The sequence below is a fragment of the Halarchaeum nitratireducens genome, assembly GCF_014647155.1.
Classification (GTDB): Archaea; Halobacteriota; Halobacteria; order Halobacteriales; family Halobacteriaceae; genus Halarchaeum; species Halarchaeum nitratireducens.
On the sequence record NZ_BMOQ01000009.1, the window covers coordinates 1 to 108,817 of the forward strand.

The 108,817-nt window shown below is 58.4% G+C and carries 84 protein-coding genes and 4 pseudogenes; 62 read left to right on the top strand and 26 right to left on the bottom strand.

The window, feature by feature from the left end; translation table 11 throughout:
- From IEX91_RS14465 to IEX91_RS14475, 3 genes and pseudogenes are all read left to right on the top strand, one after another.
- Positions 1-375, top strand: a pseudogene (locus tag IEX91_RS14465) (heavy metal translocating P-type ATPase); the annotation flags it as partial.
- Between the two features lie 404 nt (positions 376-779).
- Entirely contained in the window at positions 780-2,366 is a 1,587-nt protein-coding gene (locus IEX91_RS14470) for a transposase (protein ID WP_095638025.1), read from the top strand.
- A 365-nt stretch (positions 2,367-2,731) separates the two neighbouring features.
- Positions 2,732-3,913: a tyrosine-type recombinase/integrase gene (locus IEX91_RS14475; RefSeq protein WP_188879880.1), complete on the top strand. Its 1,182-nt coding sequence runs from the start codon at positions 2,732-2,734 to the stop codon at positions 3,911-3,913.
- On the opposite strand, the gene IEX91_RS14480 is transcribed toward IEX91_RS14475, so the two are convergent.
- On the bottom strand, positions 3,892-4,143 hold the full coding sequence (locus IEX91_RS14480) for a hypothetical protein (protein ID WP_188879882.1): 252 nt from the start codon (positions 4,141-4,143) through the stop codon (positions 3,892-3,894). The genes IEX91_RS14475 and IEX91_RS14480 overlap by 22 nt on opposite strands.
- A gap of 126 nt (positions 4,144-4,269) precedes the next feature.
- Here IEX91_RS14480 and IEX91_RS14485 point away from each other — a divergent pair, with 126 nt between their 5' ends.
- Positions 4,270-4,461, top strand: coding sequence for a hypothetical protein (locus IEX91_RS14485; protein ID WP_188879884.1), 192 nt, complete (start codon positions 4,270-4,272; stop codon positions 4,459-4,461).
- A gap of 285 nt (positions 4,462-4,746) precedes the next feature.
- Here IEX91_RS14485 and IEX91_RS14490 read toward each other — a convergent pair whose 3' ends face one another.
- On the bottom strand, positions 4,747-5,115 hold the full coding sequence (locus IEX91_RS14490; RefSeq protein ID WP_229732388.1) for a winged helix-turn-helix domain-containing protein: 369 nt from the start codon (positions 5,113-5,115) through the stop codon (positions 4,747-4,749).
- A 120-nt stretch (positions 5,116-5,235) separates the two neighbouring features.
- Here IEX91_RS14490 and IEX91_RS14495 point away from each other — a divergent pair, with 120 nt between their 5' ends.
- The 4 genes and pseudogenes from IEX91_RS14495 (at position 5,236) to IEX91_RS14510 (ending at position 7,561) form a co-directional block, all read left to right on the top strand.
- The gene (locus IEX91_RS14495; RefSeq protein WP_188873149.1) at positions 5,236-5,520 is read left to right on the top strand and encodes a hypothetical protein; all 285 of its coding nucleotides are present in this window, start codon (positions 5,236-5,238) and stop codon (positions 5,518-5,520) included.
- 426 nt (positions 5,521-5,946) lie between these two features.
- Positions 5,947-6,258: pseudogene (locus IEX91_RS16790) on the top strand (zinc ribbon domain-containing protein); the annotation flags it as partial.
- A 63-nt stretch (positions 6,259-6,321) separates the two neighbouring features.
- Positions 6,322-6,744 (top strand): annotated as a pseudogene (locus IEX91_RS14505) (SDR family oxidoreductase); the annotation flags it as partial.
- A 67-nt stretch (positions 6,745-6,811) separates the two neighbouring features.
- A complete protein-coding gene (locus IEX91_RS14510) occupies positions 6,812-7,561 on the top strand; it encodes a polyprenyl synthetase (protein WP_188879885.1) in 750 nt (249 codons plus the stop codon).
- A 298-nt stretch (positions 7,562-7,859) separates the two neighbouring features.
- Here IEX91_RS14510 and IEX91_RS14515 read toward each other — a convergent pair whose 3' ends face one another.
- Positions 7,860-8,060 carry a ribbon-helix-helix protein, CopG family gene (locus IEX91_RS14515; RefSeq protein ID WP_188879887.1) on the bottom strand — a complete coding sequence of 67 codons (201 nt, stop codon included), beginning with the start codon at positions 8,058-8,060 and terminating at the stop codon, positions 7,860-7,862.
- Positions 8,061-8,455: 395 nt separating this feature from the next.
- Between IEX91_RS14515 and lrp the strand changes: the two genes are divergently transcribed.
- The 11 genes from lrp to IEX91_RS14570 all read left to right on the top strand — a co-directional run bounded on the left by lrp (position 8,456) and on the right by IEX91_RS14570 (position 24,787).
- Positions 8,456-8,911 carry an HTH-type transcriptional regulator Lrp gene (gene lrp / locus IEX91_RS14520; protein ID WP_188879889.1) on the top strand — a complete coding sequence of 152 codons (456 nt, stop codon included), beginning with the start codon at positions 8,456-8,458 and terminating at the stop codon, positions 8,909-8,911.
- A gap of 1,171 nt (positions 8,912-10,082) precedes the next feature.
- Entirely contained in the window at positions 10,083-10,430 is a 348-nt protein-coding gene (locus IEX91_RS16400) for a hypothetical protein (RefSeq protein WP_326838246.1), read from the top strand.
- A gap of 73 nt (positions 10,431-10,503) precedes the next feature.
- Positions 10,504-12,159: a hypothetical protein gene (locus IEX91_RS14530; protein ID WP_229772910.1), complete on the top strand. Its 1,656-nt coding sequence runs from the start codon at positions 10,504-10,506 to the stop codon at positions 12,157-12,159.
- Entirely contained in the window at positions 12,152-13,003 is an 852-nt protein-coding gene (locus tag IEX91_RS14535) for a hypothetical protein (RefSeq protein WP_188879895.1), read from the top strand. Before IEX91_RS14530 ends, IEX91_RS14535 begins: the two co-directional genes overlap by 8 nt.
- Positions 13,003-14,064, top strand: coding sequence for a hypothetical protein (locus tag IEX91_RS14540; protein WP_188879896.1), 1,062 nt, complete (start codon positions 13,003-13,005; stop codon positions 14,062-14,064). The genes IEX91_RS14535 and IEX91_RS14540 overlap by 1 nt, the downstream gene beginning before the upstream one ends.
- A gap of 3 nt (positions 14,065-14,067) precedes the next feature.
- Positions 14,068-15,186 carry a hypothetical protein gene (locus tag IEX91_RS14545; protein ID WP_188879897.1) on the top strand — a complete coding sequence of 373 codons (1,119 nt, stop codon included), beginning with the start codon at positions 14,068-14,070 and terminating at the stop codon, positions 15,184-15,186.
- Positions 15,179-17,368: a VirB4 family type IV secretion system protein gene (locus tag IEX91_RS14550; protein WP_188879899.1), complete on the top strand. Its 2,190-nt coding sequence runs from the start codon at positions 15,179-15,181 to the stop codon at positions 17,366-17,368. The genes IEX91_RS14545 and IEX91_RS14550 overlap by 8 nt, the downstream gene beginning before the upstream one ends.
- Positions 17,361-21,083, top strand: a complete 3,723-nt coding sequence (locus IEX91_RS14555) for an ATP-binding protein (RefSeq protein ID WP_188879901.1) — start codon at positions 17,361-17,363, stop codon at positions 21,081-21,083. The genes IEX91_RS14550 and IEX91_RS14555 overlap by 8 nt, the downstream gene beginning before the upstream one ends.
- Positions 21,080-21,961: a bifunctional DNA primase/polymerase gene (locus IEX91_RS14560; protein WP_188879903.1), complete on the top strand. Its 882-nt coding sequence runs from the start codon at positions 21,080-21,082 to the stop codon at positions 21,959-21,961. Before IEX91_RS14555 ends, IEX91_RS14560 begins: the two co-directional genes overlap by 4 nt.
- Entirely contained in the window at positions 21,961-23,478 is a 1,518-nt protein-coding gene (locus IEX91_RS14565) for a primase-associated protein (RefSeq protein WP_188879905.1), read from the top strand. Before IEX91_RS14560 ends, IEX91_RS14565 begins: the two co-directional genes overlap by 1 nt.
- 808 nt (positions 23,479-24,286) lie before the next feature.
- On the top strand, positions 24,287-24,787 hold the full coding sequence (locus IEX91_RS14570; protein ID WP_188879907.1) for a hypothetical protein: 501 nt from the start codon (positions 24,287-24,289) through the stop codon (positions 24,785-24,787).
- Positions 24,788-24,808: 21 nt separating this feature from the next.
- On the opposite strand, the gene IEX91_RS14575 is transcribed toward IEX91_RS14570, so the two are convergent.
- Positions 24,809-25,063: a hypothetical protein gene (locus IEX91_RS14575; protein ID WP_188879909.1), complete on the bottom strand. Its 255-nt coding sequence runs from the start codon at positions 25,061-25,063 to the stop codon at positions 24,809-24,811.
- Between the two features lie 108 nt (positions 25,064-25,171).
- Between IEX91_RS14575 and IEX91_RS14580 the strand changes: the two genes are divergently transcribed.
- From IEX91_RS14580 to IEX91_RS14595, 4 genes are all read left to right on the top strand, one after another.
- Positions 25,172-25,594, top strand: a complete 423-nt coding sequence (locus IEX91_RS14580) for a hypothetical protein (protein WP_188879910.1) — start codon at positions 25,172-25,174, stop codon at positions 25,592-25,594.
- Between the two features lie 213 nt (positions 25,595-25,807).
- A complete protein-coding gene (locus tag IEX91_RS14585; protein WP_229772912.1) occupies positions 25,808-25,993 on the top strand; it encodes a hypothetical protein in 186 nt (61 codons plus the stop codon).
- 124 nt (positions 25,994-26,117) lie between these two features.
- On the top strand, positions 26,118-27,089 hold the full coding sequence (locus IEX91_RS14590) for a hypothetical protein (RefSeq protein WP_188879913.1): 972 nt from the start codon (positions 26,118-26,120) through the stop codon (positions 27,087-27,089).
- Positions 27,086-27,961, top strand: a complete 876-nt coding sequence (locus IEX91_RS14595; RefSeq protein WP_188879914.1) for an IS1096 element passenger TnpR family protein — start codon at positions 27,086-27,088, stop codon at positions 27,959-27,961. The genes IEX91_RS14590 and IEX91_RS14595 overlap by 4 nt, the downstream gene beginning before the upstream one ends.
- 219 nt (positions 27,962-28,180) lie before the next feature.
- Here the strand turns inward: IEX91_RS14595 and IEX91_RS14600 are convergent, their stop codons facing one another.
- From IEX91_RS14600 to IEX91_RS14615, 4 genes are all read right to left on the bottom strand, one after another.
- The gene (locus IEX91_RS14600) at positions 28,181-29,134 is read right to left on the bottom strand and encodes a transcription initiation factor IIB (RefSeq protein WP_188879915.1); all 954 of its coding nucleotides are present in this window, start codon (positions 29,132-29,134) and stop codon (positions 28,181-28,183) included.
- Between the two features lie 379 nt (positions 29,135-29,513).
- A complete protein-coding gene (locus tag IEX91_RS14605; RefSeq protein WP_229772913.1) occupies positions 29,514-29,813 on the bottom strand; it encodes a hypothetical protein in 300 nt (99 codons plus the stop codon).
- 203 nt (positions 29,814-30,016) lie between these two features.
- Entirely contained in the window at positions 30,017-30,373 is a 357-nt protein-coding gene (locus IEX91_RS14610) for a PqqD family protein (protein ID WP_188873240.1), read from the bottom strand.
- Entirely contained in the window at positions 30,370-32,331 is a 1,962-nt protein-coding gene (locus tag IEX91_RS14615; protein WP_188873239.1) for an OPT family oligopeptide transporter, read from the bottom strand. Before IEX91_RS14615 ends, IEX91_RS14610 begins: the two co-directional genes overlap by 4 nt.
- Positions 32,332-32,604: 273 nt before the next feature.
- Between IEX91_RS14615 and IEX91_RS14620 the strand changes: the two genes are divergently transcribed.
- Both IEX91_RS14620 and IEX91_RS14625 read left to right on the top strand, forming a co-directional pair.
- On the top strand, positions 32,605-32,868 hold the full coding sequence (locus IEX91_RS14620) for a hypothetical protein (protein WP_188873238.1): 264 nt from the start codon (positions 32,605-32,607) through the stop codon (positions 32,866-32,868).
- A complete protein-coding gene (locus IEX91_RS14625) occupies positions 32,869-33,381 on the top strand; it encodes a hypothetical protein (RefSeq protein WP_188879916.1) in 513 nt (170 codons plus the stop codon).
- A 43-nt stretch (positions 33,382-33,424) separates the two neighbouring features.
- On the opposite strand, the gene IEX91_RS14630 is transcribed toward IEX91_RS14625, so the two are convergent.
- The 3 genes from IEX91_RS14630 to IEX91_RS14640 all read right to left on the bottom strand — a co-directional run bounded on the left by IEX91_RS14630 (position 33,425) and on the right by IEX91_RS14640 (position 34,822).
- Complete coding sequence (locus IEX91_RS14630) at positions 33,425-33,952, bottom strand: DUF7342 family protein (RefSeq protein ID WP_188879917.1); 528 nt, start codon at positions 33,950-33,952, stop codon at positions 33,425-33,427.
- 296 nt (positions 33,953-34,248) lie between these two features.
- Entirely contained in the window at positions 34,249-34,536 is a 288-nt protein-coding gene (locus IEX91_RS14635; protein ID WP_021780587.1) for a type II toxin-antitoxin system RelE family toxin, read from the bottom strand.
- Complete coding sequence (locus IEX91_RS14640) at positions 34,526-34,822, bottom strand: ribbon-helix-helix domain-containing protein (RefSeq protein ID WP_188879918.1); 297 nt, start codon at positions 34,820-34,822, stop codon at positions 34,526-34,528. The genes IEX91_RS14635 and IEX91_RS14640 overlap by 11 nt, the downstream gene beginning before the upstream one ends.
- A gap of 604 nt (positions 34,823-35,426) precedes the next feature.
- Here IEX91_RS14640 and IEX91_RS14645 point away from each other — a divergent pair.
- Both IEX91_RS14645 and IEX91_RS14650 read left to right on the top strand, forming a co-directional pair.
- Positions 35,427-36,317, top strand: a complete 891-nt coding sequence (locus IEX91_RS14645) for an OB-fold nucleic acid binding domain-containing protein (RefSeq protein WP_188879919.1) — start codon at positions 35,427-35,429, stop codon at positions 36,315-36,317.
- A 173-nt stretch (positions 36,318-36,490) separates the two neighbouring features.
- On the top strand, positions 36,491-36,754 hold the full coding sequence (locus IEX91_RS14650; RefSeq protein WP_188879920.1) for an Rrf2 family transcriptional regulator: 264 nt from the start codon (positions 36,491-36,493) through the stop codon (positions 36,752-36,754).
- A 177-nt stretch (positions 36,755-36,931) separates the two neighbouring features.
- Here IEX91_RS14650 and IEX91_RS14655 read toward each other — a convergent pair whose 3' ends face one another.
- The 3 genes from IEX91_RS14655 to IEX91_RS14665 all read right to left on the bottom strand — a co-directional run bounded on the left by IEX91_RS14655 (position 36,932) and on the right by IEX91_RS14665 (position 40,077).
- Positions 36,932-37,423 (bottom strand): hypothetical protein, encoded by a 492-nt coding sequence (locus IEX91_RS14655; protein ID WP_188879921.1) that lies wholly within the window; start codon positions 37,421-37,423, stop codon positions 36,932-36,934.
- Between the two features lie 748 nt (positions 37,424-38,171).
- Entirely contained in the window at positions 38,172-38,603 is a 432-nt protein-coding gene (locus IEX91_RS14660) for a hypothetical protein (protein WP_188879922.1), read from the bottom strand.
- Positions 38,581-40,077 (bottom strand): GNAT family N-acetyltransferase, encoded by a 1,497-nt coding sequence (locus IEX91_RS14665; RefSeq protein WP_188879924.1) that lies wholly within the window; start codon positions 40,075-40,077, stop codon positions 38,581-38,583. Before IEX91_RS14665 ends, IEX91_RS14660 begins: the two co-directional genes overlap by 23 nt.
- Positions 40,078-40,481: 404 nt before the next feature.
- On the opposite strand from IEX91_RS14665, the gene IEX91_RS14670 reads away from it, so the two are divergent.
- Genes IEX91_RS14670 through IEX91_RS14690 form a run of 5 tightly spaced genes read left to right on the top strand, consistent with a single transcriptional unit; the run spans position 40,482 to position 49,765 of the window.
- Positions 40,482-40,703 carry a hypothetical protein gene (locus IEX91_RS14670; protein ID WP_188879925.1) on the top strand — a complete coding sequence of 74 codons (222 nt, stop codon included), beginning with the start codon at positions 40,482-40,484 and terminating at the stop codon, positions 40,701-40,703.
- Positions 40,696-44,025, top strand: coding sequence for an ATP-binding protein (locus IEX91_RS14675; protein WP_229772914.1), 3,330 nt, complete (start codon positions 40,696-40,698; stop codon positions 44,023-44,025). The genes IEX91_RS14670 and IEX91_RS14675 overlap by 8 nt, the downstream gene beginning before the upstream one ends.
- On the top strand, positions 44,022-44,642 hold the full coding sequence (locus IEX91_RS14680; RefSeq protein WP_188879926.1) for a DUF7680 family protein: 621 nt from the start codon (positions 44,022-44,024) through the stop codon (positions 44,640-44,642). Before IEX91_RS14675 ends, IEX91_RS14680 begins: the two co-directional genes overlap by 4 nt.
- A complete protein-coding gene (locus IEX91_RS14685; protein WP_188879927.1) occupies positions 44,639-47,506 on the top strand; it encodes a DUF1156 domain-containing protein in 2,868 nt (955 codons plus the stop codon). Before IEX91_RS14680 ends, IEX91_RS14685 begins: the two co-directional genes overlap by 4 nt.
- A gap of 27 nt (positions 47,507-47,533) precedes the next feature.
- A complete protein-coding gene (locus IEX91_RS14690; protein WP_188879929.1) occupies positions 47,534-49,765 on the top strand; it encodes an AAA domain-containing protein in 2,232 nt (743 codons plus the stop codon).
- 1,290 nt (positions 49,766-51,055) lie between these two features.
- On the opposite strand, the gene IEX91_RS14695 is transcribed toward IEX91_RS14690, so the two are convergent.
- A complete protein-coding gene (locus IEX91_RS14695; RefSeq protein ID WP_188879930.1) occupies positions 51,056-53,449 on the bottom strand; it encodes a hypothetical protein in 2,394 nt (797 codons plus the stop codon).
- A 135-nt stretch (positions 53,450-53,584) separates the two neighbouring features.
- On the opposite strand from IEX91_RS14695, the gene IEX91_RS14700 reads away from it, so the two are divergent.
- Positions 53,585-57,520, top strand: a complete 3,936-nt coding sequence (locus IEX91_RS14700; RefSeq protein WP_188879932.1) for a helicase-related protein — start codon at positions 53,585-53,587, stop codon at positions 57,518-57,520.
- Between the two features lie 188 nt (positions 57,521-57,708).
- Positions 57,709-64,233, top strand: a complete 6,525-nt coding sequence (locus IEX91_RS14705) for a sacsin N-terminal ATP-binding-like domain-containing protein (RefSeq protein ID WP_188879934.1) — start codon at positions 57,709-57,711, stop codon at positions 64,231-64,233.
- A gap of 15 nt (positions 64,234-64,248) precedes the next feature.
- Here IEX91_RS14705 and IEX91_RS14710 read toward each other — a convergent pair whose 3' ends face one another.
- The gene (locus IEX91_RS14710; protein ID WP_188879980.1) at positions 64,249-67,935 is read right to left on the bottom strand and encodes a UvrD-helicase domain-containing protein; all 3,687 of its coding nucleotides are present in this window, start codon (positions 67,933-67,935) and stop codon (positions 64,249-64,251) included.
- Entirely contained in the window at positions 67,928-70,831 is a 2,904-nt protein-coding gene (locus IEX91_RS14715) for a PD-(D/E)XK nuclease family protein (protein ID WP_188879936.1), read from the bottom strand. The genes IEX91_RS14710 and IEX91_RS14715 overlap by 8 nt, the downstream gene beginning before the upstream one ends.
- Positions 70,832-71,261: 430 nt before the next feature.
- Here IEX91_RS14715 and IEX91_RS14720 point away from each other — a divergent pair, with 430 nt between their 5' ends.
- The 11 genes from IEX91_RS14720 (at position 71,262) to IEX91_RS14770 (ending at position 79,920) form a co-directional block, all read left to right on the top strand.
- Positions 71,262-71,903 (top strand): DUF6735 family protein, encoded by a 642-nt coding sequence (locus tag IEX91_RS14720; protein WP_188879938.1) that lies wholly within the window; start codon positions 71,262-71,264, stop codon positions 71,901-71,903.
- Between the two features lie 438 nt (positions 71,904-72,341).
- The gene (locus IEX91_RS14725) at positions 72,342-73,583 is read left to right on the top strand and encodes an orc1/cdc6 family replication initiation protein (RefSeq protein ID WP_188879940.1); all 1,242 of its coding nucleotides are present in this window, start codon (positions 72,342-72,344) and stop codon (positions 73,581-73,583) included.
- A 944-nt stretch (positions 73,584-74,527) separates the two neighbouring features.
- On the top strand, positions 74,528-75,448 hold the full coding sequence (locus tag IEX91_RS14730; protein ID WP_188879941.1) for a transcription initiation factor IIB: 921 nt from the start codon (positions 74,528-74,530) through the stop codon (positions 75,446-75,448).
- Positions 75,449-75,515: 67 nt separating this feature from the next.
- Positions 75,516-76,379 (top strand): biosurfactant protein 1, encoded by an 864-nt coding sequence (locus IEX91_RS14735; protein ID WP_188879942.1) that lies wholly within the window; start codon positions 75,516-75,518, stop codon positions 76,377-76,379.
- Between the two features lie 420 nt (positions 76,380-76,799).
- Entirely contained in the window at positions 76,800-77,021 is a 222-nt protein-coding gene (locus IEX91_RS14740) for a hypothetical protein (protein WP_229772915.1), read from the top strand.
- A 191-nt stretch (positions 77,022-77,212) separates the two neighbouring features.
- Positions 77,213-77,704, top strand: coding sequence for a hypothetical protein (locus IEX91_RS14745; protein ID WP_188879944.1), 492 nt, complete (start codon positions 77,213-77,215; stop codon positions 77,702-77,704).
- A 392-nt stretch (positions 77,705-78,096) separates the two neighbouring features.
- Entirely contained in the window at positions 78,097-78,480 is a 384-nt protein-coding gene (locus IEX91_RS14750; RefSeq protein WP_188879945.1) for a DUF6166 domain-containing protein, read from the top strand.
- Between the two features lie 17 nt (positions 78,481-78,497).
- The gene (locus IEX91_RS14755; RefSeq protein WP_188879946.1) at positions 78,498-78,761 is read left to right on the top strand and encodes a DUF7389 domain-containing protein; all 264 of its coding nucleotides are present in this window, start codon (positions 78,498-78,500) and stop codon (positions 78,759-78,761) included.
- A 76-nt stretch (positions 78,762-78,837) separates the two neighbouring features.
- Entirely contained in the window at positions 78,838-79,197 is a 360-nt protein-coding gene (locus IEX91_RS14760; protein ID WP_188879947.1) for a hypothetical protein, read from the top strand.
- Positions 79,198-79,338: 141 nt separating this feature from the next.
- Positions 79,339-79,545 carry a hypothetical protein gene (locus IEX91_RS14765; protein WP_188879949.1) on the top strand — a complete coding sequence of 69 codons (207 nt, stop codon included), beginning with the start codon at positions 79,339-79,341 and terminating at the stop codon, positions 79,543-79,545.
- Between the two features lie 72 nt (positions 79,546-79,617).
- Entirely contained in the window at positions 79,618-79,920 is a 303-nt protein-coding gene (locus IEX91_RS14770; RefSeq protein ID WP_188879950.1) for a hypothetical protein, read from the top strand.
- Positions 79,921-79,991: 71 nt separating this feature from the next.
- Here the strand turns inward: IEX91_RS14770 and IEX91_RS14775 are convergent, their stop codons facing one another.
- Both IEX91_RS14775 and IEX91_RS14780 read right to left on the bottom strand, forming a co-directional pair.
- Positions 79,992-80,507, bottom strand: coding sequence for a hypothetical protein (locus IEX91_RS14775; RefSeq protein WP_229772916.1), 516 nt, complete (start codon positions 80,505-80,507; stop codon positions 79,992-79,994).
- Between the two features lie 32 nt (positions 80,508-80,539).
- Positions 80,540-81,160, bottom strand: a complete 621-nt coding sequence (locus tag IEX91_RS14780) for a DUF7437 domain-containing protein (RefSeq protein ID WP_229772917.1) — start codon at positions 81,158-81,160, stop codon at positions 80,540-80,542.
- A gap of 114 nt (positions 81,161-81,274) precedes the next feature.
- Here IEX91_RS14780 and IEX91_RS14785 point away from each other — a divergent pair, with 114 nt between their 5' ends.
- Positions 81,275-82,210, top strand: a complete 936-nt coding sequence (locus tag IEX91_RS14785) for an ArdC-like ssDNA-binding domain-containing protein (RefSeq protein ID WP_188879952.1) — start codon at positions 81,275-81,277, stop codon at positions 82,208-82,210.
- Between the two features lie 144 nt (positions 82,211-82,354).
- Complete coding sequence (locus IEX91_RS14790) at positions 82,355-82,630, top strand: PadR family transcriptional regulator (protein ID WP_188879953.1); 276 nt, start codon at positions 82,355-82,357, stop codon at positions 82,628-82,630.
- Between the two features lie 35 nt (positions 82,631-82,665).
- Here IEX91_RS14790 and IEX91_RS14795 read toward each other — a convergent pair whose 3' ends face one another.
- Both IEX91_RS14795 and IEX91_RS14800 read right to left on the bottom strand, forming a co-directional pair.
- The gene (locus IEX91_RS14795; RefSeq protein WP_188879954.1) at positions 82,666-83,574 is read right to left on the bottom strand and encodes an ADP-ribosylglycohydrolase family protein; all 909 of its coding nucleotides are present in this window, start codon (positions 83,572-83,574) and stop codon (positions 82,666-82,668) included.
- 59 nt (positions 83,575-83,633) lie between these two features.
- Complete coding sequence (locus tag IEX91_RS14800; protein ID WP_188879955.1) at positions 83,634-83,990, bottom strand: hypothetical protein; 357 nt, start codon at positions 83,988-83,990, stop codon at positions 83,634-83,636.
- Between the two features lie 335 nt (positions 83,991-84,325).
- On the opposite strand from IEX91_RS14800, the gene IEX91_RS14805 reads away from it, so the two are divergent.
- Entirely contained in the window at positions 84,326-85,132 is an 807-nt protein-coding gene (locus IEX91_RS14805; protein ID WP_188879956.1) for a hypothetical protein, read from the top strand.
- Between the two features lie 112 nt (positions 85,133-85,244).
- Here IEX91_RS14805 and IEX91_RS14810 read toward each other — a convergent pair whose 3' ends face one another.
- The gene (locus tag IEX91_RS14810) at positions 85,245-85,412 is read right to left on the bottom strand and encodes a DUF1931 family protein (RefSeq protein WP_123078723.1); all 168 of its coding nucleotides are present in this window, start codon (positions 85,410-85,412) and stop codon (positions 85,245-85,247) included.
- A gap of 201 nt (positions 85,413-85,613) precedes the next feature.
- Here IEX91_RS14810 and IEX91_RS14815 point away from each other — a divergent pair, with 201 nt between their 5' ends.
- From IEX91_RS14815 to IEX91_RS14825, 3 genes and pseudogenes are all read left to right on the top strand, one after another.
- A complete protein-coding gene (locus IEX91_RS14815; RefSeq protein WP_188879957.1) occupies positions 85,614-85,934 on the top strand; it encodes a hypothetical protein in 321 nt (106 codons plus the stop codon).
- Between the two features lie 753 nt (positions 85,935-86,687).
- Positions 86,688-88,340 (top strand): Cdc6/Cdc18 family protein, encoded by a 1,653-nt coding sequence (locus tag IEX91_RS14820; protein ID WP_188879959.1) that lies wholly within the window; start codon positions 86,688-86,690, stop codon positions 88,338-88,340.
- Between the two features lie 322 nt (positions 88,341-88,662).
- Positions 88,663-89,172 (top strand): annotated as a pseudogene (locus tag IEX91_RS14825) (BREX system ATP-binding domain-containing protein); the annotation flags it as partial.
- Between the two features lie 58 nt (positions 89,173-89,230).
- Here IEX91_RS14825 and IEX91_RS14830 read toward each other — a convergent pair.
- Entirely contained in the window at positions 89,231-89,536 is a 306-nt protein-coding gene (locus tag IEX91_RS14830; protein WP_188879961.1) for a hypothetical protein, read from the bottom strand.
- A gap of 125 nt (positions 89,537-89,661) precedes the next feature.
- Between IEX91_RS14830 and IEX91_RS14835 the strand changes: the two genes are divergently transcribed.
- The 4 genes from IEX91_RS14835 to IEX91_RS14850 all read left to right on the top strand — a co-directional run bounded on the left by IEX91_RS14835 (position 89,662) and on the right by IEX91_RS14850 (position 92,996).
- Entirely contained in the window at positions 89,662-90,597 is a 936-nt protein-coding gene (locus tag IEX91_RS14835) for a ParA family protein (RefSeq protein ID WP_188879963.1), read from the top strand.
- Positions 90,590-90,988 (top strand): hypothetical protein, encoded by a 399-nt coding sequence (locus IEX91_RS14840; RefSeq protein WP_188879964.1) that lies wholly within the window; start codon positions 90,590-90,592, stop codon positions 90,986-90,988. Before IEX91_RS14835 ends, IEX91_RS14840 begins: the two co-directional genes overlap by 8 nt.
- 281 nt (positions 90,989-91,269) lie before the next feature.
- On the top strand, positions 91,270-92,655 hold the full coding sequence (locus IEX91_RS14845) for an ATP-binding protein (protein WP_188879965.1): 1,386 nt from the start codon (positions 91,270-91,272) through the stop codon (positions 92,653-92,655).
- A gap of 149 nt (positions 92,656-92,804) precedes the next feature.
- Positions 92,805-92,996, top strand: coding sequence for a hypothetical protein (locus tag IEX91_RS14850; protein ID WP_188879966.1), 192 nt, complete (start codon positions 92,805-92,807; stop codon positions 92,994-92,996).
- Between the two features lie 137 nt (positions 92,997-93,133).
- Here IEX91_RS14850 and IEX91_RS14855 read toward each other — a convergent pair whose 3' ends face one another.
- The 3 genes from IEX91_RS14855 to IEX91_RS14865 form a co-directional block, all read right to left on the bottom strand.
- Positions 93,134-93,811, bottom strand: a complete 678-nt coding sequence (locus IEX91_RS14855) for an IS6 family transposase (protein ID WP_188879967.1) — start codon at positions 93,809-93,811, stop codon at positions 93,134-93,136.
- Positions 93,812-93,897: 86 nt separating this feature from the next.
- On the bottom strand, positions 93,898-96,822 hold the full coding sequence (locus IEX91_RS14860; RefSeq protein WP_188879969.1) for a DEAD/DEAH box helicase: 2,925 nt from the start codon (positions 96,820-96,822) through the stop codon (positions 93,898-93,900).
- 3 nt (positions 96,823-96,825) lie between these two features.
- Positions 96,826-97,671, bottom strand: coding sequence for a hypothetical protein (locus IEX91_RS14865; RefSeq protein WP_188879971.1), 846 nt, complete (start codon positions 97,669-97,671; stop codon positions 96,826-96,828).
- A 207-nt stretch (positions 97,672-97,878) separates the two neighbouring features.
- On the opposite strand from IEX91_RS14865, the gene IEX91_RS14870 reads away from it, so the two are divergent.
- The 7 genes from IEX91_RS14870 (at position 97,879) to IEX91_RS14900 (ending at position 108,740) form a co-directional block, all read left to right on the top strand.
- Positions 97,879-99,654, top strand: coding sequence for a DEAD/DEAH box helicase (locus IEX91_RS14870; RefSeq protein ID WP_188879972.1), 1,776 nt, complete (start codon positions 97,879-97,881; stop codon positions 99,652-99,654).
- Positions 99,651-102,917, top strand: coding sequence for a hypothetical protein (locus IEX91_RS14875; RefSeq protein ID WP_188879973.1), 3,267 nt, complete (start codon positions 99,651-99,653; stop codon positions 102,915-102,917). Before IEX91_RS14870 ends, IEX91_RS14875 begins: the two co-directional genes overlap by 4 nt.
- Positions 102,917-103,852 (top strand): hypothetical protein, encoded by a 936-nt coding sequence (locus tag IEX91_RS14880; protein ID WP_188879974.1) that lies wholly within the window; start codon positions 102,917-102,919, stop codon positions 103,850-103,852. The genes IEX91_RS14875 and IEX91_RS14880 overlap by 1 nt, the downstream gene beginning before the upstream one ends.
- Positions 103,849-104,745: a hypothetical protein gene (locus IEX91_RS14885; RefSeq protein ID WP_188879975.1), complete on the top strand. Its 897-nt coding sequence runs from the start codon at positions 103,849-103,851 to the stop codon at positions 104,743-104,745. The genes IEX91_RS14880 and IEX91_RS14885 overlap by 4 nt, the downstream gene beginning before the upstream one ends.
- Positions 104,746-104,839: 94 nt before the next feature.
- Positions 104,840-107,035: an MBL fold metallo-hydrolase gene (locus tag IEX91_RS14890; protein WP_188879976.1), complete on the top strand. Its 2,196-nt coding sequence runs from the start codon at positions 104,840-104,842 to the stop codon at positions 107,033-107,035.
- Between the two features lie 383 nt (positions 107,036-107,418).
- On the top strand, positions 107,419-108,303 hold the full coding sequence (locus IEX91_RS14895) for a ParA family protein (RefSeq protein WP_188879977.1): 885 nt from the start codon (positions 107,419-107,421) through the stop codon (positions 108,301-108,303).
- The gene (locus IEX91_RS14900; protein WP_188879978.1) at positions 108,300-108,740 is read left to right on the top strand and encodes a hypothetical protein; all 441 of its coding nucleotides are present in this window, start codon (positions 108,300-108,302) and stop codon (positions 108,738-108,740) included. The genes IEX91_RS14895 and IEX91_RS14900 overlap by 4 nt, the downstream gene beginning before the upstream one ends.
- The last annotated feature ends 77 nt before the right edge of the window (positions 108,741-108,817 follow it).

Sequence of the window (108,817 nt, forward strand, 5' to 3'; positions counted from 1 at the left end):
CCGGCGCTGACGCGAGCCGACGTCGGGATCGCCATCGGGAGCGGCACCGACGTCGCCGTCCAGTCGGCGGATGTCATTCTCGTGCAGAACAACCCGATGGATGTAGTGCGACTCGTGAAACTCAGTAAGGCGAGCTACCGGAAGATGCAGGAGAACATCGTCTGGGCCGCCGGCTACAACGTGTTCGCGATTCCGCTCGCAGCAGGCGTGTTGGCACCGATCGGGATTCTGCTGTCTCCCGCTGTGGGTGCGCTTCTGATGTCGTTGAGTACAGTAATCGTCGCCATCAACGCGCAACTGCTCCGCCGGGTGGATCTATCCATCCCCGAGCTTCCAGGAGTGACACCATCCACTAGCACCCAAACTGCAGACTGAAACTCTGCCTGATCGCTTTAGGGGGGGTTTTTCGATTGCATACGGTTGGTATTCGGAATCAGAAAATCGGTGCAGTTTGGATAGATGGCACTCTGTAAACCGATTTAACGGGCTATAGATGCCAGTTTTCCCACTCACGCCGCGCCTCTTCTTGAGAAGCTGGTTGTCCTCACACGAGTTATCTCAGCATAGTTGATTCCAGAATCTCCCGACCAGTTTCTCACCCTCAACGTCGAGCAGGATGATTGAGTCATCATCAATGAAGGTGTTAGCTATGAGTGAACGAAGCGTAGCTGCGAGACTTACAGAGTACTTGTTTGTGCTGACCGATTCAACAGCAGCGGTTCCTGCGCAAAGAGGATGGGATCGCGCCGCTTGTGTGACTGGCTGATGGGATAGCTCACATGACTTCTCAGGAGCACCGATTGACCGACGCCTACCTTGTCGGGTTGACACTCACAGAGGCACTCAAAGCCGATCAGTCCCTCTGCACGGCTCTTCGAACTCTGGAGGGGCCGTTCGATTCGCTCAATGACGGCTACCCAGAGTGGCATCCAGCACCGCACTCGTTCGAGGGGATGGTACGCTTGTTACTCTACCGCGAACTCACTGGCGAAAGCTACCGTTCGCTCGCCCAGTATCCCGAACTCGCAGTTGTCTTCGACTTGGAGAAAATCCCCGACGAATCGGTGCTCTCGCGGACCTGGCGTAACCGGTTCGACGAGGCGACCCGGGAGTTCGTCACCACAGCCGCCCACTACGTCATCAAGGAAGTCCACGATCGCGACATCTCAGCGCCGGAGGTGCGGCCTAAGGCAGAGATCGTCGACGATGAGCAAGAAGCCGCAGATCCAGTAGAAGACAAATCCTTCTCACAGGAGGAGATCATCCAGACAACGCGCCTCGCGCGTGATCACGCCTTCGGTCACTTCGACTCTGGTCGGGCGTCGAACGCCTCGTACGAGGACACACAATTCTTTGAGCTACAGACGTTCATGGGGATGGTCCACTGTGGAACTGCGCAGGGAGCGACTCGCTTCCAATATCGCCATGGCGAAGAGTACAGCCCCCATGGTGATACCCATCTCCGCGCCGTCAAGCAGTTCGATCCCGAAGAACTCGTGAACGGATTCAACGAGACAACGGATCGCTTGCTCTCCGTGATCGCCTCGGAAGCATCCTTTCGAAGGCCGGTCACCGCTGCAATCGATATCACGACTATTCCCTATTACGGAGAGGTCGAAGGAATGCCGATGGTCAGCGGGACCAAGGACAGAGACGGTCGAGCATTCAAATTCGCAACCCTCTCGATCATCGGGCAGAACATCCCGCTCGTTCTGGCGGTTGAGCCGGTCCGTGAGAGTTCCGAGTGGGATGAGAACCCGTCGAATCAGATCCATCGTACTGTGCGACGGCTCGTTCGACGAGCGAAAGAACAAGTTCCGATCGAGACGGTGCTGTGTGATCGAGAGTTTGACTCGATACAAGTGTTCCAGACACTCTCAAACCTCGATGTGAACTACCTCATTCCGAAGCGAGTCTCAAGCTCCGAACGGGATGTGCTCGAACAAATGGAGGGAGACGACCAAGAGGTGGCTGTTGAGTCGGCTTCTATCCATGTAGAATCTGGATCGCATCCAATGCGGCTCCTGTACGTGCCGTCGACGAGTGGGGAGGGAACGGCCGTCTTCGCGACGAATCTACGAGTCGGTCCTGAGGAAGCCGAGACATTCTGTCAGCGCTACAGCCGCCGGTGGCAGATCGAGAGTGAGTACAAATCGATCAAAGGTGATTTTCTCGCGAAGACCTCCTCGAAAGACTACCGCATTCGTTTGTTCTACTTCGTTTTCGCGGTCCTCTTGTACAATATCTGGCGGCTCACCGACTTCCTGCTGAAAGCGAGTGTGGGAGGTGAGATGGACTACGCACCTGTGATTACTGCGGGTGAGTGTGTTGAGCTCGTTGCCTCGTCGTTGATTCCACACGACTAACCGGCTGATCCCCCTGAGTCCGCCGTTTGGGAGTGACAACCCTAATCAGGAGCGGCAGAATCTACGCAATTTCGCACGTCCGCCCAGTAGATGCGATCGGTAAGGATCCAAATCAGGACTGGTCGGTGAGAAGAACCACGAAGTGATGTTAATTCGATCTGAAACTGGGCTATCCTCCGAAACTGTGGGAGCGATTGGGCGAAGATTCTGTATATCGACATACGATTTACTAGACTTAATACTGCGCCCGCGGCGCCGCTACTCGCCGAAAACACGGGATTGGGGCGAAACGGTTTTGGTTTGTCTTAGAGTTGTAAGACCAACCAGATTTATTGTGTGGCCGACCGTGGGGGTAGGCACAGAACGTGGCTCCAACTCAGACCGGCGATGACGGGCGTGAACCCCAGGGAACGCGCCTCGAAGACGCCATCGACCGACGCCTGCGCGGCATCGATTCGGATCGCTACCGGGAGAACACCGCGACTGTCCTCCGCGAACTCGCCGCCTGGCTTCGTGCCCACCGCGACGTCGAGACGGTTGAGGCCGTCGACGACGATGACTGCCGACGCTGGGTACAGACGTACCTCCACGATCGCGTCGTCGACGAGGCCCACCCCCTCACTTTCGATACGGACCGTAACTTCTCGGCCGCGAGCGCACACACGTACTCCAACATCGCCCGGGCGTTCTTCTCCTGGTGTGTCGACGGCGAGCAACTCCTCGCGACGAACCCGATGCAGCCCGACCGCGTCAAAGACGAACTCCCGGAGGACACAGAGGAAGTCGAGCAGGGCCAGCAGTTCTGGTCGGCCGACGCTCGCGAGGCACTGCTTCGCTACGTCGACACGGAGGCACACGACGCCCTGGACGACGACGCACGGGACCACGAGCGGGCGTTCCGCGATCGGGCCATCGCTTACCTCCTCGCGGACACGGGCGCGCGTGGCGCCGAACTCTTCGCCGTCTCGGGTGACTCTGACCGCAACGGCATCCAGTGGCGTGACCTTGACGATGGGGCTATCCGTGTCTTGGGGAAGTCTCGCGACCGCGAGACCGTGCAGTTCCCGCCGACGACGCGGAAGAAAGTTGACCGCTACCGGCGCGTCCTCGAGCCCCCCTCCGAGGACTGGCCCGTGATCCCGACCGCCGACGCGACGAGCAAGTACCGCACCGTCCGACAGACACTCGCCGACCGAGAGTTCAACGCCGAGGAGATCGAGACGATTCTCGACAACGCCGCGGATATCGACGCGGTCCTCCGCGAGTACGATATCGCGCCGCCAGCGCTCACGACCGAGGGCGCTCGCCGCGTGATGCGCCAGCTCTGCGAGGACGCCGGCCTCGCCGTCGACGGCGAGTACCTGAAGCCGCACGGCGGCCGTCGAGGACTCGGCCACCGCGCATACACCGAACTCTCGGCCGAAGACGCTCAGAACATCCTCCGGCACCGAAGCATCGAGACCACTCACGCATCGTACACTGAAGCCAACACCTCCGACCTCTCCGAGGACGTCGACAACCTCCTCTACGGGGACGACTCAGCATAACGGAGACGGTCGAAGAGCGCCTGCTCGTAGTCGCACTCTGCAGCTGGGGGCTCCGCTCCGGCGAGGTCGGGGGCCTCCACACCTCGCAGTTCGCTCTCACCGCCGACCCGCCCTTCGTCGCGTTCGACGAGCGGAAGAACGGCCCGGGCGAGGTCTCTCTCCTCTATGGCGTCGACGTCGTGGAGGACCGCCTCACCGAGCTGGGTGAGCGCGAGGAGTGGAATGGCCACCTCTTCCCGTCGTCACAGTCCGCGAGTGGCCACATCGCAACCCAGACTGTCCGGAATCGGTTCGCCGACTTCGTCACCCGCGCCGGCCTACCTCCGGAAATCGGCGGCGAGCCCCCGATCCCCTAGATGGGGCGTCGGTTCTGGTACTCGGCATACTCCGAGGCCGTCGAGGACGTCGCCGAAAGCATCGAGGAGATCGCCGCCGAGCAGGGGTCGAGCGACTCAACGGTCGTCCTCGAAAACTATCTCTCCGACGAACGTGCCCGCCAGCTCCGCCGCGAGCATATGCGTGAGCGACTCAGCGAGGCCGTTGACTGATGCTGTCTCGCAAGGTGGCCGGCGTAATCGCGCTGGTGCTCACGCTCGCTGGCTGTGCGGACACGACATCGGTGACGTCGACGACATCAACCGTTCGGTACGGCTGATTCAGCCAGTGTTTCGGGTATTGATGCGAACGGCGATGGCGCATATACTTGATTCGAGGTCACCGTCGCTGCGGATACCTCCAACTTGAACGGTCACTGGTTCGGCATCTACATCAACGACACCTACGTCGGCCGGACAGGGGAATGCCGTAAGTCGGCTTGAAAAAGTGAGTGTAGCTTAGTTCTCGAGTTCGCCGTCGAGTTCGAGGAGCCGGTGGAGCGTCACGCCCTCGAGCTTGTACAGGAGGTCGGCGATCTCGCTGTCTTCGTTCAGCTGGTAGCGCTTGCTGTGCCCGTCGCCCGTGCTCCGGGCGAACTCGATCACGCCCAGCTCCTCAAGGTCGTCGAGGTGCTGGTAGACCGTGCTGCGCGCGGTGTCTGCAAGTCGGGCGACGTCGCTAACCGAGAGGTCGCGCCCGCGCTCTTGGACGAATGCTTCGATGATCTTCACGCGTGCTGGGCTGCTGAGCAGCGTGATAAGTGGGCTTCTGGCGTTTAGCTGCGACCCGCCGCCTTCGGTCTCGTGCACCGGTGTGGCCTCGGACATATCTCAGTGAACGAGATGCGAGGCTAAAAACGTTGTGCAGAAACAACGAACCCGTTCGACACAGTAAACACGTTTAAGTAATAACCGCTCGTGATTACATACGCCGGTGAATCTATCTAAATGGACGACTCTGAAATAAAATGCCGTGTCGTCGAGAAGCTTCTCCGAAACCGAGTCTTTGGCGACCACAAGTGGTCAATCGACCGTGCGGTAGACCACGCCCTTCCCAGTCACGCCGAGGGCCGCGGCCGCCAACTCATCAAGGACGAAATGATTCCGCAAAACGAAGCCTCCATCGAAGCCTATGGTGGCGGCGCACGCGAGAACATCCGCCTTGGCGACGCTGACACTGCCATCCAATTCCTCAAGGACAACGGTGGCAACATCCCCTTCGGCTTCGACTAGCGGTCACCGCGACCGTAGACCGAAGCTCAACACGAGCCTCTCTACCGTCTCCTTGGCACCGCTATACCGGCTGGCGATGTAGTTCTTCTTGCCGGCCTTTGAGAGCACGATAAGCCCCCCAACGTCATTGACCTGCGGCGGGAGATCCTGGCTGGAGACGATCGCGTCGCCCTCAAGCCCGCCTCGAAGGACTGACCCGTGATCCCGACCGCCGACGCGACGAGTAAGCACCGCGCCGTCCGGCAGACACTTGCTGACCGGGAGTTCAACGACGAGGAAATTGAGACAACCCGCGCATCGCACACCGAAGCCAACACCTCCGACTTCTCCGAGGACGTCGCCGAAAGCATCGAGGAGATCGCGGCCGAGCAGGGGTCGGGCGACTCGACGGTCGTCCTCGAAAACTATCTCTCCGACGAACGCGCCCGCCAGCTCGTTGACCTCGTGGAGTACAAAGCCGACGCTGAGGGAATTGTGGTGGAGTACGTTGATCCGAAGAACACGAGTCGACGGTGTCCCGAGTGTGGACACACGAGCGAAGGCAATCGTGTCAGTCAGGCGGAGTTCGAGTGCGAGAGGTGTGGTGCGACAGCGAACGCGGACTCTGTTGGAGCGAAGAACGTTGGGTGGCGGTACGTCCGTCGCGGCCTCCAGTCGTCGCGACGGACGGGCGACAGTCGACTCGCCCTGAAGTCAGGAACGGTGACGCCGAATCGGGGATTCGTCCCGTCCGACTAACGTCGGCAGGGGCCGAGTTCACTGACAAGTCCCGCGCCACCGTGCACGGGGCAGTTGGCGTGTATGCAGGCGGAGATTGCGCAGATGAAACAACAAGACGCCGGTGGCGTTATGGTCAACAACTCCTCAATCCTCGGGCAGGTCGGCTTCGCAACCTCCTCCGGATACGTCGCCGCGAAACATGGTGTCCTCGGACTGACGAAGACTGCTGCCCTTGAGAACGGCGAGACGGGTGTCCGCGTGAACGCCGTCTGTCCCGGTTTCATCGACACGCCACTCCTCCGCGAGGGTGGTATGGAAGAGGGCTCCGAACTCCGCGAACAAATCGCGAGCAAGCACGCGATGAACCGTCTCGGCATACCCGAGGAGGTCGCGAGCGCTGTCCTCTGGCACTGTGACGACGACGCGTCCTTCATTACTGGTGAGGCCCTCGGCGTCGATAGTGCTACCTCGCGCAATAGCCATCGCGTTCCCTCAGTTAGTTGAATGATGTCGAGCCACAGCGGAGCCTTTTTACTGACTAGTTAGTAAGCCAATTTGGAGACAGAAGCCGATGACCGACACCACTGGTGACATTGAACGCGAGCTTGAACGGGTGCTCCCAGAGGCGGGCACTGAACATCAGCCCGACATCGGGGAGCCGTTCGCGGCGGATTACTGGTACGGCGAGCTATCGCTCCACGTGCACGACACGCTTGCGGACACCCATCACGATGGCGCGGCGACCGCTGCTGCGGGCGTTGAGTGCCTCCGTGCATATATCCGACTGCGTAGCCAACTGCTCGTCCAGTTGCACGACGACGTGGCCCACTCGTTCACAGCCGACCCAACCCATACGCTCCTCGCAAGCGACCAACTCTACGCGGCTGCATACGCTGCGCTCGCCCGCAGCGGCGGTCCAGTTTCCCTATTTGACGCCGTAACGTGTACTTCCCAGTGCATCACGGGCGCGCTTAGCACGCACTACACAGATCCGGAAACGGCAAGCAGTCCGGGATCACTCGTGGATGGCACGATGGGGGCGCTCGGGGAGGCTGCGGCAACAATAGGGGCCATCCTCGCGGACGCAACTGATGCCCAGCACGAGTCCGTCCGTCTCCTCGGTCGCGGTCTCGGCGCACTCGAATTCATCCGGCGCACGGATGACTTGGAGCCCCAAGACCGTCATGTCGTCCTCCCAGATGCGGACGAATCCGGGCTAGATGTGTACGCCGACGACCGCCGCGCGGACGTACTGGGCGCGCTTGACGACCTTGACGATACCGTGGACGTGCGTGACCTTCGTGCGCTCGTCCCCAGGTAATCAAAGGGGATGAATCATTCAAATCGTCAGAGAGAAGCTGGCACAATTAGTTCTCGACCATCAAAGCTGTCGGGATAAAGTGTCCGTTGTAGCCACGGCACAGAATTACCGTTTTAAATATGGTTCCGCTTCATCGATCACCCTCACCTGGACCCGCCCCAGTATCACCGTCGATATATTTTTTGCTTTGGCTGAGCCTGTCATAGAACTCTTCACACACTATGGTCGGTCTTATTACCATTATAGAAAGTCATTAGCTTAGAACACCGTGCACTAAGTGCACGCAGCTTAAAATTAGTCAGAAACCACCCTTTCGTTTCCGAATAATGATTTCTCGTACCCGTTCAACGTGTTTTGTCTCGGATTGAACGAACGCTGTGAGGACGGCTTCGACGATCTCGGAGCGGCTGGCTCCGAGATCGTCACACTCAGCGACCAGTTCATCCACTTCTCGCACGATCTCCTCGTCAACAGCGACGCCAAACTTCTCTTTCGCCATATCAAACACAAGCTAAAAACAGCGTGCACCAAGTGTACGGTGGTTTCAACTTGTCTAATCTGATTCGTCGATCCATGTGAACCCTTCTATGACACGCTCTTTGGCTGTTAATAGTGCTGATGCCGTCGGTATCAGGCCTGGTTAGGGCCTCGGTGTAGCTAGGGCTATTCCAGCAGTCCGTCGTGGCTGCGTACTTCGTTACCGACGGCCGCCATCAAGGGTGCAACCTCAACTGGCTGGACACCACTGCGATGGGGTTGCACCTAGTCTTGGCGAGAGAACCCCACTGAGCAATACATTACTCTGTGTTTCTACGCCTAAGCGTCGTGAGTAAGCGCAGTCCAAAACGGGTTCGAATACGATATGTTAACGGGGTTGCGAACGTGGCTCAAGATATGGCCTATGAGAATATTGATGCTGAGCTGATAAATGGGCTTCTCGGAGATGGCCGCACAAGCCTCCGCAGTCTCGCCGAGGAACTCGACGTCTCCGTGACAACGATCTCGAACCACCTCCAGGATCTCGAGGAAGGAGGCGTCATCACTGGCTACACACCAACCGTCGACTATGATGAACTCGGCTATGACGTCACCGCTGTCCTCCAACTCAAAGCCGAGGGTGGTTCACTTCCCGACCTCGCTGAGCGACTCGGCGCACAGGACCAGATGATATCCGTCTACGAAGTGACGGGTGACTACGATATCATCGCCATCGGGAAGTTCCACGACACGGACCACATGAATACGCTCATCAAGGAACTCCTCGGCGACGCCGACATCGCCGAGTCCGCGACCAGCGTCGTGCTCAATGCCGCTGCTGAGAACGAACAATTCGATCTCAGTACCGACTAGAAATCATTTGAGATCTGTTGATTGTGCTCTGTTGAATAGCGGTGCTTCCGTCGCGACTCTCAATCTAAGTGGCCTTGTGAGACGGTCTCTGTAGTCCCACCAAAATCGGGATGGCCCTTTCTCCGCTCAGAGGCCGCTATTCAACACGGCAGTTGATTGAGGAACAGAGGTGACCATTTTCGGATTTCTACCTGCCACAAGTAAAAACTCCCAACAAATGGGAGAAAGAATATATACTATGCGTGAGTCAATGATAGTAGAGCCAGCACGGATAGATACGGTGAGACTCCGGGAGTCCCCGCATTGCAGCGTCTCCGGCCCGTGCCACACGTGTTACCCATAGTGGGTCGACTCTGCTTGTCGACCCACTCACCACTCCTCAAGAGACACCAGTTGGTTTATGAACTCCGTCTTTAACCCGATTGATCCGTAGATAGCGATTCTAGAATAGTGGCTCTGCTGAGACTCTATTGTTTCTATAATCCTATACTTAAAACAGCCGTTAGGTGTGTGCGTATTGAGCGGAAGATGCAGGTGGATGGTGGTTCCAATACCCACCTGCGAAATAGCGTGCTTCCTTCGTGGATTGCCGTAGAAGACTACTCCCCCCTATTGGATCGTCTCCCTGCGCAATCCAATTTGGATACGTCCCTGATCTGGGTAAAAGTGTTCCTTCGTCCACCAAGCGGTTTGTACCTGGTCTGTAGTTACGGTTTAGTCGCTCCTCTGTAGTTAGTGTCCAGGCCGGCACTTGACGACCAGCGGCACCATTCTTATTAGTTAATGTCAATTCCAACAGAGCCAGAATAGCGAGTGTATGCCGATAGGAGAATCAACAGATACCAACGAGTTCCACATCATCGCACACGGTCAGACATTCAAAAAATGAATTATATCATATACTATTTAATATCCGGTCAGACTTCTATTAATTGCATGGATATAGGAGTCATAAGATTCTTAATTCATCTCTCTCGACTTACAGGAGAATGCATCGAGAGGAGATCGGTAGACCCCACGATGCTATACAGACTACAGACCGGGAAGAGACACCCGTCGAGGCCACCACTAACTGGAAACGGTGGGGTGGAATGCGGTGACGGATTCGGAATTAGCTACCACCGACACTGGCCAAAACACCACCCCTCGCGGGCAAACCCACCGAAATCTACTGCGACGCATCGGAGGCGCGATTCTCCTATTCAGCGTTGTCGCTGTCGAGCCCGTCGCGGCCCAGCAGTCGGCGGTCTGCACCGCGGACAACCTCCCGAGCATGATTGAGGGATTCTTCCAGTTGACGACGGCGCTGGGCATCGTTGGGCTCGCCGTCGTCTGGCAGGCGAACTCCCTGATCGATATGTTCACGCTGAGCCCCGACCAGAAGAAGGGTCTAAAGCGCCACAAACGCTCGGCGCTCAAATCCGCCACCATCCTCGTCGTCCTCGGCCCGCTTTACACGGTCGCGGGGTCGATGATGAACCTGCCGCTCGCACAGTGTGTGAACCTCGTCCCCTGGTAGCTCAAATCTGTCCTCCACGTTGTTGTCCCCGTCACGCGCAGTCCCGATAGCGATTGCCGGCGTCCTCCTCCTCGTGACAGTCACCGGACTCGCCGCCGCGAACCACCCCCGCCCCGGCACGGAAGGGAACGGCCTCACAGAGAACGAGTCCGCGACCCTCTGGTCGCACGACGCCGACGACTACACGAACGAATCCACGTACTCTCAGCACTACGGCGAGCACCGCACCGCCCTCCAACAACTTGCGAACGGGACGGACATCACGTTCACGCGGCCGCCCAAGACGGCCGCGACGTGGACCAAGCACGACTTCCGCGATCTCCACGCTAGTGGTCCAGAGACGTCGCTTCACCCGGAGAACGCCGACCTTGAGGATGGTGCCCTCATCGCGGATGCTCACGCGACGATCTTCGCCGCCCAACCCACGACGCGAGCACACCTCGCATCCGGTGAGACACGCACGTATCTCGCACCGGACGGGACGCTTCGCGGCCTCGTCGACTACCGCGTTCGCTACCCGAGCACGAGTGCGGACTGGTCCCTTACCAAGCACCAAATCTCGCGCGTCTGGCTCACCCAGGACGGCGACACCATCGCCTCGAGTACCGGGACGCAGACGCCGACGCTGGACTACCAGCTCCAGAACGACCGCACGACGACGTTGACGCTGCACGCGACGATCGAGGTTCGTATCGAGCAGACCACGACAGTGAACGGGAACACCGTGAGCACAACGACGGAGACTGACTCCATCACGGTTACCGACTCGCTCAGTGGGTCGGTGTATAATCTCGCGGCGTACCCCTACTACGCGACGTATCCGAATGGGGACGCGGGCGTCGCGATCCTCCAGTCGCGCCCGTGGCAGGGGTACACGCTCACCGAGATCGGGAGCGCTCGTGTGCGTGGTGTGTGGCGGTTTTACACCGCCCGCCACACCGGCTGGGACACCCTCGTCACAAGTACACGTAACGGCGAAACACGCACCCAGTCCGACGCAATTCCGGTCTCCGTGCACGCGTATCCGTCGCGGATTGGGCCGGTCGCTGAACCCGTCCGAACCGGCCCAGAAATCGTCGAGACGTGGGGGATCAATCGGTCGTCACCCACCCCGACACTCGGCGAGGACGTCCATATTGACGTCGTCAACCACTCCTACACGACGACGTATGGCGTCGCTGTCCGTGCCGACGACGTGGACCGGCAGGCGCTGCACGTCGCGGGGATCGTTCGCGGCGTGAACGCGACCATCTTCCAGCCCCAGACCGGGTCGACACGCCACCTCCGCGAGAGTTCCCTCACTGCGACCGTCCTCTCGCAGAATGTCTCGGCGGCCACAGTCCGTCTCGAACTACGCGACAACCAGACGGGTGCGCCAATCGACCTCTCGCAGGAGCAGCGTGGCCGGCCACTCGCTCAGTCACCGACCGGCTACATCGCCATCGGCGACCAGCACGTCGAAACGAATCGTTCGGGGGTTGCCGTCGTCACGCTCACGCAGCCCGGCATCTACACCGCCCAGTACCAGCCAGAGTCGTGGCTTGGAGCCAACCCCGCCTACGTGCGTGACCAGGCGAGCGTCCGCTGGCACCCACTCGGCACGCTCGCAGGCTGGTTCGACCTCGCGTTCACCACCGGATGGAAACTCCTCCCGTTCGTCGTGATGTTCTACGCCGGCACCCGCCTCCTCCGCATGTTCGGCCTCGATCGCTTCCAAAACTATGACTGACACCTCACCATCCATCGACCGTCGTAGCGCCCTCCAAGCATTCGGCAGTCTCACCCTCGCCGCCCTCGCCGGCTGCACCAGCACCCAGACCTCCGAACCGTCGAGTTCCTCAACGACCACTCCTGTTGGACCATTTGCAAGCCTCAACGTCCAAGGGACGACTCTCGTCGTCGAACTTGAGGGTGGCATTGACATCGAGCACGTGAATCTCGTGAAGCCGAACGGCTCGCTCTTCGGGACACGCGATGTCGCGCAGGGCACGAGTCGCGTCTCCTTCGACCTCGGTACCACCTACACACCCGGCGACTACGAGCTCGTCGCTGTCAACGACGACCAGACCATCGGCACGACGACACGATCGCTCCGTCCCGACCTCCAGATTATCGAGATGGGAATCGGGAGGAATCACCCCAAGAGGATGTGGAGTGGACTGGAGCGAAGCCCTCAAACGCAGGTATTCGTCACGATAGAGAATCAAGGGAGTGGGCCGACTGCAGTCACGCAGCTCCTCTTCTTCGGAACGGTTCCATATCCAAGTGGAGAGAATGGCACTCAGTACGCCGAGACAGATATAAGCGGGATCTACGACCCTGAATCCGACTCTGAAGTCGAACAAGTCGTTGTTCCCCCCGGAGGGTCAAAGACGATCTACAGCTCTCGGATGCCGTTCGCGTTCATTCGTGGCGGCAACGTCGTGTGTCAGGAGCAGCCACAGTCTGGAACGTTCGAACTCGCCCTCGAAACATCGACTAGCAACTCCTCGGTTTCAAGGAGGTATGATATCCGGTATTCCGCATCTGAGGAGTTCAACAACTGTTCGATCGAGGTCGGAGAGGATAGCTGATGGTTGACCTGATTCAAGTTGTCCTCCAAGGGTTCAAGGACGCGGTCAATTGGTTCATCAGCCTGTTCATGCAGGGGCTGCGGAGTGGGTATCAGGAAATTTCCGTGGCGATGTTTGGTACCCCGATACCGCGGACTAACGGTGCGTTCGTCTTCGGCCAGCCGACGAACGCACCATGGGGGTCGATCCATCACGCTCTGATCGGTGGCGAGATCATGATCATCTCGCTGCTCCTGCTTGTGGTCTGCGTGCAAGGACGCCACCTCATTCGAATCTTCAATATCGGGAGTGCCTACGAGTCACGACGAACCCGGAAGACCGCCTGGGTTGGTGCTTTCCTGATTATCACGTGGTACTGGGTCGCCGTGCTCACGCTCTACCTCGTCAACGGATTTACGATCGCGCTCCTACCGAGCTTCAACTCACTCAGTACCGCAATGCTCGGGTTCCTACAGAACTCAGTGACGAATCCCGGCCTCTCGCTTGTGTTCGCGCTGCTTGGCGGGCTCTCAATGTGGGCGTTGGAAGCTCTCTACTACATCCGAGAAGTTCTCCTTTACGTCTACATCTACGGAATGCCGATCGCGTTCGCGCTCGCCTACGGGAACATCCCCGTACTCTCGGACGTCGCGATGGGGTTCAGCAAACGCTTCGTCCCGCTCGCAATCCTCCCACTCCCCGCTGCCGTCGTGTTCAAAGGCTACGACCTCCTCTACTCGCAGCACGCTCTCTCACCCGGCAGTCCGTTCCTGAAGTATCTCGTCGCGGTCTCCCTGCCGCTCGTCGCCTTGCTGGTGACGTGGAAGACGTTCCAATACGCGACCCCACTTACCGCAAAAGCGATCAGTACTGCGGGCCGTGGCGCCGCGCTCGTCGGTGGTGTTGCTGCCGGCGCCTACGTCGGTGGTGCGGGAGTCGCGACGACCGCCGCCCGCTGGGGCCCGAAAGCTGCTGCCGGTCAGGCGGTCGCCGAGCACGCCAGCCGGCGCGCCGGCAGCGAGGAGAGCGAGGAGTCTGCGCCATCGTATCGCCGCACAGAGAACGATCCGGAGAACTACTAACACATGTCGACAGATCCAGACGCCGCCGCGAGACGCATCATGAATCAGTTCGGCGAGGAAAGCCACATTCCCTACCTCAACATCGAGGAAGGCGACGTCGGCGTCCTCATCGCCTTCCCCATCATCGGCCTCTTCCTCGCCGCACTCACCGGGATTGACTCACTTGCCCTCCCGTTCGTCGCGGGTGGGTTCGGGCTCGGCGTCGCCATCATCTACGTCGCCCCAAGCCACCTCAACGCCTGGACGTGGGTGACCGACGTCTACCAATATCTCAAACGTCCCCGTGCCACCTTCAGCGCCCCCGACGAACCGGACCCCGAGACGAACGAAGAAGTGCGGAACGAGGGCGGGCTGGCGAACTATACGCCGTTCCAGCCGGACGAACGCACCCAAGACCTCACCAATCTCGAACGTGCGTGGCCCGGTGCTGGTGCCATTCAGCGCTCGGATGGCACGATGGAGGCGTTCGTCGAGGTCGACCCGGACAACATGGACTTCGCCATGTCCGACGACTGGGCGCAACTCCAAGAGGCGGGCGCGGAGTTTGCGAACAAGGAACTCGACTCGAAGCTCAAACTCCACGCCACCACCCGCGAGTTCCCCGTCGAGCAAGTCGTCGAGAACATCCAGGACCGCCTCGACGACGAGGACGTTCAGGCGAATCCCGTCTTCCGCGAACTCCTTGAGGAATATCTTGAAACGCGCCCGCGTGAGATGCGCGAGCGCGGCATCCAGCAACTCCACTACTACATCGGCGTCGAGGTCTCCCCGATGGAGGTCTACGACCGCTATCGCGACGAATCCACCCCCGCCGAGAAGTTGACCGAGATCCCCGTGATCGGCTTCCTCTTCAACCCGTTCGTCACCCGCCGAGAGAATCTCCAAGAGACTGAACGGCGCGCACGGATGTTCGAAACCTTGGATGACCGTGTTGCCGCGGTCCGCAGTGAATTCGTGCAGCAGGCGAGTGGCTGGTCGGCACGCCGCCTCACCACCGTCGAACTGTTCACACTCACGATGGACTTCTGGAACGGCCACGAACACGACGTCGACGACCCCGACTCACTCATCCGCCAGCAACCAACCATGGATCACCAGAAACGGGAGGACACCGATGCATAACGCCCCCCTCCCCGCCGAGACGGGGTTCAGCGACCAACTCACACAGTGGGCGTTCAACCCTACGACGCCCGGCGGCATCCTCCTCTACGTGCTCGTAGCTGTGGTCATCGTCGCGACCACCGTCGTCGCGTGGACGCGTTATCAGGCCCGCGACGACGAACCCACCGTCGAGTTTGCTGACGTCCTCGACGAGGAGACACTCGAAGAGGGGCAGGCCGAGGGCCGCCTCCTCGACGAGATTGCCGAATCACACAAGACGGCAATCGCCCCAGCCGCGACCGAGTGGGAGACGCGTGCCGCCCACGTCGGCGAGCAGTGGACGAGCACGCTCTACGTCGCCGAGTATCCCGACCATCCAAGTGACGGCTACCTCAGCGATCTCTTCGAGCTCACAGACGTCGAGTTCGATCTGACTGCGCACGTCACCCCGAAGAATCAGGAGCGAGCACGAACCGAACTCGAGGAAATCGCGGACGATCTCCAAGTCGATGCCGACCTCGAGCAGAGCGTCCGAGGTGCCTACCTCCAAGAGCGTGCTGACGAAGCCAAAGCTACCTACAAGGCCGTCGAGAGCGGCGCGAACGTCTTCGACCAAGGCGTCTTCATCACCGTTCGCGCTGACGAGAAGGACGACCTGCAGGACGCCGTCCGCACCGTCAAGAGCACGCTTCGGGACGATCCGGCGAACCTCACGCCGAAGACCGCGATCTGCCGGCAGGACGTCGCCCTCCAGTCCGCTGCCCCCATCGGCGACAACGAATTCGGCCGCGAATCCATCGCCCTCGGCGGTGCCATCGGCGCGTTACTCGCCTCACCACACAATGCGACGATTCTCGAGGAGGGTGGCGTCGAGTTCGGCATCCACAAGGACAACCAGAGCCCCGTCGTCATCGACCCCTTCGAACGCGACAACGGCTACGCCATGTTCACTGTTGGGGACACCGGCTCCGGGAAGTCATTCAGCTCGAAGCAGAACTTCATCCGCTCGATCGAACAGGACAGCGACCGCATCGGCATCGTCCTCGAACCACTCAACAACTGGGCGGGTGTTTCGGAGGCCCTCGACGCTCAGCGCATCACGGTCGGTGGGACGCTCGGCCTCAATCCCTTGGAGATTCGGCAGACGCCCGAGCACGCCCAACGTGCGATGGGGGAGGACGCCAGTCCGTTCAACGAGAAGCTTGATGACGCGATGAGCTTCCTCACCAACTTCTTCGCCCTCCGCGGCATCTCGCTCGGCGACAAGCGAACGACGCTCGAACTCGGCTTGCGCTCAGCATACGCTCGGCAGGGGATCACCGACGACATCGCGACCCACGACAATCCGAGTCCGACGATCCGCGATATGCTTGACGTCTTCGAGGAGATGGTCGCTGATCCCGAAGAGTTCATCGTCCGCTCTGAATCCGAGGCGGAGAAAATTCAGGCCGACGCGACGTGGCTTCTCGACCAACTCCGTCCCTTCGAGGAAGAGGGCCGGCACGCGAATCTCGGGAAGGCCTCCGCATTCGACATCCGGGACGAGAAGACGATCTATCTCGACCTCGCCCAACAGGAAGGCAGCGTCGACTCCAGCACCGCACTCACGATGCAGCTCCTCATCTCCCTCGTCTACGAGCGCGCAAAGGAGACGGAGAAGGAGGTCGTCTTCGTCATCGACGAGGCGCGCTACATCATGCAGGACGCCGCGAGTCTCGCCTTCCTCGAGACAGTTTTCCGCCATCACCGCCACCACGATCTCTCGATTCGTCTTGTGACCCAGACTGTCGACGAGTTCTTCGAACACGCCGAGAGTGAGGCGATCCTCGACCAGTGTGCGGTCAAGCAGTTCCACCGCTTAGATGGGATGGACGAAGAGTGGGCGGACGAGTTCGGGCTGAATCACGCCCAGATGCGCTACGTCCAGGACGCCGTCCCCGGCAACGAGGACGCCGGCTTCTCTGAAGCGCTCGTTGGCGTCGACGGCGAGTGGCGCGGTATCCAGGTCGAGGCGATGCCCAAGGAGAAGCAGGTCATCGACTTCGACCCCACCACCCAAACCCGCGACGAACTGCCCGGTGCAACCAACGACGAAACCGAGTCAGCAATGCATTCGTTCCAACAGCAACTCAACGAGCAGACCGCTGAATCGAACGACAAATCGGAGCAGGTCGCCGAGACGGACGGTGGTCGCGATGAGTGAGTACCTCCGTGTGACCCCAACCTCCGAAGAACTGGATCCGTCGGGGATTCCGCGACTCCTTGAGAGCCTCCACAAGCTCACTAGCGAAGATTCCGGCTTAGATTCGACGTTGAATCCGTTGTCGTCCTCGACACCGCCGCGCTTCGAGTTCCTCGCGCTCAGCGACGGCGAAGACGCGCCCGTCGAGTTCTACTACGGTGCCGACAACTCACTCGACACCGTTGAGGAGCGCCTGCAGTCGATCTATCCGACGACCTTCGACATCGAACGTGTCGACCTCGACGTCGAAGAACGGCTTGCTCAGCCAGCCGAGTACTCACGTGAGGAGTTCCTCAACGCCTACCAGCAGGGCAATCTTCAGTACGAGTTCGACGAGGACGAGCAGTACGCCATCACCGACGAGGGGGAGGCTGAGGCGCCCGACGTCGATGTGACTGCGGACAGCGTGGTGTCCGTCGGCGAGACTGCACTCGAACTCGCCGTCGCGGACAACGCACCGGTCGAGAAGCCGTCCGTGACTGAGGACGGAACGATTCTCGCACGGCCGGCGACCGAGACGGTCTCGCCGTATGGCGTGCGCTGGCAGGGCGATGCCACACGCAAGAAAGACTGGATGACGTCGCTCACCCCATTCACGGACGGCGAGGACGAAGAGTCCCTCTCGGCTGTCGACCAGCCGGGTGCGGCGCTCGCCTCGCTGATCGACCACGTGAATGACGCCGAGGAACCACTCGCCTTCCAGGTCGTCTTCGAGCGCCGGGAGAGCTGGCAATCCGACGCTGGACTCCGCAAAGAAGACCTGCGCGATGGGCGAGACACGTGGGCGCAGCGGATCATCGGTGGCTTACTCGAGTTCGGGGAGTCCGAACGCGACGAGCGCGAGTTGAGCGATATCGTCGAACGCCGCCTCAACGCCATCGAGGCGACCAACCCCCAGCGCTCGTTCACGGCGAACATCCGGGCAGTCGGTGTTCCAACCAGCGACGACGGCCAGGACTCACTCGACAAGCGACTGTCGTCGCTCGCCCCGGTGTTCGATCCACTCGACGGCCCGTTCTACGATGTTGAGTCCGAACGAGTGCGTTCGAGTGGGTTCCGCGAGGCGAAAAAAGAGAAGAACGCGCGCAAGGCCCTCCAGCGCCTCCTCGATCGCGACATCGTCACCGGCCGGTGGAAGACACGACCCGACTTCGTGCTGAGCGGGCGGGAACTCGCGCACTTCCTCCTCGTCCCCTCCGCCGAACAACTCTCAATCGAGGGCTCTCGCGGGACACGGGCAGAACAGCAGAGTCGGAATCCACTTCCGCGCCCGAATCCGGATCTTCGCGAGCAGTTCCGTGAGGGAATGGCGATCGGCTACGCACTCGACGAAACGGGGGATCCAGAGGACGAGCCAGTCCGCATTCCTCCGGATCTGCTCACGACTCACTACGGGCGTTTCGCGTCGACGGGCGCCGGCAAGTCGAAAGCCATCATCAACGACGCACTCTCCCTCCGCGAGACGACTGGTGGCCCCGTCGTCATCGTTGACCGAAAGGGCGACGGCATGTGCCAGAACTATCTCCGCAGCCACCACGCACAGTTCGACGACGCAGAGGACGTCTACCACTTCCGCGTCCCCGAGACCATCCCCGCGTTCTCCTTCTTCGACATCCGGCCCGCACTTGCGGCCGGTCGGAATCGAGAGGACGCCGTCCAGGATAAGGTCGATCACTTCCACGATATCCTGCGGATGATTCTCGGCCAGGAGAAACACGAGCGGGCGTTCGTCGCCAACGAGATTCTCAGCCAGCTCATCAAGGCGCTCTTCGACGCCGAGTACGGCAGCGACGTCTTCGGACTCAACGACCTCTTCACCGCAGTCCGCCGGATGCAGGACGAACAGACGATCCCGCCCGTCTCGATGGCGAACCAACCAGTCGAGGAATCCTTGACGCGCCATCTCTCAAAGGAGGAGTCACAGTTCCAAGCGTCGATGGACGCGGCCGGGAATCGCCTTGAACAACTCCGCGAAAGCCCCCACCTCCGACGTGTCTTCAACCATACGCCCGCGCAGAACGACGCCGGCGAGTACATCGAGAACCACTTCGACTTCCGAAACTTCCTCGACGAAGACGTCACCATCCTCCTCGACTTGGGCGACCTCCGCCCGGAAGCACAGCAGGCAGTCACGCTCCTTCTGTTGAGCAACCTCTGGGATGCCGTGCAGGTGCGGCGGCGCGACGGCCAAACCGACTACGAGAACCTAACCAACCTCATCATTGAAGAAGCCGCGCCGGTCGCGTCGACGCGACTCGTTTCCGAGCAACTCCTCCCCCAGGGCCGCTCGTTCGGCCTGAGCATGGGGCTCGTGATGCAGTTCCCCGGCCAAGTACGCAATCGCAGCGAGCGTGCCTACGACGAAGTCTTGAACAACATCAAGACGAAGCTCATCGGCAACATCTCGATGGAGCGAGACCTCGCGGAGTCGCTTGCACACGAGGGATTGAGTCCGACCGAACTCCGGAATCGCGTGAACACACTGCCGAGTGGAGAGTGGATCGCCCAGCTTCCGAGTCCAGCGTTCGGCGAAACCGGCCCGTCGCCGTTCTCGATGAAGCCACTCCCCATCGCCGAGGGCCACCCAGAAAGCGACACTCCGCTCACCGAAATGGAAGCGTCCCAGTTCGAGTCAGTAACACTCCCACGTATCGTCGAGCGAACGCAACGCCAGTACGGCCTCAGCGCAGAATCCGATACAGCCGCGGACGACGGCTGGGGGAGTGGCTCTGACAACTCCACATCGCCGGAGGCGGAAACCACCCATTCCGAGTCGACGATGCTCAGTGGCTCACCCAACGAAACCAGTAGTGACTCCACCGCTACCGAGAGCAGTCCGCTTCTCGGCGGTGGTGACTCAACAAACGACTCGGAAATGTCGGCCTCCGAGTCGGCCTCCGAGTCGGCCTCTTCGGAGTCAGAAGCCGATACATCGCCAGTTGACGCTGGTGGAGTGTCCGTCCCTGACGCAGAGTTGGACCGTCGTGGACTCAGCCGCGACGATGCACGCTTCCTGCAGGACGTCCTCGACGTGATGAACGGCGCTGCCGACGCTCAATCCCTCCTCGAGCCGATGAGTGAACTCCGCGACGAGTACGCCGATCTCGACATTCAGCGACTCCTTGATCAAGACTTGCTCGCGCAGGCGTCCGCTTGTGGACGGACCTACTACACCGTTCTCCCAGCGGGTCGTGAACTTCTCGGCGAGCGACTCGCAGTCGGTCCCGGACAGGGCGATATCGGTGAACGAACACCCCACAAGGTCGGTGTCGAACTCCTGCGTCGCTGGCTCCAAGACCACAAGTCCGTCACGCGTGTCGAAACCTACTACGAACACGACCCGGAGACGGTCTTCGACGTCGCCGGCTTCGACGACGATGGAACGCTCGTCTGGGTCGGTGAAGTAGAGATGGCGAGTCACAACAACGACGCGCCAATCGGAGACTACGACAAAATGAGCGTCGTCGACGCGGACGTCGTCTGGGCGTTCAACAGACGCTCGTTCGCCGTCGAAACCATCGACACGCTCGCCGACGCGGATCGACTCGCAGACAACGTGAGTGGGCGCGCCACTCGCTCGTTTGCAGGTATTCGCGATGCGGTGAGTGAACTGGATGCCGCCGGGCTAACCACCGTTCAGAGCTTCAACCATCTCGACGAGACCTATAACGAATGACGTGGCGCGCTGCGACTCGCGACGACCTGGACACGTACTACAGCGACGAATTCCCCGACTATGTCGACGACCTGCCGTCGTTCATCACGGCGACCGGGCCGAAACAGTACGCACTCGCGTTCGACCACCCTCATCCCGTCCGAAAAGACGAGGTGCCGGACAAGGACTTCATTCGACGGGATACGTGGCAGACTGATACCGCCGGTGAGCGGCAGCAGGCGGAGTTCGACGGATTTGACGACGTTCTCGACTTCATCCAGCATCCAGCACGGAACGACCCGCTCGACGGAAGCGAATTCGCACTCGCTGACCCCGGCCTCCTTGACCAGCCAGACCCGCGTCCGGATGCAGTCTACTACGCCCTCGATAACTGGGAGCGCCCCTGGGTACTACTCGTCGACATCGACGCGAAAACGATCGCTCGCGAACGCGCCGCAGACGCACTCCCACAGGACACCAGCCATCGCGACGACGAGGCACTTCTCGAAGCGACCGGCATACTGGACGCAGACCCCACTGGGTATCCGTACGCCTTCGAGGACATCGACCAAGCGATCGAGTACGGATTCGAGGTGCGCGATATCTTCGCGGACGACTTCGACGCCGAGGAAACGATGGTCGTCTACAGCGGCCAAGGCGTCCACGTCTACCTCCTCGATACCGATCTCGCCCATCGCTACGACGCACAGAGTCGCGAGGTTCTCAACGACCTCCTCCTCGAGTCGTACGACATCCCAATTGACCCAGTCGTCACTGCTGATCGGCGCCGCGTCGCCCGCCTCCCCTACTCACTCCACGCTGACGTCTCCCGTATCGTCCAGCCGATCGAGTCTCCGCAGTTCAACCCACGGACTGCCACGCCAGCCTTCCTCGACTGATGGCTACCACAACCCCCACGGACGACGAACGCACCGCCTACCAAGTCGCCGCGCTCCCCACCGAGTATGGGGAAATTCGGATTAACCAGCTGTTCACGCGTGGGTTCAACCGCTATATCGTCGACGGCGAGGACCAGCCCCAAGACCTCCTCGACGACCTCGAACGCTTCGGGACGGCCGCGTTCAAAGACAACGTCCGAAATGCGGCAGCACGGGAGCCGTTCGTCGACGAACCGGGTACACTCGCAGTCCTCGCGACGCTGAGTGCGATCTGCATCAAATCCCACCCGAAGTTCGAGGACGTCCCCCCGCGGAAGGTCCAGCCACTCTACGACGTCCGCGAACTCTACGTGAACAACCTCGGCTCACTCATGCGCGACTACAGTAACGGTGCGCTCCAGCAGGATATCGCGGAGGTCCTCTACGCGAAAGATCCGGGAGAGGATGGCCCGCATCCGGGACGTGTCTGCACCGGAATCAAAGAGATGCCCGAGTTCGGCGGCGGCCTCTACCTCGAAATCCCGATGGCCGCCGCCTCCCGGAAATGTCTCGTCCGCGACGACCAACGGCCCAGTGATGAGGGTGAGACGGCGGAGATTCGGACGCGTGTGAAGGACAACAACCTGTACGTGCCGGCTGGTGATTTCGACGAGAAATACAGCGAGTACGCACGAGACGCGTTCAAGACACTCCTCCGCGTGCAAGAAGATGGGCTCTCCGAGGATCAGCAGACGTGGTTGGTGGCGAACGAGTCGGCAATCACCGAGCGGATCGACCGCTTCCTCGAGGGTGGCAACCACGACCGCATTTGGCGGGACTGGGACCGAGGTGAACGTCTCGTTCGCGTCCTTCGAGAGGCAGTCACCCACGCCGCGGATGACATGGCGACGGTTGGGGCGTTCCACTCCGCGCAAGCGCTCTATGACGCGCTGGCTGCCTACGACCTGGAAGCAGCGTGGAAACAGAGCATCCAGAACCGGGTGTCGAGTCCGCGCAGTCTCGGCAATCTCCTCGTCTCGCAGCAAGACCACCGCAGACTCACCGTCAAGCACGACCGAGAAACGAACCAGTACCGGATCGATGCGTCGTCACGTGGCGCTCACCCGATCACCGTCGAGTCGATCGAGGACCTCTTCGAGCTGCCCTGCATGGCGAATATGGCTGAGCGGCTCCAAGAGAAGAAGCCCGTTCGGAAAGACCTCTATAACTTCGTGCGGATGGTGATGTGGCTCCCGCAGTACCAGGAGAGTAGTCTGGACGAAATCGTCGCCGACCTCAAGGACGTCTTCTCCCAGTGGCCGTGGTACGACGAACAGGAGACTGAGTACCAGATCCGCTACGAGTTCTCCAACACCATCGACGGCGACACCCCGCTTCCGATGAACTGCGATAACGACGACCTCCAACGCTACTGTATCGGACGGGATCAATGCGACTACTCCATCTGGGGTAGTGTCCCCTTCCCGGACGAAATGTACGACCAACTCGACGGGCTAGATTCCGCCAGCGAATTCTAGCACCAGCCGAATAACTCCACATTCAGATAGGTAGGAAGACATAGATATTATGGAAGAGTCCAATTCTCGTCGCGCAATTTTCCTCGGGTTTCACGCGCTCTAAACCCTAATTCTCTAATTCAGATCTGAGGGCTGGCTCAAAGCCAGGGGTTGAATGCTAGTCCGTGATCCGTGTAACAGGGCCGGTATTTGGCTTTACCCGCGATTTCGGGGTTCTAAACCCGCCGTCGCGCAGAATTCCTATTTCTACATGAAACCCCGATATCGTCGCGCGGATTGCTATCAGCTTAAATCTGCGCGACGGACCTCTACCAGATTTTAAGCCCGTTATTTTGCTCTCTGCACCTTCGAAATCGTCCAAAGGAAGGTAGAGGTACAGGGTGCAGATGCCACGGGCTATGACTGGCTGGAGGATGGAATTTAGTTCTGTTCAGTCTATATTCATATCTGTATCTTAGGATGTTTCTGTGAGAGGTGCACTGAGGAGAAGCGGCATAGCGATGCGCCGTGTTTAACCAACAAACTGGGGGGGATTCCGTTTGGACGTTGGTTAACAGTAAGTGGAGGTGCAGATAGTGTATTCAGTCTCAGTTTCGAAGCTGCCGGCGGTCGTTGTTATTCGCCTTGGCGAAATAGAGTGCATGCTCGCCACAGCATTGATGGTGCGATGAGCGTGTTGAGCAGCTCACTCAATCGGCTCCTAAGAACTTCCAGAAGGAGCGGCGCTCGCATGCAATACTGGTGGGTTGGATGAACTCCCGGTGAAAACCGTGGGTGCTCAAGGGCGTGGCGGGAGTGAGACGGCGTAATGGGGTTTGCCGATCCGGCATCGCAACCACGAATCACCGATCTGTCGGGCATTGATCCGATCGACTTCAAGATTCAAAATACACAGTTCCTGAAGAGCGATACGGAGTACGAGCAGACCGGCGCAGAACAGTTTGATGTACTCCGTCATCGAATCTGGGTGACGCGCAATGGCGATATTCAGCGTGTGCTCGATGAGTTCCCGCGAGATGCACCATTGTACGAGCAGTGTGCTGGCTGGATACATGCAATCGCCGGGAAGCACTTCTTTCCAGACGCGAACCATCGGACTGCACTCGTTCTGCTCCGCGAACTCCTTCGCCAGAACAACCTTACTCTAGGACGGTGGCCGGCGTCCATCTCGCGAGAAACCGTCCTACACTCCCATCAAGTCCGTCAACAGCTCCCCCCAGTCCGACTAGATACGCTCTATCGGCACGATCGACTCTTCCTCGTCTGGCTCCTCTACTTCAAAATCGTGCTGCAAAATGCCGCTCGGTGATGTCGTGTCGGACGGGCCGAGTTATTCCTCGTCGTCCTCGGGTGTCGCCGCGAACGCCTCGTACAAGTCTTCGTTCTCCGCCACATCCCGATTCATGCGGCGGTGGGCGTCTTCATGCATCGTATCCCTGTCTACGGCGCTCGTGAATTTAGTCTTTCGGGGATCGACGCCCGCACACTCATTAATGCGGCAGTCCACTTCGGAGCGGCGGCCTGTCGCGACGGCGACTGCAGATCCACGACTACTCATCAGAGAGTCGACGACGAGACACTTCAAGGGTCGTGGTACTCGGTTATGCGCCTTCCTCAGTCATGTGTCTCCGCCGGTCGTGTTTGTCGCCCCTAGTAGGGGTAGAGGGGCCATTGAGCGCCTCCTCAAGCAATTATGTCCGAACACGACCAGCGACACGGAACGCGGCGTCGCAATGCAGAACTCGACACGGAACAGCGCCCACGAACACCACTCCAACTCCACGTGCCCAACGACGTCAGCGAGTTCGCGATCCGGCGGTTCGTCGAGGGGATTATCTCCGAGTTGAAGCAGTCTCCCGTTGGCGTGGAGTACACGTCGACGACACTCCTCGGGACGAAGCGCACGCAGTACATCGCGCAGGGGTCGGGGACGATGTTCCAGAAGCGACTGTATGACCCACGGCTGGGGTGGCGCGAGGAGTCCGTCCGCCAGCTCACCGTGCAGGACGACCTCGTCGCCCGGCTCACGCTCGATCGCCCAGTCGAGGACGGCCAGTGGGCGCGACGCCGCGACTGCTGTCGGCTTCGCCCCGTCGGCGTCCTTCGGCGTCGCTAGATGAATTCGTAACCAACGCGCTCCGGTCTATCGATAATCCGTTGGTTAAGCCTGAGATCGCGCACGCAGAATGCGGTAGTTGGTGGGAAGGTTCACAAGCGCACCGGTCGTACACTCAGTCACGAACGCCACGTCCCAATGACGCGATTCCCTAACTCATCCGATCCACGACCCTCACTCCCAGACTGGGTACAGGAGGCCTACGAAATCCTCGTGGATGCAGCAGATAGCCCAGAGAGCGAGTTCTCCTACGACGAAGCATATGCACTCCTTAATGAGTCGGACACGTTCTCGGCAGAACATAGCGATAGCGAGTATGCCGTCAAGCGCCTGCTCAACCGTGGCTATCTCTACGAAGCCGATGGCACACTCCGCATCACCGAAACAACCCTCGACTAGGCAGACACAGGTCTATTTCGTTCTCGGCGACTAACTCGAACTCTGATCGGGAACCAACTTCCGGGGCACGAGTTCCACGCGACGTTCCCCGAGCGTTATAGACTCAGAACGCGTAGACGGTGGTATGCCCTTCAGCGCCACGTGGCACACACTTCTTGACGAACTCGACAAGTTAGAGGAGGGGGCTGAGCTCATCGCACCGCTGTCCCACGACCGATTCCGCATCACCGACGTCCAAGAGTATCGCGTCGTCGTCCAGTTCAGTACCACAGAGGAAACACGACCACTTCAGCACGACCAGTTCGAGACGCTGTACCAGCGGATTCAGGACATGGATGGGGAGTTCGATCTAAGCCTGCTCCCATCCGACACCGACCCATATCCCGCGGTACTGAGCCTGCATCCGCGCTTCGAGATCGACGAGGACGCGGGCGTGATAACCGAAGTGGACGCAGCAACGGGGACACAACTCGTCGACGGCGACCCGGAGACCACTGCGAGTGAGCGCACCGAACCAGAGGAGGTCGACGTCTACTCGGATACACTCCTGCTTGTTGACGCGCTCGAACGCCACGACGTCACCGACCTCAGCCAGTTGGAGACGCCCGCATTGGTGAACCTCTACACGCTCCTCTCCGACGTTCAGCGGGATGCAAACGACTTCCGCCGAGACGTCGCCGACGTCCTGCTCAACCGACTCCATCACGACCAGCCCGTTCACGGCCAGTATGGGTCGGTTCAGCGTACCGCTCGCCGCAATCGGTCGCTCAAAGACGACGCGGACGTTCTCGCGGTGTTGGAAGACGCGGGTGTTGAGCGCGAACGCGTCATGAGCGTCGATCGCGAGAAGGTCGACGAGGCCCTCGACGTCACGGGCCTGTCTGAGGCGGCGGTCTACGACGTCGACAAGAGCGAGTACGTACGCAAGGCCGAGGTCGACGAAGAGGTGAAAGCATCCCGTCTGCAGGGGCTCAAAGACCGCCTCGCGGCGAGCGATGAGGCCGAGACCGACGAGCTCCGAGAGGAGATTGAGGAACTGGAAGACCGGATCGACGAGCTAACGAGTTTCAACACGGGGAGGGAGATGCAGGGATGACGGCCTACCGATTCCGCGTCAAATTCGCCCCCGACCCGACGTCGCTGTGGCGTGACATCGTCGTCGGCGCTGACCGTACGCTCGACGAGTTCCAGACAACGATCAACGCCGCGATGGGCCTCAACCAAGACCACCTCTGGTTCTTCGGTATCGACGAGGATTACTGGGAGAGCGACGTGAAGTACCAGTGTCCAGCGGAGCACGAGGACCTCCCGAGCGGCCAGCCGATGCAGTTCGGCGAGACAACGTACAGCGCGGGCGCCACCACAGTCGGCGAGCTGGTCGCACAACTGGATCTCGACCAGTACGACCGCATCTGCTACCTCTTCGACTACGGCGACGAGTGGCGCTTCTACGCGATCCTCAAAGAGGTCGTCGACGATCCCGACCGCCGAGCGCCCGAGGTCGTCAAAGAGAAAGGCGACGAAATCGACCAGTATGCGTCCGCCGGCGAGGACGGATCACCGCTTCCAGATCGCCTCCAAGAACTCGGGCTTCCCGACACGGCGGTCCCGACCGCCGACCTGCGTGCACTCGAAGACCGCGACGACGTCGCGCACGTCATCGTCCTGTTGAGCATCGAGACCGGGTTCGGGACGGTCTCCGAGCGGTTCATGATTCAGTTCGACGACGTTGGCTACCTCTTGGAGAACTCGCCGCGCGGCTGGGAGGTCATCGAGGAAGTCGACGGCGGAGACAAGACCGAGGAAGCACTCCTATCAGCCCTCGTGAGTGCGGCGCGGGAGTGGCACGCCGAAATCGCCGAGATAGCGTCGGCTGCGTCCGGACAGGTTTTCGACGACCAGACGGTTGAGGCGATGAACGTCGAGTTGAACCAGGAGCTCGAGCGGACGGGGTATAGCCACCTGTGAGTACGTCCTCGATCAGATGACGCCATCGGTCCCTCAGTATTGGCACGTACTCATACGTGCGATCGTGGTTCCCGAAGCATTTCGACGCCATCGGTGTTCGATTAAACCCGAAACGACGGTTCAGATGGTTTCGAGCGACGCTCAAGTTTATTGAGCACAACCGAGTCAGGCTCTCAAAACGCGTAGAATGGTGAGAGTGTGAACCAAACACCGGTGTTGCTAGATACCGAGATCCATCGCTTCGATCTGCTCCTGGTAGCGGTTGCGGATGGTGACTTCGGTGACGTTGGCGACGTCGGCGACCTCTCGTTGGGTCTTTTTCTCGTTGCAGAGGAGGCTCGCAGCGTAGATGGCGGCCGCCGCGAACCCGGAGGGGGATTTCCCGGAGAGAAGGCCCTGTTCGGCGGAGGCGTCGACGAGTTCACGGGCCTTGGCGATGACTTCTTCGGAGAGGTCAAGCTCACTCGCGAAGCGGGGGAGGTACTCCTTGGGGTCGGTTGGCTCCATTGCGAGACTAAGTTCCTGGGCGACGTAGCGATAGGTGCGCCCGATCTCTTTTTGCTCGATACGGGCGACCTCCGTCACTTCTTCAAGCGAGCGTGGGATGCCCTCCTGCCGGCAGGCTGCATACAGACAGGCAGTCGCGACGCCCTCGATAGAGCGCCCGCGGATGAGGTCTTCATCGAGGGCGCGCCGATAGAGAACCGACGCGACCTCGCGGACACTCCGCGGAACGCCGAGTGCGGATGCCATGCGGTCGATCTCGGAGAGGGCGAACTGGAGGTTGCGCTCGCCGGCGTCTTTCGTTCGGATGCGCTCCTGCCACTTGCGCAGCCGCTGCATCCGATTGCGCTTCTTCGAGTCGAGCGTCCGCCCGTAGGCGTCTTTGTCCTTCCAATCGATCTGGGTGGTGAGGCCCTTATCGTGCATCGTTTGGGTGGTTGGCGCACCGACGCGGCTCTTCTGGTCGCGCTCGTTCGAGTTGAACGCCCGCCACTCCGGGCCGCGGTCAATCTGGTCGTCGTCGAGAACGAGCCCGCAGTCCTCGCAGAGCCGCTCGCCCTGATCCGTGACGATACTCGTCGACTCACACTCCGGGCAGTGCTGGGTCTCGTCGCTGGTCTGCTTCTGCTCGGCCTGCTCTTCGCTGCGTTCCCGAGTCGGCCGTTCCATTCACCTTGTGACACCCTCTAATCAAATATAGGTCTTTGCCTACTGCCAGTCCCAGACAGCATCGATTCAGTCCCGAGTGTCACTCCGGCTGGCGTGTCGTCGCCAACGCAGTGGTGAATTCCTCGATGAACTCCGCAAGAATCCCCCTCTGGACTCCGACTGTGATCGAGTGGTTCCCAGAGTCCGGCACGCTCGGCGCACGCCGTCGTCGGTCACGACACAGTACGGAGTGGCCGACTCGGGAGGCCATATGAGGGGGAATCGAAATGGGGTCGTTTGGAGTGTTCCCGGGAGAAAGGAGCCGTGAAGGGACGTATCTGTGGGGAGTTGTGAGGGGGACTACCGGAGGATGCTGTAGGGTGTGGTGATGGAGCAGGTGTCACTCCGGTTGGCGTGTCGTCGGGAGCGCAGTAGTGAAGTCCTCAACGAACTCTGCAAGAACCTCGTCCGGGCCCAGATCGTGAGTGTGAATGGGGGGTTCCCAGAGTTCGACGTCGAACGCGTGGGCCGCCGCCGCGTCGCCGTCGGTCGCGACCACCATCAGAATCGCACTCTGGTAGATGACGATCGTCCGTTCAGCGTCCACCCCCAGATTCTCGATGTACGCGGCCTCCAGTCCCGCGCGTAGATCCACGCTGTCGGCGAGTTCGCAGTGGACGACCGGGTCATCGTCTTCCATTCAATCAACCATATGGAATCGCGTGCCAAGTATACCTCGCACCATGACCGTCCTCGTCGCCCACTCTTAACCAACACTTCCGGACTATGGACGGCTGTGTTGGTTAACACTGGGTACCATCGAACGTGACTACCGTAGAGTTTGTCGGCACCGTCAACAGCGTCCGCGACCGGTCACCTTCATCTAGACACCATCGGTATGCGCTATCGGTCTGTACCACGGAATGAAAGGAGTCCGCGTTCATTGAGCTGTACGAGGAAGTATGATAATGTCTCGTCAACTGGCTCGACGCGCTGTGCGTCATATTCCTCGGCGATAACGGTAGCGATATCTGCGACGGTATAGTCGCCGTTACAGCAGTTCCAGACTGTTGATCCTACTGGATCAAGGGTGAGTTTGCGTTTTCGATCCGTTCTAAATAATTCAAACAAAACCTGATCGATACGATTTCGGGCTTGTATTTCCCATGTGATCGTAGCATGGCGTGTCCCATTCTCAGTCGTCATCGTCCAGTCGGCACACCTGCGAACCGGAACCGAGTTAGGATCATACGTGCTCATTGGCTCGTTCCTGATGGGGCACGCAGAATGCTGGCTGTGAAAAGAATAACGAGTATAATCACTGCGACGACGCCAAGGGCTTGCTGAAGAGCAGATGAGAACCCGATCGGGAAGGGGGCGCCGCCACTCTCACCGACACCCGTAATATATAGCCCGCCAATGACAATTCCCATAATAGCCTCGCCGGTGATGAGGCCAGCGGCGACGATCCGGCCCCGATACGTCGTTTCCTCAGCACGAGTTCCGTCTTTATCGTCAACACGTGTGACGTATCGATCAACCCCGCCACGAATCAACCCGCCAAGGAAGATCGGAGTCGCAAGTGTAATTGGGAGATAAATCCCGACTGCGAACGGGAGCACCGGAATTCGCATGAGAATCAATACGCACGCGAACACGGCGCCGATGAGTATCATGCCCCACTGCGCAGTCCCCGTAAGTACCCCTTCAGAGATCAGCGCCATCATACCAGCCTGGGGTGCAGGAATAGTACTGCTTCCGATACCGTACGCTTGATTGAAGAAATACAGGACCGCTCCAGAGAATACGGCTGAGATGGTGATTCCAACAAGCTGTGCGATCTGCTGTTTCCGTGGAGTAGCGCCGAGGAGATAGCCCGTTTTCAGGTCTTGGGAAGTGTCTCCCGCGACTGCCGCTGCGATTGCGACGACCGACGCAGTCACTAATACGACAACTGGATCGGTAACACCGGTGGATTTCATTGCGAGCGCGGCGATGAGGATCGTTGCGACTGCCATCCCAGAAACAGGGTTTGAGGAACTCCCGACGACACCGACGAGATATGCAGAAACCGCAACAAAAAGGAACGCAGCAATAACAGCGATAACACCGCCGATCAATCCAACTTGGACTTGAGGCAGAACGACGAGTGCGAGCATAACGAGCAGGGCACCACCCCCGACAAACTTCATGGACAGATCGCGCTGCGTTCGTTTTTGCGAAGAGGGACTGGTGTTCGCGGAACCACGAAGCTCTGCAGCGGCGGTCCCGAGTGCATCGGTAATCGTCTTCCGCATCGAGATGATAGCATGGAAGCCACCGACGATCATCGCCCCTGCACCGACGTAGCGAATATACTGATCCCACACGGCGTTTGCTTGCGCCATTAGTCCGGCGTCGGCGGCTTCGGGCGCAAACCCACCTGTGATGAGCATCGGGATCAACATTAGCCACGCGATGAGCCCACCACCGAACACGTATCCGGCGATTTTTGGCCCGATAATATAACCGACACCGATGAGGGCTGGTGTGAAATCCCCGCCGATCGCAAAGCCCCGTGTTTCGCCAACAGAGAACGCAGTCTGGATGGTCGTCCGAAATGCGGCCATCCCACTTGCGAGCCACATGTAGAGGGCGCTGAGGAGGAACCCAAAGGAGATGAGTTTCACGCCGCTTTCACCGCTGTCACCTGCCTCAAGAACGTCGGCGCACGCAGTCCCCTCAGGATAGGGGAGCGTTTTGTGTTTATCAACGATGAGATACCGCCGCATCGGGATCATGAATAACACGCCGAGCAGACCGCCAAGAATGGCAACGGTTGCGGTGTCAATCATATCGATAGGTTCACCAAGGAAAGTAACACCTGCGATGGTGAAGATGACACCTGCTGCGAGCGCTTCGCCAGCCGATGTCATCGTCTGGACGATGTTATTTTCAAGGAGAGATCCGCCAATGCCAACGCGACGGAGGACATAAAATAGACCCATACTCATCACTGCTGCGGGAATAGAGGCGCTGATGGTCATACCGGACCGCATACCAAGATACATATTGGCGGTCAGCATAATCACATTAAGAACGAGACCAATTGCAACTGCCTTAACCGTGAGCTCAGCGACGGTCCGACTTGTCGGAATAGTGGGACTAGGTCCATCGCGAGCAGATTCGCCGATTCGGCTGCTATCGTTTGAGTGATTGCTTGGTGTGTCTGATGACATATGACTGCTAGGTGGGTTGCAGACGGTTCTAGCCGTATGGCTGGTACCATGACTGGCTAGTAGCGGCCTGCTATGTTTGTTTCGAGATAATGTACTTCAGTATATGTAATATGAGTTTTGAACTCAAGTTATTGGCTCCGGAATTGGGAGACAATCTGTATTTAATGAGGGAAGACCTGATTTACATTGGATTATATCAAATAATGATGTCATGTTGGTACGTAGATCTGGTATTTGTGCTGAAGACAACAGCCCACGGGGTCAGTTCTATCGTTGACCTCTCACGTTCGAGCGGACGCACTCGCGGACGTCCTCAACGAGGACCGTACCGACATCCTCGTCACCGCACTCCGTGAGTATCTCCAAGACGCAACGCATGACGATGCACTCGTCCAAGAGATTGCCGCTGCCTACTACGACGACGGGATCACCTACGAGCAGCTCAAGTCACTCGTTAGTGCCGAGGATGCCGCGAACAGCCGCGTGCTGAAAGAACAGCTCGACCAGGACTACATCGACGACGTCGCCGATCTCTAAATGACCGCGCTCGTCGCGGATACCTCTGCCCTCGTCAGTCTCGGAACAGCCGTCGGCCACGATCCAAACCCACTCGATCTCTGTTTCGACATCTACGACGTCCACGTTCCACAGAGGGTCAGTGATGATCTCCGGAAGATTGCGTCCTATGACGACGTACACGCCGACGCAGCGACGGCAGTCCTCGATCGGGACGATGCAGTCTCTGTGACAGCAGTGACGCTCGACGCCGACTTCCCACTCGATGACGGTGAGAACGCCGCCGTCACGCTCGCGAACGACCTTGAGGCAGCGCTCTTCCTCTGTGACGAGTTCAACAGCCTCGGTCTCGTTCATGCCTCACTCGCGGACACCCGTCTCGTGACAACGCCGACGCTCCTCTCAGTCTTCGTCCGGAACGACCAGCTCTCGTCGACGGACGCACTCGCGATACTCGATTCGATCAGTGACGTTCGGAGCTGGGAGACGAACAGCTACGTCAAGCGCGCCCGCACACTCCTCAACGACACGTAGACAGTGTCGCCCGATGCCTGGTCTCGGCATCTGATAGACAGTTTCAGCGAGAAAGGCTTCTGCAGTCTGACTCCAGACGGTGTTTTGCCTCGGTGAGGTCACGAAGCCGTCGCGTGATCGCGCGCCACTCACTCAATCGGTCGTAGGCCTCACCAAGGTCGTCAGAGTCGACGTCCGCGAGTACGACAGCGTCGGGCGAGGCCGCTTCGAAGGACGCCGCGAGGTCGCACTCTCGCTCGCGATACTCCCCGATCGCGTCCGCGATCGCCTCCGGCGTCTCGAACTCCCGCATCAGTTCGGTAATCCGGCGGAACTCGACGTACGCCTCATTACGCACGAAACGTACCGGGTCGTCCGTAGCTTTCTCGAGGATGCCGCGTTCGACGAGCCACTCGAGATGTGGCCGTACCTCCGCCGTCGCGCAACCCGCCCGCTCCGCAATCTCCATGACCGACGTCGGCGCCGTCAGCGCCATCCCAACCTCGGAGGCGCGCTCCGCCACCGTTCGCGCTTCCAGCCTCGTCTCCCACTCCCCAGTGAGGTCGAGATCCGGCGGGGTTTCCTCCGACATTACTCATCACTACGTCGTCGACCCCCAGTAGTTTGTGGGTGCTCGGCTTGCTGAACGGCAGAGTTGGAAGCGGGTACCGCTCGCTTCTTCACCGAATTTACTGGAAACGGTGGTGTGTCGAACGCTCCAATTAGTGGTCTAAACACCCTTGATAGACCGTGATCCACCGGTCTCGGTGAAGTGGCGCTCGAGGCGGGCACTCGGATCGCGACGACGGGTGAGTCATCGCGTCAAGCCCGACTGGGTGGTTCGATTCGCGCTTGACGTCGGCCTCCCTCGTAGAGGAGAAGAGTCAGTCAGTCGTCAGCTGTGTAGGCTCCGCTCCGGTGTTCGATTCGGTGAACTTCAAGGACGAGCGCGTCCCGGTCAAGGACACACGCAAGTCGATACTGCCCGACGCGAAGCTTCTCGAACGGGCCACCAGTCAGTGGTTCAAGATAGTCGTCCGGATCCCGCCATGGGTCGTCGACAATCTCGTCAAGCTTTGAAACAATCCGATCCTGAACGTGGTGTTCCAGATTGTCGAACTGCGTGGCAGCGCGTGGTGTGAACTTCCACGTCCACTCGTCATCCTTACTCCCCATCCGTACCGTCGTCCATCATCGCCAGCACGTCCTCACGAGACACAAGCTCCTCGTCCCCAGTCCGAAGTTCGTGTTCGCTTGCGGCAATCTGCTTCCAGCCCTCACGCGAGAACTCCGGATGCTTGACCGCGTCTCGTGCTGCATAGCGCAGGAATTCACTTCGTGAACTGAAGCCTTGTTCTTCCCACGTCGTGTCGATATCATCAAGGAACGCTTGCGTGAGTCGGAGATTAATTTGGACAGTCTCCGGCCCGTCATTCCCCGTTGAGCTTTCGGCATCAGACATGATATACTAGTGCTTTACGTCCGTATATTAGATAAACATTCCCCACGAGAGTCTAGCCCGTCAGACGCTGATGTACTCGAGGCTGGGTGTGCTGTCCGGGTCGTGTTAGACTCACAACGTCACTGAAGCCGATTAGTGGCACACTCGGTTGACCGGTGTGGCGTCGACGGTTCGCCGCGCTCGGCGCGTGCCGCCGGTCGCCTGCTCACGGTTCACGGTGTTCACCGTTCGCGTCGCTCGCGACCGACCAGTCCGGGCATGCGGGCGCTCTCCGCACCGCCCACGCCCGTTCCGGGCTAAAATGGATCTGGTCTCGACGCCAGCGCTTCACCCGTTCGGGTCCGGGGGACCGCGGCTAGGCCGCCCGCGACGGACGGGGTTGCGTCGCGGCGAACGGGGAATGCGCTGGCCGCTCGCTCCCGGCGGGTCGCCGCGCGCGGCTGGATAGTGGCCGCTGTGTCGAGCGCTCTCGCTCGCCCCCATAGGGGGCGAGGCGAAGGCGCGAGCGAGAGCGCAGAGACGTCACTATCGGTCGTGTGAGGAATGCCGCGATGTTGGAGCATCGCGGCGGGTCGGCGCGTGAGCGCCTTCGAGTAATACTGCAATGTCGAGTCAGAACGCGAGTCAGAAGGTTGTTTCGGTGGATGAACAGTTTGGCGACGAAGAGCGCGAGACAGTCGATGAGGATGGCTTCACGGTAGTTGCGGAGACGCCGGCGTTCCAGGCCACGGTCCAAGAAGAGACGCAGGCGAAGGTCGACGCGAACCACCCAGACGGAATCACGGACGCGAGTCAAGAGCGGATTCCCGGTGTGACACTTGCACAGGAGGAACGCATCAAGGCGCGTGAGGCAGAACTTGAGCGGATCAGCGCCCAGGCGGAGCTGGGCGAGCAGGAGGGACGTGCCGAGCGGGCGCGCGACGTCGCGGCCGAACGGAGTGCCGCGTGGACCAGGGCGTTCGAGCGGCGGGCGGCCAGCGTCGACCAGTCGCTGAGTCCCGACCACGACCCACGCGAGATGCTCTCCCAGGAGGAACTCGGGGCGGTGAACGAGCAAGCCAGTCGGTTAGCGGACGAGCTCGATGGGTGGTCGCGCGCGGCGATCAGCCGGCAGCTCGCCCAGGCGGTGCGCGACGGCGCGGACATCCCCAGCGCCGTCCTCGACGTGAAAGATGAACTCGAAGCTGCACCCGGACAGATCATCCCCATCAATCGCGTTGGCGATGTCGATCGGCAGGAGGTGAGTGTTCGCGGCCGGGTGAAGACGCTCTGGACGCCCTCGAGTGCAAAGATCGCCCAAGTCGGCCTCCTCGAAGATGACTCTGGGACGATCAAGTTCACGGTCTGGGAGAAGAGCACACAGCCGGCGGTAGCCGAAGGCGAGACCGTGTGCATTCGGGGGGCTGCCCGAAGCTGGTACCAAGGCCGGGTGTCCGTCACGTGTACCGGCTGGACCACCATCAACTTCCCTGAGCGCGGCCGATACTGGGAGTAACACGACCATCGCGGCCTCTTTCTTTTTGTCTGCCGAACCAGACCCAGACCCCACCGCCCCACCCTCCGCTCCGTGCTCGCTCCCACAGAGTCGCTGCGCGCGCAGCCACGACCAGGGTATAATGCTCGTGTTCGTGAGGACCGACGCCATCTCAGTCGACTTCGTGGACTTCCATGTGTAGTGTCGAGTGGGTCGTCACGACGCTCCGTGAACACGAGCGTGCGACCACGTCCGAACTCGCGGAAGCGAAGAGCACTTCCAAGCGTCACGTCGCGAAGACGACCGCTCGACTCGTTGACGCCGAACGCGTCACCACTCGCGAGAGCGTCGGCGCGCACGGCGCCATGGTCTACGGGGCAGACAGCGAAACCGTCGACGTCGTGAACCACGGCGCCAGGGAGATTGCGAACGATGCAATATCGGGGTCCTATACGTAGACGTTCGCGATCCGCGAGCCGGATGCACCGGACACCCGGTCGCAGGACCGCCCCTGTCGCACTCGCCCACGGTCTACGGACACTCACGCGAGCAATCTGGACAGACTCTGGACGGGATAGCACTGTTCGGGGGCCCGCGCGGGCCGCCCCGAGTAGCGAGAGCCATCGTCGTGAGCGCTACTGCGCGTTCGCCAGCTTCCGCGTCGCCAGCGTGCTCAAGTGGTCCCAGTTCCGGCCAATGGTCCACTTCTGCTTCGTCGCGCCGTCACGCGGGTCCCAGTGATACAGGCGCGTGACCGTCTGGCCCCAGTTCTTCTCAAGACGCACGAGCGAGACGCGACGTGTAGGTTCCTTCCGGATGGGCAGATGCTCTTTCACCGTGTAGAAATCGTCGATGGGAAGGACACCGGTGGGTGTCTCACCGCCGTACTGCTCGAACATCTCGACTGCATCCCGTTCCGAGTCCCAGTACTCCGGGCGAACACGCCACGTGTGCTCAGGGCGATTCTTCGAGTTGTTCGGCGGGTAGCGCTCTAGCCGGAGTCGGACCTCTCCTGTGTCGTGGACACGATCACGAACAAGACCAGTCCACCAGCCGTTCGATTCGTCAACGGCCGTCGCGTTGATCACGGTTCGAGCGAGGTCGGCGCGCTTCGGCGGGCAGGTCATTGCATTTGCATCGATGAGTTATATCACAGTAAATACGTCTAAACCTGCAGTACAGGCCCTATACCCAAACTCCACGATTCTCTCAAATAGTATATGTATTTGTTCCGTTGTTTGCCGCCTGCCAATTCGCGCGCATTTCGCGCTCGTGCGCGCACGGTCGCGCGAAACACGCGCGCGAAGGAGGTGGGTCCCAAGGGGGGTACAGCAGATTCCGTCAGCAGTGCGATATCGCACCGATCTATGGTATATAAATGAGTGCGAGATACCCTGCCAGTTGACAGGGAACAACTGCTCTTCCTCGTCGAACTAGAGCGCTGACCGGCGTGGTCGCACAGGGGACGCGGAATATATACGCGAGCGTGGTGTGTTATATGAGACCACACTGTCCAAGCTGCGGTGGCTCGGTGAAGCGCGAGCACTACTACTGCCGGCAATGCGGCCATCCGCCAGCCAGTAGCGAGGACAGTTGTTCTTGGACAGATGCCCGTATTGGTGATTCTTTATAATAGTACCACCACGAGCCCACACTACTCGGATTCAAGGAGGACGACGGCAAACTCATTGAGGACTGTGACTATCACGACGTCGTCGCGACGCTCGAGATGGCGCAGAAGGGCGAGCTCTCGAAGCGGGAGGCCGCGAAGCGTCTGGGGTGCTTGCGGTCGACTATTGGATGGGCGCTGAAGCGATCGGAACGATACGGAATCTGATCTAGAGCGATGAGGGCCGGTAGCTGCGCTTCGTGTGGCTAGTCACTGCCAGACTCAGCTGCCTGACCAGTAAACAGGTCCTGGTGCTCATCGCGGATGTACTGGAAGGAGACCGGCGGGCGGAAATTCTTGACCTGCTCCTGCGGGTCGATAGGATTCGATAATCGGTGGACGTCTGAGACCTCGATCGCGTATCCGGTCTCTGCCCCCTCGAAGTAATCCATGAATCGAGACCGGTCCGTAATACCGGAATCGGGGCCATAGTCGCGCCAGAGTTCTGCCGGAGTGCCTTCGGCGATCCCGTTCAAAGTGAACGACCCTACGATCTTCTGCACCGGGGCAGATGCGTACATGAAGACCGTATCGACCGTGGAGGGATCACTGAAGCGGGTCTTCCGAAACTCGTACCGCTTCTCCTCGCCGAGTATTTTCTCAGCGAATTCGGGTTTAATGGACAGTAAAACGTCCATCTACGCCTCCATTTTCGCGGACGTACTGGTAGCTCGGTTCATCAATCTCTTGAATAGTCTGCGGAGGGCCCGATAAAACATCGCCATTGAGTAGCACCTGATAGTGAAGTGGGTTCGCGAGATCGAAGTGCCACTTGAAGAGTATCACCGTCGTGGGTGACTCGACCTGCTCATCGATCTCGTGGTTCGTGAAGACCGAGCGCTCGCCGACGAGTTCACGAACCTCGCTGGCATCGGTGACCCCGTACTTTACTTGCTCACAGACACCGATGGAAGTGAGCTCCTTGTGGTCGTGGGTACGGTAGAACAGAAGAACGTCGTTTGCCTCGATCTGACGCGTGTTCGCGTGAGAGAGATACGCCTTCTTGATGGCGTTCCCCTCGGACAAGAGATCGCCGCTGAACTCGGATAGACGTGGTTGGCGATTCTTGTATGTCGGAAATAGTCGTCCGTGGAACTGAGGTTGAATCGGGACGACAAACTTGCTCACCGATGGTCCGTCGTAGAAGCTGGGATAGAAGCGCCGATGGACCTCGAACGGATCCGGATCATCGCCAGGCCCAGGAGTAACCCGCTTAACGAAGACCGATTCACCAGTCGTCGTCTCCGACGCCTTCTGGAAGCCGTATTCCGCGATAAGGTCGACGAGATAGTCGTTCGGCTCCACGTGATGCGTGAGGTAGATCTCCTCCAATTCGTGCTCTACTGCCTCGCGTATCGCGATGCTCACGAGGAGCTCCCCGATCTTCGATCCCCGGCGATCAGACGCGACCTTGAGAGTACAGATCTTTAGCCGGTCACGCTTCCCGAGTTCCGGTTCCTCACCGATAACTTCGGCTTCGTTCGGCTTGAGGATGAGGACCGCACCGAGTGCGTCATCGTGACTCCAGTTCACGTACGCATCGCGCTCATCGGGGATGCTCTCGAACCAACTTCGGAAGTCGTAGTCGTCCTTCAGCGAATCGAAGATCGGGTCGTCGATATCGAGGTCCCCCACCTGCCGCTTCTTGATAGAGGGGGGCCCCTCGTATGCCGGTCGTTCTTCCTTGAACCGACGTCTCGCGTCCTCGATAGAGAGTACATCACTCTCGATCCCGAGAGACTCAGCCTTGCTGTGGATGCCTTTGTCCTCCGTCACGAGCAGGTCGACACGGCCGTCGAAGACGGTGTAGAGGAGGGCATTATCCACTTCGTCGTTGAATTGCTCTGCCTCCCGGATGTGCTTGCGGAACTCTGTCGACGACGCGTTCGGATATGACGGGAAACCAAGTTCAGCGTACGTCGCGATTTTGGACTCCGCCGTCTCCCGGCCCTCGTCGTTCTCGTAGTTCCGGATCTCTTGTTTCGAGAGGGGGTGAACGAGTATCGTGTGCCCCTCGGTCTTCAACAGGTTTTCCAGTTCCTGTAGCGGTTCCGGGACTCGCCAGTCCCCCTCTCGTTGAATGAATACGTTCGTGTCGATGAGCACATCCATTGGTGGACTCTCGAATAGTTGTCTCATTTATGGTACTGTCCTAATATAAATTATCGGTCGGTTCTCGCCGAGTAACCCATGGGTGCTCTAATCAGTGCTCATAGCGCGGGCTGGATGTGGTGAACAGCGAGGATTGAGAAAGACTGTATCGCGTTCTTTCAGCTGGAGGCGAAGAGGTGGACTCGCCTATCCCAGCGTCTGTTGAGAAACGAGCTTCGGACCGTTTCGTTCGTCGTCCCCCTCACTCGTGGGCCGCTAACTGGGTGGTCTCGGAATCGGCGTGGCTTCATTCCTGCTCAGAGGAACTATTCAACACGGCAGATTCGAACCAGATGCTGAACCCACATACCGCCTTAGTCTAAGTAAAGGTTATAACAGTCCGGCTGAGTGATGTGACTATCTAGATGACCCGAAAGACCATCGGGCAGAATACCGGACACTCCGGCCGCGTGAATTTGTCGGGACCTGAACTCGACAAATTCGACGCCGACGTCGGTGACGAGATCAAAGTCGAAATCGCCGAGTCCAAGGAAATTGCTCGCGCCCTCATCGACAACAGCGACCACGACGAGTTCGTCATCGTGTCCAAACCCACAACCGAAACGGAGTCTGATTCCCATGAGTAACAGCGAATACCCCAACCTCTTCGACGCTTGCACCCCCCGCGACGACGTCCTCGACGGAACACTCCAAGAGGACGAGTTCGCAGCAAGCCTTGCAACCGTTGCCCACGCTCGCGAGGAAGCTCCCCCAGTCTATCGCGATACCGAGCTCTTCTTCGATATGACGTACCCCACGGATGGGCTCAAGACGCTCCTCAGCAATCTCACAGGCCGCTTCCTTGCCAGCGGGGGCTACGACAGCAACGAATACACAAGCAGTATCCTCTGTCTCGACACCCGCTTCGGTGGTGGAAAAACGCACGATCTCATCGCGTCCTACCACCTCGCAACTAACCCCACGGCAGCCAACGACCTCGGTCGACACCTCCTCCCGGGCGACGAAGAGTTCGCGACGGCGTATCAGGACGCGGCCACAGACGGACTCGACGTCGACACCGCCGTCTTCGTCGGTGGGCACGTCGACGCACAGAATGCCCGTAGTGATCGGACGGATCCCGACGCGCCGAACACGCGGACGATGTGGGGCGAAATCGCTTATCAACTCTATGGCATCGAGGGCTACGAACTCCTCAAGGGGTACGACCAGGAACGAAACGCACCTGGACAAAACACACTCAAGGATCTCTTCGACCTCGGCGACGGCCCCGCACTAGTCCTCGTCGACGAAATCGCGGCGTATCTCGAGAGCGCATCCGCCGTTGAGGTCGGCGGCGCGACGCTCGCAAGCCAAACGCTGAGCTTCATCCTCTCACTCCTCGAAACAGCGTCCGAATCTGACGACGTCACTATCGTCTACTCAATCGCCGACACAGCCTTCGAGGACGAAGCCGAGGACGTTCGTGGGCTCATCGACGAACTCAACCAAATCGGCCGCCGCCAGCACAAGACAGTCACACCGACCGACGAGAGCGAGGTCGGCCAAGTCCTCCAGCATCGGCTCTTCGAAGAAATCGACCCCGACGACGCAGCGACGACCGCCCAATCCTACTTCCAGCTCTACACAAACAGCGACCGACAATTCCCACAGGAGGCAACGGACGCGAGCTACGTCGATCGACTCGAACGCGAATACCCCTTCCACCCGACTGTCATCGACACGCTCACGGACAAAATCGACTCTATCCCGAAGTTCCAACGTACGCGTGGCGCACTGAAGCTCCTCGCTCGCGCCGTCTACTACCGCTGGAACAACCAGCCTGAACACTACGAGCGCCATTGGCTCCGCCTCTACGACCTCACGCCCGCTGACGACGCACCCAGTGGGAGCATCAACTCGACCCTCCACGAGTCACTCTTCGAGTTCGTCGACCTCAGCTCGGCTGTCTCCGCCGACATCTACAACGATGACGGGACCGCCCACGCCCAGCTCGAAGATCGGAAATGGACAGAGAAGGGAATCCCGCCGCTGGGCTCGCATATGACGACGGCCGTGCTCTGGCATAGCCTCGCCTACGGCGAGCAAGCGACGGGGCTCACACGGGCCGAAATGAACGAAACGCTCGGTCACCCCGATATTCGGTTCGATAACTACGACTCCGCGTTGGACGCGCTCGGTGGAGCGGACATGAGCGTCGCGTGCTACTACCTCTACGACGAGGAGCGCGTCCGCTTCAAATCCGACCCGAACCTCATTCGGATCATCGACCAGCGCGTCGACAACACGCCCGACGCGCAAGCGCGCTCACGCTTCGAAGCCCGACTCGAGAGTGAGACGGGAACCGGCGCGTTCGAGCCTGTACTCTATCCGGAATCTCCAGCTGACCTCCCGGACAAGGCCTCGACGCCGCAGATCGCCGTGATGCACATGGATACAGCGCCTGTCACCGAAGAACTCCTTAACGACGAGAGTAACGAGGAGTCCATTCCGGAGAAGGTCCAGTCGCTGTACCAGAAGTCTGCGTCAAAGCAGGGTGGTGATGTCCAGAGTCGGGTCTACAAGAATTACGTCCTGTTCCTCGCACCGGACGACGAGCGTGTACGGAGTGCCGTCGACGAAGCTCGGCACCTCGAAGCCATCGAGGCGCTCCTCGATGACTCTCAGCGGACGGCAGACCTCTCAGAGGACCAGATCGAGGAACTTCGCGAGCGTCAGGAGAAGAAGTATGGCCTGCTCGGGGAACTTGTCCGTGGAGTCTATCGCCATCTCTACTACGTCGACCGCGACGGACTCACGCACATTACAATCAACGCGACCGAGGCGAACGGCGGCACCTCGCTCGTTAATGCAGTCGAAGAAACCCTCGACGACCGCCTGATTCGGGCTGACGCCGATGCAAAGGGCGTCGCGTTCTTCAAGCAGAAACTCTGGCAGCGGACGCAGGACTCGATGACGACGCAACAGCTCGTCGAACAGTTCGCCAAGAAGCCAGGACTCCCATACCTCCTGAGTACGAAGCCGCTGCGCAAGACCGTCGCGAAGATGGTTGACGAGGGCGGCTACACCTACTGGGACGCCGAGACCGAGACCGCTTACTGGGACGGTGACGCCGATGACCACCCCGAGAACTGGCGGAAGCGCACCCCGTTTGCTGACTCGCCCGATGTTCGCACCTCGATCAAAGACACCGACGTGAAGATCGGGAACGACTACGTCATCTACACGGGTATCGAAGCCCTCCTCGACGTACATCACGACTCGATTCGGCCACCGGAAGCGTCCGAGGTCGAGTGCGCCGAGGACGGCTGTACCACGATGGTTGAGCCCTCCGGCGACGGCCCAGCGTACTGTGAGGAACACCAGAAGCCCCCAGAGAAGGCTCGCTGTCAGAGCTGCGGCGAGGAGTACGACGAGAGTGAACTGAATGCCCAAGGAATCTGTCCCGACTGCGCGAAGCCCTCGGGCTGGGACACAGCGACAAGCCAGATGGCGGCGTCGCGGGCGTTCAACGAGGTACGAACCCATGCACTCTCCAAAGCAACGTCGGATGGCGCACCAGGCGTCTCACAGGTCACCGTCGAAGTGATGGGCGAGGATCGACTCTCAAAGGGCTCGTTCATCGCTCAGCGGGATGCCTTCACTGACCGGTCGGACGCGGTCTCAGTCCGAATGAGCTACGACGTGAAGACGTCGACGGGAACGAGCTACAGCGCGAGCTACCAGGGGAGTCTCGACGACTTCTCGCGCGTGACGAACCAGCCCGACCCGTTCGGCGAGTCGTTCAACGTCACGCTGAAGTTCCGGGTAGACCTCGATGAACCCGAACCGATAACCGGCGCCGAAGACGACGTGCTCGCAGAACTACAGGCGGGCCTCGGTCAGACCAATATCGACGTGAAAGTTCAAGCCAGAGGACCGGCCGAAGTACCCTCTGAGGCAACACAATGAAGACGGGACTCGACTCCACGCAAGCCAGCACGGCGACCGAGGACGCGCCAGTGTCCTCCTTCGGGAGTAGCGTCTACGGCGGACGGCCGACGTTCGCGATGACGCGTCGCGAAGAGGCGCACGGCGGCGAGGTCACGCTGTACGAACTACTCCCCGAAGAACAGGCAGCCGCGCGTCGCGACCGACTCGAACGTCGCGGGCGTTCGCTCACCGTCGAGTCCTTCGAGGAGGTCTTCGAAGATTCATCGGCCGTGGAGGCGACGCGCTGGGAGTGGAAGGGATGGACGGCCGTGAAGATCGCCCGTCTCGACGGCGGACGCTTCCGCTCCCTCTCCCCACTCATCAAGGATACTGTCGACGGCGCGGAACTCGATCCCACAGCTGTGACCTCTAGTGGGGCGGGCGACCTCTTCCTCCCGGAGACCGTCGGTGTACGTCTGGCACTCGCGTTCCGCGGCATCAAACCGCTCCAGCGTGTCGACAGGATGCGTGCCCTCTGTCGCGGCATCGCCCGTATGGGTGACGAGGAGTGTTACTACTGGCACGCGAAGTGTCGCGCCCCGTCCAGTCCGAACGGCGAAAAAGCCCTGCGAACCCTGCTGACTGACCACCTATGAGTGAACACAACGACGACCTGAAACCGCTCGCTATCGAGGGAAAGCTCCCGCTGAAGCCAGTGGGGATTGAGAACTTAAAAGAGGCAAATCCACAGCATATGCCTCCGCACAGATATTTACACCCGTGGTTTGCACGGAGGCCTACCCCGGCATCTAGGTTGGCAATCCTCGCGTCAGTCCTTCCGGCGGACACCGGCTCTGATGAGCTTTTAGAACTCATGCAGGTCGGTCCAGAATCTGGCATCGAAGGCAATATCTCGAAGTACGTCGAGGAAAAGAAATCCTCAGAGGACGACCGTAGTGGTACGCTGCAAGAACACTATGGCTACCCACGGCCGTTCACACGATCTCCTACCCCAGACGAGGTGGAGGACCTTCACAGAACTCTACGGGAACGGTGGAATGGAAAGGTCCCAACTGTTTTTGACCCGACAGCTGGTGGGGGCGTCATCCCATTTGAAGCGCTACGTTACGGGCTTCCTACAACGGCTAATGAGCTGAACCCGGTCCCGACGTTGATCCTGAAGGTGATGCTGGAGTACGCACCAAAGGCAGGCTCCCTGAAACAGGAAGTCGATAAGTGGGCATCGGAGATAGATCAGACAGCTGAGAGTCAGTTGGAAGAGTTCTTCCCGTCGGTCCGCCCAAACCAGACCCCGTCGCATTATCCGTGTACTTACACAGTAGATTGCCCCGAATGCGGCTGTGATATTCCACTGGTGAAGAAGTGGTGGCTTCGAAAAAGCTCCGCATCTAAGGGGATCGCAGCCAAACCAACGGTCACGGACACTGGGACGATTTCCTACGAGTGTGTAACGCTTCCAGACGACATTACGAAAGAGGAATTTAATCCTCAAGATGGTCCCCACTCAACCGGAGGCGCCGAATGTCTCAATTGCGGTGTCGTAATGGAATCGGACAAGATCCGCAGTCGTTTCCACGATGAAGAGTTTGATTACGAAATCTATGGTGTGAAATACACCAAGGAAGGTGGAGGGTCTGGTTTCCGTGCTCCGACTCAGGAGGATCAAGAAGCGATGGAAAGTGCTTCTGAGCGGGTTACATCTGATTTCGAGCTCCATAGCCTACTCACTACTGAACGGTACATCGGCGATGAAGATCGTGCAGGACCTTACGGTGTCAGGGAGTGGCGAGATGCCTTCAGCCCCCGGCAACTGGTCTCTCATGCAGAATACCTAAACGCGTTCGAAGAGGTTCAGCCGAAAATACAGAAGGAATACGACGAAGAAACTGCTGAGGCGATTTTAACACTCCTCGCACTAGTCTCCAGCAAGGCAGTCGACCGAAATATCCGGTTTGCCCCTTATGATACAGGGAAAGGCTATCCTGCGAATGCGGTTGGAGGGAAGCACTTCACGCTTCAGTGGTCTTTTGTAGATAATAACCTCTCCTCAGGAGACCAGTGTTATAGTGACATGATTGATAGGGTGGTCTCCTCGTACGAGGATCTTGTCTCCTATGTTGAACACATTGATGACCCAGAAATCACGGTTCTCAATGAAGACGCAACCAGCCTATCAATTGACGACGAATCTATACAGGCAATCGTAATTGATCCGCCATACTATGACAGCATTATCTACTCCGAGATGTCTGACGTGTTCTATGTTTGGCTGAAGGAGTACCTTGGAGAGGTCTATCCCGGACTGTTTGACTCCGATCTGTCCAATAAGGACGACGAAGCAGTCGCAAATATTACTGAGTTTGAGGATATTGCTGGCGGGAGTACGTCTAAGCGCGAATTGGCAAACCAAGACTATGAAGAGAAGATGAGCAATATCTTCTCTGAACTCAACCGCACTTTGGAATCTGGAGGAGTGATGACTGTGATGTTTACCCACAAAGAAACTGACGCGTGGGATACGCTCACAATGTCTCTCATAAATTCAGGATTTACTATTACATCTACACATCCGATTACGAGTGAGATGCCCCAACGGACGGACACCCGTAGTGGTGGATCTGCTGAGACGACCCTCCTACTCACAGGCCGCAAACCCCACGAAGAACGTGACCCCGAAAGCGCAATACCAACCCTCTGGAGTGATGTTGAGGCCGACACGCGAGCGGCCGCAAAGGAGGCCGCTCGTGACCTCCTCGAGTCCGGGGTGTCCCTGACCAAGACCGATGTAATCATTTCGGCGTTCGGTCCGACGCTCCGGGTCTATGCTGACGCCTACCCCGTCGTCGACGACCAAGACGAGGAGGTCCCTCCGAGAAAGGCCCTCGAAACGGCACGGGAGGCAGTAACCCAGATTCTCGTCGACGAGTACCTGGAGGGGATGGACGTCGACAACCTCGATGATGTTACCGAGTGGTACATCCTCTGCTGGCTTGTTCACGAGGCTGAGACGTTCTCCTACGACGACGGCCGCCAGCTTGGACTGGGCATCGGCGTCGACATCGACGAGATCAAGCGCTCGACGAAGACTTGGCGCAAGAGTCGCGGCGACATTAGCCTCCGCGGGCACGACGGCCGCGTGCAGAACATTAACGAGAAGCCCGAAGACCGGTCCAGTCGCCTGCCGGTTGACCCCGACGACCTCTCGTTCCCGCGTTCGCTGGACGCCGTCCACGCCGCGATGCACGTCTACGACAAGCGCGGCGAGACCGAGACCATCGAGTGGCTTCGGGAACGCAACTTCGACTCGGACAGTCAGTTCAAGGCAACGCTGAAGGCGCTGCTACAGGTGCTTCCGCACAACCACGAGGACTGGGAACTCGCTCGTGACCTCGCCGTCGGTCGAACGAGCGACGTGCTCGACCTCGACTTCAGCCCGAGCGTCTTCGCCGAGAGCGGCGACGACACGATGCAGACCGAGCTGTCCGAACACAAGAACTAATCACACCCACAGATCCCCCCAGACTCCATGCTTTCCGAGATATTTGACGATTGGACGCTCAGCGACGCGAAGCTCCTTCGTACGGACGTACGCGGGACCGAATACGAGCCGGTCGACGTCGAGGCCGCGGCGTCGAGAGCGAAAGAGAAACTCGGTATTCGCATCCCGGAGAAGAACGGGTACGTCGTACCGCTGTTCGCGACGCACGAACCGACGCCAACAGACGAATACGTCATCTACCGACCCGAGAAGGGGCACATAGGCTGGCACGACTCAGGATTCGGCATCGGCGGAGCCGAGCGGTTCGCCAACTGCGAGCAGCTGAGTGAGAACGAGATCGGACACCGGCTTCGGTTCTGGCTCGACGAACACCGCTCCGAAGTCGAGTTGGACATTGACGAGTCGGCGCTCCCCAACGAACGAATCCATCCGACGGAGCGACTCGGCGAGGATGCGCGACAGGAGTTCTTCGATGATTTGACCGGTTTCGTCGACTCCGAGCGAGAGGCCGAACGCCGAGGGAACTGGGAGCAGTACGAGGATATCGGTCTCGAGGACGCTATCCGTCGAGATCGGGTTTCGGGTCCGTTCATAAGCCTCGGGTCGACCTCCAAGGAGGGTGAGACCCTGTACCGGTACCAGTTTGCAGACGACGAGGACTCGGAAGACGACGATGTCGTTAACCTTCGCGATGACGAGGGGATATTTCCCGGGAACCGATGCATCCTCGACGTCGAATCCGACGATCGACACTTCCCGATCGAAGTCGAGGTCCGGTCCGTCACCGACCCCCGGATCACGATCCGGCCCGTGTGGGAGAGGATTCACGACCGGAGTGCAGTCGAGAAGACCCTCACCAGCGACGAGGCGGAGGTGTGGGTGCACGAGCTACTGAACCCAGTCCCGTACGACAGACGCGTCGACGCGATCGATCGAGTCGAGCAGAACGATTGGAAGCGTGACCTGTTGACTGGCGACCGCCCCATCGAGTACTCTGTCAACAAGTATGCACCACCAAATCCCGGCCTCGAACTGAACGAGTACCAGCGACTCGCCCTCGTCTGGGCCGATAGTGCGGAGGATGTCGTGTGTATCCACGGCCCCCCAGGGACGGGGAAGACTCGGACCCTCACTGCCTACGTCAGACACGCCGTGTCACGTGGCGAGTCTGTCCTTGTGACTGCACACTCGAATCAAGCCGTCGACAACCTCCTCGTCGGCGACAGCTCACTCGGAACGCCCGAGGATGGGACACTACACGCGATGGCACAGGACGACGACATCGACCTGTCTATCGCACGCGTCGGGAACAACTCTCGAAACAGGGTCGTTCAGAACTACTACACCGATCGGTCAACGAGCGAGGCCGACGTCGTCGCCGCGACAACGAGCGGCACCGCAATCTTCGACCAGGACGAGTTCAACGTCGCGGTCGTCGACGAGGCGACACAGGCGAGCCGACCAGCGACGGCGATCGTGTTGAACAGCGCTGAAAAGCTCGTCTTAGCTGGCGACCACAAGCAGCTACCACCGTACTGCGCCGACGAGACGAAGAAAGAAGAGGACATGCACATCTCGCTGTTCGAGTATCTCCTCGAACGGTACGACAGGGCGCTCTCGGTGCTGTTGCAGAAACAGTACCGGATGAACGGGGAGATTGCCGCATTCCCCAACGAGGCGTTCTACGACGGGAAGCTCGAGACCGCCGACCGGAATCGCGACTGGTCGATATCCGACCTCAAACCGTTCATAGGTGTCGATATCGACGGGAAAGAGAAGACGCCTAGCTACGGGAATTCGTACTACAATCCGGACGAGGCGGAAGCGGTCGCGAAACAGGTCCAACTCTTAGCGCAGAGTGGGGTCGCCTCGGAGAACATTGGCGTCATTTCTGCATACAGCGGTCAAGTATCCAAGATCATCGATCAAGTGAACCACCTCGACATCGAGGACACACGGGCGGTCAGTGTCGACACTGTCGACTCGTTCCAAGGTGGTGAGAAAGAAGCGATTATCGTCTCGTTCGTCCGTAGTAACGATGACGGATACAGCGGCTTCCTAGAATTCCCCGACGAAGGCCCGCGTCGCTTGAACGTCGCACTAACTAGAGCACGGAAACGCCTCGTGTTGGTTGGGGACTGGGAGACGTTAGGCACGTGTGCGCCGCATCGTTCGAGTGAGGAGAGCTGTGCTGAACTCTACGAGCAGTTAGCGACTCACATTCGGTCGCGTGAGAGAATGCTCTCGATGAGAGAGTGAGAGCTACTCTCGAACACTGACTCGCCGACCGACGAGATACCCTTGTCCGGCTTGGAGACGGACACGGATCGTTTCGCCGAGTGTTCCACCCTCAATGTGTACTTGGTGGTTCTTGTAGTGCCCCATCGTATCTCGGGTACCACCGTCAGACTCGACAGTCACTTCCACGACCTCCCCTTCGAGTTCAGACTGTGGGACCCCATTACTCGAAGATCGAGATGAGTGTGACGACGTGTTCGACTGTCCGTCGCTGACTTCTACAGTCGATCGCTGATACGATTCCTCGGATCGGACTTCGCCATTGACGATTACGTTACTGTTCTTCCGCGCGCGGTCGTGGAACGTACCTTTGCTATCACCGACGTCGCCCGGCATCGACTCTCCAGTATCGTACGCCGGATCGTTGCGGTGCCCGTACCCGTAGCGATCCTTGTTATCTCTACTCACACAAGGAGTGTGTTTCCTTTGTAATATAGGTCTGCGGGATATATTCTCGTGTGAGTGGTGTTGTATTCAATCGCCGACAACAGAATTCGAAACGTATTCCTACGATGAAACTGACGTCATCAGCCCAATAGAACGCAGCTTCTTTACCTGGTCTCACTGCACACCAGGAGAATCTGGAATCCGACGCGGCTACAGAGATGGCAAGATAAGCGGTCATCCTGACCCGAGCTCAGTCCGAACGTCTTCACCAATAACGGGGCCATACAGTAGAGCAGCCCAAACACCTAGTTATTTAGCCTTTCACATTCGTAATTACACTCACTATCACCTGTTGCACCAGTTCCTAGAGGCTCTAGTTGCGAATCAGTCGTAGAGATATCATCCGAGAATTCGGCACCTCCATCTTTTCATCTCCGAGTTCATCTGCGTCAATAAATGAGCCAGCATGGATAACCTCATGAACGATATCCAGCTCCTCAGAGCGAACGTTCGATCTCAAGATATATCTGAAAACGCGGGATACTTACAAAACCCGGCCCCGATGAAGCCGGTTCCCTGATGACAGAGCCACTGTGGAAACTACGGGGGCTTATCGGAGATACGTGGTTCCAAAAATCTGTTCTCGGACTTGGAGTAGCCCGTACCCGACTCCCATCACAGGGCTAGCGCAGCTAAGAATCCGATTATGGCACTTACGACCATACCCGCTAGAGCTGGCACTTCAGCTATAAATCCTTCTCAACAGTAAGGTGAAGTCGGGTCTTCAGTACAACCGCTATAGGATATCTCTCATTGAATGGTTCTACAGGGCTGTTTCATTCGGTGGACTGCTTGAGCTTCTTGTTATTCATCGTAGTCTTGCACGTCACGGTCTTTGTTCCGGGTGTCGAGTTCTTGGATCAGCCTCTTCTTGATTCGTGCACAGGACTCGGCGTCGAACTCGATATAGCCACCGTCAGCGGATAACTCAGATATCACTTCTTGACGGAACGTTTCCATCACCCCGGAATACTCACGGAGGAACGTATAATTCGATTCGAAGATGTCGTATAGGTCAAGTAGATGCTCAACCCTGAGGAAGATAATCGGGACTTCGAGATCGGTATCATCTCCTTCTACCAGGGTGAACCAATCGCGAACGCGCTCTACCGTCGGCTCGAACTGCCCCTCCCGAAAAATATCGGAAACGAAGATATGGGCGTCGATCGGATCACCCCGCTTGAGGACATCTGAGATATATTCCCGGTTGCTTTCCTCCAACACATAGTATACGACTTTGTCTTTCTCAGTGGAGCGAATGTTGTACCCGCGAACGTCCGTCGTGAGCTTGGGATCGTAGCCCCCGACCCAATAACTCTGATCTCCATCGGGGATAATTAGACAGCCATCTGTCTCTTTCCGTCCTTCTCTCCCCCAGCGTTCTGTGAAATTGAATATCGATTTCAGGAGGTGGAAAACATCTCTCTCGAACTTCTTGGCAGAGTAGCCATCGAGGAAGTCGTCTTCTGGACCGTCCTCAGAGCCGTAGTGTTCCAGAATTCCAGTATCGACTTTCGATTGAAGTTGTCTGAGGCTCTTCGCAGCCTTCTTCGATCTCATTCGATACCGGTCCTGCGCTCCCCGGTGGCTTTTCTCGACCGCCTCAACGAGCAGGCCTCCAGGGTCATCAGACCGAAGGAGGTCGATGAGATTGATCGTCCCAAAGCTCTCCAGCTCTTGTTCGAATGCGGTGCCGTACGTGACGAACACCGTATTCAACAAGTATTGTCCAATTCGCTGTGGCTTATGGCTTGAGAGCGGATGTATGAAGTATTCGTACCGATAGTCTTGGGTCGCCTCCAGTCCACCCTGGCCTGAATCCTGGGTACGTCGAAAGAGAGTTCGAATGTATTGGCTAGTGCCGACCTCTGTCTCCTCGATGTGGACACCTTGGAGTTTCACGTCGCGCTCGTCACTGACAACCGTTGTGTCGATGTCGCTAAATTGGCTCAGAACGTCCTCGAATATCTCCTCGTGATCAATGGATAGCGTATCCATTGGCTCGAAGGATTCGTTTCCACATTCCTCGCAGACACCCGGCTCTTCGTCGTATTCTGTTCGACAGCCCCAACAGACGAATTGATTCCCCTCCTCATAATTGAGATATGGATCGATGAGTTCCTGATCGTGGTCCTCAAGTTCGTCATAGTAGGTATCGTATGCCTCATTGCTACCCGAGAGGATCTGATGAAGGATGAAGTCCGTCTGGTACTGTAAATGATAGGGATATACCTTCTCAAACGAGATGTTGAACTTAGACTCAATTACCTCTTTGATGGCTTCCGTTTCCTCGTCGTCAATGTAGCTGGCCTGTATCTCGAATGAGAATCCTCTGTTAAGGCGTTCTACTTTGATCTTTGCGATGTTATCGCTCCGTTGATCCCTAAATTTGAGATACGCTATTTTCGAGGCAATCTGTGGGGAGACGACAGTCGGATTGATACTGTCATCCTGCAGGTCATCTTGTACGCCAGAGGAATTTCTGATAGTGAGCTGGGATCCATCAGGTAATTTACTCTGCCTAAATCGGACCTCTACCAGGTCAAGTGATTCTAGTTCCTCTCCAAATATCTTCGAGAGATCATCTAAGACAGATTCATCAGCACGCTCTTTCAGAACTTTCTGAGCAGTTCCTTCCTCAGCAAATTCGGAGCCGAGCTGATTCTGACGACGTTTTTGTCCCCGAATCTCTAAGAGAGTTGGCTCAATCAACCGGCCGAACAGCGGAGACCAATCGTCGTCCAGATAGCTTCGTACAGTTTGGTCTGACTCACGTGGGCGAGAGACCTGTTTTCGAACCCAGATAACTATCAAATCCCGCTGTAGTCGGTCAACGACGAAATTAGACTCGGGTATCCTCTCTAATTCTTCTTCTACATCTGCAGGGACCTCAAACTCGAACCGGTCTCCTGGACTCTTTTGCTGCCATTTGCTTTCTGCCCAGACGGTAGAGAGAACCGTCTCTGGGTCACTATCATCTGATTGGAGCTCGCTGAGAAGTCCTTGCTTGGATCCGTACACTGAGTCTATGATGTCACCGTCTCTCCGATAGATCTCATTGAGTAGATTTTCGTCAGTCCGCTCGCTGCTGCTCATATTATCGTATTTCCGGCCAAGCAGCAGTCTCCAAAATTCGTCAGAGTCCGGGAGGTTCATACTGGAGTCATCTTCTGCTCCGCCTCCAGACTGAGATGACATAACAACCCATTCGAGTCAGGATATAAAATACCTTCCTAGCTACAGGTTCCGCCAGTGAGGCACGGCTTTGCTTCTGTACGTGATGCAGAGGGGGTGATTAAGTATCAGCATCAATAACGGAAAGTCGTATTACCGATGGCCGATCTTCCGGATTACAATTGGCAGTCTATCTACGAGAGTCAACCCGCCACAAATGGCTCAAATCTCGTCAACGAGTTCTATATCCCGGCTCTCGAACGAAGCGTTCGCTACGACCGAGTTGCAGGCTACTTCTCTAGCAGTGCCCTCGCCGTTGCGGCTCGCGGCGTCCACGCACTCGTGGAAAATGATGGTGAGATGCGACTTATTGTCGGTGCAGAACTGTACGAGACTGACCGTCCCGTTCTGGAAGCCCTCTCGGACGAACTCAGCGAGGGCCTCGATGAACTCGACGACGAACGGCTTGACGCCCAACTCCAACTCCTCGCACAGCTCCTTCGGGAGAACCGCCTTACGATCAAGGTCGCTGTGCCACGGCGTGGCAGTTGGGGCATCTTTCATCCCAAAGTCGGCATCTTCCACGACAATCAGGGGAGCTCGATTTCCTTCGAGGGGAGCGTCAATGAGACCGCAGGCGGCTGGGAGCGGAACTACGAACGCTTCAAGGTACATCGAGAATGGCACGAGGGCCAGCGAGAGTATGTTGAGGGAGACATCAATACGTTCGAGCGACTCTGGACGGACGACCACCTCTACGTCGAAGTCTACGACCTGCCCAAAGCTATCGAAGAAGAGATCATCGACTGGAAGGCTCCTAATTCTGATACAGGGGTCAATACCGCCCTCCAGATCGCACGTGGCGAGGCCCCTCCCACAGAGAAGGACAAAGCGAACATCGTTGCAGACGGCTCACTCAGTCCCGGTGGACTCGCGCTCGCCGAAGAGGGCAGCACCATCACACCGTGGCCCCACCAGCGCGTCGTCTCTGACACGCTCGTCAACACCTACCCGAACAGCTTCCTCCTCTGTGACGAAGTCGGCCTCGGGAAGACCATCGAGGCAGGGCTCACTCTCTCTCGGCTTGGCCTCACTGGCGAACTCGAAACGGGCCTTCTCCTAGTCCCAGCAAGCCTCACGATCCAGTGGCAAGAAGAGCTCTGGGAGAAATTCAACATCAATGCCTACCGCTTTGACCGTGGGAGCGGGAATCAGTACGCCTTCCACGATGCATTCGGTCGGGAACACGCACCACCATCGGCGGCTGATTTAGACCTCGACGCCGATGAGCGTGAGGAAGCATGGGTTGAAAGTCCGATGTGGCGTTTCCTCCACCAACGACAGGCAGAAACCACGACGGACGGGCCAACTATCGTGATTATGTCGTGGCATACGGCCCGCCTTGACGACCGCTGGGACCAAATCGCCCCTCGCGACAACGGCCAAGTGCGAACACGTAAAGACGTCCCAGCTAGCGTTCGTGGCCGAGAGTCAGTCGACCGAGAGGGGGTCTGGGACGCAGTCATCATCGACGAGGCACACAACGCCCGCTCCGGGAGTAAGTTCTACACGCTCCTCGAACGACTCCGTGAACACACTCAGGCGTACTACTTACTGACCGCGACGCCGATGCAATTGCATGCCGGCGAACTCTACGACCTGATGACACTGCTTGACCTCCCCGATGGGTGGGACACGAAAGACCAGTTCATCGAGTTCTTCAAAACACGACAGGCGCTCACGCAAGCACTCCACCAGCAACTCGACGGAGAGGCGCCGTCCGAGGAGTCATGGTCGGCACAAGCCACACTCGACGAACACCGCTATCAGGATCGGCTCCCAACTGAGCGTGCGCTCTCCGACCAAATCTTCGACACTGTCGCCGCCGAGCTCGAGGTCAACGATGAGGAGCAGGCACGAGCGATTGCGAAGCAGCGCGTCCTCGAAGCGTGCAACCTTGCGAAGGATTACGGCGAACACTACGATGGCTATATTGACCGTTTCGAGGCCGCAGTTCGGGAGTACGATGTCGATCCGTTCGAGGCGAACGAGGAGGAGAAGCTCAAATACCTGCTCTATCCGGATTGGAAAGCTGAGGAAGAGTGGCTCACGTACTCGCGGAATGACCGGCTCAGTGCGCTCGATGATTTCTCCGAGGCTGGTTGGCGCGTCGTCCAAGATGTTCTCGCAGAATCGACGCCTGTCGACGCGCTCATTCACCGGAACACTCGTGACACACTCCGGAAGTACGAGAAGGTCGGCCTACTCGATGCAACGGTTCCCGATCGAGATCCAGAGCAGCGGCAGATCGAACTCACGGACGAAACACGAGATGTCTACGACCGCATCGACGACTACACGCGGAAGTTCTACAAGCTCGCCCAGCAGTCCGATGAGGCTGAGACGCGCGCTATTGGGTTCGTGATGACCACGTACCGACAACGCCTCACGAGCAGCGTCTATGCTATCTCACAGAGTCTCCAGAACCGGCTCGAAACCCTCCGCACCCAACGCACCGTCCTCAAGGGGAAACAGCGTGCCGCCGAGCGCACTCACGCGGACTCCCAGCAGGTCATCCTTGAGACGCTCTCCGAGTACGATTTAGAGGATCTTGATACGCTCGATGAACTGGAGGGCGACCTTGAGGACGCAGACCTCTCAGAGGTCATTCCGAACGTCACCGACCAAGGGATCAACCTGCTAGAACAGGAAATCGAGGAGCTCGAGTCGTTCGTGAACGACTTGCGGCAGATTGACCACGATCCGAAGATCGGCCAGCTCATCGACGACCTGGATGAGCTCGATCGAGACGGACACAATCGGGTCATCATCTTCACGCAGTACACGGACACGATGGACTTCATCCGCGAACAGCTCACGTCCATTCATGGCGCAACCGTCGCAACCTACTCTGGACGCGGCGGTGAGATGTACAACGCAGAAGACGGGACATGGACGACGGTTGGGAAGGAGCGCGTGAAACGGGAATTTGCAGCGGACGACGGACAGGTTGATATTCTCGTCTGTACGGACTCCGCAAGTGAGGGGTTGAACCTTCAGGAGTGTGGCGCACTTATCAACTATGACCTGCCGTGGAACCCGATGCGTGTCGAACAGCGAATCGGCCGCATCGACCGTATCGGCCAAGAGTTCGACGAGGTCACGATTCTCAACTATAGCTACAAGGATACCGTTGAGACAGACATCTACGACCGCCTCGACGACCGTATCGGTCTCTTCGAGAACGTCGTCGGCGAGATGCAGCCCATTCTCTCAGGTGTGAGTCAGCAGATCCGGGATGCGACACTTAACGCTGACAGTAGTGACCGCCAGCAGGCCGTTGCAGAAGCGGATCGTCAGTTCTCCGAGCAAATTGAGGACCAAGAAGAGAGCGACAGAGTTGATGTCGGTGAATCACTCGAGTCAGTTGATGGGCTCGTTGCACAGGACGTGATCGACGAAGCGAAACTTGACGCCTGGCAGTCTTACGCTCATCCCGATATCGTCGACGTCGGTGATACCGAGTACGAGCACCCCGCACCGTATCAAACCCAAAGCCTACAGGCCGTCCTTGTCGGGAACGAGACCCTTGAGAAGGCAGGCGTCGTGTTCACCCCGCTCAGCGACATCGAAATTGACCTCAACGACGGCGACTACGACGATGAGTTCGCGTTTGCGGAGAGTACGTATCGGCTTTCAGTTGGAGACTCGTCGATTGATGCGCCAGAGCCCGATGGTGAACAGACGCTCGCACAGGCTGTCGCACCCGGTGAAGAGGAGGTTGCAGTAACGTTCGACACGGAGTGTGCCAACGAGTTCCCATCGGTGCATCATCTCGCGCCTGGGAATCCGCTGCTCGCCCAGCTCGTCGATGTCCTTCAACAAGCAAGCGAGGAATCCGAGCGGTTCTCCAAGCAGATACAATCTAGATCAGAGCAGACCGACCATCCCATCGTCTGTGGATGGGGGCGCGACGGCGACCTTGGACGGCTCACAAGCGATGGGTCAGTTGCCGAAGATCAATCGATGAGCATCCTCCAGTCGTGGTGTGAAACGTTTCTCAAAAATCGCAAGCAGGCGATAACCCCCTCGTGAAGTACCCCTCCAGAGGTTCTACTCTGATGACGGGGAGGAATTTAATGAGTTCACGTGCAGGCGATATCCGCGCACGAGGCAGTCGCGCGCTCAATAGACCGTGCATTCACTATCTGTGAGTTAGATGGTCATTCTAGGAGTAAACTTATCGCATCGGCTACTTGACTCAATAACAACGCTTCCTCGCTATGCATACGCAGGCAACAGTTACTAATCGAATCTCAGAGCTCTGTCGGGAGGAACACGCCGAGCTCCTCAGCGGACTCAACAACCGAACGGCTTGGAGTAAAGAAGGCGACCTTGGATACGGCAACCAAGTCGTTTCTGCAGCCCACGATAATCGAACCGTTCTAGAACTGATTCAGAACGCACGGGACGCAATTGCTGAGGGTGGCGAAGAGACGGACGGTCGTATCGCAGTCATCGTCGGACCGGAATCCCTTCTAGTCGCGAATTCCGGTGAGCCGTTCCGTCTGGACGACGGGGAGGTATTCGAGGCTGTAACCTCGCTTGGACGCTCCGCGAAAGCAAAGGATAGGGGGTCAATCGGTGAGAAGGGAGTCGGATTGAAGTCGATTCTCCAACTGAGTGAGGCGTTCAGCATCCATTCGAGCGTGGGTGAGGAACAGTTCTCGGCCAAGTTCTCTCGGGCTCAGACCGCAGAGATGGTCCTCGCGATGTACGGAACGCTGCTCAACGAAGATTCGTTTATCGGTCGCCTCGAGGGTTCGGACGAGCAACGCGAATTAATCGAGAACTGCCGTTCACTTGGCCCTGAGCAGAGCGCAGTCCCGGACTACATCGACAGCGACGAGCTGATTGACCGGCTACTCGCCGACCGACGCCATAATCCACCGACACCGGCAGAGCTTCTCAGTGACCTTCCCCGCCTCTCGCTCTTCCGGTATCCGTTCCTCGGCAGCGACGAGAAATCCGATTCATTCCTTCTCCAGAGACACCTCATCCAAAACCGCAACTCGGATTCTGCTCCGGGAGAGCGAACGGACGAACGGCTTTCCAACTGGTTGGGCGAACGCCAGGGCGAGTTCTCGACAGTGGTGGAACTCGACTATTTGGATCATCAGTGGCGTGACCTCCTTGATCAGATTGACGGCATCCTCGCGGCATCAGACGGGGAAGCGGCTTCGACTTTCCGAGACCACCGCTCATCGGATCCCGTCGACCGCACAGAGTTCCACGAACGACGCCAGCGGGAGTTCTGGCGGGAATGTACCAATATCTCACCCGAGACGCTGATCCTCCTCGATCAAATTACGGAACTAGACCTGATACGAGTGACACGCGACGACTCGGGGACCCTACAAATGGCGGACCGACACCAGGTGACGATACAACCGGGGAGCGCGCAACCCATAGCGGGCCAACCGAACACCATCCGTCGTTCGGTCAACTATACAGTCCGAGCTGACGATCAGAGCACACGAACTCGTCAATATCGACAGTACACGAGAACGTACGAGGACCTCGTATCCAACGACGGAGAGGGGGAGCCTGGCAACATCCAGCTCCTGTTCGAGCGTCCCCCTGAATCAATCGCGGACTGGACACCCTCCGCGAAGCCGCTCTACCTACACTATCCGATAGAGAAGGCGCGGACTCCATTCCCCTTCGTCGTTCACGCGCCGTTCCGCGTCGAGTTCGATAGGCAGTCGCTGGCGGACGACGAGCAGAATCGACGCGTCCTCAATCGTCTCCCAGAACTCGTTGCAAGTGCCGCTGCGGATCTCGCAACGTCCGACGAAACACGAGCTAGCGATGCGCCGTTCAGTTCGTGGATGCCCTGGATCACAATGCCGTTACAAGCTGAATCGGACGTGAATGATGATAACCCAGTGACGAACGGCATACAGGACGTGCTCAGGCTGCTTCGAGAGACACTAATCGTCCCAGCCGAAGGCGCAAGTCCACAAGCACCAAAGGATACTCTCCTCGATCCCGAACGACTCTACGCATTCGAGGCGCTTCGCCGGGATGCACCCGAGGCACCGATTCCGTCACGGACCACTGTCGAAGCGGGGAGAAAATGGCGCCAACGCATCTCTGAATCGAACAACGAGAGCTCAGAAGCGTTTCGGCGGTGTGCGAGCCGGCTGGGGCTCACAGAGATCCTTGAGCGCCTCTTTGACGATGAATCGAGTGGTGAACGGGGCTGTATCGATATTCTCTGTACGTATTGGAGTTCTAATACTGACACTGTATCGTCGTCTGAGTGGGCAGTACCAGTCGAGAACGTAGAGCACGCAACATCGTATTTCGAAGCTATCTGTTCTATTCTCAGGTCAGCCTCCCCCGGCGAGGAACTCGACCTTGACAACGATTCGGACGTGAAGCGAGCCGCAGAGAAACTCGGGGAAAAGCGGGTTCCGCTCATACCTGCCGAAGCACACCAAGAGGGGGATGCGGCAGAGTCTCGAGGTGTCACCCATCTTGTTCGTGCTCGGTCACGGCGTGACACACAACGCGGCCGGGGAGCGCGTCGAAGCGAACGCATCGTCTTCCGACGGACCGGCAGTGGCCAGAATTCGAAGTCGATCATCTCGGAGCTCCCATCACCGCCGACTGCGCTCCCAGTATTCGTCGTTCCGTTTCGAACCGAGTGGATCGGCCCGCTCGAAAGTTTCAATCGAGACTGGGGGACCAGGAATCTGGATAGCCCTGCGGAGTTCTACCGGCGAGTCGCCGCAGAAGCCGGTGGCTACTCTGGAGATCCGACGGCAGACCCCAGTGTCATCGGCTACCTCAGTGACCTCTACGAAACCGTTACGCGGGGACAGCTAGCTGAGTGGCTCCACCCACTCCCGCATCGAAATCACCGGTTTGACGATGTTGAAAACACACTTACGGGGGCTTCGACGGACGATCTCCCGTCGGACTATGATGACTACCTTGAGCGACGATATACGCAGCAGGTTGAATTACCGATAGACGGAAGCGGTGGTACGGACGAAACGCTCGCAGCCGAGCAGATCATGTTCGGAACTGAGTGGGTAACGGAATTTGAGGCAGTTGCAGACGTCCTTGAGACAGCCGACTCAGACAAGGATCGGTTTCAAGACGCTGATTCGTACGACGGATCACGGGCGACCACGTTTCGGCGATGGGCTGCTGTCATAGAGAACGCATCTGGTGCCGCTCCACCGGAGACACCGACGCTAGCGGGACCTGATGAGGACTATTGGCAACGAGTATTCGAAGGAGAGACAGGCGACCGCTACCGGGTGCAGCGTCTCGACTTCCTCAGCCACCTCGGAGTGCAAATCGGACCCCGAATCGATTGGCGGTGGGTACTCCCGACAAGAGGGGACAACGATCGGGGTGCGGGAACCCTCAGTGTCTCCGAGGCCCAAGCGCTCGCACGGGGAGAGGTACCGGACGATCATGGCGGTTTCAATGCTCCACGCGAACTCCTAACAGACTACAGGGACGTTATCTGGCGTTCAGATAACCACCCTGCATTCACCGCCACACACTCGCCGGGCTGTGGAAGCAACTGGTTGGAATGTAGCGTGGAGAACTGGGCCGCAGACGACTCGAAGGAGGCACTCCTACCGGTTTGGTGGTACTTTACTGACCTGCCACGGATAACCGACACCGCGGCTCGTGAGCAATACCGAGATGCGATTATGCTTCTCTGGCCGGACCTAATCGATACGGTTTCGGACGGGGCGTGGCTCTGCAGCAACTGGCATTCGTTTAGCGAGAGTCCAGACAACGCTTCTGTCCCCAGTCTTGGAGTGGTCCAACTAGCTCGCGAGAACATCTGGCCGGTCGACAAACAGTTCGAAGATGAGGGCGGTAACGACCGGCACACCGTCGAACGTGGAACCACAGCCTCCGCCGAGAAGCTGATTCTCGATGAGTCGGAACAAGTCCGAGGCGCGGCTCAATACCTCCCCCGTGTTGATACTGCTGCACTCGAAGAGCGGTTAGCGTACATACCTGGCTCAGAGACAGTCGACGTTCGGTCATTCCTCCGAACGCTCGGCATTCGGGAGATTGGTGACCTTACCCCGCCAATGGCAGCTCAACGTCTCGATTGGTTCCTCAAACAGTTCGCCGTGGACGACACTAGAGTTCCGCCTGGGAATTCCTTCGAGATAGCCGCGGACTGGTCAGCACGAGCGCTCTCCGTTCCGATTGACGCACTGATGCGTCGACTCGCCTCGGAGCGTGAACTCACAACCCGACTCGATGATCAGTCCGCCATCCGTCGCTGGATTCGGCGCGACCTCTGGCACCTTGGAACTACAGTTCGGGTTACAGAAGGACGCACATCGAAGGGACTCCAAATCGGCTCGAACGCCCACTTCACGGCGGACGAGGGATCAACTCCTCGACCTGTCGTGTTCACTCAGCCACTCTCATCGTTCTCTCGCGACCGATTGGTACGGGACTCGCGCCCATTCGTAGAACGGCCGGCCGATACGACCGAGGTTGCGTATATTCTGGGGGACGAGGGGAACAACGACCAGGAAGCTACAGAGGTTACCTTCGGAATCACCGTCGAGAGTGAGCCGCCGACACCACGGCCAGTCCAAGGTGGTGAAGTGGAATCAGGAACGGAACGTCTCGATAGTCTCCAGTCAACGCTCCGGCAGCGACAACAGTACCTGCTAGCGGCATACCTAGAGCACGCAGCGGCACCGAACCTCCAAGAAAAGCACGAGCAACTATCTGCGGTTATTGAGAATCAAATCGCAATCGTCGAGCGGGACGAGGACGATGACACCCAGCGGAACTCGGCACAATGGGAGCCAACGGAGGGATATCAGGATTCTACGCCGCATATCGCCCTGTTCGAAGACTCGGTTGAGCGTGTCGATGGTGACGCGATACCACCGTACCTCGCTGCGGATGGCATCGTCCAAGTCCTCGAACAGTTCGATCTCGCGGACACCTTCGAGAACGTGCTATTCAAAGACGAATCAGCCTTGGAGACGGAGTATCATGGCGCATTGGAGGATGTCAGAGCAGAAATCAACGAACTCCGAGAACAACGCCTCAAAGGCGTGTACAACTCCCTCGAAGGCCTCGTATCAACGGTTGCTTCCGATGAATCACTGACCCGGATTGACGATCTCGATATCGACGCCCGTGTAACGCTGAATGCGTTACGCGAACTCGAAGCAGGCAAAAGCGCTATTGAGGGGAATACGCTCCTCGAATCATGGTTCGGAACCCTGACCGGCAGCTGTGGACTCAATGAGGACATCGCGACGAAATGTCTCCGTGCCGCAGCGACAGATGACGATGCAGTACGCCATCAGATAATCTATCAGCTCGACCAGAATTCAGAGGTGGTCGATGTTGACGCGCTCGTCGAGACCGGCCACCGGTGGCGTAGCCTTGAGGCATGGCCGGCGACACAGGCAACGCGCCAAATCGAGTCATATAGCGTGATAATCGCTCGCCTCCGCCGGTTCTGGGAAGGCGTTGGCGAATACGAGGACGCCGGCGAATCCACGCTCGAACGCGCAGCGAGCGACGCAAGAGACGTATCTTCGGCTCCGAAGCCAACTCGACGTGTGGCACGGTTCATCCCGCAGCCGGGATCTCTTGATCCGGCGGTTCGCAACTGTCGCCTCGGCTCGCTCCCCGTTCTCGAAACGGATCCGTCTCTACTTGAGCAACTCAGTACTGCAGTCTCCGAATGGCTGAACTCGGAGTGGACTGACCTGAAAGAGTCCGACATCGTCTACACCGATCCGCAACTCGAAACGCGGATCGAGGCTCTCATCGAGGCGGCAGCTACCCCACGTAGTGATGATGGAAACGTCGACGATGCGCTCGCCGCGCTCACCGGGTCAGAGCAGGGACAGTCCCCGGGAGACGGACAGACAAGAGGCGATCTTACGACCGATTGGATTCACGGCCGAGACGATTCTCTCGACTCGCTCGCATCGCGTGTCTCGGCAGCCGGATCGGTTACAGGTGGTGGGTCACCCAGTATCGGTGACTCGTCGGGAACGATGTACGGACAACCGAACGTCGAGATCGACGCGAGAGGCCGGGAAGGAGAGTTGATCTGTCTGAATCGTGCCTGGAGCCGATTCCAGCCGGCACCGTCTCAGGTTCGGTCGTCAATCTTGGACCACCTCAGGACGTGGCGCGGACACGACGCATGGCGTATGAAGTCGGTCGACGAGATTGCTGCATCGTGGAACAGCCCTAACCTCGATTCTCAAACGTCTTCCCATCCCGTCGACCTGCTCAAGGCCGAGAGACTGGATGAAACGAGTGAAGCGAAAGCCGCGTTCCACGCATTGTTCGACACGTCTGCGGAACGTGGACCGGGATTCGACCTAATAGACCCCTTTGCGGAGATGCCCGAATCGGCGTCTATCGCGTCGTGGTCCCCCGGTTGGATGTGTCGGGTGGAGTCGAAAGCTGTCGCCGCAGAGCAGATGCGGAGCGGTCGCATCAAGCTCACCGGAAACGAACTCAGAATGTCGTTCCGAGACGGGCCAGGTTCAACGAAAAGCGAACGCACCGACGAATCACGAGTGTCCCAGTATTTAATTCGACTTGTCGGATTCACTACCGACTGGCGAGGCGACGACAGTGAGACTGTCCAACTGCTGGATATCGACAACGTCGATGAACTCGTAGGTGTGAACCAAACCGGGATGGAAATACTGGAGAAACTTCGAGGTGGCTCCTTCTACATCACCTTTACCGCGGACTCGGTATGAGTTAGCGCCCGGTGGTTATTCGATTTGTTCCGCGATCCTCTCAAGCTCCGTCTGTAGCGAGTCCCGGTCACGGGCGGTCCACTCGAACGTCTCCGTCGTTCCGGCATCAGTGAACCGGAGGTTGACACACACCTCTCGACTTGAGTCCTGTCCCAGAAGCGCAAGCGCGTAGGTTGCCATCTGCGGGCGGTAATGTTCAGCGAGCTCGCCGGTCGTTCGCGTCCCGATTCGGTTCGTCTTGTAGTCGGTGATGATGAAGGCATCCGGCGTCACGCGGAGATGGTCGATGTCCCCGACGAGGCGGACATCCCCGACATCGACCGCAGCGGAGCGTTCCTCGTGGATTTCCGCCGCACCGTAGCGCTCAGCTTCGGCGTCGAGGAACGTTTTCGCGTCCGCCGCGTGATCCAGAATCTCTGAGAGGTCGTCGTCTGTCACGTCGAAACCGTTCACGGCGGCGATTCGCCGCGCGAGGGCTGGCCACTCATCGCGCGGGTGATCGAACTCGAGGATACGGTGGACGACCGTCCCGAACTCGTTACGGGGAAGAGCGCCATCGTGGGTCGCTCCCCGCTTCCCGTCGTTCTCATCACCGGATGCTTCCTCCGAGTGACGTTCGGCCGCCGCCTCGACGAGTTGGGTTGCGGTGACGCGGTGACGCCGCTCAGTGTCCGGTCGAGTGGGAAGTTCGATTTGAGGATAAACACCTGGGTCGGCGTCCTCCGACCGCCAGTCGACACCCTCAGTCGGGAACGCGACTGTATACGCCGTATTGCCAATCTCGTCCTGTACCCGCCTGTAATCGGCGAGGCCGGTCGTAACCGCCTCTCGCTCAAGGAGGGCGGGCTGGAGCCAGTCACGCCACGCGCTCGCCTCCTCAGGATCGTTGACTGCAGCGAAGGCGAGTTCGTCCTCAACATCGTCGAATTTGTGCGTGCCACAGAGGAGGAGATGGTCACGGGTTCGCGTACAGGCAACGTAGAGGAGGCGTTTCGCCTCGGCACGTTCCCGGGGGAGTTCGATCGTATCGGCGTAGGTGTGCGCAGTCGTCTTCTCGACGTCGAACGCGTCAGCAGGTGACGGGCCGCCCGCCGCGAGGAACGGCGCGTCGTCGTGATCGGTGACGAGACGAACGTAGCCATAGTCATCGATACTCCGGCCGAAGTTCAGGTCACTCCCGAGGTCAGGGACGGTAACGATCGGGAATTCGAGTCCTTTCGCGGCGTGAATCGTCATAATGCGGACGCCATCAGTACCATCAGGAACCTCGGCTTCACCCTCGCGCGGGTCGAGTTCCGTCTGCCGGTCGATTCGCCGGAGGAGGCTCGCCGCAGTTCGCGTGCCGCCCTCCGACCAGTCGCGGATCTCGTCGCGGAACTTCTCAACGTTCGCAACCGCCTGCGCTCCCCCTTCGTCCGCGCCGATACTCGCGAGATAGCCTGTGTCGTCGATGACCCGCGTGAGTACCTGATTCCACGGCCGGGCTTCGACACGCTCACTATGTACGCAGCCGGCGAGTTCCTGCCACTCCGTGAGCAGTTGTGCGGCGTCAGCGAATTGTTCGTCGTCAGCCACCCTGAGAGCGTCCCAGACAGAGTCCGCCGACGCGGTGAGAGACGCGAGGCGGTCGTCAGTGAAACCGAACAGCGGCGAGCGAAGCACGGCGTAGAGGGAGATGTCATCGCTCGGGTCTGCGAGCACACGGAGGAGATTCGTGAGCGTCTGCACCTCTGGCGTGTCGTAGAAGCCGACACCGGAAACCACGGTATACGGGATGTTCCGCTCATCGAGTGCACGCTGATAGCGATCTAGGTGGGTACGTCGCCGCAGGAGGATCGCGATATCCTCCGGGCGGGCTTCACGCGTCTCCTCCTCGTCCTCGTCGTAGACGCGTGGTGGGTCGTCGAGGAGCGTCGATAGCCGGTTCGCGAGCGCCGTCGCTTCAGCCGCAGTCGCGTGTTCCGCGGCGGCTTCCGTCACGGAGTGATCGTCGCCGAGCAACGTCGCAGCATCGTCCTCGTCCTCGGGCACGGCCAGGTACTCGACGGACCCCTCGAGGTCGTCGACGTCCTCGATGCGGTCGCGTTCGAACGAGAGGTCCTGTGACTCCGCTTCATAATCCGAATAGGTCTCGCCTTCAGCGTCGAAGACAGTCTCGAAGAGCTCGTTGAGGAACAGGAGCGGGTCGTTGAGTGTGCGGAAGTTCCCTGACAACTCCAGATCCGTCGGGGCGTCCTGGTCGCTTTCCGGAACGGTGCCCCGGCCGAGGACCTCGTTCTCTACACGGAGTTCGTCACGAGCGGTCTCGAACGTCGTCACATCAGCCCCGCGGAAGCCGTAGATGCTCTGTTTCTTGTCTCCAACGAGGAACACGTTATCCGTCTCGACGTCGTCGTCAGCGAGCCCGGCGAGAAGCGTGACGAGGTCCCACTGGGCGTGGTCGGTGTCCTGGAATTCGTCGACCATAATCACGTCGAACGACTCTTGGAGTGACGCTCGAACCTCGTCGTCCTCGCGGAGGAATGCTCTCGTGGTCTCGATTAAGTCAGGATAGTCGAGCGCGTCCTGTGCGTCCTTCTCGGCCTCGTACGCTGTGAGTACGTCGTCGAAGACTCGGGCGAGTGCCAGAACATAGTGGGCGCTGTTTCGCTCAAGCTCGCCAGGTGTTGTCCCGAGTTTGTCCTCGATTTCACCGAGCGCGTCAAGGAGGGAATTGAGTGCGTCCTTGCAGTCGCTGTAGGCCTCGGTCTCGTTGTTCCACGTCGCTTTCGTCCCAACCACGTGGTGGCTCGCACTCGAATAGAGCCCGCCCGAACTCGTCTCGAGGATGTCGTAGAGTTCGCGGCATGCCCGCTGTGCGCTGTGGGAATCCGACGACGACTCCAAATCGTCGACGACAGCTGCGATCCGGCGAAGAACGGTCACACCATCGGCGCCGTCGTCAACGGCGAAGTCCTCGCGAGCGAAGCGACGGGCGGTTGCAAGAGCGCTCTCCACATCCGGGTCGTCGAAGAAGCCGGCCGCTGTTTCGGCGTCGAGGTCGCAAACGTGCTCCCAGAGATAGTCAACGTAGTCTTCGACCTCTCGGTCACGCCATTCCGCAAGCCATGCTTCGCTCTCCGGGCGGGCATCAAGCAGGCCGGTCAGAATATCTACGAGCCGGCCGTGTGAGCCAAAGAGCCGGGAGAGTAGGTCGACATCGTCGGCAGTTCCGTGTGCGTCGAGGTAGTCGACAACGACCTGCCGTTGGAGGTCGGCCGCGTCGTCCTCGTCAAGCACATCGAACGCCATCGGCACCGGTGCCTGCACAGCGTTCTCGCGCAGCAGCCGAGAGCAGAACGCATGGATCGTGTGCGTGTAACTCTCCTCGAGTTCATCGAGGACCGTCCGCCACCGATCGTACTCCTCCGTTGTAGATGCGGCCTGTAGTTCGTCGTAGAGCTCCGCACGAACGCGCGTCTCCAGCTCTGCCGCAGCCTTCCGTGTGAACGTGATTGTCACTACATCCGTCGGCGTCGCATCCGGATTCGCCCGGAGGAACTCGAGATACCGACGTGTGAGCGTCGTTGTTTTCCCCGTGCCAGCCCCGGCCGTGATCGTAACATTTCGGTCGAGGACCAGTGCGTCCTCCTGCTCGTCAGTAAGCCGGATTCCGTCAGTGTCGTCCTCGGCAACGTCGCTTTGAATGTCTTCGTCAGTCATCGCCCTCACCTCGGAAATCGGCCGCGAAATCATGCGCCGTCGCCCGAACCGGAACGTAACTCTGCGGGTCATCGTCGAGCTCATTGACGCGCTCCCGGCGCTGATGTGGGCGGACATCACACGCCCGTCGGTACGAACAGTACTCACAACCGGCCTCACGCTGCGAGAGGAGTGTCGTGTGGAAGCGTCCATGCTCAATTGCGGTCGTTACCGTCTGGAGGCGCCGCGGGACGACCTGGTCGAGGAATCGGCGTAGTTCCCCCGAGGAGTCGAATTTGGACTCGATTCCACGTGGCTCCTTGAACTGGTTCGGCGGTTTTGTCTGGTAGTACGTCGCCGAGAGCTCGCTGATGTCGTCTATGTCGCTCGCGAGAACCGCCTCGGCGGCGAGGAGATAGAGGGGAAGCTGGAACGTCGTTCCGCCGGTCGTCGTCGTCATCGCCGGTGTCGACCCTGTCTTGTAGTCGAACAACTGGACGCGCTCATCCGATTCATCGACGCCAATATCGATGCGGTCAATGTAGCCGTGGAAGGCGACGCTCTCGCCGTTCGGAAGGTCAATCTCGAAGGCCTCAAGTCCGCTCTCCCCTCGAAGGCCATCTCCGAATGGCGCTTCGAACCACGCGGGGAGCGCGTCACCGCCACGGGGGTGTTCCCGCTCAACGAACCGCGCGAAGAGTCCCTGCTCGACGCCCTGATGCGGGCGCGGGCTCGCGTCGTACGGGTTCTTCTCGGGGTCACCAAGGCCGGCGAAGAACTGTTCGAGCCACCGCCGGTAGAACACGCCAGAATAATCGAAGTCCGCGCTCGCTAGCTCATCTAACGCGACCTCAAGCATGTGATCGTCGAGTGTCTCGCGGTCGTACTCCTCAAGGGCGACGCTCTCACCCGGCTCGGCTTGGAGGTCAGCATAGAAGCGCTCGAACGTGTCATGGACGAACGTCCCCGTCTCAAGCGGATCTGGTGTCCGCTCAACGTCATCATCGTCCTCCAAGCCGAGGACGTGCTCCATGTAGAACTGGAAGCCACAGTTCACGTAACGCTCGACGCGACTCGCGCTGTACGGCTGCCGCTCATTCTCCGGGTAGATGTCAGCAACTGTCTCAGGTTCGAGTAGGCCGTCGTGCGGTGAGAGGTCAGGGTTGGCTCGCTCGCTTGCACACTGACTGCCGCGGTCGGCTCGAGCCGTCTGAGCAGGCGTGAAATCCCCGCGCCCGCCGGCGGCGTCAATGGCTTCCCGCCTGTCTTCTCGGGGCGCGATGTGTCGCTGGAGGTCCTCTCGGGATCCGATCCGGTCGTCGACGCCCGTCTTTGGTTGGATATCGGTCACTCGCTGGAGTTCATCGAGAACGGGTGATCGGACGACGGCGGTCGAATCGGGATCCGTCTCCGGCGTCGTAATCGTTACTCCGCCGGCGTTCGCGAGCAGTGTCGCGAAGATATATCGATCGCGGAGTCGGTCGTCGAGGACGTCGAGAACCGGATGGGCCTCAACCATTCGTTCGAAGAACGCTGCGTGGCGCGAGACAGCGGGGAAATACTCGCTCGTCAACCCAACCAGATAGAGGTGGTCGAACGCGAACTCGGCCGCATCGAGATGGTTGAGAACGGTGACCTGTCCAGCCGTGTCTTGATAGCCGTTCAAGGAAGCCCCTTGGAGGGCACGACAGAGTGCAGCACCTGGAGAGAGTGTCGTCTCGAACCAGTCTGCTCCCTCGAATGACGAGAGGATCTGTTCGACCTCTTCGAGTGCCGCTCGCTCTCGTCCACCCTCAACTGGAACGGCGTCGTTGTCTAGCCTCGCCGCGACGTCGAACACGTTGAGGAGTGACCGAACTGTCTCGACAGCTGCAATAGTCGACCCGTCCTGTAGCGGTGTGAGTCTGTCAAGAAGATCATCGAGTACATCGCTCGTCTCCTCGTCGAAGTGGTCACGCACAGCTTGGAGGCGTGTCGAGTCGACGCGCTGCTCGGTCGCGACAACAGTAGCTTCCGCATCGTCATCAAGGACGTCGACGAGTGGGTTCGTCACCAGACCGGTGAACGCTGTGGCGCGGGGATGGGAGTCGGAGAGCGCGACGAGGTCCTCGATCAGGGTCCCGACGAACGTGTCTGTAAGCCCGCTCGCCGTTTCGGCGGTATACTCAAGGTCGAACGTCTCGAAGACATCCACGACATAGCCCTCGTAGGCGTCGAAGCCCGGGATGACGACTCCGACACTCGTCTCGCCGTCCGTGGCAAGCTGACGTCGGATATCGCGGGCGACATAGCGAATCTCGCGTTCTGGCGTGGGAAGTTCACGCCACTCGAGTGTCTCTGGAACTGTTTGCTGCACCAGCGGCTCGCTCTGATAGAGCGAGCGGGCGACGTCTTGAAGTTGTCGCGAGCTAGGCTCCGCGGCGTGATAGTTGGGTTCGAATCCAGCGGACCGATAGAAATCACGGATCGTGTCGGTCGCTGCGGCGACACCATCACTCCCGGACTGCGAGAACGTCTGGAGTACTGCTGCGGTCGGAAACGCAGTAAAGAGGGCTTCGAGGACGTCGCGCTCGAGTTTCCCTGGATCGAGGAAGCCAGAGATGATGACGGCATCCACATGCGAACGGAGGGTAGAGATATTGGCGTCCCCGACTGCCTCGAAGGCGTCACTGTACGAGACGTGCCACGGTTCGGAGGCAGCATTGCGTCGGTCGTTGTACGCGTCGTATGCTGCAATCGTCGTGTCACGAATTCGTGCTGGAAGCTCCGAATCCCGAAATTCGTCTCGAACGAGCGCGGGCGTCGTGAGGCCGACGTTCTGGAAGCGGGCGAACCGTCGGTCGAATGCATCGACTAGACTCGCCGGTGCATACGACTGCGTCGAGAGCCACGGCCGATCTTCGAAGAGCGAATCCAAACCAGACTCAAGTGCACGACGGTCGACCGCGTCAGGAAGTCGTGCGCTCGGCCCGGTGAGTTCCTCGTAACAGTCGTAGACGAGACTAGGAAGCGTCTCCACTGTGAGACTGAGAGCGGAGTATGTCTCCGTCCAATGCTCGCGAATACGGTCATGCCGCTCGCGTGTATTAGTGAGATAGAGTACACGTCCAATGCCATCCTCTGCGTGAGAATGGGCCCAAGCGAACGCTTCTGACTCCAACGTTCTATGGTTTGGACCGGTAAACAGCGTCCGCTCTGTCATTATCAACTTTGTCGGATACAAACCCTCTTCATCGTTTCCCTACACAAACATGACCTGTAAGGAATGTCCGATAGCCACAGTAGCCACAGTTTTGTCGCCCCTGTAGGGGTGCGGGGCGTCCTGAGGGACGTCGCGCGGAGTCAGTATGGGTCATCGCGCTCTTGTTGCCTACGAACGACCGGATGGACAGTACAACCTCCACTACTCGCATCGCGGGGCGAAAAACCTCCAGTTGAAGCAAACGCTCACGCTCGGAACGCCATTTGGCGAGTACACGAGCGAGAACGGGTGGACGAACCGCGTCTACGAGTCCCTGCAGACGGCCACACAGGCGTCGATTCCGACACCGAGGCGTGGGGAGTCGCGGACGCCGACACGCGTCCGGGTTGAACCGTGCGCCGTCAGTGTGACGCTCGAGGAGATTCGGCGAGAATATCTCGACTACCTCGCTCACGAGGCGTTCTACGTCGTACACCGTGACGACTGGCAGTTGCAGGTGACGGCGTATCGGGTGTTCTGGTTCGGACTGGAGGACGTCGCGACGACGGCGCGCCGTGCGCCAACCGCCGGCCATGGTGCGCTGCGCACGGTCACCTGGCGCGACGGCGACCCCATTAACGACGAGTACGTGCGTGGGGAGTTCGACGCGCTGAAAGCCATTGTTGGGGACTTCCTCGATCGGGGCGTCTTCGCGAGTGACGAGGAAGCGCTCGCGTATCTCAAGCGAGTATTCCGCGAGTGGAGTGGCGACGCCGAGATCGTCGTCACACTACGAGAATTGCAGTAGGGGACCCCCCACTTTGCACGAGTTAGCGAGCTCCCCTTCCCTCACTGTGTCTGCATAATTAGAGACTGCATGCTCTCCTCAAGGGAGGGGAGTAGCGGTGTAGACGCGGGAAGTGGTCGAAAATTATTGTTCCCCGTAGCAGGATATGAATACGGGAAGTCTAATACGGGGACACCCCACCGTGTCCGCATAATCTCTGGCAAAGGGTAGTGGGTATCCTTCCCCATCAACCAGATAGAGCGAAATATTGCAGTACGGGTTCGATTATTTTCCTAGCATCATAGTCTTTTCTCTAAATATATTCGCTATTGCGGCGGATACGGTTCTTGTATAGATTTATGCGGACACGGTGGGGGGTGGGGGTTCTTATGTGAATTAACTATGCGGACACACTGGACACTAGGGTTTATCTGATAGTTATTCATAGAAGTGGATAGTATGGACGACGGGCCGGATCTCTCAAACAATCCCTACGGGAGCGCCGTCAACATTTTCGCTGATGAGTCCGTTCTCAAGGAAGATTGGCAGCCAGCAGAGCTTCCCGAACGAGCAAGTGAACTCGAGGAAATCCGAAATTCGCTCGCCCCAGCAACACGTGGGGTGAACGCACACAATCTCTTCCTCTATGGAAAAACAGGCCAGGGAAAGACGGTCGCAATTGACCACGAACTTGATCTCCTAGCCGAATACGCCACCAGCACCGATGATCTTGAGCTTAGCGTGGTTAAGACAAGCGCCAATAATCAGTCAACCTCCTATCAGCTCGCCGGCCATCTCATCAAGGAGATCCGTGGCTCCGGGCCGAAGCCAAGTGGGATCGACCAACAGTCGATGTTTGACCTCCTCTACGAGGAGCTACATGACCTCAACGAGACCATCATCATCGTCATCGACGAAATCGACAGCATCGGAAGCAACGACGATCTGCTCTACGAACTCCCGCGCGCACGCAAAAACGGCCATCTCGAAGACCAATGGATCTCCGTCATCGGAATCAGTAATGACCTCGAGTTCCGCGATAACCTATCACCGAAGGTCAAAGACTCACTCTACGATAATGAAATCGAGTTCGCCCCCTATGACGCGACTCAGCTGACCTCTATCCTTGAGCGCCGTGCCGACCGGGCCTTCTACGACGGCGTGCTTGCAGAGGACGTCATCCCCTTGTGCGCAGCGTTCGCCGCTCAAGATGAGGGATCCGCTCGACAAGCGATTCGCCTCTTGTACAAGGCTGGTGAACTGGCATTGAACAACGAACAGGACTCCGTTGCCGAAGTGCATGTCCGCGAAGCGCGCGACATCCTCGAACGCAAACGAATCGAGGAAGGGATGCGTTCGTTAACGAATCAGGATCAGCTCGCCCTCCTCTCCGTTGTCGCATTGGAAGTTGCTGGAGAGACCCCAACACGAACCCGCTATGTCTATCAAAAGTACAAATCGATAGCGGACCGGCTAGATACGAATCAGCTCGTTGAACGCCGTGTCCGCGATCATCTCCAATCTCTCGGAATGCAGGGCTTCCTCATCGCCGAATCACGAAATCGGGGCATCCAGGGCGGCAACCATTATCGCTTTGAGTTGAAAACCGATCTAGAAACCACTCTCGACATTTTGCGTGAAGATAACCGGCTTCACGATCTTGTCGCCGACCTCAGTGCTGCAGTAAACCACTCTCAGTAGCCAACTAGGCTTTGGGTCAACTCTGCGGTCGTCCTTTTGCCAGTCTGTGGCATTTGGTCATCAACACTCGACAGCAGGAATGTCGTTTCACTGCCTTTGTAGACGAAACTGGGTTGAGCACCAGCATGACGAAGGTACGTTATCGCAGAAGCCTGTATAGCGACTGTTTTGGGGTACCCCAGATTGCACGAGTTAGCGGTCCCCCCACCATGTCCGCATAATCTGAGAGAGATGGTCTGACATGGAATGACTCGAGAGCACCTATGTACTGTGATCGACGTATGTGCCATGGGAGAACGGCGATCTGTTCGAATCCAAGAGGCTGGCTGAAGTGGTGTTTCCAGTGGGGGGTGGTGTTTCTTATCGGGAACTCGACTTTGTAGAGAGAGCGAGAAAGCACTCAGGTTACTCGAGAAAAGAGGATTTCATCCGGATCAGAGACAATCAGGTGGAGTCTCTCTCATCGGCGTTCGCCGCACTATATCTGCCTCGAGTGCATCGAACCAGCTAGGAGGGGGAGCGCGCTTCGCGCCCACTGTCACACGCTCCAACATCGGCTAGCCCTTCCTCTGGCCGCGTCCCCGCTCCCAAGGGGGCCTAAGCACATGATTCGCTTACTCAAGCGAGTGCTCTCGCCCACAGCACAACCGGAGAAAGTCGTGGAATGTCGACGCTGCGGTGAAACGGTTGACTCTTCGACTAACGAATGCCCTGCCTGCGGGAGTACCGAGATCATCCGCCACCGAATATCCTGACACGACGCCGCTGTACGTGAGGTAACTCCGGAAACAGTGGAGGGGGCCGCTTCAATTAACCAACACTGAACCAGAAATACCCCCAGGTGTTGGTTAAGACCGGTGCCGCTCTGCATGACGGGTTTGTCACCCCTGGAGGGGTGAGGGGTTCGGCGAACCGACGCGTTCCGCGGATGCCTCGTGATCAGGATGGCTTCGAGCAACATCTACACGAGCGTTTTCGACGAGGACGTCCAGACTGACAACCAGACGAACGGCTGCCCGGAATGCGGTGGGTGTGTAGAGACGAACACGGTGGAGACGGTCTGCGAGGCGTGCGGACTCGTCTTGGCAGAGCACGCAATTGACCATAGCGGGGAGCCGGTGTACGACGACGAAACCGAACGAACAGGCGCGCCACTCACGACGGCGCGCCACGACCGAGGGCTCTCGACGATGATCGGGCGGCAACGCGACGCGAAGGGGAACACGCTCTCGGCGAAGAAGCGCCGGCAGCTCGGCCGACTACGCCGCGAGCAAAAACGGGGGCGGTTCCGGTCCAAACAGGAGCGAAACCTGAGCCATGGCCTCGGGGAGGTGCAGCGAATCGCGAGCGTGCTCGACGTCGACGACACGCTCCAGGAGCAGGCGTGCCAGCTCTTCCGGAGCGCCCACTCCGAGGGACTCCTCCTAGGGCGGTCGATCGAGGCGGTGGCAGCGGCGAGCGTCTACGCTGCCTGCCGGTGCAACGGCCGAACTCTCCCACTCGCAGACGTCGTTGAGGCCGCACACGTCGGCGAGAATCGCGTGACCAACGCCTACGCGACCCTGAACGAGGAACTCGGACTGCCGGCCGAGCCGATGCAGCCTCATGCGTACCTCCCACGTCTCGCCTCCAATCTCGACGTTCCGGACGCGGTTCGGCGACAGGCGCGGACGCTCGCAGAGCGGGCTGAAGAGACACAAATCGTCCACGGTGCGTCACCGCCGGGATTCGCTGCAGCCTGCCTCTATCAGGCTGCACAGCGGGCTGACTATCGACTCACGCAGGCCGCGGTCGCCGACGTCGCCGGTGTCGCGGCCAACACAGTTCGCGGGCATCGCGATACACTCAGTAACGAACTCGAGTAGCTCGGTGGCGCGGCAATTGAGCGGAGCCCCGCTCAGGTTTATACTGGAAGACGCGGGCAAAGGAAGTGTGACGCGACACCCGGACCGCCGTCGCGACGACGAGGCGTTCCAGCCCCACGGCGAAGCGACCCGAGAACCGGACCACGTCCTCAAACAAGACGAGGAGCCACGCGACCAGTTGGCGAGTACTGACTATCCTGAGTCTGTACAGGCATCGTCGACGTGTCTTGAGTGTGGCCAGTCTGTACCACCGACGAGTGAGCGGTGTGCGTCGTGTCGCCGTGAACACGCGGCGTCGAAGACACCGACCCAAGAGGGGGAGGAGACAGAGTTGGAGTTCCTCCACCTCGTCTTCACGCTCGTTCCAGCACGAACGGAGTACGCGGCGCTCGCGAAGGGGACCGCCGCACACTCACTCCTCGTCACAAAGGGCGACACCGCGATCGACGAGTGCGATCTCGTCGCCGATGGTGATGGCTCGCCGTCGCGAACGCTCACCAACCACTGGGGCAGCCTTCCCGACGTCGTCCAGATGGAGAGCGACGTCGGCGAACGCCTTCTCCAGCAGGCGTGTAACCGCACACAGTGGGGGGATGATGCAGACTCGGGCGGACACGCGACGTACCTCTACGACCGCGCCGGGCACGCAATCGACTCGCGGCAGCGACTCAGCACAGTGCGTGAGCAAGCAGCGGACCCCCTCTGGCTCGTTCCTGCGCTCGCACTCCAACAGCCGTCGCGTCCCGATGATGCAGAACGGCAGTCGTCCGCGACGCCGACGCGGGAGACACTCATGTGTCGACGTTGCGAGCGTGAGACCCGGCATCGCTTCCGCGGCGTCGAACCCAGTCCAGCCGACCAGTGGGCTGGGCAGCCAATCTGGGACTGTCGAGTCTGTGGGACACCGCGCCACGGCCCGAACCCATCGTAACCCGGAGCGCAGATAGACCGTTATCCTTCCTGCTGCGATATATTAGATGAAACAACCGTTAGGTGGGTCTGCGATTGTATCGGGACGCAGGGTCTACTGAACATGCGGTTCCAGTGGACTTATTGACTTATATTCAAGTTCTTGAATTATGGTGGTAAGTCTGGCTGCGTACGTTCATGCATCACTCACTACTGATACCCACGAGTTCAGCGGCGGATTTGCATTTCTTCTTTTTATCGCAGATTTATTCATTGCGAGCGCTATCGCTCCGAACATTCCAGCAGCCGCCTGACAAACCGAGAGATTAGTTGCCTGTATTGACCGAATCGGGAGTGTAGATAATTCCAGCGCGACGAGGCCGAACCAGACTGTATATCTACTGTCGAAAAGACTATTCGAATATATAATAAAGGTACCAGTATGGGAGAGAAGAAGGTAAGTGATGGTATGAGAGAAAAGGTTGTGGCATTTCTTGCAGAGTGGCAGATGGGAGCTATCCTTCTACTCGGCTCGGCTATTGTCGGATTTGTTTTCGGCGCTGTTGTGGGGACGATGTGGTCTGGATTTCTCGGATTAATCGTCTTCTTTATTAGTGCAATACTGGCATTTTCTCTATTCTCGTACTTACTCTACGGCCGTTAAGTTAGACCTCTCTATCTAACGCTCAACGTCGCACCAGCAGGAGTACGACGACGACAGCAAGACACTCCAGATGTCGAGTGTAAATCGCCCCCATCACGAGGGAGATAGCCTGTCTCCTGCGGTAGTCTCTGAGGGGTTTTTCGCGCGGAGAGTGGCGACGCGCGCCTAAACAGTGTGCGTCGGACTCGATGATGCACATGCTCATCTACGCATTAGTGGAGGCATCGATACGCGACGAAGCACCGGCGGCAGGCTCATCTGCGTTCGACCGACTGGTTGGCGTCGCCCCAGACGCCGATAGCGTGTTCGACTCCTACGTGACGTTCGACGAGACGGACGTCACCGGGGTGGGCGAGGGGTGGTGGGGTGAGCGGCCGGCCGCGGCGCCGGTTGAGTCGGGCGCCGGCGAAGACCTCTTGGAGGCCGGCTGGGAGGCGACCATCGAGGCGTTCGAACAGAACCTCGTGGCTGTTCGCGAGGGCTTGGACGAACTCGACGACGAGGCGATCATGCGTGACGAGGACCTCGTCCGGCACGCCTGCCACAACTTCGGCGCCTATCGCGGGCCCTCAATCGTCCTCTACGACGAGTACGGACGGGGGATTCGCAACCGGGAGCGGCTCGACAGGATTCTCGACGGCGTCGAGTCGTGTTGGATCGTCCCCGCCGACGTCCACTACTGATGATGGCGGGCCACACGACTCGTCGACGGCCGCCGTGGCAGAAGCCAATCCCGAAAACCGCCTTCGGCTACTGCACGAGCTGTCAGACAGTGCCGGCGGACCCAGTCTACGCCGCACGTGATGATCAGCGGTGTGCTGACTGCTACTTCGAGGACGAACTCACTGAGACAAGCAACGTGTAGACACCCCGTGTGCAAAGTGTAAATATCCACTTTGATATCGTTTCAACCTCTCAGAGGCAGTATTAGGAATTCGACTGATGGCGTATTAACCAACAATTGGCAGTAGGGTCGGGACTGTGTTGGTTAAACTGGATGGGCCGAGACCGCCGTCGTGTTTGTCGCCCCCGAGAGGGGTGCGGGAGTGCCCACGCGGTGCTCTCGAACCGAACGATGAGTGGAACTTTCGACGACCACGCGACGGCACAGACCACACACCACCAGGGCGAGATTCGCTACATTGGCTCCCGGGAGCACGGAGAGACGGTCGTGACGACGCACCCCGGTGGGGAGCGCCTCACACCGGAGCGCAGCCTCCAGATCGCCCGGCATAGTCCGAGTGGATTCGCCGTCGGCTATCGCGGCAGCGGCCCGGCACAGCTCGCACTCGCCGTCCTCCTCAACTACACGGACAACGCCGCGCTCGCCCGCGAACACTACCAGACGTTCAAAGACGAGGTCATCAGCCAACTCGAGTACGGCGCCGACGGCACCTGGACGATCACCGACGCCGACATCCAGCACGTCCTCCCCGACGACGTCGCACCAACTGCCTAGCCGACCTCATACCCACAATGTCCGATACAACTGACTCTTCGAGCGATGCGACTGCCGAACAGTCGACCGAAACCCAGCACGTCGAACGTACCGACGTCGGCGTCTCGATCACCGTCCAGCTCAAACGTGGCTCCGGAACACGCGACGAGGACAAAATCAAGGGCAAAGTGAAAGCCGAGACACTCGCCGACGCCCGAGAAGACATGGACGTCCTTCGCGAGTATCTGCATCAACTCGCCGACGACACACGCCAAATTCAACCCGAGGCTGAAACCGAGTAGGAACGCTACTGGAACTCTGGTTCTGTTGAAACCCTATTAGCTAGACACTATTTTAGTGAAATATCTGTTAGGTGGTGTGATTATTGATAATCAAGTGGCAATCTCCCTGAAAGTATTTGCCAGCGTACTACTAATTTATCATATGGACCGTGTGCATCTCTACGTTCTTGTTGCAGGGGGCTTAATCGTCCTTGCTGGCTGTGCCGCTACGAGCTCACCAGAACACCTTCACGTCCAGCAAGCAGACGGAAACATTTCAGCTGATAATGTGGTCCAATTCGATGAGCTAACTCCTGCTCAACAGCGGGTGTTCAAGGACGCGCTTCAGAAGGGGATTGCTGATGTACCAAATAATGTTAGTATTGATCCATGGACTCACTACCGCTACGTGAAATATCACAATAATACATATGAAGCGGTCGTGTCCACGGCGTAGTTCAATTTCTTCTTGTCGAACGTTCAATAGCTGATCTCTACTTAACGACCTCCGACAAAATCTGTTGACCTTTGAGGATTTCAACAGAACCGAAGCTCTTGGTATCGGTTTGTCGACGCCGGGAGCGGACGAGGCTCCATCATGCCCAACCAAGAGAGCGAGAGTACGCTCACGCCTGAACAACGACTTACGCCAGCGAGCTTCGACGTCCTCCGCGCCTGTATCATGACGATTCCCGATGTCGAGACCGTCCAGGAGTGTGTCGCGTACGAGAACACGCATCAGAATCGTGAGCCCATCCTCCACTTACTCGCGCAGCAAGCCGCGAAAGTCCGAGACGAGAGCTAGATAGTCGGCGCCTCAGTGTGTGGCCCGACGAGACGTTTATCGAGCCATCCGAGAGGATGGAGGCATTCAGTGATGAGCGATACACCAGATCCGGAAGTCCACCATCAAGCAGCGTTCAGTGACGGCGGCGAGCTCAAGGTCCAGGAGTCGAGCGTCGAAACGTCTCTCGAGGATTTCGGTGCCGACGTCGACCATCGCGATCGTGAGTCACGACGCGATCAGCCCGAGGCCAGCGAGTTCGGCGTCGACGACCGCCCCGAAGTACAGGATTCAAGTGAGGATGACGAGCAGGCCGCGCTCTTCCCCGATACCGACGACGACCAGCAGACACTCACCGGGGAGAACGCCGCGACACGCTGCCTCTTCGACGACTAATCACGATCCGATTGACAACCAGTATCTGATTAACCAACAGAAAACCCGAGGTGATACAAATTGTTGGTTAATTAGTCCTCGGGATACCCGTCAGCTTCGACGAGTTCGATAACGTCCCAGACCGTGAGGACCGAAATGTAGTCCTCGTAGTATGTATTCGAGAGAATCGCTCGAATTGTTGCTTCCGCGTTCCGGTCGTCCATGACGATCCCGATGGAGTCGTAGGCAGTCGAGGCGAGGAGCATGATTGCGGTGCCGGCGAGGCCAGCATCGGTCTTCCGCAATTCGTCTGGTGGCACATGCTCAATGTCGGCGAGACGTTGCTGGATGCGGTCCATCACGACGGCCGCCGTCGGACCATCATAGACACTCACACCCTCTTGCACGGGCTGGGCGGTGCTAATCCAAGACTCGGACTGCGCCTTGTGCAACCAATCAGCACTGATCCAGCCCTGCTGCTCCTCGATTTCTTCGCAAACACGCTGACTCAGATACAGCTGGATCCCGTTGCTCGTGACGTGGTCGATAAAGGCCTGATAGCGATCGTGGCCAGGGTCACCGAGCGTCCGGAGAAAACTCGTGTCCAAGACAAGTGCGCTCGGCAAGGGGGATATCGCGCTCACGCGTCAACGACGTAGGGAGCGTCGGCGATCGTTCGCTCGTGGACGTCATCCCCATGGTCGGGGAATGCAGGGTCAACCGGACTGATACGACCGATGATCGCCTCGATGGCCTGTGAGACCGCGATACCCGCAGCAGTGGGGACATCGAGCGCCGCAGCAATGCCACGGCGCGTCTGCTCACCCCGAAGATATGCGTCCGTCTCACCGACCGCGTTGAGTAACGCCGCGTCCCCATAGCGCTCGCGGAAATACGCGATATCGTCATCAGTCGTGCTTGCCCCATAGACCGCGATGACGACCGGTGAGACGACGAGTTCGCCGGTCTCTGTCTCCCACGTCCCGACGACTGGCTCAACCGTCCAGAGCGCGGCGCCGTCCTCGTACTCATCACGTTCCTCGGCGACGCCGAGCTCAGCCAATTCGTTCGCGTACTTGTACGCAGTGCTCTTCACGATACCCTGGCGGTCCATCGCTCGTTTGACCGTCGTTGGCGAGTTCAGGAGGAGATCAGTGTAGAAGTAGGCGAGATCGGCATCTGTCAGGAGTCGCTGCACAGCGAAAAACATCGAGACGCCCGACTCGTCACGTCCGACGTCTCCAATCGGTGCACCAGTCATTGTAGTCCATAGTACGCGAACTAGAGACTAAAGGGTTGCGCTGCCGCGAACAGGTTTGTTAGCCCCGGGAGGGGTGCGGGCGCGCCCACGAGGCGCGTCGTCGCGAACAAATCCATGAGTGACGCACAAACAGAGCCAGCAGTCGCGTTCGAGGACTCGAACTCGCGAATCGAATCGATGACCGAGACGATCGAGGCGTGGGTCGAGGACCTCATCACGCACGTCGAGGAGGCACGCGGAAGCAAGGCGTTCCAAGAGTGGCTGGATGTCCAGAGTCGGTTCCACGACTACTCCTACCGGAATACCCTCCTGATCCAGCTCCAGTGTCCGGAGGCGACGAAGGTCGCAGGCTACCGAGCGTGGCAAGAGGAGTTCGATCGGCACGTCCAGGAAGGCGAGAGCGCCATCTGGATCTGGGCACCCATCATTACGAAGCAATGCCCGGAGTGCGAGAACTCCCCAAGTTACCACGAACGGAATGATTGTGAGTACGACGAGACGCCACCGGAGGAGTGGTCGGACGGACTCGTCGGCTTTCGGCCGGCATCGGTCTTCGACGTCTCTCAGACTGAGGGCGAGCCACTTCCGGAACTCGAGACGGCGGCGACCGGCGACGCCGGCACCCTCGTCACCGTCCTCGAAGACACAGCTTCGGAACTCGACGTCGAGGTGCGCATCGTCGACGCCGACGAGTGGATCCATGGGCAGGCGGAGGGTATCTGCAAGCCGCGTCAGTCGAATGAACCACCACTTGTTGAGGTTCGCGATCGTGCGAACGAGGCTGACCTCGCGGTGACGCTCGTCCACGAACTCGCACACGCCCTCCTCCATAGCGCCATCAGCGACCCACTGGCGCGCTCCGAGCAGGAACTCGAAGCCGAGGCCGTCGCGTACATCGTCGGCCGACACTACAGCCTCGACACGAGCAATTCGTCGTTTTACCTCGCTGCTTGGGCCGGCGACGACCCGGAGGCAATCCGGGAGCGACTCGGCCGCATTAGCCGGACGGCCGAGCAACTCATCGACGTCGTCGATTCAAGGACCGCATAGCGATCCAAACTCCTCACACCGGGAGACTATTTATTCAGTCAGAAAGGTAACAATACAGAGGGGAAAGCGAGTGTAGTGACGAGAAGACTAACCAAGCCGGCTATATCCGATACGCTGATAGGCCGACAGGTCCAAAAGAAGGTAATGCACGATCTCACCGGCTTTCAGCGGGACTTGCTCTACGTCATTACGGGCTTGGATGAACCCCACGGGCTCGCGATCAAGGAGGAGCTCGAGGAGTACTACGAGACTGAAGTCCATCACGGCCGCCTCTACCCGAACCTCGATACCCTCGTTGACAAAGGCCTCGTCGACAAAGGACAGATCGACGAGCGCACCAACTCCTACACACTCACGCGGCGTGGCCACCGCGAGCTCGAAGCCCGTCGCGACTGGGAAGACCAATACGTCGACCTGTAGAGACTCAGAGAAGCGGCTGGAACCGCTCTATCGAGTTATGTATCTTTCGTGAGTTGGTCGACCAGATCTTCGATTTCTGCAGTCTCGTCGATAGCGGAGAGCCAGCGCTCGGGAAGTGACGACGCACCGAAGCGCGCGCCGGCGACTGCACCGGCGATTGCGCCGATGGTGTCGGTGTCACCGCCGCGATTGACAGCAGTCACGATCGCCTCCGCAGCACTATTGGTGTGCAGGCCGTCGTGCAGTGCTGTTTGGAGTGAGTGGACGACGTAGCCGGATGTCTCCAGTGACGCGGGGCGGTCGCCGCGGGCGATCGGTTCGAGCGCAGCGGTGAGCTCGTCCGGTGCGTCCGCACCGACATCGTCGAGCGCGTCGCGCAGCGGTGTCTCGACGTCGCGGAGTAAACCGGCGATGGTGAGATTGAGAATCGCACAGCCGTAGGTACATCGCGGATCGGCGTGCGTGATCTGCGAGGACTGGCGGCTCACCGTAACGAGTTGCACCCGATCATCCACGTAGGGAATCGCGAGCGGTGGACACCGCATCACGCTGCCGTTGCCCGCGTTCTGGCCTTCTGGACTCTGCGCCCAGACTTGTTGGCCCGCCTCGTCCCATGCGTCGCCGTGTTTGAGTCGGCTGAGCGATTTCATCGTCATCCGCCCGATATCGAACGGTCCGCTGTCGTACCATGCGACGAATCGCTCCGCGATATCTGCCGGATCGAAGGCCTGTCGGTCGACGATGCTGCGCGCGATGCAGAGCGCCTGCTCGGTGTCGTCGGTAATCGTGCCCGCTAGCTGATTCCACGTTCCATGGCCGACCATCTCGTCGAGACGTCCGTGTTTGGCGGCGATTTTCGACGCTGAGGCGAACTCGACTGGCCGCCCGAGCGCATCCCCACACGCTAGCCCGAGAAGTACACCCCGAACTCGGTCTGAATCCATACACCACCAAGGACGACCGCTGAGAAAAGTGTAGGGTCACAATCACTCGTCGTCGATGCCTACGCGTCCGTGTACTCGGCGAGTGAGTGATCGAGGCTGTCGGTGGTCCACTTGCCGATCTGGATGAGTTCGAAGGCGTCGATGGGGACGTTGAGCGCGTCGTCAAGCTCTGATCGGACATCCGAGGAGAGGCCAGCGACAGGAATTGCGGTGAGAGGACGCTGAGTGAGGGCGTAACTGCTCGCCAGGCCCGTCGGTGCGATGACGATGACGTTCTCGCTCTCAACGTCGCCGAGCGCGAGTTCAGCGTCGCGATGTTGGAGTATCGTCCCGTCGAGTTCGGCGACTGGGAAGAGTACCTTCGCGTCCCCGTAGTCGATGCTTGCCCCCGACTCCTCAAAATGCCCATTGGGCATAATTACACCAGTATATATTCTCACTAAGCATTAGTCTTGTGGTGGAACAGACAGATACGGCTGCACCACACAACCCCCCAGCATTGAGTGGCCAGAGCAAGAGCCTCGCAGTATGCCGCGCAACTCCTACGGCTGTGCTGGGGTGGAACACGCCATCAAGCGCACTAAATACCTCACCCACAACACATCGCCCAGCGACGCCGTCAAGTCGCTCGTAGAGTGGTTGCAACGCGTTACTATCTTAACCAACAAATATCGAAGGAGAGCGCGCTTTGTTGGTTAAGGTTTATCGGCGCCCACGAGGGGCGGGGCGCACAGACCCCCGTTTTCGAACGATGCCCGAACACAATCTCGAGACGCTCCTAGAGGAAGCGGTGCACGTCGCGAACGACTACCCAGCGGTCGCGAACGGCGTCGATAACTCGCTCCACGAATACCTACGGTACGCCGTCCTCCGTCTCCTCGAAGGCGACGCCGACCAGCCTTCACCGACAGTCGACGTGACCGTTGGATACGGGAGGGACGGAGCGATGGCGGACAACTGGCAGTCAATGGTTTCCTGGTGGAGCGAAATGCCCGTCCAAGAGGACTGCACGCGATTCCGCGTCTTCTACCCCGACGACGTCGCACACATCCCGCGCGCGGTCGGCGACGTGATGAGCGCACTCGGCGCGTGGTGTGTCTGGTCAGGCGACGCCGTCGACGTCGGCGCCTACGACCACCGTGGTCGTCGTGAAGTCCACTACTGCTGGCCACTCGGCCATCCCGTCGAGGACCGACTCGACGAGCGCCTCGAACGAGACGCACAGGCCGTTGCGCCCGACGGTGGTTGTGCGGGCGACGTCCGAGCTCGCGAAGCCGTGAGCGACCAAGCGCAGACGGGAGGCCTCGAAGCACGGACACAACGCGCACTCGACGAAGAGATGGCCGTCTCACTCCTCGCGAAGGGCGGCCAGTACGAGGTTCGCTCAGCCTCAAGAAGCATCTACGACGTCGACATCATCGCCGAGACGTGTACCTGTCCGGATTACCAGCAGCGCCACCCCGACGGCGGCTGCAAGCACCTCCGCCGCGTCGACTACGAGATCAAGCACGGACGAGTCCCACGGCCGGATGGCCGACTTCCCGAAACTCGGAGGTAGGAGAGTTAACCAACACACGAAGGTGAAAAACAGGGTGTTGTTGGTTAACAGTAAAGTAAAGGAAACACCCAGCTAGCGGGCGAGCACTATGAAAAGAGCGTCGCGAGCCGATCTAGAGGTCGCGCGGCTGGACCGTCTTGCGGCCGTTCGCCTCAGCGCGTGCCGCTGCTTCCTCGAGCAGTTCTTCAACCTCCTCGTCCAGCGCCTCGTAGAAATCGCCGGCAACGTTCTTCTCTGACAGTGCGTCCTTAACCGCCGCCTTAACGACAAGATCCGTCATACAGCATCAACTTCACCTGTCCACTCCTTATAAGCAAGGGGTGGACGGGGCATCAGAGTGTAATAGCTGACAAGAATACCAGTGCAGACCGAGATTCAAGCCTGCTCTGGAGGTCGTCTGTTCGTGGTTTAATGGCGTATCTGAAGGTTTAACCAACACACCTAAGCAAATCACGTGCCTGTTGGTTAAAACAACGATACAATGCCCGAGTCGCCACCGACACCACCAGAGGAACTCTCGAGTGATTTCGTCGAATTACTTGAGGACTGTTCGGCAGAGGAACTCCGAGCGATTGAGCGCTATGCCGACGCACTCGCCGAGTACCGTGAACGGGAGGCTCGGCTTGCAGAGGACGACCAAGACGACGTAGCGGACCGTCCCGAAGAGCTCCCGGACGACGTTCCGACGCGAGCGACCCTCACAATCAAGGAGATCAACGGTAATCGCTACTACTACTGGCAATGGCGAGAAGGAGACAAGGTCACCTCGAAGTACAGAGGTCCGGTCAACCCCGACGAGTAGGTTGAGTGAGTCAAGTGCTTGACCTCAGGGTAGTTCACCTACTGAAATGTATAAACCCCCCTCCCCCCACTGTTTCATACCAGATTGGCCACGCAGGGAGGGGGTGGGGGCGACTGAGGGAATAGCCGAGAAGAGGGTCTGAAGGAAGGTGATCAGACTGAATTGATATTGTGAAGTAACGAAGCATTCAAAGAATCGCTGAGAACGAGTGAGTTGAGAATACGCGCATATTATATTATTTACTGTATAGGTAACTAATGTAGTAGTAGTAATGGTGGTAGTGAAACCTACTAAACCGGCATTATCTAGCTTATTAACCGTGTTTAGAACCTTCTTCATGTATTCCTCTCTCATCTCTTTCGCCCACTCTACTCTACTATTTATATACCTTCCATCGTAGTCTATATTTCGGTGTCGTACTCTTGCGGCATTTGGTATGAAACAGTGGGGGGAGGGGGATTCAAATACCCCTGTCTTGGAACCTTTGTTGCGTGAGGCGATCGAGTCCTGCTACTCAGTGATCTGAGATGGAATAGTGGCGTATGGCCCTTCTACGATAAGGCGAGTGTCTCAGGGCTTGACTCCGCGCCAGCTCACGAGCTATGTTGAGGTACGGTGTTAATCAGCACTTGGTATGAAATAGTGGGGATGCGGTCTTTATATACTCTCATTTGGGATGAAGCATTCCCCTTTGGTATGAAACAGCGGCTGCCACATCTTTATGTGGCTGCCTTCACAGAAGATAGGTAACAGATGCCGTTTGAGAGAAAGGAGTCCCCCTTCGATAACGATGAAGCTCTTACTGAGGACTATATGCCCGATACTGTCCTTGGACGGGACGAAGAACTTGATGAAATATCTGAAGTTCTCCAACAGCTCATCGACAACGAAGCCCCCATCAATACGTTCATCTACGGTGTCAGCGGCACCGGAAAGACAGTCTCAGTCAAATACCAACTGCAAGAGCTGAAGCAAGGCGCGCAGAACTACGACGACATCTCAATAACGTTCATTTACCAGAACTGCGAATCTCTTTCTAGCTCTTATCAAGCTGCCATCTCTCTCACGAACCAGCTGCTCAAAGACGACCAGTACGCTCACCTTCACGACCAACTTGAGATTGACTACGAGACGCTCCCCAGCTCAGGTCTCCCAAAAGATACTGTCTACTCCATCTTCTTTGACGCGCTTGACCACCTCACATACGAAGACACGGCCTATCGCGAACAACTCTCCGAAGCCCTAGAGAACATCGACCAACTCGAGAACCCGCCCGACCTCCAGATCGGCGCCGATGAACTCATCTGGCTCAGCAAGCATCCATTCGACGACGTTGAGTCTGTTCCGTCGTATCTCTCCTTCCCGCCCGGGTTTGAGTTACTCGTCGACGCCGAGACAGACCTTTCGAACACTGACTACTCTCGGTCTGAGGTTCTTAGCGGTATCCCCGAAGACCCCACTACCCTCTTGGCTGAACTCGAGACGGAGTTCGATATCCGCTCACCGGACGAAGTTACGAACTACGTCACCGTCGTCCTTGACGAAGTCGACCGAATCGGATCACGCGACGAACTTCTCTACGAGATTCCACGTGCGCAGGCGAACAATCGCGTCTCGAACATTCGGCCGTCTGTCATCGGTATCAGTAACGACGTCGCGTACAAGGAGAGTATCCAATCAAAGACGGATTCGTCGCTCCGCCTCAAGGAGATTACTTTCCGACGATACGACGCGAATCAACTCGGAGAAATCCTTCATCAGCGTGCTGAGTTGGCGTTCAAAGACGACGCATACGACGACGAGATTGTTCCCCTTGCTGCTGCGCATGCCCGCCAACAGGGTGGTGACGCTCGGTTCGCGATCGACCTGCTTCATAAAGCCGGTGTAAAGGCGAAAAACGACGGTGACGACGTCGTTCAGAAAGACCACATCGACGAGGCCAACGAAGAGAAGGAACGGGATCGCATCTACGAGGTTACATCTGATCTCGACGAGCAACAGAAAGTGACGCTCAGCGTCATCATGCTACATGACCTTCGAGACGAGACACCGATCAGCCGTGAGAGTCTCTACCCGAAGTATAAGCAACTTTCGGGCGAGTTACTCGATAAGACCACGTCGAAGCGGCGGGTAGCAGACTACCTCAAGGAGATGTACCAGCTCGGCTTGCTCAACCGCAAGGACAACTACGGTGGACCTGGGAAATCCGGCTACGTCTACGAACTTGACACGGTTGATTACGAGATGATACTCCGCGTCCTCGGTGAGACAGACCCATCGGGAATGCCTGAAGGATCTGACCTCCTCTCGACAGAACTTATTGACGAGCTTGAGTCGTTTGCAGACGGAAAATCAGCGGTCCGCGAGGCGACGCAGACGCAATCCAGTGTTGATTCGTGGAAGTGATGTGTGGTATTCTCTTTCGCTTGGTATGAAATAGTGGGGGTGGTCTATTCTTAACCGGAACCTGTCTGTAACTCTGAGCCGATTGGGATGAAACAGTGGGGTGCTCTTCTTTAAGTCAATTCTTGCTTCTCCCCCCAAATCTGGTATGAAACAGTGGGGTGTATGTATTTATATGGGGAATACACGATCTGGTATGAAATAGTGGGGTGCCTCGATTGCCCTTTGAGGAGTGCCCCACGGTGGTTCCGCTGGGGGACTGTTGATCGCGTCTGTCACGAACAAATCGATAGAGGTGTCTGAACTCGCCTAGCGTACGCGCCCTGATGACGATACGATGAGCGTCCGTGCGTTCACCGCCTTGAAGAATCTGCTGTTGGACCTCGGCTATACCGGCGTCTTCGTCGATGAATTCGAGAGCATCGCCCGTCTCTCCCCGAAGAACGAACAGGCGACGCTGAACAGCATCCGCTACCTCATGGACCAGAACAGCGATGGCCTTTGCATGCTGTTTGGATGTGCGCCGGAAGTCTGGCAGGACGTCATGAGTGAATACCATGCGTTCAGCGAGCGTATCGGCCAAGAAGTCGCACTTCGACCGCTGACTGCTGAGAACCTTACCGAGCTTGTCGAAGACTATCTCGAGCGAGAGCGAACGACGACAGACTCCGGACGTGCCGTTCGACCGTTCACCGAGGAGAGCTTAGAGCTGATCCTACAGCGGTCACAGGAGAATATTCGCCAAGTCCTCTCTGTTTGCAGTCGCATGTTAGACGAAGCAGCGACTGAGGATCAAACCGAGATCTCAACAGAGTTCGCACAAGAACTCTTCTAGCGAACCACTACCTCGCCGCACGTTTCTTTTCTCTTGCCCAGAGGCGGTGAGGCGCATCTCAATGAACTCCCCAGTACAAATCATCGACGAGAGCGGTGACGAGCGAGAACTCACTGGCATCGAACGGGAGGACTGGACTGGCAAGAGTGATCCTTGTCCTGAATGCGGTGGACAAGAGTTCAACCATGTCTCGACGTCTGGTGGTCGCTATGGTCGCCGTGATGGCGCAGTCGTGATGCGCTCTGACTTCTGAGGTGTCGAGAAACCCCTCTTCACGCGCTGTCGTGACTGCCGTGAGACTCTCTACAAACACCCCGCGTTCGACCGACTCTTCGAGATTAACGGAGACCATGATTCCGCTCATGACCTCTTAGAATTCTTACTATAGACCTTGAAACCCGAGAATAACTATCCTTAAATAGGAAACTATTCACAAATATCTTTTTCAGGCATAGCTATTTGTTCGATGCCGACCTATTCGTGAACAGCATGACTGAATCAGATAGTAAGAATAGTACAGATAGAACGAATAGCCCAAATAGGTCCTACGTGGGGTTGGACCAGGAGAACCCGCGAGCGGTCGCGGTCTGTATGCTCAAGGGCGGCGTTGGCAAGTCTACCGTTGCAGTTAATCTCGCTCGCCAGCTCGCTGCCCACGACCACGATGTCCTTCTCATCGACCTTGACCCGAACGGACACGCTTCGACCGGCCTCGGCTTCGACGACGAGTATCACGACACCAGCGAAAGCATCGGTGACACCTTCTTCGAGGAGGTAGATCCCGATTCCGTCATCTACGAGACGGGCTTCAACTTCGACCTCCTGCCTTCGAGCGAAGACCTCGAACAGGTCGAACGCGAAATCGTCGTCGGCGACGTCTTCCAACCTTCTGCGCTGTTGAAACGCGAAATAGTCGACCCGCTGCTCGGTGACGAGTACGACTACATCGTGACTGATTCGCCGGCATACCGCTCGCGGCTCACCGACAACGCCCTCGTCGCGACCGGCAACCTCGTCCTCCCGCTCGCGCCCGGCAACGAGGCGATGACGGGACTCGAGCGGACGATCGAACGACAGATCGCGCCGCTCCGCAAGCACATGGACGTCGATGTGCTCGCGCTCGTCCCGAACATGCTTCGCGGCCGGATCGACCAACAGACACAGGATCGTCAGCTTCTCGAACGGCTCAACGCCCACGATAGCCTTCAAGACCGCATCCCGAACTTCGCACGAGTCACCGCCTGGGATGCCGTCGATGATGGAGAGCTGAATCCATCCCCCGGGATTCGCGATCGGACGAGTATCACGAAGGCGTACGGTGAGCGGATGCCGCTCCTTGACTATGACCCCGACTGTGATCAGTTGAAGTGCTTCGACGAACTCGCGCATATCGTCGAGGTTGGTGAGGTGGTCCGTGATGAGTGACGACGACCCGTTCGCCGACCTCGGCAGTACACTTGAAGACGAACCCGACGACGGGGACGACTCCATTGACTCCCAGACATCCATGGATTCGGCCGACGAATCAGATTCGAGTCTGGAGTCGACGCGTAACCCGATGGTCGATAGCGCATTCACCTACGAGGAGGCGCAGCAACGTCCATTCTACGCGCGCCAGTCGACGATCGACGAATTCGACTCGTGGCTCAATTACGAACTCGAACGCGAACTCAACGAGCGCGGCTATCAGAACATCGTCGTCCGCGAAATGACGGACGCGCTTCTTCGAACTGTCGTTGAGGAGGACCTAGTTGACGAAGTCGCTGCCCGATTCGAACGAGCGCGAGAAGACGCCACCTCCGAACCTGACAAATAGCGCAACATTCCCAACTTGAGAAAATAGGATTCTACTTCAGCTATTCATACTATTCCACCTTTTCAATCTCTATACGAACGGGATAGATGAGATATATTTCTATCTATACTATCTATAGTGTGGCTGTACGCGGACGGGTGCATCTCCCAACCCTGCGAGATCGTTCTCGCGTAGTATTATGTGTAGAGGTGCTCCCGGATCCAGATTAGCCAATTCCAAAATAGCCAATTCCAAGTTAGTCTATTCGTGAGTATTTTATTGGTGGGTGGCGATTGATACCTATGGAGCGTTTCGTGGACCGTGATGCGGAACTCTCGCGACTGCGGGAGTGCTACGAATCCGACAGCGGCGAGCTGGCAGTCATCTACGGCCGTCGGCGTCTGGGAAAGACCCAACTCGTTCAACACTCGCTCCGCGATCGGGACGACGCCGTCGTCTATCAGGGAACTGAGACCACTGCACAGTTCCAACTCGACGAGTTCGTCGACGTTGCCGCCGAGACGTTCCCTGGCATCACGAACATCAAGCGGGACTGGGAGGCACTCCTCGGCTATCTCGGTGACCAGAACGCGGTCGTCGTCTTAGACGAATTCCCCTATCTCATCGACGCTGACGGGAGTCTCCCCTCCGTCATCCAGCGCCTCTGGGATCATCACTTCCAGCAGACGTCTGGAACGCTTGTTCTCGTCGGCTCATCGATCAGCATGATGGAAGAAGCTGCTCTCCTCGGGAACAGTCCACTCTACGGCCGAGCGACCGTAAAACTGGACCTCCGACCGCTTGACTTCACCGCCACTCAGGAGTTCCTCCCGGACACCTACACGCCCGAAGAACGCGTGTTCGCGTGGGGAGTCTTCGGCGGTGTCCCGTACTACCTCGACGGCGTGGACCTGAGTCGGGACCTTGGAACGGTACTCACTGCGGAAGTACTCTCACAGCGAGGGTACCTCCACAACGAGCCGGAGTACGTGCTCCGCACCGAGCTGACCGACCCGAATCGGTATTTCGCGATCCTCACCGCGATTGCTGCGGGGAAGACGACGTCAAACGAGATTGCGCAAGCGATTGGGATCGACGGAAAACAGATTTCGACGTACACACAGAAGCTCGAGCGATTACGCCTCATCGAGCGAGAAGTTCCACTCACGGAGCAGAAGGCGAAATCTCGCCGCGGTCGATACCGGCTCCTCGACCCGTTGTTCCGGTTCTGGTTCCGGTTCGTCTACGGGAACGAGGACCGCTACGAGCGACTCGGCGAAGACGCCTATGAGGCACTCATCGAACCAGAACTCGCAGACTTCGTCAGTCCGGCGTTCGAGACGCTCTGTCAGGACGCCCTCCCGGATCTCTACCCGGACGAGCTCTTCCTCGACATCGGGCGCTGGTGGTACAAAGAACACGAGATTGACGTCGTCGGATTCACTGACGACGGAACGATGGTCGTCGGCGAGTGCAAGTTCACGAACGCACCCCTCGACTACAGCGCGCTCGCATCCCTGGAAGAGCACGCTGAAGAGGTTCGATGGACGCCACGGGGTGGTGGCAACGCTGACGTCGAATACGCGTTGTTCACGCGGAGCGGTGCGACCGAGGCGGTCCGCGACGCGGCCGCCGAGCGTGATGACCTCCAGTTGTTCGACCTCCAGGATATCGTCCGAGTCTCGTAACCCTCGCATTCACTCCTCGAAGATGTCGGCGAACTCCTCTTGGACGAGGTCGCGCATCGCGTCGGCGCACGCCTGCCGACACGTCTGCTCGTCGAGGTAGTTGCGCTCGGAGACGGATGCGCTATAGGACGATTAAGGATTGCCTCGCAATGACCACGAGTAAGAACTTCTCAGTGCGGTGGTTCTACTTCGGATTCGCCGTCCTGATCTACGATATGTGGCTGCTCGTGGACTTCGTCATCCAGGTGAGTTTAGACTGCGTTGAGCAACGAACGAAGCCTCGCCTCACTGCGAGGCGGTTCCTCGAGTTCGTTCGCTCGTCGCTGCTCGTCCCACCGTAACCTCGTGAAGAGGCCGGTGTGAGCGGGTGGCGAGTGGCATCGCTATTGACTCGTCGAGAAAATCACCGATTTTGCAGTGAGCTCCTCGCCCTAGTCGATCTGTTGTAGACTGGACAGGCTTAATCAGGGGGCACTGTCTAGTTCTGGACTTCCTCGATCGGTGTCTTTCCATCGAGAGCTTGATGCGGCCTGTGGCGGTTGTAGTAATGCATAAACTGTTCAATCCACTCTCGGACGCTCGCCCGACTGCCCACCCACGAGTTATGGAAGCGGTCGACCCGCATTTTGAGGGTGTGAAACCACTTTTCGATCAGGTTTCGCTCGGTATAGTTAACCTGACCGCTCAAGCCTAATCGAGAGAGGGCAGTCCGATAGCCGAATTGATCGACCAGAAACTCAGCATCGGAGAGATCGTGTTTCTCCTTGAGTTGATGCAGAAATGCAGCCGCCGGGTCAGTCCCATGCTGACCAAACACTGCGACGTCAAGAATCAACTTTGTCTCGGTGTCTATTGCAGCGTATAACCAAGACCACTCACCGTTGATCTTGACAGCGGTTTCGTCGACGGCGACCCGCTTCGGCTGCACCTCAGGCGGGTCGCATCCGCTGTCAGCCAGCCGATGCACCCAGTTCCAAACCGCGCCATGAGAGCGTTCAACGCCTAATTCCGCTAAGATCGTTGTTGTTTCTCTGAGTGAACAACCGGTCTGGTGGAGGCGGACGGCGAACGCCCTGACGGGCGTCGCCGTCCGCTCGTTCTCCCAAGTTTCTTCTAAATTCGGTTCATAGCTCTCGCTGAGCAGGTCTGCGAGCATCTTTGGACAAGAAACTCAACGACCTGCTCGCTTCTCAAACTAACTCAACTAGACAGTGCCGGATCTGTGATAATACCCTATTAGAACTATATCAACTCGTCAAGTGCATCATTATCCGGAGCGCCTGTTACAGATCCGGAACCCTCCCGATAGTTGAATTCGTCCGGGTCGAGTGTTCCGAGGAAAACTGCGGTTCCGTCCTGAATCATAAGGGCGTGACCGGCCTCGTTCACAATGACTTTCCCGCCACCCTTGCGTTCGTAGACGTATGCTGCAATCTCCTCGGCATTCTCATGGTCGATGTACTGTCGCCCATCGGCTGTTTTTTCGAACGGGTTTCCATCAGAATCGACGCTAAAACGGTACCCATCTCGTGGACCAGAGTATTCATCACCGCGTGAGAGGTCTTCCACATCTGGAACAGGACGTTCCATCCCCGGGTCTGGTCGTTCTTCGGGCGTTGCCTCACGGACACAGTCCCAAAAGGACATTTCTGGATCCCAGTTCCCGGTCTCCAAATTGTCCACTGGATTCCATGTGAGGTGTGTTACGTCCGCGGTGGCCAACTGTTCGTCCCAATCGTAATCTCGGAAAATATTCTCGTCAACGGTGTCACGGGCGTACAGGACGTACAACTCCGATGCACTTGACGGATTATCCCCGGTTCGGAGGACACGCCCGAGCGTTTGAATCCGCTGGCGGACGCTTCCCGAAGATACCCGGACGATACCGACATCGGCACTGGGCACGTCGACACCTTCAATGAGAGCCTTCACGCTCAGCATTACGTTAGCGAACCCGTCATCTCCAAACCATTCAACAGCAAAGTCGTTCCACGAGCTCTGTCGGTGCCCCGAGTGATACATCACCGGACGGTAATCAGCGTCAAAAAAGAGGTTCTCTAGTGCCTTGTCGGCGACTTTAAGGCCGGGATACTGCTCATAGAGTTGTCTTCTGTCTCCGAACTCTTCGGCTATGCCGCCTGTCCGATAGTTTCGTCCTCTCGTCTCAAAGGGAGCAACCATCTGCTCGAGTTGCTCAATCCGCTCTTGGAAGACGATGCTCTTCTTCGACGCGTCGATGTTCTCCCGGAGTAGTGAGAACGTGATTGCCTGCCGCCCGATAGCGTTCGCAACAAGATCGCGACGCTGTTGCGTAAACTGGAAGAAATCAGCGATCGCAGGGGTGGGTCCCTCGGCACCGTCAGCAATCGTCCGTAGCTTCTGTGGAAACGTTCCGTTGAGGTCGTAGAGACGGTTCCCGTATCGGGTTTCGATGTCCGAAACTGCGTCGGCGACTTTCTCTGTGAACTGGTCGTACGTGGCTCGCTCGGCGTCTGTGAGGTCGAATCCGATATATCGAACGTGAAAATCAGGAATCAGGTCCCGCTTGATCGCCTCATCGTAGGTGAGATCGTAGTATATCTCGCCCAACTCGTTGAGCAGAAGTCGGTCCTCTTCGTTCCGGTCTTCGCTCCCGGGATCACTCAGCGGCGTCGCGGAAAGACCGAGCGAAGCCGTTCGAGGATATTCGAAAATATTCGAGAACGTTTCACTCGTGTAACGGTGGCACTCGTCGGCGATGAGGAGGTGTTCGCTCGGGTCTCTCTGTGAGAGGGTCGTGTTCAGGAAGCCATCCTGCACTGCGGAGTTAACGATGCTGACGAGAACCCGATAATCGTCCTCAAAACGATCCTTGTGGCCGCCGCCAGCCCACCCGATGTCTTCGGTCGGAACGTTGAGTTTCTCGACGAGTTCTTCGAGCCACTGACGCATCAAAACGTTCGTCGGAACGACGATGGTTACGACACCGTCGGGGTTCGCATCCAACCAGCGCTGTATCACTCGAAGTGCCATTACGGTCTTTCCGGCCCCAGTTACGACACGGGCGATACCGCTCTCCGCGTCCCGGTCCCCGTCTGACTCGAACCACGCTGAGGCGGCTTCTTGCTGCCAGTCGTACAGCTCGAATTCGGCCGGAAACGCATATGGAGGTCGGTCAGCGCCGCCCCAGTGCTCAAAGTCAGTTCGTGAGAGTCCACTCCCCGAGGCGGCTTTGATTCGATACGCCTCGCTGGGACTGTCTGCATCGGCAATTCGTTCTAAGGTCTCCGTTGAGAGGCCTGCTAATTTATCGCCAGTAAAAGAGGGGAACGACGACCTGACTCGGTCGCGAAGCTCGCGCCGGCGGTTTTCCGCCTCGACGTATTTTTCGGCGCGCTGTATCTTCGGATTCGAGACATCGTTTTCGTACGCACTCGACTTGAGGTAGTCCCGGCGGAAGGTATCGAACAGCTGGCGGTGCCGTCCATGACCGCCCGATTCGCGGTAAATATAGTATTTCGAGAGGTCTCGCTTCACTCGTTCGGGCGGTGGGTTAACCTGCGGGCCTTCTTGCTTGAGCCAGCGTTCGAACGTCGGGAGAAGATCGACGTTCCGAAACCGATCGCTCCACCGGTCAGTCGGCTTCGTCGCTTCGTAGCCGCTGTCGTTCCCATGTACCGCTCCGAGCGCTTCGAGGAGAGTCGGGAACCCCCGGATACCCTGATCGTTGAACTCGTAATCGTACGATTGTTCGAGCTGGCGTCTGATTTCTCCCCTCGTTAGCGGTCCGTCGGCGTTCACGAGGATGCGATGGATCGTTCGTAAACCGTCGATACCCTCCGGGAAGTCACCCTCTAGTACCCACGTTCGTTTGATCGCGTACCAGAGGAAAGTCTCAAAGTCGATCTCGCCAGCGTGCCAGTCGCGGCCAAACTGCCAAACCGTGACCGTCCCATCCGAGCGTTGTCGAAGAACACCGAGTTGGATGTACGTCGAGACGATTCGCCGCATGTAGCTCTCTGAGTAGTGCCCCTCACCGTCCGGCTTCTGAAGACGACGACGCGCTCGTTCGACGAACGTACTCTTATCGAGGTCGCCATCGCTCTCGACAGCGAGTGTGACAAACGCTTTGGCCCGTCGCTCGGTCCGTTCAACGCCGAACAGGGGCGGTGGGAAACGACGTCCCATGGATTACCAAGTCTCGGGGTCATCCCGAGGCCCATCGTCAGGCTTGGAAACCCGCTGATCGTCGGCACTTGTTTCGGAAGTGGGACCAAGGGACCCAGCCCAGGAATCCAGTTGCGCCCGCTCACTCGGGGAGAGTTCGTCAGTGAGGGACCGTGGCTCCCCGATTTTGAGCGGCATGTCCTCAAGACACCCCACGTAAATGGGGAGCATCTCGACGCCTCGCTCCCGGCGAAGGAGGATGATGTTCTGAATGACGCGAGGGAGATCGTGAAGTTGCTTACGCGTCGCTTCCGGGTTCGGTGGATCCTCGACGAGTGTGATGACATCTCCCCAGGGTGTGATTCGGAATGAACCGCCCTGCGGTTTGAGCCGGTCGAGTGTCGTACGGACGCCGCTCGGGAGGTCCGTCTCTACGGGATGACGTTTGTGTGTGCTCGGGTGCTGCCACCAGACGCGTTCGGCGCCGAAAGAGAACTTCGCTCCATCGTAGACGCTAGGCCAGAGGTCGCCACTCGTGAGATCCTGTGGCTGGACATCGATAGCGTATTCCGGTTCGTCGTTCGGAACTAGTTCTCCAGTGAGCTCAACCTCGCCAACGTAAATATCGCTATAGCTATCACCGTCTTCTACACGTGTGATTACGGCGTTACCTTCGGTTACGCGGACCCGGCCGCCGAGACGCTTGAGCGAAAGAAGATCATCGAGGAGTGCCTCCGGCGCGGGATCGAGATACAGACGATCAGTTCCCTGGTATGCCTGCCACCAAACCTCGCTATCGGCGTTCGTCTGGAGACGGTAGCCTCGGTAGTAGCCGGGCCACTCGTCACCGGGTGTGAGCGTTTGATCCATAAGCCAGCTCGTTGCCACAACCGAGGCCGCGCTCAGTATAAAGATGTGCTGTCCAAGGTCCCGTAGATATCCTCCACAAGCGAGAAATCCAGTTCTAAACGTGAGAGATCACTATCGCCAAGACAGAATTCGTATCGCAGTAAGCTGGTCTGTTCCCTTGTGAAAACAAACATTTATGTGCTCCTGTCTGTACCCTACTCTATTCGAATGGTATCCGGGGACACAGATAACGTGAGTTCCGAGATCGAGTGGGTTGTCGACGACCCACCCGCGATCAGTAAGACTGCGCAAACGGACGCCGAGGACGCCACCGCGCATATGCGAGCGGTCCAGGCGCACCGTTTTGAGGTCATTCAGAGCAAGCAGGACCTGCTCGCTGTCGAGGAAGTCAAAGACCAAGTCAAACTCCTCGACCACCAGTTGTCCGCTGCCCATCAGGCGATCACGAGCATGGGCCGTGGCACACTGTTCGCTGACGAGGTCGGACTCGGGAAGACCATCGAAATCGGGATGGTACTCAAAGAGATGGATCTCCGGGAAACGCGGGACTCATTCCTCATTCTAACGCCGGCACAACTTGCACCTCAGTGGCAACACGAGTTAGAGGAGAAGTTCGGGCTCGAATTCGTCTGTAACTACGACGATGCGTTTCAGGGGTTTGATGCTCACGACCGGATCGTCGCGAGCGTCGATACAGCCAAAGGGAAACGCCATCGGCAGGACGTCCTCGACAGACACTGGGACGTGCTTGTCCTTGATGAGGCGCATTATGTCCGTAACGAGGACACGAAGCGCTACAACTTGATCCAAGAGATCGATTATCAGGAGGCGCTCTTCGCGACCGCGACGCCCATCCAGAACGACGTATCCGACCTGTATAGCATCATCAACCTCATTCGCCCGGGGTTGCTCGGTACCAAGCGCGAATTCCAGAACCGGTATCTCGCCGACAACGACGCCAGCGAACTGAAAAACGCCGACGACCTGCAGCGGAAACTCGATCGGGTGATGATACGGAATCGGCGTGAAGAGACGGACATCGACTTCACAAACCGCGAAGTTCGAACGAACGCGTTCGATCCGACAGCCGATGAACGCCGTCTGTACGATACAGTTACTGACTACGTCCGCTCGAATTACTCCAGCGAGAACGCCGCCCATCTCGTCCTCCTCCTCTTGCAAAAGGAGGTCGTAAGCAGTCCGAGTGCAGTCGCCTCAACGGTGGAAAAGTGGCTTCGCGGCGAAGGGGCTGCGACGGTCCACGATCGGGAACACCTACAAGAGATCAAGGACCTCGCCGACGGAATCGAAACGACGACCAAGCAGAGACGCCTCCGGGACATCGTCGAAACGATACACGAGAGATTGGACAAGACTCGAGTCGTCGTATTCACGCAGTTCCGTTCAACCCAACAGGAAATCGCGGAAAGTGCTCGGAAGCTCGACCAACCGGTCCACACTGTCGATGGTGATCTCTCCAGTAAGGAGAAGGACGAAGTCGTCTCACAGTTCGAATCCGAGGGTGGGGTACTCGTCGCGACCGACTCGATTAGCGAAGGTCGCAATATGCAGTTCTGTAACGTGATGGTGAATTACGACCTCCCGTGGAATCCGATGGAGGTCGAACAGCGTATCGGCCGTATCGACCGGATCGGGCAGGAACGAGAGGTTCACGTGTTCAACCTCGCGCTCGAAGACACGGTCGAGGAGTTCGTTCTCGAAAAGTTGTACGGAAAAATCAATCTCTTTACACAGTCAATCGGTGGGCTCCGCGATATTCTCTCACGGAAGGAACAGTCCGGAGCCGACTTCGAACAGGAGGTCTTCGACCGGCTCCGGACCGCGGACAACCGTGATGAGTTGGAGAACAACTTCGAGGAGATGGCGGTCGACTTGGAGGATAACAAGGAGGCCGCCGAGAAGATGGGCGACTTCAATAGAAGTGTTTTCGAGAACTTCGACTTCGGAGGTGGTGAGGCGTGAGCTCAACCGAGTCAACCGGTCTGGACCGTGTCAGCATCAAACAGCTCACGGAGGCGGTTATCGAGTCGAACGGTGGAGAAGTAGATCGGACGACACCCGAACGGTGGCGCGTGACGTTGCCATCGGAACTCGACACTCAAGGGGCCACAGGAAGCGCCGACACAGGTGCGTCGGGGGGAACTGGTAACAACTCGCTCGATTCAATCGCAGCCAGGGTTAACGAACCGAGCACTGGCAATGAAGCACACGAATCGACGCTCGTCTTCGATCCACGAGACCAGCAGGGGGACGATATCGTCGTGCGCCCGGGATCGCCGCTGTTCAACGCCATTCTTGACCTCGCGCGAGACGGTGAACGTGTCGCGTATGTCCGTATCGGCCCAAGTGACGTCCAGCTACACGAGCCTCCGATGGTTGAGGCGCTCGGTTCGAATGCGCGTGTGACAGGCTTCGAATCAGACCACACCGAGACAGCGCTCGCATTCCATTTCCATACCCAGATCGAAAGCGTTCGGTCGTACGACCGCGAGCGCTTCAACACGATTACCCTCGACACTGCAAGCGGGGCACGACTGCCCGAGTTGACCGAGCGACTGACCGCACATCTCGGAGTGCTCTCGACGGATGCCCGGCCGGACAATCCACCCGCCCTCAACGACGAAACTGTGTCGGACCGCTACGAAACAGCCGTCGGCGTCCTTAAAGAGCAGATTGCTCCGGACGTCGAAGAACTACGTGCTAAAGCCGACGAGGCGGTTGGTGAACGAACCAAAGAGATTCAGGACCTATACGATCAGCGCCGAGAGAAACTTGAAGCGGAAGTCGACAAGAAACAACAAGAAATCCGCAAGTGGAAGAACAAGGCCCAGAACGCCCGAAAGAACTCGACCCGAAACAAGTATCTCGCGAACCGCCGCGAGGCACAGACAGAACTGGAAGATCTGAAGGCCGAGGTCGAAAAACGGAAAGCAGAACTGACCAAGGAAGAGGAAACCCAGATCGAACAGACAGCATCGAGTCACGCTGTCAAAGTTGATGTGATAAACGTCGGGACGACAGTCCTCACGTACGACCGTGGCGAGCTCACTATCGAAGTAGATGACGCGGACCGAACGGCTGAAACAACCGTGCCGTACACCCCAGCGACCGACGTTTTCGGGGGTTTCAACTGTAGCGACTGTGGGGAACCGTTCGAAACTGAGCGCCCGCCCGTCGTCTGTGACGGGGACCACGTTGTATGCCCGGACTGCCGCGTGGAGTGTGGAGACTGCGGAACACTCCTCTGCGGGTTAGATGGTGCCGATGAGACGTGTACCTACTGTGGAGCGATAGGCTGCGCGGACTGTCGCGAGCAGTGTGCTGAATGTGGAAACACGATCTGTTCGATACACGAACACACCTGCTCCGCGGACGACAACCCGGTATGTACTCTCTGTGGCACTGACTGTGACACCTGCGGAGCGTTTCGATGTGATGATCACCTCGAATGGTGCACGACGGGCGAGGAGTACCACTGCCCAGACCACACGGCGGACTGTGATCACTGTGGAGATCCAACTTGTGAGGACCATCGGGACAAATGTCTCGTGTGTGATGGCGGTTTCTGTAGAGCAGACCGTGTTGAGGCGACCAGTGCGGACGGTGAACTCTGTCCGACTCACGCCGGCTACTGTCCCCACTGCGAAGGCCATCACGTTGCCGACGATCTCCGGACCTGTGATGCCTGCGGCGACGATATCTGTGCGGATCACGCGGCTCCGTGTACCGCCTGTGGTGATTCACTCTGTCCGACAGACCACGTTGTATGTACGGCGTGTGGTGAAATCCACTGCGCGAATCACACTGTCCCGTGTACGGATTGTGGTGAGCAATTCTGCTACGACGATGTCCAAGGATGTGCAGACTGTGGAAGTTGGACCTGCGAGGAACACGTAGCAGCGTGTTCGGTCTGTAACGACGAATTCTGTGGGACGCACGCCACAACGTGTTCGAAGTGTGATGACACGCTATGCATGGCGCACACAACCGTCTGTCAGTGCTGTGGGGACGATCGCTGTGGGACCCACGTCACTACGTGCGATACGTGTGGCGACGATATCTGTGATAAACACGTCGACACCTGCATCGACTGCGGCGACACACTCTGCCCGACGGACCAGCAGCAATGCGTTGCGTGCGAGGAGACGTTCTGTGCGGAACACACAGGCGAGTGTACCGACTGCGGTGAGCAGTTCTGCTACGACGACGTGACTGCATGCGAGGAATGTGACGACTGGATATGCAGTACCGATAGATCGAACTGCCAGGTCTGTAACGAAGCGTTCTGCGAGACGCACGTGACGTCTTGCGACGAATGCAACGACCCCCTCTGTGCCGAACACGCGAGGTCGTGCGACTACTGTAACACCGACATTTGTCAGGACCACAGCGTAGAGTGCGCCGTATGCCAGGACCTGGTCTGTCCAGCACACACGAATACATGCGTCGCGTGTGATGAAACGCGGTGCCCGGACGACGGGCTAAGTTGCAGCGAGTGCGGCGATGCACTCTGTAGCGACCATACTGTAGAGTGCCATGACTGTGGCAAGCCGCTTTGTGCGGATCACGCCACCGACTGTACAAGCTGTGATGGGGTCGTTTGTTCGGACGACGCGACAGCTTGTGCCGTCTGTAGCGACGTCGTCGGCACTTCACACGCGGCCTCCTGTACGGTGTGTGGGTCCTCACTCTGCTCGGACCATCGCAAAACCTGCCAAACGTGTGGGGAGGTCCGATGCGCGGACCACATTGAGTATTGTGAGGTCGACGGCGAACCGCACTGCCGTGACCATCTCTTCTACTGCGAACACTGCGGGGAGGGTGCCGCCCCGCTCTACTGTGAGAGTCATCGACAGACCTGTGATGTCGGCGATGAACCGCTGTGCGTATACCACGCGGAATCAACGCCGATTCTCGACGAGACAGTATGCGACAAACACACCGAGGCCTGCACACTATGTGAGCAAAACTACGCGCCCGCAGCCGTCAATGACGGCCGCTGCGAAACGTGTCGCAGCATCGGTGAAGAGGAAGTCGACATTCCGGATTCGATTCGAAGCGATTTCCGCTCCGTCCAGGTCGCACAAAACAGTTCATACGTCACGATATACGGCAAGCGATTACTCGGAACAAATCAACTCATTGTGTTGAGCCGTGAGACGAGCGAGGAGATCGAACGTCGTAATATCGGTGTCCTTGACCGCCTTAAGGGGGTTCTCCGGTAATGTCTCGAACAAAGAGCCGACCGGACTGGTACGAGCCGGGGGACGTACCAACCTCAATCCGCAACGCAACACGCGATGCCACCATCGCAGCTGAGGTGGTCACTGATGTACTCGCGGAACACGAGTTCGATGCCCCATGGAGTCGTGTCCTTGATATCGTCAAAACCACGCGAGCGAACCTTCCCGAATCGACGAGCGAGTTCGCTCGCCGCTCTGAACTGTCGACAGCGCGTCCTCCCCCGGTTCGTTTCGTTGATATCGACGACATCTCGCATCTCAGTCCGACAGACTGTGCTGTCGTGCTCGGTACTGCGTTAAGTCGATATGAGGGGATGTTCCGGACTGCTGACGATGTCGACAATCTCGTTATCGACCTTATATGGGATAAGCAACACACGAGTGTTTCACTTGCCCTGTTCCCACGGGTCAAGGACGCACCTGTCACGGAAACACATGTTGAACAAGTCGTACAGGGAGACACGGCGCCGCCAACGGGGCGTTCGCCCTCGATAGTCGGTATTGTCTCAAACGCAGGATTCTCAGAGGACGCACAGTCGACGGCAGCGGAGAGTGATATTGAACTGTTTGGTCAACACGCAATTTCGAGATGGCTTTCCGACGCGCAACTTCCAGTATCGAGTCTCGAAACTCTTCTCGAGAACGATCGGAGCCCCGAGGAAATCGAGGAGTTCGTTTCGACGTTGCCCGACCTACCACAGTCGATTCGGGAGCAAGACCCGATTGAGGATATCGCTGCGAAAACAGACGTGCAAACGATCAGCGTGACGGAAGCAAAAGCGACAGAGCGCATCCCGGTTCGTGATCAACCATCCTCCGCAGGCCAGTATGGGACACTGTACGCAGATGCGGGTGAAGACGGTGATTTCGGCGCGTTCGAGCGTTTCGAGGAACGTATTGGAGGTGATGAAGAATGACTGTCGAATTCAAAGAGGAACCAACGAAAGTACCGATCTCGGGCGGTCAGTCGGTTAGTGTCGCACCGAAGCAACCGTGGCCGTCCGCGTATCGTGGGTCGAAATACAGCCTCGTTAGTGACGAGAACTTCACCGATAGTGCCGTTCTAAAGTGGGAACAACGGGACCTCTCAGTTTTCGGTGAACCGCCCCAGGGACTCCGATCGGCGATGACATTAGCCGGTAAGAGCGGTGGGTACGGGAGCTTCCGAGTTACCGCCCGAGGCGAGATTATAACCAAAGTACCAGCTGAGGACTATCCAAACGTCGAGGATGCCCCGGTCTCCGAGGGGTGGATACCGACGTATCTGGGGACACTCTCCGGGACGCTTGACCTCGGTGATGTGAATTTGGATCCAACGGCTTCCGGCGATGGTGTCGCAGTCTGGCCCGGTTTGCCATTCCACCACGGTGAGCGGTGGGCAGTAAGTCACGAAAACACGTTGGTCTGGAAGTGGCGTGATTATCGCTTCGAGTCCGCCTTTGACCATTCAGAACTAGTTGCTGCGTACGATGCTTACCGACCGACGCCGGGGCGACTGTACGTTACCGAGTACGGCCACGTCTGGGTGAACGTTCCCTACGACGATATCATGCCCGAGAAACAGAACGAGATACGGGATGCGATCGCAGCGTGGCGGGACAACGCAGAATCGAAGGGCGACTCGACGAGTCTCCGATTGGTTAATCGGCGGCTCGTCGCAACGAGTTCGACCGACGATCCCGCTGACGGGCATTTGCCGATTCATCTGGGCCACCTCCGGCAGTTCGATGGGGGTGTTGTGCCACGACCCGTCGTCGACGACGAATCGTATTATCTAGAGGTCGGCCAGTATGAGGAGGTCTGGGAGTAGAACGCAAAATGTCGACGAGAGAGTATGTTTGGACAAATCTATCAGCGACACTCTGCCCGGAAGTTGATAACGGAGGGACACGGCATATCGACTAGTGAATATTGCCTACGAGCACGCTAACCCGCAAGCGGGCAACGAGTCGTTTCTCATTCGAATCGACGAAGCCCACACGGAGCGAACAGCGTGTATCCTCGTCGATGCTGGCGATGGAGTCAACTTGGACGCTACTCTCAACGACGATGACTATCTCGCAGCGATTCTACTCACACACGCTCACCTGGACCACTACCAAGCGCTCGATGACGCACACCGTGATGGCGCCCCGATTCTCACGAGTCCGAGCACGGCGTCCATCCTCGAAGACGTCTTCGCCGAGGGTGCCCATCGATACGACCTCTCGAATACCGACGAGCTCCTGAGCCGGGTCGAGTCGATCTCCGAGTGGCACGACATCCTTGGTGAGACAGTCGCAGTCCGACCTATCCCTGTCGGCCATACGCCCGGCGCCAGTGGCTTCCTCATCCGTGTCGACGACGGCGAGGACCGGATTCGGATGCTCGCGACGGGCGACTTCACCGAACGCGACGCAGCCACCTATCGAGGGTTCGACCCAGGCGCCTACCCCGATGTGGATGTCCTCTTCCTGACTGCGGCGACGAACGACGGCTTCGAGGACGAGCTCACCGAGGCTGTCGGCACCATCGTCGAGCGGACGAACGCCGGCTCGAAGACTCTCTGCACGGCGAGCGGGCTCACGGGCGTCCACCTCGCCACGTTGCTCGCCGGCGTCGACGACGAACTCGACGTCCGCGTGCCAGTCGTCCTCGCTGGGCAGGTGGCCAAACTCTACGACGCGCTCGGCTACAACTACGAGGATGTTACCACAGTCCCCACGTTCGAGTCGACAGCGGACTGCTTCGAACACGGGGCCGTCACCATCGCCGGGCCCGAAGTCCCCGTAGAGGGAAGCAGCGGCCGCCTCTTCGAATCTATCGACGAAGACCCGAGTGCATCGCTCGTCCAAGTCCAGGGTGGAAGTACGGACGCGATGACGAACAGCGACTTCGCCGGGACCGTTTCCGCCCACGAGTTCTCGAACCATCCAACCGAGGAACTCCTGGACGAAGTCGTCGAGGCCGTCTCACCGACCCACGTTGTCGTCGAACACCAGCGGAGTCGCTCCCTCGAACGCTACAAGGACAAATGGGATTCCTTCTCCTGGGCAACCGGTTCGCGGGGCGTCGAGACACTCTACAGCGACGGCGAGTATCTCGCGCCGCCGTGGGTTACTGACCACGTCAAGCAACGAGTCCAGAATCGAGGAGGCCAACTCGATACGTCCCGCGCCGATGGAGCAGTGCTGGACGCGATGGAGTCTATCCCTGAACTCGGTCGACGTGACGAGATCGATCTCGACCAGGAGGGCGTCGGCGTGGCTGCTCTCGAAAATCGGCTCCACATTGGAACGACCACATCGAGTGAAACGGAGCACGCTCCGAGTACCGCCAACGAACAGGCAACAGAGGGAGCTGCGGATGGAGGACTGTACCGAACGACCGGGCCGGACCTTCCGGAGCCAACGAACGGCGAGAGCACTTCGAGCGAAGGCTCGACCGAAGAGAAGGCAGCACTCATCGACACGATCCAGCCGCCCGACAACGGGGAAACGCCGACTGACGAGGACGAGACTACTGAGAACGGAGGGGAGAGAGCCGAGAGCACCGACAAAACAGCGGTCTCCGAAGACATCACACAGGAGAGCCAGCGCGCTGATGAGTCCGCTGGTAGCGATGATTCAAGCCCTGCGCGAGAGGCAACGGATGATGAGTCGGCAGCGCCGATCGCTGACGAGACGTCTGTCGCGCTTACGGTCGAAGTTGATCCCGCGGTTCGGAAGCTCGCCGTCCAGCAAGCGAATGACGAGAGCGTTTCGCTAGCGATATTCGCGCGGCAAGCTGTCGATGCATACCTCGCCGACGTGCTCCGTGGAGAATCTCCGTGGGAGGACGCGGAGTCTACCGAGCGGTCGTTCGCGTTCGAGGCTGACCCAGCACTGGCGGAACTTCTCTCAAGAGCTGTGGTCGAAGCCGAGGAGGACACAGCTGAGGAATACGTTCTGGACCGGATCAAGGATGCAATCGGGTTGGGTAACGATCGAACCGTCGATATCGCTGGATCAGAATCACTAATCAAGCAGATTGATGCGGTCGTCGAGAATCCGCAGTCGCCCCACGAAACGACAGATGAGGTCGTACAGGCGGCGGTTGAGCGGGTTGTCTTATCTGGGTGAGCACGGGGGTTCAGCAGTCCCCGTTCTGGGTTTAACCAACACTGGTGCCGTAAATAGCCGGTTTTGTTGGTTAAGAGTGGTCGGCGTGCGTGCCTCGGTCTGCCGTTGACAGAGTCCTGCCAAGTATGCCCGGTGATATGCGTAGTACCGTTAATACCGATATGAATAATATTACCAGTGTCACCAATAAAAACGATAGCAGCAGTAATCCCGAAACTATCGTTTTGAGTCAGCACACCGCATCCGTCACCACCAGTAGTAACGCTACTACCGGACCTATCCTGTAGTAATACCGAACGCACCGGGACTATAGTTATTACCGGTACTAACGGTATTTGTCTGACGAACAATTATATCGGTATGAATCATACCCACACGTATCCATGGCTGAGTCAGACCCAGAAGTGCTCGCCGTTTCGTTCCAGAAGGGTGGCACGGGCAAGACGTTCACCGCACTGAACGTCGCCGGTGGGCTCGCAGCGCGAGGATTCGACGTACTGGCAATCGACCTCGACCCGCAAGGGACGCTGACCGCCAACCTCGGGAAGCGAGATATCTACAAAGACCTGGATGCGCTATCACTCGACGAAGTCCTGTTGGACCCAAAGAAGTGGGACCAAGTGAACGACCTCGTGCTCACCGACCACGAGGAGTTCGACCTCATCCCGTCCAATCAGTCGTACAACGGCAACAAGTCGCCGCTCGACTCCGCTGACGCAGGCGAGAACCGCCTCGGCCGGCTGCTGGAGCGCCTTGAAACCGAGTATCATTATATCGTCTGTGACTGCCCGCCGGACTTCTCTCCGTTTGCGAAGAACGCGGTCACAGCTGGCGAGAAAATCGTCGTCCCAATGATTCCCGAGACAGAGATGCCACACTCGACGGACCTCCTATTCGACCAGTACGAGGTCCTCGAGATGATGCACGACCTCGACATCCAGTATCTCGCCTTCCTGATGACGGTCAACTCGACGAAGATGACCAAGGAGAACGAACGGATCGTCGAATGGTTCGAGGACACGTTCGACGAGAAAGGAGTCATTACGGATCACCGGGCGGCGTTTGCCCGGGCGAAAAAGAACCAACGCTCGATCTACGCGCACCCAGAGTCTCTCCGCAACGACGAACTCGAGCAGTACGACGAGCTGCTCCAACTTATTCTCAATCAGACCTCGCCACCGTCGTACGGCCTCGATGTCGAAGCCGCAAAGGCGACGACCGTCGACGAAATCCGCGCCGCAGTCGACGACCAGGAGGTGGAAGCATGAGCGAGGAGGAAGAGGATGACTTCGAACAGCAGTTAGGCGACGTCCAGAGTCGGGCAGAGAAGCTCGGCGTTTCCGGGTCGGGTGGGGACAGCGAGCCCACGCCTGCAGACATCGATACTGAGGACCCCGACGGCTCTGACTCCCAGCAATCGGCACAACAGACTCCAGAGACAATCGGTGCTGTAGACGCACACGAGTATCCAAATCCGGATCGAGAGCTGGGAGCGCTGTCTGATATCTACGAGAATAACAACGTCTTTCTCTCGCCTGCCGTCGTCGACGAGGTCGGTGAGTTATGGGACGATATCGAGTACGAATGGAAGAAGGCCAACGACACAGAACTCAGCAAGAACTGGGATTTCTACATGGCCTGCTTCCGTGTTCTGCTGAATAACTCGGATTTGGTGCGGGAAGAGCTCGGGATGGACACGGAGTAGGACTGCACATGCCTCGTTGAATCACAAGATAGCGTCGGGGTAGGGAAGACTATTCGTAGTTTCACAGCGTCAGAGAC

Excerpts from the sequence above, each read along its gene's own strand:
- IEX91_RS14470 (WP_095638025.1), top strand. The coding sequence starts at position 780 with ATGACTTCTCAGGAGCACCGATTGACCGACGCCTACCTTGTCGGGTTG.
- IEX91_RS14485 (WP_188879884.1), top strand. The coding sequence starts at position 4,270 with ATGGGGCGTCGGTTCTGGTACTCGGCATACTCCGAGGCCGTCGAGGAC.
- IEX91_RS14490 (WP_229732388.1), bottom strand. The coding sequence starts at position 5,115 with ATGTCCGAGGCCACACCGGTGCACGAGACCGAAGGCGGCGGGTCGCAG.
- IEX91_RS14495 (WP_188873149.1), top strand. The coding sequence starts at position 5,236 with ATGGACGACTCTGAAATAAAATGCCGTGTCGTCGAGAAGCTTCTCCGA.
- IEX91_RS14510 (WP_188879885.1), top strand. The coding sequence starts at position 6,812 with ATGACCGACACCACTGGTGACATTGAACGCGAGCTTGAACGGGTGCTC.
- IEX91_RS14515 (WP_188879887.1), bottom strand. The coding sequence starts at position 8,060 with ATGGCGAAAGAGAAGTTTGGCGTCGCTGTTGACGAGGAGATCGTGCGA.
- lrp (WP_188879889.1), top strand. The coding sequence starts at position 8,456 with ATGGCCTATGAGAATATTGATGCTGAGCTGATAAATGGGCTTCTCGGA.
- IEX91_RS14535 (WP_188879895.1), top strand. The coding sequence starts at position 12,152 with ATGACTGACACCTCACCATCCATCGACCGTCGTAGCGCCCTCCAAGCA.
- IEX91_RS14540 (WP_188879896.1), top strand. The coding sequence starts at position 13,003 with ATGGTTGACCTGATTCAAGTTGTCCTCCAAGGGTTCAAGGACGCGGTC.
- IEX91_RS14545 (WP_188879897.1), top strand. The coding sequence starts at position 14,068 with ATGTCGACAGATCCAGACGCCGCCGCGAGACGCATCATGAATCAGTTC.
- IEX91_RS14550 (WP_188879899.1), top strand. The coding sequence starts at position 15,179 with ATGCATAACGCCCCCCTCCCCGCCGAGACGGGGTTCAGCGACCAACTC.
- IEX91_RS14555 (WP_188879901.1), top strand. The coding sequence starts at position 17,361 with ATGAGTGAGTACCTCCGTGTGACCCCAACCTCCGAAGAACTGGATCCG.
- IEX91_RS14560 (WP_188879903.1), top strand. The coding sequence starts at position 21,080 with ATGACGTGGCGCGCTGCGACTCGCGACGACCTGGACACGTACTACAGC.
- IEX91_RS14565 (WP_188879905.1), top strand. The coding sequence starts at position 21,961 with ATGGCTACCACAACCCCCACGGACGACGAACGCACCGCCTACCAAGTC.
- IEX91_RS14570 (WP_188879907.1), top strand. The coding sequence starts at position 24,287 with ATGGGGTTTGCCGATCCGGCATCGCAACCACGAATCACCGATCTGTCG.
- IEX91_RS14580 (WP_188879910.1), top strand. The coding sequence starts at position 25,172 with ATGTCCGAACACGACCAGCGACACGGAACGCGGCGTCGCAATGCAGAA.
- IEX91_RS14590 (WP_188879913.1), top strand. The coding sequence starts at position 26,118 with ATGCCCTTCAGCGCCACGTGGCACACACTTCTTGACGAACTCGACAAG.
- IEX91_RS14595 (WP_188879914.1), top strand. The coding sequence starts at position 27,086 with ATGACGGCCTACCGATTCCGCGTCAAATTCGCCCCCGACCCGACGTCG.
- IEX91_RS14600 (WP_188879915.1), bottom strand. The coding sequence starts at position 29,134 with ATGGAACGGCCGACTCGGGAACGCAGCGAAGAGCAGGCCGAGCAGAAG.
- IEX91_RS14605 (WP_229772913.1), bottom strand. The coding sequence starts at position 29,813 with ATGGAAGACGATGACCCGGTCGTCCACTGCGAACTCGCCGACAGCGTG.
- IEX91_RS14610 (WP_188873240.1), bottom strand. The coding sequence starts at position 30,373 with ATGAGCACGTATGATCCTAACTCGGTTCCGGTTCGCAGGTGTGCCGAC.
- IEX91_RS14615 (WP_188873239.1), bottom strand. The coding sequence starts at position 32,331 with ATGTCATCAGACACACCAAGCAATCACTCAAACGATAGCAGCCGAATC.
- IEX91_RS14625 (WP_188879916.1), top strand. The coding sequence starts at position 32,869 with ATGACCGCGCTCGTCGCGGATACCTCTGCCCTCGTCAGTCTCGGAACA.
- IEX91_RS14630 (WP_188879917.1), bottom strand. The coding sequence starts at position 33,952 with ATGTCGGAGGAAACCCCGCCGGATCTCGACCTCACTGGGGAGTGGGAG.
- IEX91_RS14635 (WP_021780587.1), bottom strand. The coding sequence starts at position 34,536 with ATGGGGAGTAAGGATGACGAGTGGACGTGGAAGTTCACACCACGCGCT.
- IEX91_RS14640 (WP_188879918.1), bottom strand. The coding sequence starts at position 34,822 with ATGTCTGATGCCGAAAGCTCAACGGGGAATGACGGGCCGGAGACTGTC.
- IEX91_RS14645 (WP_188879919.1), top strand. The coding sequence starts at position 35,427 with ATGTCGAGTCAGAACGCGAGTCAGAAGGTTGTTTCGGTGGATGAACAG.
- IEX91_RS14650 (WP_188879920.1), top strand. The coding sequence starts at position 36,491 with ATGTGTAGTGTCGAGTGGGTCGTCACGACGCTCCGTGAACACGAGCGT.
- IEX91_RS14655 (WP_188879921.1), bottom strand. The coding sequence starts at position 37,423 with ATGACCTGCCCGCCGAAGCGCGCCGACCTCGCTCGAACCGTGATCAAC.
- IEX91_RS14660 (WP_188879922.1), bottom strand. The coding sequence starts at position 38,603 with ATGGACGTTTTACTGTCCATTAAACCCGAATTCGCTGAGAAAATACTC.
- IEX91_RS14665 (WP_188879924.1), bottom strand. The coding sequence starts at position 40,077 with ATGGATGTGCTCATCGACACGAACGTATTCATTCAACGAGAGGGGGAC.
- IEX91_RS14670 (WP_188879925.1), top strand. The coding sequence starts at position 40,482 with ATGACCCGAAAGACCATCGGGCAGAATACCGGACACTCCGGCCGCGTG.
- IEX91_RS14675 (WP_229772914.1), top strand. The coding sequence starts at position 40,696 with ATGAGTAACAGCGAATACCCCAACCTCTTCGACGCTTGCACCCCCCGC.
- IEX91_RS14680 (WP_188879926.1), top strand. The coding sequence starts at position 44,022 with ATGAAGACGGGACTCGACTCCACGCAAGCCAGCACGGCGACCGAGGAC.
- IEX91_RS14685 (WP_188879927.1), top strand. The coding sequence starts at position 44,639 with ATGAGTGAACACAACGACGACCTGAAACCGCTCGCTATCGAGGGAAAG.
- IEX91_RS14690 (WP_188879929.1), top strand. The coding sequence starts at position 47,534 with ATGCTTTCCGAGATATTTGACGATTGGACGCTCAGCGACGCGAAGCTC.
- IEX91_RS14695 (WP_188879930.1), bottom strand. The coding sequence starts at position 53,449 with ATGTCATCTCAGTCTGGAGGCGGAGCAGAAGATGACTCCAGTATGAAC.
- IEX91_RS14700 (WP_188879932.1), top strand. The coding sequence starts at position 53,585 with ATGGCCGATCTTCCGGATTACAATTGGCAGTCTATCTACGAGAGTCAA.
- IEX91_RS14705 (WP_188879934.1), top strand. The coding sequence starts at position 57,709 with ATGCATACGCAGGCAACAGTTACTAATCGAATCTCAGAGCTCTGTCGG.
- IEX91_RS14710 (WP_188879980.1), bottom strand. The coding sequence starts at position 67,935 with ATGACTGACGAAGACATTCAAAGCGACGTTGCCGAGGACGACACTGAC.
- IEX91_RS14720 (WP_188879938.1), top strand. The coding sequence starts at position 71,262 with ATGGGTCATCGCGCTCTTGTTGCCTACGAACGACCGGATGGACAGTAC.
- IEX91_RS14725 (WP_188879940.1), top strand. The coding sequence starts at position 72,342 with ATGGACGACGGGCCGGATCTCTCAAACAATCCCTACGGGAGCGCCGTC.
- IEX91_RS14730 (WP_188879941.1), top strand. The coding sequence starts at position 74,528 with ATGGCTTCGAGCAACATCTACACGAGCGTTTTCGACGAGGACGTCCAG.
- IEX91_RS14740 (WP_229772915.1), top strand. The coding sequence starts at position 76,800 with ATGGGAGAGAAGAAGGTAAGTGATGGTATGAGAGAAAAGGTTGTGGCA.
- IEX91_RS14745 (WP_188879944.1), top strand. The coding sequence starts at position 77,213 with ATGCACATGCTCATCTACGCATTAGTGGAGGCATCGATACGCGACGAA.
- IEX91_RS14750 (WP_188879945.1), top strand. The coding sequence starts at position 78,097 with ATGAGTGGAACTTTCGACGACCACGCGACGGCACAGACCACACACCAC.
- IEX91_RS14755 (WP_188879946.1), top strand. The coding sequence starts at position 78,498 with ATGTCCGATACAACTGACTCTTCGAGCGATGCGACTGCCGAACAGTCG.
- IEX91_RS14765 (WP_188879949.1), top strand. The coding sequence starts at position 79,339 with ATGCCCAACCAAGAGAGCGAGAGTACGCTCACGCCTGAACAACGACTT.
- IEX91_RS14770 (WP_188879950.1), top strand. The coding sequence starts at position 79,618 with ATGAGCGATACACCAGATCCGGAAGTCCACCATCAAGCAGCGTTCAGT.
- IEX91_RS14780 (WP_229772917.1), bottom strand. The coding sequence starts at position 81,160 with ATGACTGGTGCACCGATTGGAGACGTCGGACGTGACGAGTCGGGCGTC.
- IEX91_RS14785 (WP_188879952.1), top strand. The coding sequence starts at position 81,275 with ATGAGTGACGCACAAACAGAGCCAGCAGTCGCGTTCGAGGACTCGAAC.
- IEX91_RS14790 (WP_188879953.1), top strand. The coding sequence starts at position 82,355 with ATGCACGATCTCACCGGCTTTCAGCGGGACTTGCTCTACGTCATTACG.
- IEX91_RS14795 (WP_188879954.1), bottom strand. The coding sequence starts at position 83,574 with ATGGATTCAGACCGAGTTCGGGGTGTACTTCTCGGGCTAGCGTGTGGG.
- IEX91_RS14800 (WP_188879955.1), bottom strand. The coding sequence starts at position 83,990 with ATGCCCAATGGGCATTTTGAGGAGTCGGGGGCAAGCATCGACTACGGG.
- IEX91_RS14805 (WP_188879956.1), top strand. The coding sequence starts at position 84,326 with ATGCCCGAACACAATCTCGAGACGCTCCTAGAGGAAGCGGTGCACGTC.
- IEX91_RS14810 (WP_123078723.1), bottom strand. The coding sequence starts at position 85,412 with ATGACGGATCTTGTCGTTAAGGCGGCGGTTAAGGACGCACTGTCAGAG.
- IEX91_RS14815 (WP_188879957.1), top strand. The coding sequence starts at position 85,614 with ATGCCCGAGTCGCCACCGACACCACCAGAGGAACTCTCGAGTGATTTC.
- IEX91_RS14820 (WP_188879959.1), top strand. The coding sequence starts at position 86,688 with ATGCCGTTTGAGAGAAAGGAGTCCCCCTTCGATAACGATGAAGCTCTT.
- IEX91_RS14830 (WP_188879961.1), bottom strand. The coding sequence starts at position 89,536 with ATGAGCGGAATCATGGTCTCCGTTAATCTCGAAGAGTCGGTCGAACGC.
- IEX91_RS14835 (WP_188879963.1), top strand. The coding sequence starts at position 89,662 with ATGACTGAATCAGATAGTAAGAATAGTACAGATAGAACGAATAGCCCA.
- IEX91_RS14840 (WP_188879964.1), top strand. The coding sequence starts at position 90,590 with ATGAGTGACGACGACCCGTTCGCCGACCTCGGCAGTACACTTGAAGAC.
- IEX91_RS14845 (WP_188879965.1), top strand. The coding sequence starts at position 91,270 with ATGGAGCGTTTCGTGGACCGTGATGCGGAACTCTCGCGACTGCGGGAG.
- IEX91_RS14850 (WP_188879966.1), top strand. The coding sequence starts at position 92,805 with ATGACCACGAGTAAGAACTTCTCAGTGCGGTGGTTCTACTTCGGATTC.
- IEX91_RS14855 (WP_188879967.1), bottom strand. The coding sequence starts at position 93,811 with ATGCTCGCAGACCTGCTCAGCGAGAGCTATGAACCGAATTTAGAAGAA.
- IEX91_RS14860 (WP_188879969.1), bottom strand. The coding sequence starts at position 96,822 with ATGGGACGTCGTTTCCCACCGCCCCTGTTCGGCGTTGAACGGACCGAG.
- IEX91_RS14865 (WP_188879971.1), bottom strand. The coding sequence starts at position 97,671 with ATGGATCAAACGCTCACACCCGGTGACGAGTGGCCCGGCTACTACCGA.
- IEX91_RS14870 (WP_188879972.1), top strand. The coding sequence starts at position 97,879 with ATGGTATCCGGGGACACAGATAACGTGAGTTCCGAGATCGAGTGGGTT.
- IEX91_RS14880 (WP_188879974.1), top strand. The coding sequence starts at position 102,917 with ATGTCTCGAACAAAGAGCCGACCGGACTGGTACGAGCCGGGGGACGTA.
- IEX91_RS14885 (WP_188879975.1), top strand. The coding sequence starts at position 103,849 with ATGACTGTCGAATTCAAAGAGGAACCAACGAAAGTACCGATCTCGGGC.
- IEX91_RS14895 (WP_188879977.1), top strand. The coding sequence starts at position 107,419 with ATGGCTGAGTCAGACCCAGAAGTGCTCGCCGTTTCGTTCCAGAAGGGT.
- IEX91_RS14900 (WP_188879978.1), top strand. The coding sequence starts at position 108,300 with ATGAGCGAGGAGGAAGAGGATGACTTCGAACAGCAGTTAGGCGACGTC.